We start from the raw sequence: 111,399 nt of genomic DNA on the forward strand, positions 1-111,399 counted from the left end.
TCGACGCCGAGCTCGTCCCGCTCGGCGACGTCACCGCCGACGACCGCCCGCGCCCGCTGAAACCGGCCGTGCTGGCCCGGATGCCCGCGGCGTTCGTCCCCCGCGGCACGGTGACGGCGGGCAACTCCTGCCCGAACAGCGACGGCGCCGCGGTCGTGGCGCTGGTTTCCGACGGGCTGCGTGGTAGCCGCCCGGGGTTGCGGCTGGTGGCCGGCGCCGTCGTCGGCTGCGATCCGCGGCTGCCCGGCTGGGGGCCGGTGCCCGCCGTGCGCCGGACGCTGCGTGATGCGGGGGTGGCGCTGCGCGACGTGGCGGCAGTCGAGATCGTGGAGGCGTTCGCGGGACAGGTGCTGGCGGTCACCGACGCGCTCGGCCTCGACCCGCTGGGCCGCGACGCCGGCGTCGTCTGCGCCGACGGCGGTGCGCTGGCGCTGGGCCATCCGTGGGGCGCATCGGGGGCGGTCGTCGTCGTGCGGCTGTTCGGCCGGCTGGTCCGCGGCGGAGCACCAGCGGGGACGTTAGGGCTGGCCACCGCCGCCATCGGCGGCGGGATGGGCGTGGCCGGGCTGTTCGAGGTGGTCCGGTGAGCGGGATGCTGACCGGGGCGTACGTCCCCGGAGCGTCGCCGGTGCACCGGGCGCCGGCCGGGTTGAAGCTGGCGCTGCTGGCACTGGCCTGCACAGCACTGCTCCTGGCCCGCACACCGCTGCTGGTGGCTGGGTCCGCGGTGATCGTGGCCGGGTTGTTCGCGCTCGCCCGGATCGGGCCCGCGGCCGCCTGGACGCAGTTGCGGCCGCTGCGGTGGTTCGTCGTGGTGCTCGTGGTCGTGCAGCTGGTCATCGCCGACCTGTCTACGGCGGTGACGCTGACCGGACGGCTGGTCCTCGCGGTCGCGCTGGCCGCCCTCGTCACGCTGACCACGCGCACCACCGACCTGATGGCGGCGCTGGAACGGGCCCTCCGGCCGCTGCGGCGGGTCGGCGTCGACCCGGCCCGGGTGTCGCTGACCATGTCGCTGGCGCTGCGCAGCGTGCCCGTGGTGGCCGCGATCGCCGGGCGCCTGCGGGAGGCGCGGTGGGCACGCGGCGGCCGGCGCAGCGCGCGGGCGTTCGCCGTCCCGCTGGTCGTCGGGGTGCTGCGGCACGCCGACGCGATGGGTGAGGCGCTGCGCGCTCGCGGGCTGGACGACTGATGCCGGCGCCCCAGGCCGTCACCGGGCCGTCCTGGCGGGTCGCCCGGCTGGGCCGCACCCCGGTGAAGGGCATGGCACACCCAGCCCTGCCAACCCTGGACCTGACGCCGTCCGGCCCTCTGCACGACCGCGTGTTCTGCCTGGCCGACGCGGACGGGGAGGTGGTGCGTACCGTCCGCGACGACGTCCTCATGGCGTGCCGGGCGCTGTGGAAGCCGCCGGTGCTGATGATCCGGACCCCGATCGGCGACGCGACCGGCGTGGCGGCCGGCGGCGTCCCGCTGGCCGGCTCGTACTGGGGCCGGCCGGTCGAGTTGGTGGCGCTCGACGGGCCGTGGTCGCCGCTGCTGAGCCGCTACCTCGGGCGACCGGTGTCGCTGTGCCGGGTGTCCGCTCCCGGCGCCGTGGTCTGGTCCGGCTCGGTGTCGGTGGTGACGACGTCGTCCCTGGCCGAGGTGGCCCGGCGGATCGGCCGGCCGCCCGACGACGGCGCCCGGTTCCGGCCGACTGTCGTCGTCGACACCGGTATCGCCGGTCCGTTCGTCGAGGACGGCTGGGCCGGGCGCCGGCTGCGGATCGGCTCCGCCGTGATCCGGGTGGCCGGCCGGATGGCACGATGTGCCGTCGTGGACCGGCGGCCCGGTGCGGGCGGGCGCGACGCGGACGTGCTGGCGGCCCTGGCGCCCGACCGCGTCCACGACGGCGAGATCGTCCTCGGCGTGCACGGCGACGTGGAGGTACCGGGGCGGGTCGCCGTCGGCGACGCCGTCGTACTCGGTGATCGACAGGGCGGCGTTACCCGCTGAGGGGGGAGTACCGCCCTGGACCGCGCGCGCCGCCATCCCGCCACTGCCGTCGGCGGCCAGTGGCTCCGGTGCCAGCCGGGTCCACAGCACGACACCGTCGGGCAGCGGGTCGCCGGAGGCAACCCCGAGGGTGAACGGGTTGTCGCGGAAGATCGGGTTCGCGCGGACCGGTGCGGCCGAGAAGCCGACGAGCGCGGCGGCGAAGGTGAACATGCCGCCACCGGCGAGGGTGAGGAACCGGCGGCGGTCGAGGGTGATCGGATCGGGACGGAGACCTCCAGGAGCGCTGACGGGGGTGCCCGATCCGACAGGGATGGACGAGCGCGGGGTGACATCTCCCGCTGGATCACCCGGCAGGCAGGTCGGCGGCGCAGCGGAAGCCGATGTTGCCGGTGGAGCTGTCGGGGGTGTTGCTGGTGCGGGCGGCGACGCGGTAGCGGTTGCAGTAGGAGTCGTGGCACAGGTGGCTGCCGCCGCGGGTGACGCGAGCCTGCCCCTCGGGTGGGCCGGCGGGGTCGATGCGGGTCTCGGGACGCTCGTCGGCGTGCCAGGTCGTGGACCACCAGTCGGTGCACCATTCCCACACGTTGCCGGCGACTTCGTAGAGGCCGTAGCCGTTCGGCGGGTAGGTCTTGACCGGGGCGGTGCCGGGGTAGCCGTCGTCGGCGGTGTTGTGGGTGGGGAAGCGGCCTTGCCAGATGTTGCAGCGCCACCGGTTCTTCGGCACCAGGTCGTCGCCCCAGGCGTACTTGGCGCGGTGCAGGCCGCCGCGGGCGGCCATTTCCCATTCGGCCTCGGTGGGGAGGCGTTTGCCGGCCCAGGTCGCGTAGGCGGAGGCGTCGTTCCACGACACATGGACCACCGGATGCTGCGGACGGGTCGCCACGTCGGAGCCGGGGCCTTCCGGCGCGCGCCAGTAGGCGCCTTCGACGGCGCGCCACCAGGGCGCCTGCGGGACGGTGGCGTCCATGACGTGGCGGGTCTGCTCCGGCCCGATGAACAGGCCGAACACGAATGACCAGCCGAATCGTTCGGCTTCGGTCTGGTAGCCGGTGGCTTTGACGAACGCGGCGAACTGGCGGTTGGTGACCGCGGTGGGGTCGATCAGGTACGGCGTCAGGGTGACCGGGCGGACCGGCCCTTCGCCGTCGTCGGGGAAGGCGTCGGGGTCATCGCCGCCCATCCAGAACTCACCGCCGGGGACCCGGACCATCCCGCGGGCTACCTCGCGCGGGTCGCGCACCGGCGGCGTGAACGGCAGCCCGAGGTCGGCCACCGCTCCGCCCTCGCCCGCAGGTCCACGATCAGCCGACGGCCCACAGCATCCCGACGTATGCGACACCGCTTCACCGTACCCATGAGGCTGTCCGCGTGAGCCGTTAGCCTCCTCTCGTGCTGCTGGTGGCTCTCGTCGCGTTCGCCGTCGCCTGGTGGCTCGGTCTGTACCTGCTCGCGCGTGACACCACGGACGCGGCACTGCGCCGGGCCGCCCTCGGGCTGGTGGCTTACGCACTTGCCCTGGCGTTCGCCCCGTTCGACGGCAACATCGCCGACGCCACCGGGTACGTGCTGGCCGGCCTGCCGGCGCTGATCTGGACCGGCGTGCTGCTGGCCCTGCTGCCTGCGGGGCACCGCTGGCGCGGTCCGGCCGAACGGGCCTGGCGGTGGGGCGTCCTGCCGCTGGGGACGGCGGAACTGGTGGCGGCCGCGGTGGTCGGCGGAGCCTGGGAGCCGCTGACTGCGGCTCTGGTGCTCGCCCCACTGGTCGCCGCGTTGGTTTTGCTGCTGCGCCAGCGGGTCCTGGGTGGCCTTCGCCGCGGTGCCGTGGTGCTGGTGAGCGTGCTGTTCGTGCTGGGCGCAGCCCTGCTGCTGGTGCCGCTGGAGGTCCTTCCGGTCAGCGTGGTCATGGCCGGCGTGGGAGTCGACCTGGCCGTGCTCGGGGTCGTGCTGGCGGTGTCGAACGCGCTGGAAGCCGGGGAGTCGGTGGCGGCCGACCTGCGCCGCTCGGCCGCCGGTGCCACGATCGCGGCCGTCGTGTTCGGCGGTCAGGTCGGCCTCGTCGCGTTCGGCGCCGACGACACCGACGAGCTGCGGCCGCTCGCCTTCGGCGTCGTCGGCGCCGCCATCGGGGTGGTGACGCTGGCCAGCCCGCTGCAGGGGATCATCGACCGGTTGGTGTTCACCGGCAGGCCCGAGCTGCGTGCCGAGCGCGCCGACCTGCGTGACGCCGCCGACGCGCTACCCCGCCGCGACCAGCGTCAGGTTCTCGCCGACCTCGACGACGACGGATTCACCCGGCTTGTCCGCGACGCGCTGCGCAACTACGGCGACCTCGGGAAGCTGGTGTCCAGCCCGCTCATCGCGCTGCCCGCCATCGACACCCGCCTGCAGCGGCCCGACCACACCGACCACGCGCTGGAACGGGCCACCGAGCTGAAGGCGCTGTTGCTGGAGAGCATCGAGCGGCTGCGCCCCCGCGACCAGGAGTTCGGGACCAGCGAGGAGTGGCGGTACTACAACGCGCTCTACTTCCCGTACGTCGCCGGCATCCGCCCGTACCGGCGCCAACCGGACCTCAGCGGCCTGGACGAGACGTCGCGGCGGGCGTTCGACTGGCTGCGCCGGTACGTGCCCGAGCGGACGCTCTACAACTGGCAGAACGCGGCGGCCCGGGTGGTGGCGCTGGACCTGCGCTCCCGCGACACCTGACGCCGCGTCCACGGCCGGACTGGCAGTGAATGGCAGTGCCAGGTCTGCAGGTGGCAGTGGTTTCCGGGCCATGGTCGGGGTGTTCGACACACGTGCACCCGAGCTGAAGGAGCTGGTCCTCATGACCACGAACACCGCCGCCCGGCCAGGCGCCGTCCGCCTCCGCGAGGTCCCCGCGATGCGCTGGCTCCTGGAGATCGACGGCATCGCCACCGGGCTGACCGGCCTGGCGTGCCTCGTCGCCGGCGGCTTCGTCAGCGATCACTCCGGGCTCCCGACCGCACTGCTGTATCCCGTCGGGGCGTTCCTGGTCGTGCTCGGCGCCGCGCTGGTGGCGATGTCGACGCGGAACGTTGTGCCGGCCGGTTGGGTGTGGGGGATCGCCGTGCTGAACGCGATCTGGGTGATCGACAGCGTGGTCGTGGTCGCCTCCGGCTGGTTCGACGTCACGACGGTGGGCACGGCCGGGGTGCTGCTGCAGGCCGCCGTGGTCGCCGGGTTCGTCGCCGGGTACGTGGTAATCCTCCGGCGCATCCCGGCCTGACCCAGCTCGGGCCGCTGGCCCCGTCGCGCTCGATGCCGCGACGGGGCCGGTACCGGTTTACCCTCGAACGGTGGTGAACCAGGACGTCCCCGCCGCAGCAGCCGCGGCCGGCCCCGAGCAGCCGTCCCGGCGGCGCATCACGGCCGAGATCTGGATCGTCCTGGGCCTGTCGCTCGGGCAATCCGCGGTGTATGCCGTCGTCAGTCTCATCGCCCGGCTGGCCCGGCCGGAACGCCTCAGCGAGCAGACCGCCACCCTCAACGCCTCGCGCAGTACCCGCGAATACCTCGACCTCACCTACCAGGTGCTGTCCATCGGCTTCGCGCTGGTGCCCGTCGCGCTCGCGCTGTACCTGCTGACCGGACCGGGCCGGACGGCGTTCCGGCGCATCGGCTTCGACGCCGCCCACCCTCGGCGCGACCTCCTGGTCGGCGCCGGCCTGGCCGCATTCATCGGCATCCCCGGCCTGGGCATCTACTTCCTCGGCCACGCCCTGGACATGAACGTCTCCATCCAGCCCAGCACGCTGGAGCAGTACTGGTGGACCATCCCGGTGCTGGTGCTGTCTGCGCTGCAGAACTCGGTGGTCGAAGAGGTCATCGTCGTCGGGTTCCTGATGACCCGGCTCAAGCAGCTGAACTGGGGGCTGCCGGCCATCATCGCCACCAGCGCGGTGCTGCGCGGCGGGTATCACCTGTACCAGGGGTACGGCATGGCGATCGGCAACATGCTCATGGGCGTGGTGTTCGCGTACTTCTACCACCGCACCGGCCGGGTGATGCCGCTGGTGGTGGCCCACTCCATCCTCGACATCGTCTCGTTCGTCGGCTACGACCTGTTCGCCGATGAGCTCGGGCTGCCGTGACGTCCGCTGGGCCGTGACGCCCTGCAGGCGACCCGGCGGCTGATCAGGCCGGCCCGGCGGTGATGCGCCGTTGAGTCAGATCGGGCAGGAGCCGGGCCGCGGTCTCGAAGTCCGCGTCTTCGTGCAGGAGCGTCATTCGGTGATACCGGGCGGTGGTCACGACCAGGTGGTCGGCGACGGAGAGCCCCTGATGAGCACTGTGGGCCGCGAGCTCGGCCCGGTCCGAACGGATGCGCTCCCACGCATCGTCCGGGACGTACACCCAGGGATGAGCGGCGCGCAGCCCGGCCTCGACCTGTCTGTAGCGCTTCGCGTCCGCGATCGACATCGTCTCGATGACTGTCGGCTCACAGATGGCGACCATTCCGCGTGCGACCGTCTCGTGCCACTCCACCGCGACCTGTCGACGCAGCAGGCGCACCAAGCCACTGGTGTCGATCAGGTACTTCATTCGTCGAGCTCATCGAGTCGATCGAAATCGAACCCGCCGTCCTGGGCGATGTCCTGGAGCTTCGCGAGCGCTCGAGCGCGATGCTCGTGACTCTGCCGGACAGCGAGTCGAAGGGCTTCCGTGACGGTGTCCTTCTTGGTCGGCGTGCCGAGTGCGAGGGCGGCTTCGGCCAAGAGGTCGCCGTCGATGTCGAGAAGTGTCTTCGGCATACCGACTCCAGGTGGATATCCGCGGCTTCCGAGTATATACCGCACGCCTGTCACCCGCGGCGCCGATGGTGCGACACTCGTTGCGTGACCAGCGATTCGACGGCGGTGACCGCACGCGATGAGAGCTCTCTCATCTGGGCCTCATCGTGGTCTCCGACGGGATGCCGACGATGTTGTCCATGAAGTCGGCGGCAACTCTCACAGTGGCGGTGGTGGTCGTGGTCGTCTGCGCCGCGCTCGGCGTGGGCGTGCTCGTGGCCGCGCCGTCGGACGGTGACGACTTCGGCGATCCGGTCGACGTCGGCACCCCGGGCCCCACCTCCTCCGGTCCGTCGAGCCCGCCCGAGTCGCCGGACGTGACGCCGGCGCCCACCCGGACGCCGACACCCACGCCGACGCCGACGCCGTCGGTCACCACGCCCCCGCCCGACGACGGCACCGGTGAGCCGGTGGCGCCTCCGCCGCCCGTCGCGCCGGACGACGATGACGACGATGACGACGACGATGATGATGACGACGACGATGACGACGATGACGACGACGGGGATGATGACGGCTGAGCCAGGTGCGTGACGACGCCACGGGAGGGGTGCGGGTCCGCGTCGGGGTTCGCACCCGCGTCCTGGCCGCGGTCCTGGGGGTCGCCGCGATCGGCATGCTGGTGGCCGGGGTGACCTCGTACCTCGTCCAGCGTGAGCGGGTGGACGCCAGCATCGACGACCGGCTCGCCCAGGAAGTCGAGGAACTGCGCGAGTTCGCCGTGACCGGTATCGACCCGGAGACCGGCGACGCGTTCACCACCGCCTCGCGGTTCCTCGAGGTCCTGCTGGAACGGAACGTGCCCGACCGAAACGAGGGCCTGCTGGCCATGGTGGACGGCGAGGTGGCGTGGTGGCCGGGTGCCGACGTCGACGTGCAGCTGCACGAGGACGACGAGTTCGTCGCGGCGGTCGCCGAGGCCGGCAACAGCACGGCCGTCCGGCCGCGGACTCTCAGCACGGAACAGCTCGGGTCACTGCGCTACGTGGCCGTTCCGGTGACGGGCTTCGAGGACCAGTCGCAGGGCGCCTACGTCATCGCGTACTCCCGCGACCTCGAACAGGCCAGCGTCGTCGGTGCCTACCAGACGTTCGCCATGGTGGCGACGGCCTCGCTGGCGGTTGTCGGTGCCGTCGGGTGGGTGGTGGCGAGCCGGCTGCTGCGTCCCATCAGTGCGTTGCGCGACACCGCGCAGCGCATCAACGACACCGATCTGTCCGGCCGCATCCCGGTCACCGGAAGCGACGACGTCTCGGCGCTGGCCCGCACGTTCAACGCGATGCTCGACCGGCTCGAGGCGGCTTTCGCCGGGCAGCGCGACGCCCTCGACGATGCCGGCCACGAGCTGCGCACTCCGATCACGATCATCCGCGGGCATCTGGAGCTCATGGACTCCGCCGATCCGGCCGACGTCGCCGAGGTGCGTTCCCTCGTGCTGGACGAGCTGGACCGGATGCACCGGATGGTCGACGACCTCGTGATGCTGGCCAAGGCCAAGCGGCCGGACTTCGTCCACCCCAGGCCGGTCGAGCTCGACCTCCTCGTCGACGACGTGATCGACAAGGCCAGCGCGCTGGCCGACCGCCAGTGGCGGGTCGACGCCCGGGGGTCCGCGACGGTCGACCTGGACCAGCAGCGCATCACCCAGGCGCTGCTGCAGCTGATCTCGAACGCGGTGAAGTTCACCGAACCCGGCGACACCATCGCCGTCGGCAGCCAGGTGGCCGGCGACGAGGTGCGTCTCTGGGTCCGCGACACCGGCACCGGCATCGCCCCGGAGGACGCCGAACGGATCTTCGACCGGTTCACCCGCGGCGACGTCGGCCGTGGCGTCGAAGGCTCGGGCCTCGGGCTGGCCATCGTCCGGGCCATCGCCGAGGCGCATCGCGGCCGGGTCACGGTGGACAGCCGACTCGGCGGCGGCGCGGTGTTCATCATCTCGCTGCCGCTGGTGGGCGCCGACGTCCCGGACGACCTCGTGGAGGAGGAAGCGTAGATGAGCAGGATCCTGATCGCCGAGGACGAACCGCGCATCGCGGCGTTCATCGAGAAGGGGCTGCGTGCGGCCGGCATGACGCCGACGGTGGTGGGCGACGGGCGCGGCGCGTTCGACTACGCCATGACCGGCGGCTTCGACCTCGTCATCCTCGACATCGGCCTGCCCATCATGGACGGTTTCGCGGTGCTGCGCCAGCTGCGGCAGGCACGCAACGAGCTCCCGGTGATCATCCTGACCGCACGCGACTCCATCACCGACACAGTGGCCGGCCTGGAAGGCGGCGCCGACGACTACATGGCCAAGCCGTTCCGGTTCGAGGAACTGCTGGCCCGCATCCGGCTGCGGCTGCGCGAGGACCGCGCTCCGGAGGCGATGGTGCTGCACCACGGCGGTCTCTCGCTGGACCTGCGGACCCGCCGGGCCACCGCCGACGGCCGCACGGTCGAACTGTCCGCCCGTGAGTTCTCCCTGGCCGAGACGTTCCTGCGGCACCCAGGCCAGGTGCTCAGCCGTGAGCAGCTCCTGAGCCGCGTGTGGGGCTACGACTTCGACCCCGGCTCCAACGTCGTCGACGTGTACGTGCGCTACCTGCGCCGCAAGCTCGGCAACGACCGGTTCGCGACGGTGCGCGGCATCGGCTACCGCCTGGTCGGCGACGACACCCCCTGACCCCAAAAATGATCACGTTCGGCATGGGTGTGTCCGCTCCAGCAGGAATGCTTGCCTGGTGTAGCGGGGGAACGCCTGGGGACGTGCCGGGGCGGCGAGTAGCGTACCCAGTGCCCGGAAGCTGAGCCGTCGTTCCGCCGGAAACGCCGACAGGGCCCCGCCACCCGCTGAGGGGTAGCAGGGCCCGGTCGAACCCGCTGGGTCAGCCGGCGGAGGAGGCGCTCGACGGGCTCGCCGGGCTGGCGGCCGTGTTCGGGCTGGCCGGGGAGTTCGCGGTGTTCGGCGAGGCCGGAGAGTTGGCCGTGTTCGCCGACGCCGGCGAGGCCGAGCTGTTCGCCGTGTTCGGGGAGGCCGGAGTGTTGGCCGTGTTCGGCGACGCCGGTGAGGCCGGGCTGTTGGCGGAGGCGGCCGTGTTCGCCGAGGCCGGGCTGTTGGCGGAGTCGGACGCAGACGACGGTGCCTGGCTGTCACTCACTCCGGCGGGCGCCTCGGCCGAGTTCAGCAGGGGCGCGGCCACGGCGCTGCCGGCGCCGATACCCAGCGCCGCCATGGTGCCCACCGCGATCCACGTCTTCTTCTGGAGCTTCATCGTCGTTCGTCCTTTCCAGTTCGGTGCCGCCGGTCGGCACCTGGTGACGTCTCTAGGTTCGCCGCCCGCGATGAGTCGTTCAGGAGAGCCGGATGAGAGGGTTCTCAGAGTGTCCTGAGCCGGCCCGCGAGGCTGCTTCGAGCCAGCGTTCGACCAGGTCGACGCGGTGTTCCGTGGCGGTCTCCCAGTCCGGGTCCTGCGCCCGGTACGGCCCGGTGGCCAGGGAGAGCACGACGCCCGCGGCGCGCACGCGCAGTTCCACCGGATCGACCCGGCGGTCGAACACCGGCGTCCAGACCTCCAGGGCGGAGCGTGCCCCGGGCGCTGCCGGGAAGTCGCCGGAGGCGAGCACGGACAGGTGGGCGAGCAGGCAGGCGAGGTCGTCGGCGCGGCGGCCCGGCCCCATGGTGTCGATGTCGAGCAGCCCACTCACCGTGCCGCCGGCGACGAAGACCTGGGCGTCGTAGAAGTCGCCGTGCGTCGGCTCGGCGCCGTCGTCCGGCGAGGGCGGAGCGGACGTCAGGGCTGACGTGATGTCCTGGGCCAGCCCGCGCACGTGGGTGTCCAGCGCCGGCACGGCGGCGGCGACCACGCCGGCATAGTGCTGAGCATGTGCCGACCAGGGCTGCCGCGCCGGGAGATCCGCGATCGGCGCGGGCAGCCGGTCCAGCAGGGACAGGAGGTCGACGGGGTCGGGCAGCTCGGCCGCGCCGCTCTCCAGCGCGGAGCGCAGCGGCGTTCCGACCAGCGGCTCCAGTACGACGATGCCGTCGTCGCTCCAGCCGAGGCTGCGGGGGACCGCTACGCCGGCGGCGGTGAGCAGGCGGTGCCGCTCGTGCACGTCGGAGACCACGGCCGGCCGCAGCACCTTGAGGAAGAGCCGGTGCCGGGCACTGACGACCTCGACGACGGCGCGCTTGCGCGGCCGGTACGCGACCACCCGCAGTCGGGTGCCCTCGGGGTCAAGGCCGAGGCCGCGCAGCAGGTCCGTGGCCGACGACGGGTAGCAGGCGGCGGCGAGTCCCGGCAGCTCCGGGTCGAAGGGGAAGCGCCAGATCTGGATGTGCCGGTCGCCGTCGGTGACGACGAGGCCGCCGTCGGGCCGGCGCGCGGTCACTGATGCGGCGAACGTCTCGTCACGTTCGCCGTCGGCCCAGGCGACGCGCACGGTGTACGAGGCTGTGGTCCGGTCCGCGGGTCGGTGGTCGACGTCGCGGAGCGACCAGCCGAGCAGCCGTCCGCCGGCCGGTTCGAGCGCGGCGTGCAGCACGTCGGCCGCCGCGGGTCCGGTCAGCAGGGACAGGTCGGGGTCGCTCGGCGGATCGGACACGGACACCAGCCTCGGCGGCCGGCATGAGCTGTCCATGAGCCGGACATGAGAGGGCTCTCATCCGGATCTCCGGTTCGCCCCTGTCTGGCCGCTGACCAGCGGCGACGGCCGATCCGGCCGGGCGCGTCTCCGTGCCGGCGCGCTGCCGTCGCACACCCTACGGCGAGCCCCGGCCCCGACCGCTCGGGGTACGCACCGCCGGCAGCCGCCCCGTCGGCCGGCCGCCAGGAGCGACAGCGAATGCGCGCGATACGGCGTTGACCGGCTAATGTAGGTCTCCTTCAGACATCGACCTGGGGCGATGCCCCATCTCGAAAGGAGCTGTGTCCGCCGTGCGGACGGACGCGTCAAGTCGCCTCCCCGACTCATCTCTGAATCGCGGCGCCACCTCGGGTGAGCAGTCATGAGCGCCGCGCCAGCCATCGTCGCTGTCTTCCTCCTCACCTTCGGGACCGCCTACTTCGTCGCGCAGGAGTTCGCGTACGTCTCCGCCGACCGGGTCGAGCTGTCCCGGCAGGCCGAGGCGGGAGACAAGCGCGCCGCCTCGGCCATCCGGGTCATGCAGCGGCTGTCGTTCATGCTGTCCGCGGCGCAGGTGGGCATCACCGTCACCGGCCTCATCGTGGGCCTCATCGCCGAGCCGGCGTTCGCGCAGGTCGTCCGGCCGGCGTTGGAGGCTGTCGGGCTGCCGGCGGCCGCGGTGCCCGGCGTCTCGGTCGCTGTCGGGTTCGCCGTCGCCACCGTGATCCAGATGGTGCTCGGCGAGCTGTTCCCGAAGAACCTCGCGCTGGCCACGCCGGAGCGGCTGGCCAAGGTGCTGGCCGCCTCGACCCACCTCTACCTCGCCGTCAGCGGACCGGTGGTGCGGCTGTTCGACAACTCCGCGAACTGGCTGCTGCGCAAGGCCGGCATCGAGCCGGTGCAGGAACTGCACCATGGCGCCACGCTGGAGGAACTGGGGCACGTCATCGGCGAATCCGAGGCCGGGGGCTCGCTGTCGTCGCACCTGTCCGGCATCCTCGCCCGGGCGCTGAGCTTCTCCGATCACACCGCCGGCGAGGCCATGGTGCCGCGGCCGGACGTGCGCAGCGTGCGCTCGAACGCCACCGCCGAGGCCGTCGTCGAGCTGATCGCCAGGTACGGCCATTCGAACTATCCGGTGCGCGGCGAGGGCACCGACGAGGTGACCGGCGTCGTCGGTGTGCGTGAGCTCATGTACGTCGCGCCGGACGACGTCGCCACCACCGGCGTGCTCGACATCGCCCGTCCGCCGCTGCTGGTGCCGGACAGCCTGCCGCTGCCGGCGCTGGTCGAGCGGATGCAGGATGCGGGCGACGAGTTCGCCTGTGTGGTGGACGAGTACGGCGGCCTGGCCGGCATCGTCACCCTCGAGGACGTCGCGGAGGAGCTCATCGGCGACATCACCGACGACACCGACCAGCAGGCGGTGATGGTCAGCCGGGACGGCGAGTGGTGGCGGCTGGACGCCGGCCTACGGGTCGACGAGGCCGTCGCCTACACCGGCCTGCCGCTGCTGAGGTCCGACGACTACGACACCGTCGCCGGGCTCATCGTCGCCGAGCTCGGCCGGTTCGCCGAACCGGGGGACCGGCTCGTTCTCGCGGCCGGCTCGGGTTCCGGCGCCGGCGAGGCCATCGAGATCGAGGTGGTCACCGTCGAGCGCCACGTGCCCGAGTTCGTCCGGCTGCGTGAGGTCGATGCAGCCGGGGTTCGGGGCGGCGAGCGGACGGAGGCGCAGCCGTGAGCCCGCTCACCGCGCTCCTCGTCACCGTGGCGCTCCTGATCGCCAGCGCGTTCTTCGTCGCCGCCGAGTTCGCCCTGGTTGGTGCCCGGCGGCACCGGCTCGAGCAGGCCGCGGCGGCCGGCAAGCGCGGCGCCCGGGCGGCGCTGAACGGCGTGCGCGAGTTGTCGCTCATGCTCGCCGGCGCGCAGCTGGGCATCACCATGGTGGTGGTGGGCCTCGGCATGGTGTCCGAGCCGGCGTTCCACCATCTGCTGGAGCCGCCGCTGACCGCGGTGGGTCTGCCCGGCGGGACGGCCGACGTGGTGGCGCTGGTCATCGCGCTGACGGTGGTCACGTTCCTGCACGTGGTGGTGGGCGAGATGGCGCCGAAGTCGTGGGCCATCGCGCACCCGGAGCGCTCGGCCATGCTGCTCGGCCCGCCGTTCCGCGGCTACGCCTTCGTGGTCCGCTGGCTGCTGGTCGTGCTCAACGGAATCACGAACGTGTTGCTGCGGCTCATCCGGGTGACGCCGCGAGACGAGATTGTCACCGTCCGCAACCGTGAGCAGATCCATCAACTGGTCAGCGAGTCACGCCGGCTCGGACTCATCGGCGACGGCGACCACGGCCTGCTCACCAGGGCGTTGGGAGCTCCGGAACAGCCGGTCCGCACCGTCATGGTGCCGGCCGCGCGGATCGTCTCGGTGCCGGCCGACGCCGGGCCGCAGGACGTCGTCGAGGCCGGCCGCCGCAGCGAGCGCACCCGGCTCGTGGTCCGGGGTGCCGACGGTGCCGTGGCCGGCGCGGTGCACGTGCGCGGCGCGCTGATCGCCCGCAGCACCGGCGAGCCGTGGACCGCGGGCGAGGCGGCGCTGGCGGTGCCGAACATCCCCGCCGAGGCCGATCTCGCCCGTGCCGCCGAGGTGCTGCGCGGCGCCCGGTCGCAGCTGGGCATCGTCGTCGACGTCGGTGGTGCCGAGGTGGGGCTGGTGAGCATGGACGACGTCGTCACGGCGGTCCTGGTGAACTGATGGGTCCCGGCTGGATCGCGTTCCTGACCGACTACGGCCGCTCGGACGGGTTCGTGGCCGCCTGTCACGGGGTCATCGCGCGCATCGCGCCGGCGGCTCGGGTCATCGACGTCACGCACGACGTCCCGCCGCAGGACGTCCGGCACGGCGCCGTCGTCCTCGCCGACACGGTGCCGTACCTGCCGCCGTCGGTGGTCGTCGGCGTCGTCGATCCCGGTGTCGGGACCGCCCGCCGCCCGGTCGCGATCGTGGCCGGGCCGCACGTGCTGGTCGGCCCCGACAACGGCCTGCTGGCCTGGGCGGCGGACGCCTGCGGTGGCGCGTCGCGGTCGGTGGAGTTGACGGAGCCCGCGTACCGGCTGGCCACCGCCGCTACGACGTTCGACGGGCGCGACGTGTTCGCGCCGGCCGCGGCCCACGTGGCCGGCGGGGTCTCGGTCGCCGCGCTGGGCCCGGACGTGCCGGTGGAGTCGTTGGTACGGCTGCCGGATCCGTGGCTGGTGGTGGGCGACGGCTCGGTGGGGGCGGAGGTGCACGCCGTCGACCACTTCGGGACCCTGTCGCTGGCGGTCCGGGTCCCGGAGCTGGCCGCGGCCGGCCTCGCCGAGGTGTCGACGCTGCTCGTCGAGGCGGGGCGACGGTCGTGGAGGGTGCCGTTCGGCCGGTCGTTCGCCGCGGCGCCGTTGGGCGAGCCGGTGGCACTGATCGACTCTGCCGGGCGGCTGGCCGTCGCCGTCAACGGCGGCAGCGCCACCGCCGCGCTGGGCCTGGGCGTCGGCGACCGAGTGACACTGGGCGCCGCCCGGTCCTGACCGCCGCGGGGTCAGGAGGTCTCGGGGGTACCGGCTGCCCGGGTGCGGCCCCAGGCGTCGGCCCGCCACGTGCGGGCGTGGATGAGCCCGGCGGCCAGGACACCGAGCGCCGCCGCGGACCAGCCGGGTAGCGGGTGCTGCGGGACGTCGGCGAAGTGCCAGGCCACGGCCGCGATGACGAAGAGGCCCCAGCCGGTGACGACGTTGATGACGGCGCCGTCACCGAACGGCCCGGGATTGATCGTGTTGCCGGTGCTTCCCTCGACGTAATAGGGGAGCCCGTTGCCGGCGAAGAACCCGGCGACGAAGGCGAGCAGGACGGTCGTGAGCACGGTGGTGGCCTCTCAGCGGTCGGAACGGTGAACGAGGGGGAGCAGGACGTCGTCGACCAGGTGGTTCACGACGTCGTCGTCGAGCGGCTCGCCGGTGACGAACAGGCGCGAGAACAGCAGCGCCGAGCTGACTTCGGCGAGCAGTTCGTGATCGGCGCCGGGGGGTGCGTCACCGCGCAGCCGGGCACGCAGCAGCACGGGGGCGAAGCTCTCCCGCTTGCCGTCGATGAGCCGCGAGCGCACCGCCGTGGCCAGGTCCTGATCATCGCGCATGGCGGAGATCAGGCCGAGGACCAGCTGGGCGCTCTCGCCCGCCAGCCGGTCGCGCATGCCCCGCAGCACGAGGACGAGGTCATTGCGCAGGTCACCGGCGTCGTGGGGGTCTCCGACGCCGTCTGTACCGGTCCGCGCAGGCTCGGCGTGGTCACTCGTGTGGTGTTCGATCGCCGCCACCACCAGTTCGGCCTTCCCCGACCACCGTCGATAGATGGTGGCCTTGCTGGCGCGGGCTCGTACCGCGACCGCGTCCATGCTCATTGCGGCGTAGCCGATCTCCGCCAACAGCTCCAGCGCCGCGCTCAGGATGGCGTCCTCCCTGGCCTCGGCCCGTGGTCTCGGCGACATCCCACCTCGCTGATTCGAAACGAAACGGTTTCGTACACATTAGGCTCGGTGGGGTCCCTGCGCAAGCTCTCGAAATCGGCGCCGCACCGATGTCGAGACGGCGGCGCCGGCTCCGACGTATCCCATGAGAGCGGCTCGACGACGCAGCGGAGGCACCCGTGAAGTACCTGATCCTGATCTACGACGAGGCGGTGCGGCGGTCCCGGCCGGACTGCCCGGACCTGCGCAACGATCGCGCCCGTGCGCACCTCGCGCTGACCGACGACCTCGCCGCCGGGGGCGAGATGATCGCGGCCGAGGCGCTGGCACATCCGTCCCAGGCCCGCCGCGTGCTGGTCTGCGAGGGCGGCGGCGTGGCCACCATCGATGGGTCGTTCGCCGACAGCCGGGAGCAGTTGGCCGGCTTCTACCTGGTCGAATGCGAGGACGTCGACCGGGCGGTCGAGCACGCAGCCCGCCTCCCGGAGGCCGCCGACGGCCTGGTCGAGGTGCGCCCGGTGCTCTGTCACGGCGGCCTGGAGATGTGACCCCGTCGTGTCTCATGATCATCGGCGATCCACCCCGTCATGATGTGGTCGATCGCCGACGATCATGGAGAATTGTCCGCCGCAGGCCTGGCCCGTCGCACGCCGAGCGCGAACAGCAGCAGGCCCCCGGCGAGCCAGCACGTCAGCACCAGCGCCGGTGTCGTCGCGCCGGCGCCGTCGAAGTAGGCCGTCGAGCGCAGCAGGCTGCCGGTGGCGCCGGGCGGCAGGAGCTGCCCGAGCGTGCCCCAGCCGGCCGGTAGCAGTTCCGGTGCGCTGGCCAGGCCGGACAACGGGTTGCCGAGGAGGATGAGGGCGATGGCGCCGACGGCGATCCCGGGGTTGCCGAGTGCCGTGCGCAGGCCGAGGATCGCCCAGGCCGCCGCCGAGATGCCGAGTGCCGCGGCTGCCGCCGTCGTCCAGTAGTTCGCGTCGAAGGTGCCGAAGCCGAACCGCAGGACGGCGGTCAGCGTCAGGCCACCGACGACGGCGAACCCGAACGCGCCCGCCGCCTGCTGCCACGGACCGCGGATCGTCATGAGCAGCACGACCGCGGCGATCCAGCCGCCCAGCGCGAGCGGGAGCGCGCCGGCGGACAGCCCGGCGCCGGTGGGGTCGTCGGCGGGGAACGGCCGGAGATCGTCGACCGCCACCTCGACGCCCTGCTCGTCGCCGAGCCGGTCGGCAAGGGCGCGTAGCTGGGTGGCGACGGCCGAGCTGGCGGCGCTCGCCACCAGCAGCCGCGGCTCGGCGTCCTCGAGGACGAGAGCGCCGTAGACCTCCCGGTCCAGGATCAGCTCGCGGGCGTGCTCGGCGTCGCCGGCCGCGGTGACGGCGTACGCGCCCGGCTGGGCGGCGTCGAGCCGGTCGGTGACGTCCTGGGTGGCGGCCGGCGTGCCCACCACGGCGAGAGGGATGTCGTGCGGGCCGGAATTCAGGGGTGGCAGGGCGAACGCGGACAGCAGCACCGTCATCAACACGGCCAGTCCGCCGACGACGGCGGCGACCTGCCGCCAGCCGGCCCGGGTCGACTCGGGCATCGAACCTCCAGGTAAGAAACGATGAGTATCTTATTTGGGACGGTAGAGTACTCCGATAAGAAACGCAACGTCTCTTAGGGGGTGGGTGATGACGGCACCCGCGGTCCGCCGCCGTGGCGAGGTGCTGGAGGCGGCCATCTTCGACGCCGTCTGGGCCGAACTCGCCGAGACCGGGTACTCCGGGCTCACCATCGGTGCCGTCGCGGACCGGGCCCGCACCAGCAAGGCGGTCCTCTACCGGCGCTGGCAGGGCCGGGCCGAGCTGGTCATCGCCGCGCTGCTGCATCAGGCGCCGTCTGTGGACGAGGTGCCTGACACCGGCAGTCTGCGCTCGGACCTGCTCGAATTGCTGCGGTCGATTCTCCGCGGCCCGGGGGCGGCGAACCTCGACGCCCTGTGGGGCCTGCTGGCCGACGCCGCGCGCGACCCCGAGCTGCGTGAGCAGGTCAGCTCCATCGCGGCCGGCCAGACTCGGGAGGGGCCGTTGGTGGCCATCGTCGAGCGGGGGATCCGGCGTGGTGAGGTGGACCCAGAGCGCCTCACCCAGCGCCGGCTCCGGCTGCCGCTGGACCTGCTCCGCGGCGAGCTGATGCTGTACGGCACGGTCGCCGACGGGGTCATCGAGGAGATCCTCGACGAGGTGTTCCTCCCACTGGTCCGGCCCGCGTCCATGTGACCTGTGTCGCGTTCACCCCGCCCATGTCACGTCATGGCGGCCTGGTGGGTCTCGTGTGCGGAATCGGATCCGGATCGGATCGGCGATCTCGCGACGATGAGGTGAACGAGCATGATGGGACGATTGTCGGGTCTGGCGACGCGGCGGCGACGGGTGGTATTGGTCGCCGCTCTGTTGCTGGCGCTGATCGGCGGCACCGCGAGCATGTCGCTGTTCGGCAAACTGTCGGCGGGCGGCTTCGCCGACCCGGGCGCGGAATCCGGGCAGGCCGCGGACCTGGTCGAGGAGACCTTCGGGCAGTCGCCGCCGAACCTGGCGCTGCTGGTCACCGCCGCCGACGGGGTCGACGACCCGGCCGCCGCGGCCGCCGGAGCCGGCCTGGCCGAGCAGCTGGCCGGCGAGCCACAGGTCCGCGACGTCGTCTCCTACTGGACCGCCGGGCAGGCGCCGCAGCTGCGCGACGACGACGGCGAACGGGCCCTCGTGCTGGCCACCATCACCGGCGACGACAACGAGGTCAACGAGCGCGTCGGTGAGCTCGCCGACACCTACGCCGGGCCGCTCGCCGACGGCGTCGACGTCCAGGTCGGCGGCTACGCGGCCTTCTCCCACGAGCTGACCGAGCAGAGCGAGAAGGACGTCATCACCGGCGAACTGATCATCTTCCCGGTCACGCTGGTGGCGCTGGTGCTCGTGTTCGGCGGTGTGCTCGCCGCGCTGCTGCCGCTCACGGTCGCCGCGGTCACCTCGCTCCTGGGCATGGGGGCGCTGTGGGCGCTCGCGGAGGTGACCGAGCTGTCGGTGTTCGCCGCGAACGTGGTCACCCTGGCCGGGCTCGGACTGGCCATCGACTACAGCCTCCTCATGGTCAACCGGTACCGCGAGGAGCTGGCCGCCGGCCGCGAGGTGCCGGACGCGATCCGCGCGACGATGACCTCGGCCGGTCGCACCGTGGTGTTCGCCTCGCTGACGGTGTGCATCTCGCTGGCGACGCTGACGCTGTTCCCACTGCCGGCGATCCGCTCAATCGGCTACGCCGGCGTGGTGACCGCGCTGCTCGCCGCGGCCGCCTCACTGCTGGTGCTGCCGGCGCTGTTCGCGGTGCTGGGCCGCCGGGTGGGTGCGACGCGGTTTCGCCGGCGCCGACGCGAGGGTTCGGCAGAGGAGGGCTTCTGGCACCGGCTGGCCGTGGTCGTCATGCGCCGGCCGCTGCCGATCGCCACCGTCGTGACCGCCGTCCTGCTGCTTCTGGGCACTCCGTTCCTCGGCATGAAGCTGGGCTACCTGGACGAGCGGGTCATGCCGGAATCGTCGCAGGCCCGGCAGGTCGCCAGCACGATCCGGGCCGAGTTCGGCTCCGGCGAACAGGACGCGCTGCAGGTGGTCGCGCCGACCGGCGGCGGCGCCGGTGCCGACGTCGTCGGCGACTATGCGGCGTCGCTGTCCGCGCTGGACTACGTGGCCCGCGTCGACACCGTCACCGGCAGTTATGCCGACGGCGCCCAAGTGGTGCCGGCCGGGCCCCAGCACCAGTCGTTCGCGGCTGCCGATTCCGTCTACCTCTCGGTGGTGCCCGATCCGGGGACCACCGACCGGACCCAGGAACTGGTCGGCGACGTCCGCGAGCTCGATGCGCCGTTCGAGACGCTGGTCGGCGGCACCGCGGCGATGGCCGAAGACGCCGACGCGGCGCTCCTGGACCGGCTGCCGCTCGCACTCGGCGCGGTAGGGCTGGCGATGGTCGTCCTGCTGTTCCTGCTGACCGGGAGCGTGGTGCTGCCGTTCCTGGCGCTGGTGCTGAGCACGCTGAGCCTGACCGCGACGTTCGGCGCGATGGTGTGGATCTTTCAGGACGGCAACCTGGCGGATCTGTTCGGCTTCACCGTCACCGGTTTCACCATCTCGACGGTGCCGGTCATGCTGTTCGCGCTGGCGTTCGGGCTGGCGATGGACTACCAGGTGTTCATGCTGTCGCGGATCCGCGAGGAGTACGAGCGCGGCGCGTCCCCGACCGCGGCGGTCGCGCTCGGACTGGAACGGGTCGGGCGCATCGTGACCGCGGCGGCGGTGCTGATCTCTCTGGTGTTCCTGGCGTTCCTGGTCTCCGACATCACCCTGATGAAGGCGTTCGGCGTCGGTCTGCCGCTCGCCGTCCTCATCGACGCGACGCTGATCCGCGGCGCCCTGCTGCTGGCGGCAATGCGGCTGGGCGGACGGGCGACGTGGTGGGCGCCGGGCCCGCTGCGCCGCCTGCACGCCCGGTTCGGCCTGCGCGAGTCGTCGGCTGAGCCGGAGCGGGAGCTGGTGAGCCGGTGATCGATAAGGGGTTTGCTACCCGGTCAGCGGTAGCAACCCCCTGCCGATCACCTGTCAGCGGCCGGCGTGGACGGCGGCGTAGACGCGGTCGCGCAGGACGTTGGCCTCGTCGCCGGTGAGGGTGCGATCGACCGGCCGCAGCACGAGTCGCAGCAGCACGTTGTCCTGGCCGGGCCGGATGCCCAGCCGTTCGCGCGCCGCCGCGGGCAGCGAGGCGTACGGCGTCGTCGACATCACGGCGACCTCCTCGACCAGGTCGGCGTCCGCACCGAGCGCGGAGCGGACCCGGTCGCCCAGCACCTCGGCGTCGGACCCGGCCGGCACGGCCACCGAGATGTCGCGGCGGGCCGGTGGCAGGTCCGACACCGGCCGGTACGGCGTCAGGTCGAGCAGCTGCGAGGCCACCCGCGGGTCGGCCGAGCGCAGCAGCCGGATGTCCGGGATGCCGCTGCGCAGCATCAGCGCCCGGTCCAGCCCCATGCCGAGGGCCAGGCCGCTCCACGCCGACGGGTCCAGCCCGCCGGCTGTGAGCACAGCCGGCGCCACCAGGCCGCATTCGGCGATCTCGACCGGCCGGCCGGCGTGGATGGCCTCGACCTCCCGGCCGCCGACGGTGTACGGGTGCGACGTCGCGGTCCACCGCCAGTGCGACCCGGGCAACACGGCGCTGACCACCGTCGTCACCAGGCCGTGCAGGTCGTCGTGGTCGAGCCGGCGGCCACGGTGACGCAGCAGCCACAGGTCCAGCTGGTGCGGCGTGCCGGTGTGCAGGCGGTCGATGGAGTCGCGTCGATGACAGATGCCGGGCAACACCAGGAGCACCTCACCGACCGAGGCAGGCGAGCGTGACACCAGCGCGCGCAGCGCCGGCGGTACCCCCGCCGACGTGTGGCTGCGCAGCATGGTGGTGTCGCTGACGTAGTGGGTGTACCGGGCGTCGCGGGAGACGGCGTCGGGTTCGTAGCCCAGGCGGTCGTAGTTATCCTCGGTGGTCACGATGGGGCGGGACCGGTAGACGAGCGCCGTCGCGCCTGCCCACGCCGACACCGCCGATGAGGCGGCCGAGACGAGTAGCTGCAGGGCATGCGGGCCCTGCGCCGGATCGGTGAGGTCGCGTACGGACAGCGCCGCGACGAGCGCGGACAGCGACAGCGGCTGCGGCCGAGCTGCCTCGACAGTGGAAGAAGTGGACATGGCCAGGCCTTTCGCGGGAAGCAACGGGAAGCTGAAGCGGCTCCCCCGGCCGGTCGTCCGCGAAGGGTCAGGCGTGCGCACCCTCCGGGCGGCGGACGTTCGCCGACCGGGGGCCGCTAAACCAGCGCTGACCTGGCATGTGATCGAGGCTATCCGACGACGAGTTGATCGGCCAGCCTGGACAGGGACTCGTGCCAGCCCTTCAGGTGATCGTCGCGCTGCTCCTCGGTGGGATTGTCGCTGTGGGTAAGGACCAACTCGGTGCCACCGTCCGCGGCGGGCTCCAGCCGTACCTGCACCCGGCTGGCCGGCACGCTTTCGCCGTCCCACGCCCAGATGAAGGTCAGCGTCCGCGGCCGCCGGACCTCACCGTAGATCCCGTGCACGGCGATGTTGTGCCCCGCCTGCAGGCCGGTGGTCCGGAAGGAGAAGCGCCCGCCCGCGCGGGGGCTGGCCTCGTAGATCGCGGCGAACGACGGCGGCCAGAACCATCCGGCCAGCCGGCGCGGCTCGGTGAACATGGCGAACACGTCGTCGGGGTCGGCGTCGACCACCAGGGAGAGGACGGCAGTGGTGGCGTCGGGCGTGGATGACTCGACCATAGTGGCGCACTTTAGGCCATTTGCCCGGAGCCTGACGAGGGTGTGGCCACGGGTTCGTCGCCCACCTCCCGCTGTAGCTGTTCGAGCTGGGCGGACAACTCGCGCCGAACGCCGTCATAGGCCGGATCGGTGTAGACGTTCGTCAGTTCGGCCGGGTCGCTGACGAGGTCGAACAGCTCCCATTCCGGCTCCGACGCCACCGGTGACGCGCCCGGCACGCCCAGGCCGTCGCCGTAGTAGTGCACGAGCTTGTGCCGCGCGGTCCGGACTCCGTAGTGGGCCGGCACGTGGTGGATGCCGTCGAGGTGTTCCCAGTACCGGTAGTACATCGCGCTCCGCCAGTCGTCCGGCCGCGTGCCGGCGAGCAGCGGGCGCAGGCTGCGGCCCTGCATCCGCGGGTGCGCGGGCGCGCCGGCGAGGTCCAGGAACGTCTGCGCGACGTCCACGTTCAGCGCGATGGCGTCGCTCGACGTGCCGGGCGCGACCTCGCGCGGGTAGCGCACCAGCAGCGGCATCCGCAGCGACTCGTCATACATGAACCGCTTGTCGTACCAGCCGTGCTCGCCGAGGAAGAAGCCCTGGTCGGAGGAGTAGACGACGACGGTGTCCGCCGTCAGCCCGTGCCCGTCCAGCGCGTCGAGCAGCCGGCCGGTGTTGTCATCGATCGAGGCGACGCAGCGGAGGTAGTCCTTGATGTAGCGCTGGTAGGCCCAGTGGGTGCGGTCCTCGTCGGTCAAGCCGGGCGGGAAAGGCGCCTTGAGGTCGCGTTCGCCGAGGTCGCGGCCGATCCGCATCCGAGCCTCCCGGGCGGCACGCGAACGGCCCACGTAGTCGTCGAGGAGCGTGTGCGGCTCGGGCAGGTCGACGCCGTCGAACAGCCCGGCATGGACGGTGTCCGGGTCCCAGCTGCGGTGCGGCGCCTTGTGCCACAACAGAAGGCAGAACGGGCGGGACGGGTCGCGCTCGGCGATCCGTTGCAACGCCAGGTCCGTCAGCACCGTGGTGGTGTAGCCCTCGACGGTGCGCCGGCCGGCCGCGCTCAGCAGCTCGGGGTTCCAGTACTCGCCCTGGTCCTCCAGGATGTCCCAGGCGTCGAAGCCCTGCGGATCGTGGACGCCGCCGTGGCCGAGGTGCCACTTGCCCACCAGCCAGGTCTGGTACCCGGCGTCACGCAACATGGCGGGGAACGACGGCTGCCGCGCGTCGAGGTGCGTGCTCAGCGTACGCACGCCGGTGACGTGGCTGTACGTGCCGGTGAGGATCGATGCCCGGCTCGGCGAGCACAGCGCGTTGGTGCAGTACATGGCGTCGAACCGCATCCCGTCGGCGGCGATGCGGTCGATGTTGGGCGTGCGCATGAGCGACCCGCCGTACGCGGAGATGGCGTTGGCGGCGTGGTCGTCGGAGAGGATCATGACGATGTTCGGTGGCGTGGTCATCGGTGCTCCCTGTCACGATGTCCCATGTCGCGCCGACGGGTCTCCGGACGTTGGCCCGCCCGGTCCCGAATGATCACGTTACGTTGGGGTGCTCCCGCCCCACCAGGAATGCTTGCCTGCCGAAGCGGGAGAACGCCTGGGGGAGGCCCAGCGGCGGGCCGGCGAAAACCAGGTGACGCCGCCGTCCGGCCGCTGCCATACTGCCCCGCCGTGTCCACCGTGTATCTGATCACCGGCGTCATGGCGGCCGGGAAGTCCACTGTCGCGCAGGCCCTCGCCGAACGGTTGCCGAAGGCGGCGCACGTCCGCGGCGACGCGTTCCGGAAGGCCATCGTCTCCGGGCGGGCCGAGCCGGTGCCGGGCGACGTCGAGGGGGAGGCCCAGCGGCGGCTGCGCTACCGCATCGCAGCGGGCGTGGCCGACCAGTACGCCGCGGCCGGCATCACCGCCGTCGTCCAGGACATCGTGCTCGGCCCGGAGCTGGCCGGGTACGTCGATCTCGTACAGACCCGGCCGCTGCACGTCGTCGTCCTCGCACCGCGGCCGGAGGTCGTCGCCGAGCGGGAGGCGGGCCGGGCCAAGACGGGCTACGGCGACTGGACGGTGGCCGACCTGGACGGAGCGTTGCGTCAGGGAACGCCACGGATCGGGCTGTGGCTGGACACGTCGACGATGACGCTGGCGGAGACGGTCGACGCCATCCTGGCCTGCCGGTCCGACGCGGCAGTGTGAGTGTCACGTCACTCGCCACGCGGTCGGACTCTGGCGTTTTCACCGTCCGGTACGGCCTCCGAGGCGAGTGACGTGACCTGACGGCCCGCTACGTGACCCGGCGACGACGCATGTGGGCGGGGTGACCGACTGGTCGGGGGACTCCCGCAGGCGTCCTCCCATGCCCTGGGAAGGAGTCGCTCGAGCTGAGCCGCGCAGCGCACCCTGGCACGCGATATCGGCGCATTGGCACGCGAACTCATCGCTCGAGAGTCCGGTTTGTCCCGGTTCGGGGAGCGGTATCGCGTACCAAGGCGCGAGCCGCGTGATCGGTCCGCCGCAGCCCGTATCCGTGCCCCGACGACACGCGCGTCTTCCAACGGCAACCCTCCAGCCGGGCAACCGTCGCACGCGGCCAGGCGGCCAACGGCAGGCGATCTCCCGCTTTGGCAGGCAAGCATTCCTGGTGCGGCGGGAGCACCCCAACGGGACGTGATCATTTGGGGATGGGGTCGGTGAGCAGGCCGCGCTGGTAGGCGACGGACACGGCTTCGGTGCGGCTGGCGGCGCCCAGTTTCGTCATGACCCGCGACAGGTGCACGCTGACCGTTTTCTCACTGATGAACAGTTCCTCACCGACCTTGCGGTTGGTGTAGCCGCGCGCCACCAGGGCGAGCACCGACTCCTCACGCGGTGTGAGCAGCCCGGCCACCGGCCGCACCACGCCGGGCAGCGCGACGTTGGCTCGCCGGGCCAGCTCGCGGACGGCGTCGGCCAGCGGCAGCGCGCCGAGCTGCTCGGACGTGTCCAGCGCTGCGGCCAGCTCGGTGGCGGCGCCGTCACGATCGCCCGCGGCGATGAGCGTCTCGGCCAATCGCCACCGCGCCATCGCCACGTGGTAGACCTCGCCGTAGCCGAACGCTTCGACGACGTCACGCCACGGCTGCGGGTCGGTGGAGCCGGTGAGGCGGGCCTTCTCGGCGCGCAGCCTGGCCAGCCACGCCAGGCCCTCCGGCCCCAGGGTGTCCGCGCGCGGCATGCCGCGTTCGGCGGTGGTGAGGCCGTACTCGGCCAGCTGGGTGCCGGCGGCGACGGCGCGCGCCTCGGCATCCGCGTCGCCGGTGGCGCGGGCCTGCCGGGCTGCGTCGGCCTGCGCACCCACGCCCAGCGCGGCCAGCCGGATGCCGCCGAGCGGCCAGCCACTGCTGGAGCTCTTGCGCATCGACTCCAGGGCCTCCTGGACGACCGTGACGGCGGGGTCGTGCCGGCCCTGCCAGCACGCCATCTCGGCTCCGGCGATGCCTGCGAGCTGCGGGATCTGGCTGTCGCGGTGCCACTCCGGCCGCACCCGGACGAGGTCGCGCTCGGCCTCCTCGAACCTGCCCCGGCCGACCTTGATGATGGCGGCCGAGGCCGCCAGCAGCGCGGTGATGGTGTCGGAGACCTGCTCGCCCGGTGGGCTGGCCGCCGCCATGGAGTCGTCCCAGCTGCCGCGCGCGTAGTGGACCATGGCGCGCATCCAGCGCAGCTCCAGCCCGTAGGTGCTCCACGTCAGGCCCAGCTGGCCGGCACGGACGGCGGCGTCGTCGGCGATCTCGGCGGCGAGGTCCAGCAACCCCTGCTCGTACCGCGTCGTGACGAGGTTGAACACGGCGCGCTGCTCGACGAGTGGCGCATCCGCGCTCAGGGCGATGCGGCGTGCCTCCTCGAACTGCTCGCAGGCCGGTTCGATGGCGCCGGTGCGCAGCTCGGTGAAGGCAAGGGAGATGAGGGCGTCGGCCTCGGCGGCAGGCGTGCCGGAGCTGCGCGCGTCCTCGACAGCTCGCTCGGCGAAGGCGCGCGACAGGTCGTCGTCCGCGACCCAGGAGGTGCGTGCCTGCAAGGCGAGCACCCACGAGCTGACCGCGCTCGGGGGCGCGTCGGCGATGAGCTCCCAGGCCTCCCCGATGGTGCGGCTGGCTTCGTTCCACCGGCCGTTGGCCAGCAGCGACTCGGTGAGTTGGCGGCGAGTGTCGGCGCGCGTGGCCGGCTCGGAACCGCGGTCGGCGACGGCGACCGCGGCCTGCGCGTATGCGAGCGCCCGCTCGGGGTGACCGGCGGCGGTGGCGATGTCGGCGGCCCTGCGGGTGAGCGCGAGCTCGTCGACACCGGCGCGGGACTCCGGGTCGTCGACGGCGGACCACAGTTCCAGGGCCTGCTCGACGTGGCGCAGTTCGGCGGCCAGTGCACCGATGCGCATGGCGTCGTCGGCGGCGCGCACCGACGCGGCCAGCGCGGTAGGGAGGTCGTTGCTGCGCAGGCTGTGATGGGCGAGGGCGGCCGCGAGCTCGTCCTGCCCCAACTCGACGATTCGGCGGGCGTACGCGGCGTGCAGCCGAACCCGCTCGCCCGGGAGCAGGTCGGCATACACCGCCTCACGCAACAGCGCATGCCGGAACGTGTAGCCGTCGCGGTCGGTGGTGACGAGGATGTGATGCTGCAGCGCCTCGCGCAGGGCGGCGTCCAGCTCGTCGTCGTCCAGGTCGACGACGGCGCGCAGCGCACCGTGGCCCACGTGCCGTCGCCCGGTGACCGAGACCGCGCCCACGACGCGCTGCGCGGCGGGGCTCAGCGTCTCGACCCGGGCCATCAGAACGTCGGCGAGCGCCGTCGGGATGCCGCCGGCGCCGGAGGTGCTGGCAGCGACCAACTCCTCGGCGAAGAACGCGTTGCCTTCCGAACGGGCCGCGACGTCGGCGAGGGCAGTCGGTTCGATGCTGCCGTCAGCCAGCACCTCGACGAAGGCCAAGGCGTCGGCGGTGGTGAACGGCGCGAGGTCGAGCCGCTCGACCGATGGCAACCGCACCAGCTCAGCGAGCAGCGGCCGCAACGGGTGCTGCCGGTGTAGATCGTCGGAGCGGTAGGTGGCGATGACGAGCAGCCGATGGTCGGCCAGCCGGGACAGCAGGAACGACAGCAGGTCGCGGCTGGACGGGTCGGCCCAGTGCAGGTCCTCCAACGCCAGCACGAGCGGCGACTCCTGGGCCAGCTCGGCGAGCACGGTGAGGATGGCGTCGAACAGTTGGAGCTGGCCGAAGCTCGTCTCGTCGGCGGGGCCCGGCGACACGATGGGGCCGCGGCCGATGAGGCCGGTCAGCGCCGGCCGCTCGGCGACCAGGTCGTCACGTTCGAGACGTAGCTGCTCGACGATTTCCTTGAACGGCAGGTACGGCAGCCCGGCCTCGCCGACACCGAGGCAACGGCCCAGGAGCACCCGGGCGCCGCCCTCCGCGGCCTCGGCGAGGAACTCCGTCAGCAGCCGGCTCTTGCCGACCCCGGCGTCGCCGGACACCAGGACCGCGCCGGGCGAGCCGGACCGGGCGCGCTCCAGCGCACCACGCAGCTGAGCGAGCTCCGCGTCGCGCGCGATGAACGGGACTCCGGTACCGAGCCGAGGCACGACACCGATGCTCGCATACGGCACCGACAGGGTCATGGCATCAGGCCGGCCCACCGCCACCAGGTACGTCGCAGCGGCTCACCGTCACCACGTCCGTCGTCGGGCATCACCGGGGCGCCGCGCCCGGTCCGGATGACGCGTGCGGCGCGGCGTACCTCCCGGCGGCGGTAGTTGACCTCGGCCTGGATGCTCTCGATCGTGTCCATCACGGTGTCCTCCTGGGCTCGTCTCGTCTAAGACGAGAGTCGCCCTGAGGCATGGGCCGGCCCATCGGGCATTCACGCGCATTCGCGGCGTGGTTCCCTTACCCCGTCCGGTGGGCGGGGTAAGGGCCGTGTATCAGGCGTTCTTGCGCGTGTCCCTGATGCCGCGGAAGGAGTTCACCTGGTGCCGTGATGCGTCGCGGGCTGTCACCTGATCGCTGATATGTCGCCTGATCGAGTTCGTGGCGACGATCAGGCGACGTTCGCACCTGGGACGGCGCGAGGCAGGCCGTCTGATCGTCTCCAGCATATGGACACGGAACGATCAGACGACTTCGACGCGGGTTCCCGGCGCGAATTGTCACCTGATCGTTCCCGACCCGCCCGACCTGGTCAGCGAGGGGAGCGGGTGGCGAGCGCGGCGGCGGTCGGGGGGTCGGCGCCGGGGCGCTCGCAGGTCATGGCCGCGACGAGCGCGGCCCGGTCGAGGACCGCCCGCAACGGCGCCGCCGTGAGTGCGCTGAGCCGCTCGCGAGCCGCGCCGCCGAGCAGGCCCTCCAGCCGCAGCGAGTCCACCAGGCCGGCGGTGAACGCGTCGCCGGCGCCGACGGTGTCGGCCACCTGGACCTGCGGGGTGGGCGCGTCGACGGTGGTCCCGCTGCTGGTCACACCGATCGCGCCGGCGGATCCGCGCGTGACGACGACGAGCGCCGGCCCGCGCCGGGCCCACTCCGCCGCGACCGACTCGGCCGGTCGGCCGGGCGTCAGCCAGGCCAGGTCCTCGTCGCTGACCTTGACCACGTCGGCCAGCGCGATCAGCTCGTCCCACTGCCGGCTCACCGTGTCGCGCGGGCCGAGCAGCGACGGGCGTAGGTTCGGGTCGAGCACCACGCTGACCTCACCACGTGAGCGCTCCCGCCGGATCAGCTCCACCAGGGCGGCCGCACTGGGCTGGCGCGCCACCGCGATCGATCCGGTGACCAGCGCAGACGTCCCGGGCGGCAGCGTCGCGGGCAACTCGTCGGGCCGCCAGCCCCAGTCGGCGGTGCCCTCGGCGTAGAAGTCGTAGGCGGCCCGGCCCTCGCCGTCGAGCGAGACGACGGCGAGCGTCGTCAGGTCGTCCGTGGCGACGACGTGGTCCAGTCCGACGCCGTTGGTCGTGAGGTGGTCGCGGACGATCTGCCCGAACCCCCCGCCGCCGAGCCGGGCCAGCAGCTGCGTCGGGGCATCGAGCCGGGCCAGTCCCACGGCGACGTTGGCAGGCGAACCGCCGGGAATCGGCCGGTAACGGCCGTCGGGGTCGGCGACGAGGTCGACCAGGGCCTCGCCGGCGACGAAGATCTGCGCGGTGGACACGGGCACACCGTAGCGGCCCGGATGCCGCCCACCAGCGGTGACCGGCCGCGGGATCATCTACGGTGGTCCTGCTCACATTCGGCAGAAGGGTCACCGTGGTCAGCGTTCCCAGCGTCTCGTACTCGATCACCGTCCGGCTGGAGGTCCCGGCGGGCGGCTCCGCGGTGAGCCAGCTCACCGCCGCCGTCGAGAAGGCCGGCGGCCTGGTGACCGCGCTGGACGTCACCGCATCCGGATCCGACCGCATCCAGGTCGACGTCACGTGCGCGGCGACGTCGTCGGCTCACGCCGGTGAGCTGGTGACGGCGTTGCGCACGGTGCCGGGCGTCATCATCGGGAAGGTCAGCGACCGGACCTTCCTCGTCCACCTCGGCGGCAAGATCGAAGTCACGTCGAAGGTGCCCATCCGCAACCGTGACGACCTGTCGCTCATCTACACCCCGGGCGTCGCGCGGGTGTCACAGGCGCTGGTCGACAACCCGGACGACGCCCGCCGGCTCACCATCAAACGCAACACCGTCGCCGTCGTGACCGACGGGTCGGCCGTGCTGGGCCTGGGCAACATCGGCGCCACCGCTGCGTTACCGGTCATGGAGGGCAAGGCGGCGCTGTTCAAGCGGTTCGGCGACATCGACGCCTTTCCGATCTGCCTGGACACCCAGGACGTCGACGAGATCATCCGCACCGTGCAGCACATCGCGCCGGTGTTCGCCGGCATCAACCTCGAGGACATCTCCGCGCCGCGGTGCTTCGAGATCGAGGCCCGGCTGCGTGAGCTGCTGGACATCCCCGTGTTCCACGACGACCAGCACGGCACCGCCATCGTGGTGCTGGCGGCGCTGTACAACGCGCTCAAGGTGGTCGGGAAGGACATCGGCTCGATTCGCATCGCCATGTCCGGCGCCGGCGCCGCCGGGCACGCGATCGCGCAGTTGCTGGTGGCCGCCGGCGTGCGCGACATCGTGGCCGCCGACATCAACGGCGTCATCCACCCCGGCCGCGCGGACCTCACGGGCGTCCCCACCTGGTACCTGGAGCACTGCAACCCGCGTGGTGTGGTCGGTGACCTGCGCGACGCCGTCTCCGGGGCCGACGTGTTCATCGGGGTCTCCGCGCCCAACGTGCTCAGCGCCGCCGACGTCGCCACCATGGCCGACGACGCCATCGTGTTCGCGCTGGCCAACCCGGAGCCGGAGATCGACCCGCGGGCCGCCGGCGAGTACGCCGCGGTGGTCGCGACCGGGCGCAGTGACTACCCGAACCAGATCAACAACGTGCTGGCGTTCCCGGGGGTCTTCCGCGGCCTGCTCGACGCCCGCAGCCGGTCGGTCACCACCGAGATGATGACCGCCGCTGCCAAGGCGCTCGCCGCCACCGTCAAGGACGACGAGCTGAACCCGTCCTACATCGTGCCGAGCGTGTTCCACTCCGGTGTGGCCGAGGCGGTCGCGGCGGCGGTGCGCGGCAGCGTCGAGAGCATCCGGCGAACCGCCGAGGAGACCGGCGAGTTCCCAGCGATACCTGTGTGATGCGGGCCCGAGCGGGCACCATGGAGCCGTGGGCATGAATCGCTCGTTGACGGGGCAGCTCCTGGTGGCCGCGCCCGCCCTGCGCGGTTCGACCTTCGACCGGGCCGTGGTGCTCATGCTCTCCCATGACGGCGACGGCGCTCTCGGTGTCATGGTCAACCGGCCCACCGACGTGCTGGTGGGTGACGTCCTGCCGGCATGGATGTCCGTGGTGTCCGAGCCGGGGGTGGTGTTCCAGGGCGGGCCGGTGAGCCTGGACAGCGCGTTGGGCCTGGTCGCCGTCGACGGAGCCGACGAGCCACTGGGAGTGCGGCGGGTCCGCGGCCGGCTCGGCGTGGTCGACCTGGACACCCCGGCCGAGATCATCGAGCCCGCCGTCAGCGCGATGCGGGTCTTCGCGGGGTATGCCGGCTGGGCGCCGGACCAGGTGGAGGGCGAGATCGAGGAGGGTTCGTGGTTCGTGGTGGACGCCGAGCCCGGTGACGCGTTCCGCACTGACGCCGAGGACATGTGGGCGTTGGTGCTGCGGCGCCAAGGCGGGCAGCTGGCGCTGATGGCGACGTTCCCGGCGGATCCGTCGCTGAACTAGGGGGTCTCGTGGACCTTCGGCAGCGCGGATCGACGCCCAGACGCCGACCAGCTGCGTTGTCGTAGATAGGGGAACCACCAGCGGCGCTCGCTGGTCACACAGAGCAGCAACAGCGCCACCGCCAGGGTGATCAACTCGCCGCCGGACAACTCCGGTTTACGGCCCGGCCGGTGATCGCGGCGGCCCAACCCAGTGTCGGGACGACACGATCTTCGATGTGGACGTAGAGCGCTACCTGTACGAGCACTTCGTGGAGGGTGTCTGCGCAGACCCAAGAAGCCCCGGCGCGGAGCCGTAGTAGCACGCACCGGGGCCTAGCTGAAATCACTGGTGTTACCAGCACCTCCCCCAGCCACGATCAAGCCTACCCGTTGACGGGTGGCTTGCCCCGGTGTAACGATGATCAGCTGACTACATCGGGAATCCGCCGAAGTAGTCCGGAGACGGGCTATCGGGCGGCTGTTGGAGGCAATCGCTGCGGGACTCTGGCCGTTGTTCGTGGTGGCGTTCTTGATTCGGATGTGACCTTGGGCCGGACCGGCCGACCACCGGGCCACCAAGGAGCGAACGGGGACGGCTACGGTCGTCCCCCTCGTGCGTGCAGCGGTGAATGCAGATCAGGGCGCGGCGTGCTGCCGCGCTGGTCAGGAAGTGTCGCCCCCACACGTGCGGGGCTAGCCAGGGCGCGCGGCGCCGTGAGCCCGTCGGACTCACCGGAACCAGTCGGAGAGCACGCGGGCCAGGTCGGCGTCGGCCACGCCGTGCCAGCCGCCGGCGACCTCGCGGTGCTCGCCTTGGGGCAGGCGGCCGGCGACGTCGGCGGAGGTGCCGCGCAGGTAGTCGTCGCTTCCGGAGCTGCTGATCACCACGGTGGGTGTGTGCACGCTCGCGAGCAGGTCAGCGGTCATCGACTCGAGCACGGCGACGTCGTAGAGCAACGTGTGGGCCAGCGCCACGAGGCCGGGCCAGGCCGGGTGATCGCGCATTTCCTTGACGATGTGCTCCGGCACGCCGGCGCCGCGGTTGAAGAACTCCACGGCGGCGCCCCGCTCGCCGGCGTCCAGGAGCTGGCGCAGTCGGGTGACGAAGGCGTCGTCGGAGGGTTGATCGACGGCGAACGGCGGCTCCATGAGCGCGAGTTTCGGTATCGGCAGGCCTTCGGCCGCTGCCCGTAGGGCGACCGCGGCGCCGGACGAGAACCCGTAGACATAGGCGTCGCCGCCGGCCAGGTCGATGACCGCGGCGAGATCCTCCACCTCGCGCAGGGGGGAGTAGGGGAGGGCGCCGGCGGCGTCACCGCTGTCGCCGCGGCCGCGCCGGTCGTAGGTGTAGACGGTGAACCCGGCCGCGAGCGGGGCTACCGCTTCGGCCATGGGGCGCAGGCCGTGGAACGCACCGGCCGGGTCGATCATGACCAGGGCAGGCCGGGTGTCGGGGTTGGCGCGGGTGACGGCGATCGATGTGCCGTCGGCGGAGCGGGCGGTGAGGCGCATGGTTCTGGTTCCTCTCGGCGATCGATACTGAACTGTTCAGTACTCAGCGAATCACTGTACTGTACAGTTCAGTTCATGGATCGGGCAAGAGGGCGCGGCGCGCCGAAGGAGCCACTCATCCTGGACGCCGCCCGGGAGGTCTTCCTGCGACGTGGCTTCGGGCCGGCCGGCGTGGACGAGATCGCGGCCGTCGCCGGAATCTCGAAGGTCACGCTCTACAAGTACTTCGCCGGAAAGGAGCAGCTGTTCCTCGCGGTCATCCGGCGCGACATCGAGACCGCCGAGCGGATGTCCGACGACCATCTCGAAGTGCTGGCCAGCACCACGGACCTGGACCGAGACCTGCGCGCGTTCGCCAAGGAGTTCGTCACCACGGTGACCGATCCGCAGCTGTTGCGGATGCGCCGGATCGTCGCGGCCGAGGCCGAACGGTTCCCCGAGGTGGCACGGGCCTGGGACGAGCGGGCGCGCGTCCGCGGTCAGCAGACCCTGGCCCGGCTCTTCGCGGCGCTGGCCCAACGCCGGCTGCTGGACGGTGACATGAGCGTGGCGGCCGAGCAGTTCCTCTGGCTGCTGTTGGGTGCGCCGTTCAACACGGCGCTGTTCGACCCGGCGCGGGTGCCGTTCGACGACCGTGAGCTGACCGCGCACGCCGACGCGGCGGTTCGGACCTTCCTGGCGGCGTACCGAGCGGGCGGAAACCGGGCGGAGGCACCGCGGTAGCTCATGGCCGGGCGATCGGCTCGAGGACGGCGACGACGCGTCGGCCCGCGGCGCCGCGCGGGATCGCCCGCGGGGGCCGGCCCACCGGCTGGGTGCGCGTCACCCGCCACCGCAGGCCGCCGGCACTCAGCGCGTTGCCGGGCGCGTACCAGTGGATGGTCTCGCTGCCGTCGGGCTCGTCCACACCAAGGCAGACCAGGGGAGGGTCGACGCCGAGGACGCTCACCCAGGAACTCCCGACGGCGTTCGGCAGGCCGGTCCTGACCTCGACGGCACCGCGGCGCGGTTCGCCGGTCATGGTGCGCCCACCCGTCGACATGGCGGATCGGCGTGCGTGGCGGGTTCGGCGCGTCGGCCGGCGGACCGCCCGGCGCGGGACACCGTTGTCGTGACTCTCACACCTCTGTGGGTGGATCGGACGACGCCGGTGTGACAGTCCGGTCAGGACTTGTCGCCGTCTCCGGGCTTCATGGAGTCCCAGATCTCCTTGCACTGCGGGCAGACCGGGAACTTCTGCGGATCGCGACTGGGCACCCACACCTTGCCGCACAGGGCGATGACCGGAGTGCCGTTGATCATGGCCTCGGTCAGCTTGTCCTTCGGCACGTAGTGCGAGAAGCGCTCGTGATCGCCATCGCCACTGCCGGGCTGGGTGCGGCGGTCCTCGATGGTGTCGGCGCCGGGAGTCAGCTGGGTGCTCACGGCTCCCAGTGTACGGACCCCGGGGCCACCGGTCAGTGTGTGGAGCGTCGCTATGATTCGCTCGTGACATCGGAGCCGGAACGGGACATCGCGACGGGGATTCTCGGACCGGCCCACCGGCGATTGTCCATCGGCATCGTGGCGACCGTGGTGTTCATCGCGTTCGAGTCCATGGCGGTGGCGACGGCCATGCCCACCGCCGTCCCCGAACTCGACGGCATGGCGCTCTACGCGTTCGCGTTCTCCAGCTTCTTCACCACCAGCCTGTTCGCGATGGTGGTCTCCGGTGAGCTGTGCGACCGGCAGGGTCCGCGGCTGCCGCTGATCCTCGGCACGGCGTCGTTCACCGTCGGGCTCCTCCTGGCCGGCACCGCGCAGTCCATGCTGCCGTTCTTGGCCGGCCGGGCGACCCAGGGGCTGGGCGGCGGGCTGGTGATCGTGGCGCTCTACGTGGTCGTGGGACGGGCGTACCCGGAGCGCATGCGCCCGAAGATCTTCGCCGCGATGTCGGCCGCATGGGTCGTGCCGTCCATCGTCGGCCCGCTGGTGGCCGGCCTGCTCACCGACGAGCTGTCGTGGCGGTGGGTGTTCCTGGGCATCGCGCCGCTGGTGCTGATCCCCGTCGCACTGGCGCTGCCGTCCGCCCGCGCCGTCGACGGCCCGCCGCCGGGTGGTCCGTCGGACCGGGCCGGGCGCAAGCGGTTCGCGCTGGCCACCGCCCTCGGGATGGGCCTGCTGCAGTACGCCGGCAGCCGGGCCGACGCGATCGCGATCGGGGTGGCCGCCGTCGCCTTGGTGGCGCTGGCACTCAACGTGCCGAAGCTGCTGCCGCCCGGCACCATGGTGCTGCGCCGAGGGCTGCCCACCGTCGTGGCCATGCGCGGCATCCTCGCCGGCGCGTTCTTCGGCACCGAGGCGTTCCTGCCGCTGCTGCTGGTGGCCGAGCGCGGCCTGTCGTCGACACTCGCCGGGCTGTCGCTGACCGGCGGCGCCCTGGGCTGGGCCAGCGGGTCCTGGTACCAGGGCCGGACGAAGACGGTCGCGCCCCGGTACCTGCTGGTGCGGGTCGGCTGCCTGCTGGTGGCCGCGGCCATCGCCGCCGTCGGCCTGGCGCTGATCCCCTCGGTCCCGGTCGTGGTCAGCGTGCTGGCCTGGACGGTCGGCGCGTTCGGCATGGGCATGTCCATGGCCAGCATCAGCGTGCTGCTGTTCCAGCTGTCCTCGGTCGGCGACCACGGCGCCAACTCCGCCGCCATGCAGGTCAGCGACGCGCTGTTCTCGGCGACGTTCGTCGGGCTGGCTGGGACGATCTTCGGGTCCGGGCACGGCGGCGCCGGCGACTCCACGGGTGTGGCCGGCGTCGACACCTGGATCTATCTGGTGATCCTGGCCGTCATGGCGGGATTGGCCCTGGTGGGCGCCTGGGCCGCCGGACGGGTCCGGGTCACGACGGCATGAGCGACGGACGTCGTGCGGTCAAATCCCATGAGCTGTCGGTGCCGCCGGTTAGGCTCGTGCCGAAGCCCGGGTCGCCGGTCGGTGCCGGGCGCCGCCCGTGCCGGCAGTGCTGCCGCCGGGCCGGTCAGGATGTCGACGTCACGGGAGATGTGTGAGCACTTCGGCCGCTGAGCACCTGCCTCCTGCCTATCCCAATCGTGCCCCGTGGGGAACCGCGGGGCGCTTGCGCGCATGGCAGGCGGCGGCGCTCGAGGACTATCTCGCCCGCGACCCGCGCGACTACCTTGCGGTGGCCACGCCGGGTGCGGGCAAGACGACGTTCGCGCTGCGTATCGCCGCGGAATTGTTGGCACGCAAGGTGGTCCACCAGCTCACCATCGTCGCCCCTACCGAGCACCTGAAGCGTCAGTGGGCCGATGCCGCCGACAAGGTCGGCATCACCGTCGACCCCATGTTCACCGGCCGCAAGGCGCGCACCAGCCGCGACTACACGGGTGTCGCGGTCACCTACGCCGGGGTGGCGGCACATCCCATGCTGCACCGGGCGCGCTGCGAGAACCGGCGCACCCTCGTGATCCTCGACGAGGTGCACCACGCCGGCGACTCCCTGTCCTGGGGCGAGGCCACCCGGGAGGCGTTCGAGCCCGCGGCCCGGCGGCTGGCGCTCACCGGCACCCCGTTCCGCTCGGACATCAACCCCATCCCGTTCGTCACCTACGCGCCCGACGAACGCGGCGTCCCACGCAGTGTCGCCGACCACTCCTACGGGTACGCCGAGGCGCTCAAGGACGGCGTCGTTCGGCCGGTGCTGTTCCTGGCCTACTCCGGTGAGATGCGCTGGCGCACCCGGGCCGGCGACGAAGTCTCCGCGCGCCTGGGCGAGCCGCTGACCAAGGACATCACCGCGCAGGCGTGGCGCACCGCGCTGGACCCCCACGGCGACTGGATCCCGTCGGTCCTGCAGGCCGCCGACACCCGGCTCACCGAGGTGCGCCGGCACGTCCCCGACGCCGGTGGCCTGGTCATCGCCACCGACCAGGAGTCCGCACGCGCCTACGCCGCACTGTTGAAGCGCGTCTGCGGCCAGGCGCCCACCGTCGTGCTGTCCGACGAGCCCAAGGCGTCGAAGAAGATCGCGGCGTTCTCCGAGGGCGACGACCGCTGGATGGTCGCCGTCCGCATGGTCTCCGAGGGCGTCGACGTGCCCCGGCTCGCGGTCGGCGTCTACGCCACGGCCACCCAGACGCCGTTGTTCTTCGCCCAGGCCATCGGCCGCTTCGTCCGGGTTCGCAAGCGCGGCGAGACGGCGTCGATCTTCCTGCCCACGGTGCCGACGTTGTTGTCGTACGCCGGCGAGATGGAGACCTCCCGCGACCACGTCCTAGGCAAGCCGCCCGGCGCCGCCGACGACCCCCTGGCCGCTGAGGAAGCCCTCATCGCCGCGGCCCAGCGCGAGGAGACCGGCCCCGAGGAGATGGGCCCGTTCGAGGCCCTCGGCTCGGATGCGTCCTTCGACCGCGTCCTGTACGACGGTGGCGAGTTCGGCACCCAGGCGCAGACGGGGTCGGCGGAGGAAGCCGACTACCTCGGCATCCCCGGCCTGCTCGAACCGGACCAGGTCGCCGTGCTGTTGCGGCGCCGCCAGGCCGAGCAGCAGGCAGCGCGCGACGCGGCGCCGCCGGGCGACTCGTCGTCGGGCGAAACGGAGCGGCCTCGCGACCCGGCCGTGTACGAGCAGATCGCCGTGCTGCGCCGTGAGCTCAACGGCCTGGTGGGTGCGTGGCACCACCGCACCGGCAAGCCGCACGGTGTCATCCACACCGAGCTGCGCAAGGCCTGCGGCGGCCCGCCCGCCGCGCTGGCCACGGCGGCGGAGATCCAGGAGCGCATCGACACCATCCGATCCTGGGCCATCTCCCGCGGCTGAAACGCGCCGGCGACCGGCCGATCGGCCCCGCCATGGTCCGTTTCCGGATCATTCATCCCGATCTTCGGTCCGGGACATCATCGATGCCTAGCGTCGGTGCCCGCATCCGGTCGAGGAAGGGCTTCGCGTGAGGACGTCGTTGTCGAGGTGGTCGGTCGCTACCGGACTGGCCGTCGCCGTTCTGGTTCCCTTGGCGTCCGGCGCCTCAGCCGTCGCGCCCGCGTCGGTGGCAGCGTCCGGCTCCACTCCCGAGTCCACCGCCACGAGCGCGGCGGACCTGGCCGGAAGCGGCACCGCCGCCGATCCGTACCGCATCGGGACCGAGGCCGACCTCGTCCTGTGGGCGGAGCTGCTCAACGCCGGCGACGCCGACTACACCGGAGCGAAGAGCTTCCGGCTCACGGACGACATCGCGCTCACCGGGACCGTGCCGATGGTGCGGCAGTTCGCCGGCACGCTGGACGGCGCCGGGCACACCGTCAGCGGCTACACCGCCGACGTGGAGCTCCCCGCGACGGACCCGGGCGGTTTCCGGGCCGCGTTCGTCCTGCGCAACGAGGGAACCATCCAGAACCTGACGCTCGACGACCTCGAGGTCACCTGCACCGGCGAGACCGGCGCAGCGGGCCCCACCTGCGCTGGCCTGGTCGCGGACAACCACGGCACCATCGTGGCGTCGGCGGTCCACGGGACGGTGACGGCGCCCGGCTTCGAGAAGGTGGCCGGGATCGCCGGTGGCAACTACGGCGGCACCGTCCGCGACGCCGTCTTCACCGGTGACGTGACCGGGAAGTTCATGCCCGCGGGCATCGTCTCGTACGGCAACAACGGCGCCGTCGTCGAGCGGACCGTCGTCGACGCCGACGTGGTGGCCACCGCCACCGAACCGGTCGGCGGGCGCGACACCCAGCAGGGCAACGACGCCGGCCTCGTCGTCGCATACCCCAACAACGTGACGATCCGGTCGAACGTCGTCACCGGCGGTTCGATCACCTACGCCTTCCCGGGCGTCACCCCCGACTTCTACGGCCGCATCTCCGGCTACGACGGCTTCAGCCGGACCCTCGCCGACAACCACGCCTACACCGACGTGCTGATCAACGGCGAGCCGGTCACCGGCAGCGCGACCGACCAGCACGGCCAGGACGCCGACGCCGAGACCTTGCGTGACCAGGGCTTCTACGCCGCGCTGGGCTTCGACTTCGAGTCCGTCTGGCAGCTCGACTCCGAGACCGGCCTGCCGGCGCTGCGCGAGCCGGTCGAGACCGAGCCGGTGCCGCCGCTGCAGGGTTCGGGCACCGGCACCGACCCGTACCTGATCACCACCGCGGCCGAGTTCCACCAGTGGGCCGCCCTGGTCAACGACCCCGCCAACTCCGACCACACCGGTGTCCGGCACTACCGGCTCACGTCGGACATCACGCTGACCGAGCCGTTCGCCATGGTGAACCAGTTCCGCGGCACGTTCGACGGAGCCGGCCACACCATCAGCGGGCTGACCATCGAGGCGGACCTGTCGACGCGGAACGTGGCGGCGATGGTCGTCGAGAACTCCGGTGTCATCAAGAACCTCGTGCTCGCCGACGTCGACGTCACCATGACCGGCAGCCGCGGGCCGGTCACCGGGCCGACGGCGGCGGCACTGGTCGCGCGCAACGTCTCCCGTGGCCTCGTCCAGTCCGTCGCCGTCCAGGGCCGGGTCGAGGCGCCGGGCGCGGAGAAGGGCGCCGGGCTGGTCGGTGAGAACCTGGGCGGGACCATCCGGGACTGCTCGTTCGAGGGCACGGTCCGGTCGAACCTCATGGCCGCCGGTGTCGCGGCCTACAACAACGGCAACGGGTCCATCCAGCGCTGCCTGGTGGACGCCGACCTGGCGACCCTGTCCACCGAGCCGGTCGACGGCCGCGACGAGCAGCGCGGCAACGACGCGGCCCTGATCCTGGCCTACCCGAACACCGGCACCGTGCAGGCCAGCGTCGCCTACGGCGGCTCCATCGAGTACGCGTATCCCGGTGTCACCCCCGGCTTCTACGGGCGCATCTCCGGTTACGACGGCTACAGCCGCCTGCTGCGCGACAACCTCGCCAACGAGAACATCACCATCAACGCGGCGACGGTGTCCGGCCAGGCGGGCGATCAGAACGGCGCGGACCGCTCCGCCGAGCAGCTGGCCGACCGGTCCACCTACGAGGCGCTGGGCTGGGACTTCGGCTACACGTGGGGCTGGGACGACGAGCGCGCCCGGCCGGTGCTGAGCTACGCCGACACGTCGATGCGGCCGGACCGCATCGCCGTCACGTTCCACGGCGACGCGGAGACCCGCAAGGGCTTCAGCTGGTACACCGAGGACGAGGCGGCCGCCGCGGTCGTCCGGGTGAGTACGGCGCCGGACCTGGCGGACCCCGTCGAGGTGACCGCGGAGTCGGCCGTGCTGCCGGGAGGGGTGCGGCACCAGGCCGTGGCCGACGGGCTCGTACCGGACACGACGTACTACTACCAGGTCGGCGACGCGGCGTCGGGCAACTTCAGCGCGGTCGGGACCTTCCGCACCGCGGCGCCCGCCGGTCCCTTCTCGTTCGTCAGCCTGACCGACACCCAGTCGCAGACCGAGGCCGAGGCCCAGATCTCGGCCGAGACGATGGCGAAGTCGCTGGCCACCGTCCCCGACGCGGCGTTCCTGCTGCACAGCGGTGACGTGGTGGAGCGGGGCACCGACGAGACCATGTGGCGTGACCTGCTCAACCTGGCCGGTGGCACGCTCACCCGCACCACCATCGTCCCGGCCGCCGGCAACCACGACACGGGTGAGAACGCCTTCGTCGACCACTTCAACCTCGAGCGCAACGGCGACACCACAGACGGCACGTACTACTCGTTCGACTACAGCAACGCCCATGTCGCGGTGCTCAACACGAACGAGGACCCGGCGCAGGGCGTGTCCGCGCAGCAGCTGGACTGGTTGCGCGCGGACGTGGAGGCGGCCCGGTCGCGGGGCGCGGAGTGGGTGATCGTCAACCTGCACAAGGGGCCGTACACGACGGCGGTGCACCTGGACGACCCGGACGTCGTGCGGATGCGTGACACCCTGGTGCCGCTGATGGACGAGCTCGGCATCGACCTGGTGCTGCAGGGGCACGACCACATCTACGCGCGGACCGAGCACCTCGCGTACGACCCGGACGGCGTCGCGAACGCCCGGCCGGTCGAGGCCAGCCGGTACACCGAACTCGTGGGCGGCAAGCGCATCGAGTACACCGTCAGCCCGGACGGCGTCCGGTACCTGCTGCCCGGCACCGCCGGTGCCAAGCACTACGACCAGGCCACCAACCCCTCCGGCATCGACATGGACGCCTACCTGGGTCTGTTCGACCGGTCCGACCAGGGCCGCACGTCGGCGGCGGACGAGCGCAACGCCCAGTACTTCGCTGGTGTCCAGGTCGACGGCGACCGGCTCGACGTCGTCATGTACCAGATCAAGGACCGCGCCCAGCCGTTCGCGCTGGAGGGATTCGGCATCGACCGGGAAGTCACCGCGGTGGCCGAGGCCATCGACGCGCTGCCGGACCCGGCCGACGCGACGGCGGGCGACCGGCCGGCGGTGACCGCCGCCAGGACCGCCTTCGAGGAGCTGACCCGCGCCCAGCAGACGGCGGTCGCCAACGCCAGCCGCCTCGCCGACGTGGAGCGCGCCCTGGAAGGGGTCGACGGCACGGTGCCGTGGCACGTCGACGGCGCCGGCGCCCGGCAGAGCATCGCCGTCGGCAACACCACGGACACCGATGTCGAGCACACCCCGGTGCTGCTGCGCCTGGACGCCGTCCCGGCCGGCACACCCGCGGGTGCGCTGCAGCTCGTCGACGCCGTCGGGCACCCGGTCCCGTACGAGATCGAGCACTGGGATCCGGCCGGAACCACGACGGTGTGGGCTCGGCTGCGCCGCGTCGGCGCCGGTGAGGCGGCCCATCTCTGGGCGTACTACGGGGCCGCGCCGTCGTCGCACGACCCGACGGCGGTGTGGCGGGGCGACCACCTGCTGGTCGAGCACTTCTCCCGGTCGGCCGCGGCCGGCGAGACGCTGACCGACTCGACCGGCCGTGCCGCCGGCATCGTCGAGGGCGGCGACCTGACCGCCCGCACCGGGCCGGCCGGAACCCGGGTGGCCGACTTCGAGGCGACCAAGATCAGCTACGGCGACGTCGGCGGCGGGCTGGACCAGGTCACCGTCAGCACGGTGGTCACCGCGGCCGCCGACCAGCCGAACGAGCTGTCCGCGATCGTCGCGAAGGACCTGCTGGGCAACGGCCAGGGCGACACCTTCCTGCTGGGGCTGAACGCCGCCGAGCGGCGGCTGCTGGCCCAGCACGTCGGCATCTGGTACCAGTCGAGCAGCACGACGCGCCGGCCGTCCGAGGCCGCCGTCGAACTGCCCGCCGACGGCGAGCCGCATCTACTCACCCTCAGCTACGACGGCATGACCTTCGCGGTCTTCCTCGACGGCGTCCTGGTGCACCAGAACTTCGCCGAGTACCGCACCACGCTAGGAGACCCGGACACGCCCACCACCATCGGCGCCTTCTCCGACCCCGGGCGGGTCAGCGGCGGCTTCACCGGCACCATCGACGAGGTCCAGTTGACCGGCAACCGCACCAGCCCGGACCTCGAGCGGTTCCGGTACGCGACGTGGTCCGGCGACGGCATCGGCTACGGCACCGTTCGGGACCGGGACGACGACGGCGTCGACCTCACCGTCGCGCTCCCGCTGGCCGGCAGCGCCGTCGACGCCGGAACGGTCACCGTGCGCGGCCTGGTGACGGCGGACAGCACCCTCACCGCGACGATCGACGGGCAGGAGCACGACCTCGGCCCGGCCGGTGCCGGCGAGTTCGCCGTCGACGTGCCCGTGTACGCGCCCGGCGAGCAGACCGTCACCCTGACGGCGTCGGCCGGCGACGACGAGACCGCCACCACGGAACTGACCCTGGACGTGTCGGACATCGAAGCGCCGGCGCAGCCGCGGACCGACGACACCGCCGTCGACGGGACCGTCGTCATCGGCCACGACGAGGCGAGGCTCGACGCCGTCGTCGATGCCGGCGCCGGAGAGCGCAACTCGGTGCAGTTCATGCGCAGCTCCGCGGTCGAGCTCGACGCCGAACAGGTGACCATGCGCGCCGGCACCACCCCCGCGGCACTGCCGGACGAGGTGGCGCCCACCGCCGGCGAACCGTCGGCGGAACCGTACGCGACCACCGAGGGCATCGGAGCCACCCCGTACCAGATCTTCGACGTGGAGCTGACCGGCGCGCAGGCCCGCGCCGAGTCCTACCGGCTCACCTGGGAGGGCCAGGCCGAGCGCGAGGTCACCGCCTATTACTGGGACCACGCGCAGGAACGCTGGGTCCGCTCCGCCTCCGCGTACGCACCGGACGGATCGGCCGCGTCGATGGACATCGAGGTCCCGCGAGCCGGCGCGCTGCAGGGCCGTACCATCACGGTGCTGCTCTGGCGCGGACTCGGCGAGGAACTGGCCGGACGCGACAGCTACGACCCCCGGCCGGGCCAGTTCGACTTCAGCTTCGCGCTGGTCCCGGACACCCAGCTGTACGCGCAGAGCTACCCGGACCTGTACCGGCAGCAGTTCGAGCACATCGCCGAGACGGCGCCGGAGAACCGGACCGCGATGGCGCTGCACCTGGGCGACGTCGTCAACCGGCCGTGGCTGTCCGAGGAGCACCAATGGGAGGCGGCCGACACCGCGTTCGACGTGCTGGACGAGGCCGGGGTGCCGTACGCGATCACCTGGGGCAACCACGACTACAACAACGACAGCAACAACCGCATCCTGTACGAGCGGTGGTTCTCCGCGGACCGGCTGCGTGAAAGCGCCGGCGAGCTGTGGGGCGACTCCGACGGCATCGACAACGCCTACTACCTCGCGGAGCAGGACGGTGCCGAGATCATGGTGCTGACCGTCGGGTTCTGGGCTGACGACGCCGACCTCGCCTGGGCAGCGGACGCCATCGAGGCGCACCCGGACCATGCGGTCATCCTGGTCACGCATTCGTACACCGGCTCCCCGGGCGGGCTGTCCGGCGAGGGCGGGCGCATCCGCGACGCGCTGGTCGCGCCGTACGACAACATGAAGCTCATCCTCAGCGGCCACGTCACCGGCGTCGGCATGCACTACGAGGAGATCGACGGCCGCCCGGTCTACGGCGTGCTCACGGACTACCAGGGCCTGCCGTTCGGCGGGCTGGGCTTCCTGCGGCACCTCAAGTTCGACGTCGAGAACGACCTCGCCTACTTCACGACGTACTCGACCTACACCGGGGAGACCACCTCGCCGTACGGCAACCGCCAGATGACCGGCCCGGGGGAGTACCACCAGACCGACGCGGACAACTTCGTGATCCCGGTGGACCTGGGCGGTACGTCCGTGCGCACCGTCACGACGTCCTCGCTGCACCTGGCCACGGCGCCCGACGAACCGGTGGGCGACCCGGTCGACGTCGTCGGGGCCGGCACCGTCTCGGTGGAGCTGCCCGCCAGGATGCTGCGGCCGCGGACGACGGTGCGGTGGTACGCCGTCGTGACGGATGCGGCTGGCAACAGCACGGTCAGCGGCCACCGGACGTTCGCCGTGGAGCGTTACCGGCCGGGCCTGCCGCGGGAGTAGGCCCCGCCGCCGCGCCGGCCGGAAATGATCACGTCCGGCATGCGTGTTCCCGCCTCACCAGGAATGCTTGCCCGGTGGAGGGGGAGTACGCATGCCGGACGTCAGGTCACGAGGTAGAGCTGATCCGGACCGCGTCGGCCTCGATGGAGCCGGCCGCGGAGGTCCAGCGGCTCACGCCGACGACCTGCCGGCTGCCGGCGGCCAGGGAGAACGTGCCGATGAGCACCCACCGGCCGCCGCTGCTGCGCTGGTCGACGTAGACCGTCTGGTTGCCGCCGCTGGCCGCGACGATGTAGGGCGTGCGCGAGTTGTTGGCGGGGTCCTGCGGGTACCAGACCTCTACCCGATAGGAGCCCGCGGCCGGGATGTTCGCGCTGAACCAGGCGACGTCGCTGGACAGCACCGGCTGGGCGTGCCGGTGGTTGCTGCCGTACTGGCCGGGCGCGGAGGCGGTGACCCAGTTGCTGCTGGCGGTGAAGGCGCCGGTGTTGTCGACGATGACGCTCCACGAGGGCTCACCGCCGTTGCCGCCGCGGACGTAGTCCATGTAGCGGGCCCAGTCCCAGTGCGGGCCCGGGTCGGTGTGGGTGGCGCCGGGCGCCTCGCTGTGGGCGATGATGTGCGTGCGGTCCAGCGGGATGCCGTACCGGTCGCAGACGTGCCGGGTGAGCGCCGCGGACGAGCGGTACATCGCCTCGGTGTACCAGGCCGGGTCGGTCACCCAGCCCTCGTGCTCCAGGCCGATGGAGCGGTTGTTGGTGTTGCCGACGTGCCAGGCGACGTCCTTGTTGCGCACCATCTGCGTCACCTGGCCGTCCGAGGAGCGCAGGACGTAGTGCGCGGAGACGTTGGCGCTCGGGTTCTGGAACCACGAGATGCAGCTGGTGTACGAGCCTTGCACGGTGTGGATGACAACCCGATCGATGCGGTAGTCATTGGGCCGGTTGGCGACGCGGTAGTTGCTGGAGTGGGCGGCCACCCACCGGGCCGGCGGGTAGTCGTCGGTCATCGCCTCGAATCGCTGCTGGATGGTGGGCACGTCGGCGAACGCACCCAGCTGCGGCCGCACGGTGCGGGCCTCGACGGCGAACGACTCACCACCGGCCTGCAAGGACAGTCCGCGGGCCAGCGCCTGGTAGACGGCGTCGGCCTCGAGCCGCGAGACGGAGGCGTCGGCGAACGCGGAGTAGTGCGCCACCGGCTCGTACCAGGCGTCGACGTCGTCGCGGTCGGCGGCGGACAGACCCGCGTCGTCGGCCAGTGACCGCAGCAGCGCCGCGGCACCGTCGATGTTGGCGGAGACGTCCGTGCGCAGTGCCGCGGCCGAGTGGCCACTCAGCCGTGCGGCGGTGGCCAGTGTGTTCGTCGACGGGTTGCTGATCAGGTGCATCACGCCGTATCCACCGGCGGCGCTGGGCTCGCCGGCGTGGTCGTTGATGCGGGTGACGGTGTACGACAGCGCGACCAGGAGGTCGCGGGGCACGCCGTACCGCTTCGACGCGGCGGTGAACGCGCCGCGCAGCCCGGCCACCGGCCGGACCGGAGAACCGGCCGCGTGAGCGGACACGGTGACGACGGGGGTCACGACGAGCGCGGCGCCGAGGGCGAGGACCGCGCGGCGGGTGGGTTGAGTGGTCACGGTGGTTCCCATCTGTCGCCCGGGGACGGTCGCCGGATACGGTGGCGAGTAACAGCAGAACCTACCGATAGTTTGTCGTTCTGTCACCAGATTCTGGGAGAATGTCCGGTTAATCGGCCTGGGCGCCGGAGTGTCGCTCGAGGAAGCCGTAGACGTCGGTGTCGTCCACGCCGGGGAAGGTGCCCGGCGGCAGCGCGGCCAGCAGGTGCGAGTGCACCCGCGCGCTGGGCCAGGCGCGCTGCGACCATCGCGCGGCCAGCCCCGCAGGCGGTCGGCGGCAGCACGACGGGTCCGGGCAGCTCGACGTCGCCCGCACTGTCGTCTCACGCCCCTGGAACCACTTCGAGTGCGCGTAGGGAACGCCGACGTCCACGGCGAAATCGCCTTCCGGCGTGCTCTCGACATGGGTGGTGCACCAGTAGGTGCCCCGGCCCATGTCCGTGTACTGGTGGTGCGTGGCGTAGCGGTCCGGCGCGGCGAAGACCGCACGAGCCGCCCAGTACCGGCACACGATCTGGCCTTCGATGGCGCCGGTGACGTCGGTGGGGAAGGTGACGTCGTCGTTCTCGTACGCCTTGTAGATGACGCCGTCCTCGCCGACCCGCATGAAGTGCACGGGCAGCCCCAGATGGTGGGTGGCCAGGTTGGTGAAGCGATGTGCCGCCGTCTCGTACGACACCGCGAACACGTCACGCAGGTCGTCGATGGCCAGTTCCCGCCGGGCCTTCGCCTGCTGCAGGAAGGCGGCCGCGGCCGCCTCGGGCATGAGCAGCGCGGCGGCGAAGTAGTTGGTCTCGACCCGCTGGCGGAGGAAGTCGGCGTAGTCGGCCGGTTCCCGGTGGCCCAGCGCGAAATGGCCGAGCGTCTGCAGCACGATGGTGCGCGGATCATGCCCGCCGCGTCCGGCCGGCGGCAGGTAGATGCACCGTTCCTCCAGGTCGGTGATCGAGCGCGTGGCGCGTGGGAGGTCCGCGGCCCGGTGCAGCGTGAAGCCGAGGTGGGCGGTCACGTCCCCGACGCCGCGCTCGGTCAGCGGCCCGCCGGTGTGCCCGACCGCGTGCGAGATGCCGGCGGCGACCTGCTCGATCTCGGCGAAGTAGTTGCCGCGCTCACGCATGTGCCGGCGCAGTTCGGCGTTGGCCCGGCGTGCCTCCTCCGGGGTCGCGGCCTGTTCGGTGGCGCGGCGCTGCAACTCCCGGTGCAGCCCGACCAGCGACTCCAGCACCTCGGTGGGCACCTTGCCGTTGACTCCCACCTGCGGCAGCCCGAGCGAGGTGTAGAGCGGTTCGCTCTGGGCGCGCTGCAGCGCGATCTCCAGCGCCGCACGGTGGGACGGTGGCTCGGGCCGCATCAGGTCGGCGACTTCGATGCCTAGCGCCGTTGCGATGGCCTGCAGCAGCGTGAGCCGGGGTTCGCGCCGGCCGTTCTCGATCTGCGACAACAGCGACGGCGCCCGGTCGACGGCGGCGGCCAGCGCCCCGAGTGTCAGGCCCGCGGCCTTGCGGGCGTGCCGGATGCGCCGGCCCAGGGTGATGATGTCGAGATCGGCCATCGCTTCTCGCTTTGTGAAAGTCGGTCGAATTTCACCCAGGATAGCGGTGGTTCAGTGCTGTCAGGCGGCGCCACGGTGTTGTTGTCCGAGTTTTCACTCCACGACACAGGGAGCGAGTATGACGGCGACACTCGACCGCAGCGGCCGGGCGCAGGACCCCCGGGCCGCGGCCCCGGGCGGCGACCTCGGCACCCGGCAGGCAGCCGAGGCGGCGGACCTGGCTCGGGAATGGGCCACCGACCCCCGCTGGACCGGGGTCAGCCGCACCTACACCGCCGACGACGTCGTGCGGCTGCGCGGCACCGTCCGCGAGGAGCACACGCTGGCCCGCCGTGGCGCGCTGCGGCTGTGGGACCTGCTGCACCAGGACGAGCACGTCGCGGCGCTGGGTGCCATCACGGGCAACCAGGCCGTCCAGATGGTGCGCGCGGGCCTGAAGGCCATCTACCTCTCCGGCTGGCAGGTCGCGGCCGACGGCAACACGTCAGGGAACACCTACCCCGACCAGAGTCTCTACCCGGTCAACTCGGTGCCGACCGTCGTGCGCCGCATCAACAACGCGCTGCTGCGGGCCGACGAGATCACCTACTCCGAGGGCGCCGACCCCGGCTTCGACTGGCTGGCGCCGATCGTCGCCGACGCCGAGGCCGGCTTCGGTGGGCCGCTGAACGCGTTCGAACTGGCGAAGGCACTCATCGCGGCCGGTGCCGCCGGCGTCCACTACGAGGACCAACTGGCCTCGGAGAAGAAATGCGGCCACCTCGGCGGCAAGGTGCTGGTGCCGACCTCGCAGCACGTCCGCACGCTCAACGCGGCGAGGCTGGCCGCCGACATCGCCGGGGTGCCGACAATCGTCGTCGCGCGCACCGACGCCCTGGCCGCCGAACTCATCACCAGCGACGTCGACCCGATCGACCAGCCGTTCCTGACCGGCGAGCGCACCGCCGAGGGCTTCCACCGGGTGCGGTCCGGGATCGAGCCGGTGGTCGCCCGGGCGCTGGCGTACGCGCCGTACGCCGACCTCATCTGGGTCGAGACCGGCACTCCCGACGTGGCGCTGGCCCGCACCGTCGCCGACGCCGTGCACGAGCGGTACCCCGGCAAGCTCCTGGCGTACAACTGCTCGCCGTCGTTCAACTGGCGGGCGCACCTCGACGACGCGCAGATCGAGACCTTCCAGCGTGAGCTCGCCGCGATGGGATACCGGTTCCAATTCATCACGCTGGCCGGTTTCCACCAGCTGAACTACGGCATGTTCGACCTGGCCAGACGGTACGCCGACGCGGGCATGACCGCGTACGTCGACCTGCAGCAGCGTGAGTTCGCCGCCGAGCGCCTCGGCTACACCGCCACCAAGCACCAGCGCGAGGTCGGCACGGGCTACTTCGACCTGGTCTCGACGGCGCTCAACCCCGACAGCGACACGCTCGCCCTGAAGGGATCCACGGAGGAGGCGCAGTTCTGACCCCGTCCGCCAGTCCGGAAATGATCACGTTCGGCATGGGTGCTCCCGCTCCGCCAGGAATGCTTGCCTGGTGAAGCGAACAGAGCCATGCCGAACGTGATCATTTCCAGGGCGGGACGCTAGAGGACGGCCCGTGCCCGGGCGGCGGCGACGACGATGGCCTGTCGCTGCTGCCGCGAGTGGCGTCCCACGGCGGCCCACTCCTGTGACAGCCGCTCCACCCGGCGCAGGAACGCCGCGTGATCGGCGAACGGCGCGGCCTCCCAGACCCGGTCCAGGAAGGTCTCGCCCTCGGCGTCGCGGATACCGTCGTTCGGCACCCCGGAGCGCACCGACCGGAAGACCACCTCCGGCTCCACCCGCTTCACGTACGGGTGGAACGCGTTGAACTGGCCCGGCACCGGGTCGGCGACGTAGTAGGGCGCGAGCAGGTGGCCGTGGGTGGTGAAGTGCATGGTCGCGTCGGCCGGCTCGATCGCCGCGCCGATGTCGCCGTCCAGGCCGACGTGCGGGTAGAAGGAGAACTCGCGGTAGCTGGGGGTGTCGTCGCGCACCACCATCAGCGTCGGCCCGTACATGATCGACTGCACGGACTTGTCATTGAGCGCCTTCTCGACGCGGAAGCGCAGCGGCATGGACACCTCGACGACGTCGCCGGCGGACCAGTCGCGGCCGATGGTGACGTACGACGACGGCGTCGCGTCGACACCCTGGTCCACCCCGTTGACGGCGACCGCATACCCGGCACTCGCCCAGCCCGGCACCCGCAGCTTCAGCTCCAGCGGGCCGCTGCCGGCGAGGAACCGCAGGGTGGTCGCGCCCGCGGCGGGGAACGCGGTCTCCTGCCGGACGACGAAGCCGCGTTCGGGCCAGGTGAGGGTGGCGGGCACGAACAGGTTCACGTACAGGGCGGAGGCATCGGCGGACCGGAAGAAGATCGTCTCCTGGTACTTGGTGTGGCTCTCCACTCCGGTGCCGTTGCAGCAGCTGCCGCTGCCGCCGTACCGGCTGTACTCGACGGTGTTGCCGATCCGCCGGGACCGGCCGGGCCACATGTTCTGGTGGTACGTGACCTCGGTCGCGGTGCTGCTGTCGATGTCGCGCCGCGAGCTCAGGATCTGGTTGTGCAGCGCCTTCTCGTAGAAGTCCATGAGCTCGGGCTCGGGCTCGTGGAAGAACAGGTTCCGGGTGAGCCGGAGCATGTTGTAGGCACAGCAGGTCTCCGCGTGCCGGGGGTCACTGGACGAGGTGAATCCGGAGGTGATGTCGCCGCGGGCGCGGAAGTGCTCGCTGCGGCCGGCGCCGCCGTTGCTGAAGGTGCGGTGCGGCACGACCATCGACCAGAAGTTGCGGGCCGCGGTGTGGTACTCCTGCTCGCCGGTCGACTCGAAGATCCGCAGATAGCCGATGTTCGGCGCCATGTACTGGTTGGCGTGCCGGTTGCTCAGCTGGTCGACGTTCGCGACGGAGGCGTTGAACAGTGTGCTGAACGTGAACGCCTTCGCCGTCTCCAGGAACCGCTCCCGCTGCTCCGCGCTGGTGCTGTGGTGGGCCAGCTCGACCATGACCTCGTTCATCGACCCGGCCTCACCGGCGCTGTAGGTGTCCCACATCCGGTCGCGGTCGGCCGGGCTGATCCGGCTGAGCCGGCTGTGCGTCCATTCGCCCATGCGCTGCACGATGGCCAGGGCGTCCTCGTTGCCGGTGAGGTCGTAGGCGTTGAGCAGTCCGCGCATGATTTTGTGGCAGGTGTACCAGACCGCCCAGACGGCGTTCGGCCCGCTGTTGGGCTGCACCATCGGCGGCTCGATGCGGACGAACTGTCCCTCCGGGAACGCCGCCAGGAACCCTGGGTAGCCGGTCCCGACGATCGTGGCGTCGCGGCCGTGACCCGACGCGTCCGGAGCGCTCTCGCCGTCGTCGTCGAAGGTGTATCGGGCGACGAGCGCGGCGCCGTCGACCCCGCCGGTCGGGTCCGCGGGTGTGGTCGCGAGCGCCCGGATCTCGTCGGCGCTCAGGGCCCTGGCGTGCACCTGGACGTCGTCGACGACGGCGTTCAGCAGTGGGTCGTTGCTGCTGGGGGAGCGCCCGAGCCAGGCGTTGGGGGTCGCGCCGAGGTCGGCCGGGGTGACCGTGACCGCGGCGGACGCGACCTCGACGCCGTCCACGTACAGCCGGCCGGTGCCGCCGGACACCGTGACGGCCAGGTGCGTCCACGTGCCGGTGGGGAGCTGGCTGGGGCTCTCGACGCGCTGCTCGACGGAGCCGGGCCCGCCGGCCCTGATGGCGAACCGCGGCCCGATGTCGGCCGAGACCCGTGGCGTCAGGGTGAGGAACGTCCCGGATCCGGCCGAGACGGTCAGGATGCGGGCGTTGGCCTGCGCGGACACCGGGTTCACCCACACCGACAGCGTCAGGTCGGCGACCCCGGCCAGCAGCGTCGCGGGCAGCGTGACGAACTGGTTCGGATGCGGATCGCCCAGCCGGAGCGCCCGGCCGAACCGTCCCGCGACGCGGCCGATGTTCCGGGTCTCCAGCGCGTCCTGGACCTCGCCGAGCCCGGTGACGATGTGGTCGAGCTTGCGCAGGAAGACGTCGTCGCCGGTGTCGGCCCAGCACTGCGCCAGCATCGTCATGAAGTGGCCGGTGAAGTGGCCGCGCAGCAGGTGGTTCGGGGTGTCCCAGCCGCCCGGCCAGGTGCCCGGGGCGGGCAGGCCGGCGTTGGCGCGGAACAGGTGCAGCATGCGCTCCGGGGCGTCCAGGACGTTTCCGGTACCGGGATAGGTGCGGGCGTAGTTGAGCATCCGGTCGCGTTTCTGTTGGTAGATGCCGTCGCCTAGAGCCACCTGGTTGAGCGCGAACGGTGCGACCGACCAGGTGTCCGCGATCCAGCCGGGCCGGGGAACGACGGCGCCCGCGTCGGCCGGCGCGGCGGTGACCGGCGCGCCGCGCCGGAACGCGGCGCCGATGGCCGGGCTCGCGGCGGGCCCGGCGCCGGCGGGCGCCCCAACGGCCGCGCCGACCGCGGGTACGGCCGCTGTCGCGAGCCCGATCCGCAGGGCGTCACGTCGGGAGAATCGCTTGCTCATCTCGCCTCCTCACCGGCCGTCGCTGGCCGGTATGCCGTGGATGTGAGCGTTAACAGACGAACGGACGACAGGACTTATGAGAACTGTGACCTGTGATGTGTGAAATAGTGCTAGTCCGGGCGAACCTGGTCAAGAGGGCGTTACTGACCGATCGGTTTCACGGGCTCTGGCCGGGACGATGGCCAGCGTCGTGGGTCTGTGTCGCGTCGTGGGCCTCCGTTGCGCCGAATGACGTAGAACCGGCCTCTCGGCGACACCCAGACCCAACACGTCAGCGTCCGCCCCGCCGGCGTGTTCCCGCTTCACCAGGCAAGCATTCCTGGTGGAGCGGGAGCACCCATGCCGAACGTGATCATTTTCGACCGCCGGGGCGGGCCCGGGGCGGGTGGTCAGAGCTTGCGCATCGACCAGGCCTGCTCGGCGGAGTCGACGACGGCGTCGAGGTCCTGCCCGGTGGAGGCGAGCACCGTCGCGGCCACCGCGCCCTCGGTGAACGGGGCGTCGGCGAGCCGGACCCGTGGCGCGTCGTCCTCGTCCTCGAGATCTTCCAGCAGGGTCTTGGCCGTCAGGACCGAGCTGCCCATGTCCATGATCACGCAGACGCCGTCGCCGCTCTCGGCTTCGCGCACCGCCGCCGCGATCAGCTCGATGCTGGTGCCGAAGCGGCCGTCGTCGGTGCCGCCGGCGGCCCGGACGGCGACGTCCGGCCCGGCCAGCTCACCGACGAGGTGGGCGACGGCGTCGGCCAGCGCCGGACTGTGCGATACCAGGACGATGCCGACCGTCACGCCGTGACCTCCGCGAGCGCCCGCAGCAGCAGTGTCATGGAGGCCGCGCCCGGGTCTTCGTGTCCGACGCTGCGCGCCCCCAGATAGCTGGCCCGGCCCTTGCGCGCCTGCATGGGGATGGTGGCGGCGAGCCCGGCCTCCGCGGCGTCGGCGGCCGCGTGGGCCGCGGCCGCGACCTCCGCGCCGTCGGCGGCCAACGCGGTGAACGCCTGCACCGCGGGGGTGAGCGCGTCGACCATCGTCTTGTCGCCCTCGGCGGCCGCGCCCAGCTCGACGATGGCCGCCAGCATCGCCTCCAGCGCGGCTCCCAGCTGGGTGGCGTCGGCGTCGGCGGTGTCGCCGAGCGCCTTGCCGGCCCGGCGCAGCGCGCTGCCGTACAACGGGCCGGAGGCGCCGCCGGTCTTGGCGACGATGCCGCGTCCGGCCGCGACCAGGACGCCGCCCGGGGTCTCCGGTCTCTTCTCCTCGATGCCGGCGACCGCCGCGGCCAGCCCGCGGGCCAGGTTGGCGCCGTGGTCGCCGTCGCCGATGGCCGCGTCGAGGGCGGTGAGCCGGGCCTCGTCCTCCTTCACCACGGCGTTCGCGGTGGTGATCCACGCGGTGGCGGTGGCGGTGTCGAATCCCATGCTCAGCGCCCCCACCGCAGCGCCGGCGTCGCCACCGGCGCGTCCCACAACCGCGTCAGCTCGTCGTCGAGCCGGGTGACGGTGATCGAGAAGCCGGACTGGTCGAGGCTGGTGATGTAGTTGCCGACGAGGCTGCGGGTCACCGTCGCGCCGTGACCTTCGATCCAGGCCGTGGCCTCGGCGAACGCGCCGTACAGCTCGATCAGCGGGGTGGCGCCCTGGCCGTTGAGCATGACCAGCACGTTGCCCTCGACGGGCAGGTCGGCATGGATGACGTCGAGGGCGTAGCCGACGAGGTCGTGCAGCGGCGCCATGGCGCCCCGCTCGCGGCCCGGCTCGCCGTGGATGCCGACGCCCAGCTCGACCTCGTTCTCGGCCAGCTCGAACCCGGGTTTCCCCGCCGCCGGGACGGTGCCCGCGTGCAACGCGATGGCGAAGGAGCGGGTGCGTTCGTTCACCCGGGTGGCGATGGCCGCGACGGCGTCGAGGTCGGCGCCCTCCTCGGCGGCCGCTCCGGCGATCTTCTCGACCATGACGGTGCCACCGACGCCGCGCCGGCCGGCCGTGAAGGTGGAGTCCTCGACCGCCGCGTCGTCGTCGGTGACGACGCTGACGACCCGGATGTCCTCGTCCTCGGCCAGCTCGGCGGCCATCCGGAAGTTGAGGACGTCGCCGGTGTAGTTCTTGACGATGTGCAGCACGCCGGCCCCGCCGTCGGCGCGCTGGGTGGCCAGCAGGATCTGGTCGGGTACCGGTGAGGTGTAGACCTCGCCCGGTGCCGCCGCGGTGAGCATGCCGTAGCCGACGTACCCACCGTGCAGCGGCTCGTGCCCGGAACCGCCGCCGGAGACCAGGCCGACCTTGCCCTGCGCCGGTCCGCCGGCCCGGGAGATCACCCGGTTCTCGACGTCGACCTCGAGGGCGGGATGCGCGGCCGCCATACCGCGCAGGGCATCGGTGATGACAGTGTCCGGCGAGTTGATCAGCTTCTTCATCGACGTACCGACCTTTCGACGATGCGCGGATGACATCTGCGTGACACAGTACGCGTGATTCCGGCGGCGCAGGCAGGCCATGGGGAAGCTCTATGGTGGGGCCGTGGTGGAGATCTCGCAGACCCTCGACCGCGGCCTGCGCCTGCTGGAGACCCTGGCCGGGTCCGCCGGCGGCCTCACCGTCGCCGAGGCGTCCGGGGTGCTCGGCGTCAACCGGACCATCGTCTACCGGCTGCTGGCCACCCTGGAACAGCACGGGCTGGTGCGCCGGGCGGACGGCGGCCGCTTCTGCGTGGGCTTCGGGACGCTGGCACTGGCCAGCAGTGTGCACCCGCTGCTGCGTCAGGTGGCACAGCCGGTGCTGCGGTCGCTGGCCGAGGACGTCGGCGCCACCTCCCACCTCACCATCGCCGACGGTGTCGAAGCCCTGGCCGTGGCCGTCGTCGAGCCGTCGCGGACCGACTACCACGTGGCGTACCGGGTGGGCACGCGGCATCCGCTGGAGCGGGGCGCGGCCGGCCGGGCGATCCTGGCCGCCCGGGACGGCGTGACCGACTACGTGGTCACGACCGGTGAGCTGCAGACCGGCGCCAGTGGGGTCGCGGCCCCGGTTGTCGCGGCCTCCGGCGTCGAGGCGAGCGTCGGGGTCATCGCACTCGGGGACCTGGACACCGACACCGTCGGGCCGCGGACGGTCCGAGCGGCCCGGGCCCTGGCCGAGCGGCTGGGCTGAGTGCGCTGTATCGCCGTCAGTTCTGGACGGTGATCTCGACGGTGTTGGAGACGCGGCTCTCATCGTCCAGCTGGACGACCCGGTAGAGGTTGGTGCCCTGCTGCCGCGGCGCGACCGAACCGCTGAACGTGCCGTCGGCCCGCGTGACCGGCGAGATGACCGACTGCGGGTTGGGGAAGTCCGTCCACGCGCCGTCGCCGATGCGGTGCTGGACCTTGACCTCGACACCGGCGTCCTCCGGCGCGACGCTGCCGGAGATGGCGACCAGCCCGCCGGACGGGACGGTGGTGGGGTCGGCGGCCAGCGTGAGACCGGGGTCGGCGGGCTCCTCCCTGGCGGCGTCGTCCGGAGCCTCGGTGGTGGACGCCGACGGGGTGGCGTCGCCGTCTCGGGAGCCCATCACGGCGCCACCCGCGAAACCGACGACGGCGGCCGCGATGAGGCAGGCGACGAGCGCGCCGCGGGTGGCTTGACTGGACATCGTGGAGTATTCAAGCAGGCGTCGCCGACATCCGCGCGTCAGCCGATGGTGACCTGGACCTCGTTGGACATGACGCTGCCGTCGTCGACGCGCACGACGCGGAAACTGTTGGTGCCCGTGCGCTGCGAGTTCAGCCGGGATGTGCCCGCACCGCTGGCGTCGGTGACGATCAGGCTGACGTTGGGGAAGTTCTCCCACTCGCCGCCGTCGACACTGCGCTGGATCTGCAGTTCGATGCCGGCCTCGGCCGGCTCGGTGGACACGGACAGGTTGATGTCCTGGCTCGGTGCCACCGACGTGGGTTCGGCCGCCAGGGTGATGCCGGTGCTCGTGGGGTCCTCGGAGCCGTCGGTGGCCGGCGCGTCGGGGGTCTCGCCGACCGGCGTGGTGCTGCCGGGCGGCGTGGAGGCGGAACCGGGCTCGTCGGCGCCGTTCTGGCTGCCGACGTAGGCACCGCCGGCGAAGCCGACGATGGCTGCGGTGATCAGGCTCGCGGCGAGCGCGCCGCCCGAGGCTCGTCTGGACATCAGACCCATTCAATCCCGACACGGGGGGTCGTTAGCAAGTCGCCAGGCTCGCGACGGCCGTCATGACCAGGCGTGACGGCAAGTGTGTAGCCCGTCACGCGTAGACCGGTGGTCCAGGCGGGTACGGTGCCGCCAGGAGGTTGCGATGAGCGATGCGTCGGACGTCGTGGTGGTCGGCGGCGGGCCTACCGGTTTGATGGTGGCCGGTGACCTGGCCGCCGCCGGGGTGTCGTGCACCCTGCTGGAGCGCCGCACCGAGCGCTCGCCGCTGACCCGCGCCTTCGCCGTGCACGCGCGGACGCTGGAGATGTTCGACGCGCGGGGCATCGCCGAGGCGGTCGTCGAATCCGGTACGCGAGTGAACGCGCTCAGTCTGTTCGCCGGTATCGAGGTGGACCTGTCGGCGCTGCCCACGCGCTTTCCGTTCGTGCTCATCACCCCGCAGTACAACGTCGAGGACGTGCTGGAACGGCGGGCCCGCGAGGCCGGCGCCACCATCGTCACCGGCGCCGAGGTGACCGGGCTGTCCCAGGACGACGACGGCGTCGACGTCACCGTCGCCGGGCCGGACGGGCAGCGGCGCGGGCTGCGCGCGTCGTACGTGGTCGGCGCCGACGGCGTGGACAGCACGATCCGCCGGGCGTTGGACGTGCCGTTCCCCGGCGAGGCGGTGGTGCGGTCGGTAATGCTCGCCGACGTCCGGCTGGCCCAGCCGCCCGACGACGTGCTGGTGGTCGACGCCGGCGACGACGGGTTCGCGTTCATCGCGCCGTTCGGCGACGGGTGGTACCGCGTCATCGCCTGGGACCGGCACCTGCAACGGCCCGACGACGACCCCGTCGACCTCGACGAGATCAGCGCGGTCGCCGGCAAGGTCCTCGGCTCCGACCACGGCATGCACGACCCCCGCTGGCTGTCGCGTTTCCACAGCGACGAGCGGCTGGTACCCCAGTACCGCATCGGCAGGGTGCTCCTGGCCGGCGACGCCGCACACGTGCACTCGCCGGCCGGTGGGCAGGGCATGAACACCGGCCTGCAGGATTCCGCCAACCTCAGCTGGAAGCTCGCCGGCACCGTGCACGGCTGGGCGCCGCACGCATTGCTCGACACCTACCACGACGAGCGGCACGCCGTCGGGCAGAGCGTCGTGCAGGGGAGCGGAACGCTGCTGCGGATGGCGTTGATGGGCTCCGCGCCGCTGCGCACCGTCCGCAACGTCGCGGGCGCGGCGGCCGCCCGCATCGGCCCCCTGCGGCGCAAGGCCGGCGAGTTCGTGTCCGGGCTGGCCATCGGGTACGCGCGGGCCCGCGGCGACCATCCGCTGGTGGGCCGCCGGGTGCCCGACGTGCCGGTGCTCGGTGCGGACGGCAGCAGGCAGCGGCTGTACGAGAAGCTGCGCGCCGGCCGGTTCGTGTTGCTGACCGGCCAGGACCACCATGGTCTGGTGGACCCCTGGGCCGGCCGGGTGGACCTGGTGGCCACGCTCGACCGGTCGCACGGCCTGACCCTGGTGCGTCCCGACGGTTACGTCGCCTGGGCCACGGACACCAAGCCGATCATGCGGCGCGATGTGGAGCTACGCGCCGCCCTGATCACCTGGTGCGGCGACCCCGCCGGCTGACCCTGACCCGACCGGCCGACCCCCCAGGTCCCCGGTTGATCTTGGAGTTTTCGCGGAAACTCGGTCCGAAATGCCCGGTTGATTCCGCGGATACTCCAAGATCAACGGGGGCGGAGGTCAGTGAGGGGCGCCGGGGATCTGAGAGGTGAGGGACGCGGCTGACTCGACCAGCGGCAGGATCCGCGGCGGCACCACCGTCGACAGTGCGATCAGCGTGGAGGTGCGGACGATGTCGTCGTCACCGACGAGGTCGTCGATCACGCGCTGCAGGTCGTCGTTGTCGCGCGCGACGATGCGGCACAGCAGGTCGCCCTGGCCGGTGATGGTGTGCACTTCCAGGACCTCGGGGATGCGGCTCAGGTGCGCGGCGACCGATTCGCGGGCGCCCTGGCGGATGTCGAGCGAGGCGAACGCGGTCACCCGGAACCCGAGCGCCGCGGGATCGACCGTCGGGGCGAAGCTCGCGACGACGCCGGTGTCGCGCAGCTTGTCCAGGCGGGCCTGCACGGTGCCGCGGGCGACCTGGAGCCGGCGGGACGCTTCGAGCACGCCGATGCGCGGTTCTCGGGTGAACAGCTCGAGGATGCGAGCGTCGAGTTCGTCGATCATGAGCGCCTCGCCTCCGACTGGACAAGATGTATACCGAATTCGCGGTTGCGTTGCTCAGACCGTACACCGTGACCACCGTCACGGCGGGCGCTTGCCCATCGGGCCGCCGCGGCGGCAGAGTCCTGTCATGACGGCCACTGATCATGCTTTGACCCCCGAAGAGCGCGACGCCGACCTCGACCTCGAACAGCTCAGGCAGCTCGTCGGCCTGGTCGAGTACGACGAGAGCACCGACCCGTTCCCGGTCACCGCCATGGACGCCGTAGTGTTCGTCGTCGGCAACGCCACCCAGGCCGCGCACTTCTACCAGTCCGCGTTCGGCATGGAGTTGGTGGCGTACTCCGGCCCCGAGACCGGCAACCGCGACCACAAGGCGTTCGTGCTCAAGAGCGGCTCGGCGCGGTTCGTGCTCAAGGGCGGAGTCGTCCCGGACAGTCCGCTGCTGGACCACCACCGCCGGCACGGCGACGGTGTCGTCGACCTCGCTCTGGAGGTGCCCGACGTCGACCGGTGCGTCGCGCATGCCCGCGCCCAGGGCGCCACCGTCCTGGAGGAGCCGTACGACGTCTCCGACGAGCACGGCACGGTCCGTCTCGCGGCCATCGCCACGTACGGCGAGACCCGCCACACCCTGGTCGACCGGTCCCGCTACTCCGGCCCCTACCTTCCCGGTTACGTCGCGAGGTCCTCCAGCCACGTCAAGCGCGACGGCGCCCCCAAGCGGCTGTTCCAGGCCGTCGACCACTGCGTCGGGAACGTCGAGCTGGGCAAGATGGACTACTGGGTCGACTGGTACCGCAAGGTCATGGGCTTCGTGAACATGGCCGAGTTCGTCGGCGACGATATCGCCACCGAGTACTCCGCGCTCATGTCGAAGGTCGTGGCCAACGGCAACCACCGGGTGAAGTTCCCGCTCAACGAGCCGGCCGTGGCCAAGAAGAAGTCGCAGATCGACGAGTACCTGGAGTTCTACGGCGAGGCCGGCTGCCAGCACATCGCGCTGGCCACCAACGACATCCTCACCACGGTCGACCAGATGCGCGCCGAGGGAGTGGAGTTCCTCGACACCCCGGACGCCTATTACGACGACCCCGAGCTGCGGGCGCGCATCGGGACCGTCCGAGTGCCGGTCGAGGAGCTGAAGAAGCGCGGCATCCTGGTCGACCGCGACGAGGACGGCTACCTGCTGCAGATCTTCACCAAGCCCATCGGCGACCGCCCGACGGTGTTCTACGAGCTCATCGAGCGGCACGGCTCGCTCGGGTTCGGCAAGGGCAACTTCAAGGCGTTGTTCGAGTCGATCGAGCGCGAGCAGGAGCGCCGCGGGAACCTCTGATCCCCTCGTGGGCCTCGCCGCCCGCCCGGGACCTCGTGGTCGGCTTGCCTCTGGCCTCGGTCGTCTGCACCAGTCCGTAGACGAACCGGGCCAGCCGCGGCTCCCCGCCGGGTGTCGTGTAGGCGACGTGCCATCGGCTCGGCGCGTCGCCTTCGAGGTGTCGGACGTCCGCATAGGTCTTTTCCATGTCGCCGATGACGCACGACCACGGCTCCGGCCGGCCGCCCGCGGGCAACGCTGGCACGGAACCGCCGCGCTCGCGGGCCAGCCAGCCGTTGACGACGCTGCCGTTCGCGGCTGTCAGCACCTCCCAGCGCAGGTCCGGCCAGAGCGGCAGGTACCAGTGGAAGACCCGGCACGGCAGGTCACCGATGCGCACTTCGCTCTCGCCCACCGGTTCGCCGAGGACGAGCCGGTAGCGGTGCAAGCCTCGCGGCGCCCGGCGGGACCGCTCGGTCGACTGCCAGAACGCGTTCGCCCGCCGCTGGCCGGTGTGGTCGACACCCAGCCGGCGGCGTGCGTCCTCGACGAGTTCCGGCTGGTAGTCCTCCATGCGCCGGAGCAGGACCAGCTGGAACTCGGTGACGCCGAACCCGCTCATCGTCATCCGGCCAGTGTCGCAGCCGGCCGGTTCCGCAGCCGCCCCGCCACCGGACTGCATTCGCCCGAGGTGTTCCCAGCAGCGCCGATCTCGGGCAGTCTGCGGTGAACAGCGGTTCCGACTCGGGGGGAGTGCGCTCATGAGAGTACGGATCGGTGCGGCGGTGGCCGCCGCTCTGCTCGCCGTCACGACGGCGGTGGCGCCAGCGGCGGGCGCTGCCGCCGGCCAGTCGTCGCGGCCGTCGCCCGGAGAGCCGGGCGCGGGCGACCCCTACTTCCCGCTCGCCGGCAACGGCGGGTACGACGCCGTCCACTACGACCTCGACCTGCGGTACCAGCCGCCGACCCCGGCGCCCGCGCCGCTGACCGGCGAGCTGGACGGCGTCGCCACCATCACCATCGTCCCGACCCGCCACCTGACCCGCTTCGACCTGGACCTGCGCGGCCTGGAGGTGGAGTCCGTCGCCGTACGAGGGCGGCCGGCGGAGTTCACCCGCGAGGGCGACGAGCTGATCATCACGCCGAAGACCATCCTGCCGCGGGGCAAGGCGGTCGACGTCGTCGTCACGTACGGCGGAGCCACCGGCCGGCCGACAGACATCGAGGGCGCCCTCTACGGCTGGGTCACCACGCGCGACGGCGCCATGGTCGCCAGTGAGCCCGAGGGCTCAATGACCTGGTTCCCGGTGAACGACCACCCGACCGACAAGGCCACTTACGACGTCGCCGTCACGGTCCCGGAGGGCCTGGTCGCGGTGGGCAACGGCGACCTCGTGGGCGCCACGACGCAGGACGGCCGGACCACGTGGTCGTGGTCGTCGCGGGAGCCGATGGCCAGCTACCTGGTGACGGCGTCGGTCGGCAACTACGAGCTACGCCAGACGACCACCCCCGACGGGCTGCCCCTCATCGACGCCATCGACCGCGACCTGCCGCCCTCGGCCACGGCCGGGCTGGCACAGACCGCGGAGATGATCGCGTTCTTCGAGGGACGGTTCGGGCCGTACCCGTTCTCGTCGTACGGTGCCATCGTCGACGACGACAGCGTCGGCTACGCCCTGGAGACCCAGACCCGGCCGATCTACTCGCGCCGCGCCACCGAGAGCACCGTCGCGCACGAACTGGCGCACCAGTGGATGGGCAACTCCGTCAGTCCCGCGCGCTGGCAGGACATCTGGCTCAACGAGGGCTGGGCGACGTACGCGGAATGGCTGTGGGCCGAGCACGACGGCGGACCGACCGCGGCGGCACGGTTCGACGAGGTCATGGCGATCCCGGCCGACAACTCGTTCTGGCAGGTCGTGGTGGCCGATCCCGGCCCGCTGGGGCTGTTCGCGGGCGCCGTCTACGACCGCGGCGCGGCCACCCTGTATGCGCTGCGTTCGCAGATCGGGGCGGACGCCTTCGACCGCCTGTCGATGGAATGGCCGAGCCGGCACGCGGACTCGACGGCGACCACGGAGGATTTCCAGGCACTGGCCGAGAAGGTGTCCGGTCAGGATCTGGCGGAGTTCTTCGACGTCTGGGTGCGGACGGCGGGTAAGCCGATGCTCTAGGACGGTGGCCGGGCGCGGTCGCCGCGCTCAGCGCGCTCGTCACGTCATCGGCAGGACGCGCTATCATCGGCGTATGACGATGAATCGGACGTCGGCCGACACGGCAGCGGTGCAGCTGTTCCACAGCCTGGCCGACCCGGCCCGGCTGGCCATCGTGCGGCTGCTCGGCGAGGGCGAACGTCGCGTGGTCGACCTCACCGCCGAGCTCGGCCTGGCACAGTCGACGGTGTCCGGTCACCTGTCCTGCCTGCGCAACGCCGGCCTGGTGGAGCCGCACCCGCACGGCCGCTCGACGTTCTACGCGCTGACCCGTCCGGAGCTGTGGCGGCTGCTGGCCGCGGCCGAGGACGTCCTGGCGGCAGCCGGCGAATCGGTGCGGCTGTGTCCCGACCGGCACCGGCCGGACGGGCTGCGCGCGGAGGCCGCCCATGTGGAGGCGGGGCACCGGGCCCGTCCGGACGCCGTCGCGCCCGCCACCCGACCCGGGAGGCCGCACTGATGGGCCACGGACACGGTCACGGGCTACCGCGCGGCACCGCGTCGTACGCCTACCGCCGGCGCATGGTCGCCGTCCTCGTCATCATCGCGGTCGTGCTGGTGGCCGAGGTCGTCGGCGCCCTGCTCTCCGGTTCGCTGGCGCTGCTCGCCGATGCCGGCCACATGCTGGCCGACGGGCTGGGCGTCGCGTTGGCGCTGCTTGCCACCACCATCGCTGCCCGGCCCGCCAGCACCGCCCGCACGTTCGGCTGGCAGCGTGCGGAGATCCTGGCGGCGCTGACCAACGGTGTCGTCGTCGCTGTCATCGGCGTGCTCGCCATCGTGGGCGGCGCCCGGCGGCTGGCCGATCCGGGCGAGATCGAGACCGGCATCATGCTGGGCGTCGCCGTGGTCGGCCTGCTCGGTAACCTCGGCGGGCTGATGCTGCTGCGCTCGGGTCAGCGCGCCAGCCTGAACGTGCGCGGCGCCTATCTGGAGGTCGTCGGCGACACCCTCGGCTCCATCGCCGTCGTCGGGGCGGCGGTGGTCATCATGACCACCGGCTGGGCCGGCGCCGACGCGGTAGCCTCGATCCTGATCGGCCTGATGATCCTGCCGCGCGCCTGGATGCTGCTGCGCGACGTCCTCGACGTGCTGCTGGAGGCCACCCCGAAGGGCGTGGACCTGGCGGACGTCCGCCGCCACATGCTCGAGGCCCCGGGCGTCGTCGACGTCCACGACCTGCACGCCTGGACCATCACCAGCGGCGTCCCGGTGCTGTCCGCGCACGTCGTCATCGCCGAGTCCGCCGAACCCGGGTGCGGCGCCGACTCCGTCCTCGACGGCCTGCACCGGTGCCTGGCCGGGCACTTCGACATCGAGCACAGCACGTTCCAGATCGAGCCCGAGGGCCACGTCGAGCACGAGCACGCCGCCCACGCCTGATCGTCCCCATGATCATCGGCGATCCGCCACGTCATAGCGGGGCTAATCGCCGATGATCATGGGTATCCACAAGCGGCGACCTGCCTCTGGCGTCTTCGCGCCGGATCGCGCAGGCTCAGGGGCATGTCCGAGCTCGACGAGATCAGTGCGCGCCAGCACGGCATGGTCGCCCGTGCACAGGTGCTGACGTGCGGCTTCACCAGGCGTCGCATCGAGTGGCTGGTCGAGTCCGGGCAGTGGCAGCGGGTCCACGTCGGGGTCTACGCCACTCACAATGGGCCGCTCACGTTCGACGCCCGGGTGTGGGCGGCGATCCTGCGGGCGGGCCGCGGCGCGGTGGCCAGCCACCGAACCGCCGCCTACCTGGACGGCCTCTGTGACGAGCCGGGCCCGACGGTGCATGTCACGGCGCCGGGAGACCGGCATGTGCGGGGGAAGGTCGACGGCGTCCGCGTCCACTACGCCAACCGGCTGCCACTGACCCGGCACCCGGCCAGGCTGCCGCCGCGCACGCGGGTCGAGGACACCGTTCTGGACCTGGTCGATGCCGCCCAGCATCCGCGTGAAGCGGAGACCTGGGTGACGGCGGCCTGTCAGCGTCGGGCGACCACGCCGGAGCGGCTGGCCGACGCGCTCGGTCGGCGTAAGAAGATCCGCTGGCGGCCCATGCTGGAGGCGATGCTCACCGACGTGGCCGCGGGCGCGCAGTCCCCGCTGGAACTTCGTCATCTGCGACGGGTGGAGCGCGCGCACGGGCTGCCGGCCGGCGCGCGGCAACGGCGGGTCTCCGGCCGCCGCGTCATCTGGATCGACGTGGACTACGAGGAGTTCGGCGTTCGAGTCGAGTTGGACGGCCGGGTCGGCCACACCGGCGAGGGACGGTTTCGCGACCGTCGCCGCGACAACCTCGCCACCGTGCAGGGCGCCGCGACCCTGCGGTACGGACACGCGGACGTGTTCGGCGACCCGTGTGGCGTCGCGGCCGAGCAGGCCCGGGTGCTGGTGGCGCGGGGCTGGACGGGTACGCCGCTCTCGTGCGGCCCGGGGTGCTCGGCCTCCGTCTCCCCATGATCATCGGCGATCGACCACGTCATAGCGGGGTCGATCGCCGATGATCATGGGGAGGGGGTGGGGGAGATCTGGCCGGTCACGGCGCCGAGGGGGATGCGGGTGCCGCCGGGGCCGGCCGCCGTGGCCTCGATGGTGACGGTGTCGCCGTCGTCCAGGAACGCGCGCTGCGATCCGTCGGCCAGGGTCACCGGTTCGGTGCCGTTCCAGGTCAGCTCGAGGAAGCAGCCGCTGCCCCCGGGGCGAGGCCCGCTGACGGTGCCGGAGGCGAACAGGTCGCCGGTGCGCACGGAGGCTCCGTTCGCGGTCAGATGGGCCAGTTGCTGGGCGGGCGTCCAGTACATTCCGGCGAACGGTGGCCGGGACACGACGGTCCCGTTCCACGACACCGCGAACTCCAGGTCCAGTCCCCACGGTTCGGCGTCGCGCAGATAGTCCGCGGGTTCGGGCGAGCGCTCCGGCGGCTCCACCCGTGCGTGCGCCAGTGCGGCCAGCGGCACCACCCACGGCGAGATCGACGTCGCGAACGACTTGCCGAGGAACGGGCCGAGGGGCACGTACTCGAAGGCCTGGATGTCGCGCGCGGACCAGTCGTTGACCAGCACCATGCCGAAGACGTGTTCGGTGAAGTCGGCGACGGGGACCGGCCGGCCCAGCTGGGACGGGGCGCCGACGACGAAGCCGGCCTCGGCCTCGATGTCCAGCCGCAGCGACGGCCCGTGCTCGACGCGTCCCTCGGCCGGCGGTCCCACACGGCGCAGTCCGGACGGGCGCACGACAGGCGTCCCGGACGTCACCACCGTGCCGGCGCGGCCGTGGTAGCCGATGGGCAGGTGCCGCCAGGCCGCGGGCAGGGCGGGGGAGTCCGGCCGGAAGATCCGCCCGACGTTCTCGGCGTGGGTCTGTGAGGCGTAGAAGTCGACGTAGTCGCCGACGTCGAAGGGCCGGTGCAGGGAGACCTGACCGGCCGGGACCAGGTGCGGTTCGACGAGGTCGCGGTGCGGTTCCTCGGTGACCAGTTCGATCAGCCAGTCGCGGACGGCGTCCCAGGCGCGCCGGCCGGCGGCGAGGAACGGGTTGAGGGTGGGCTGGGCGAACAGGTGCGCGCCGTCCAGACCCTCGACGGCGGCCAGGGGGGCGAGGTCGAGCACGTGGTCGCCGACGGCCACGCCCACGCGGGGTTCCTCGCCGGGAGTGGAGAAGACACCGTAGGGCAGGGTCCAGGCGTCGAAGGCCGCGCCGGCGGGGATGGTCATCCAGGTCATGGTGTGTGCCGCGCTCCGCTCGTCCGACCGTTCACCGCGCGACCTTATCGGGTCCCGACACCAGCCCGAGGGCGATCAGGTCGTCGAGCGGCTCGGCGATGCTGCAGGAACCGTAGGAGGCGAACCACCGCCGCACGGAAACGGCGTCCGCGGCGCTCACCGCGGCCGCCAGCCGGGCGCCGTCGTCGATCGAGACGGCGGCCTCGACGTCGGGCGCCGATCCGCCGTCCAGCGCGGTCGCGACGGCCAGCAGCAGGTTGAGGAATCCGTGCTCGACGCCGTCGCCACGTTCGCCGCGGACGGCGTGGTGCAGCCCGGCGGTGAACTTCATGGCCACGCCACGGTCGAGGCAGGCCACCACGAACGCCGCCAGCTCGGCGGCGCTCGGTACCCCGGCCGGACCGCCGGTGCGCAGCTTGGCCCGATAACCGGACTCCGCGATCACATCCAGGGCGTTCTCCCAGCCAGGAGCGCGGGGGACCTCGACGTAGGCGGGCTCGTCGTCGTCCGGGCCGCCGAGCGCGGCGTCCAGGGCGGTGACCACACGGCGCGCGTTCTCGCCCAGCGGATCACCGCGCAGCGGGACCTCCACGCCGCGCAGCACCAGTTGGCCGTCGTTGGCCACGCTGTCGACCGCCGCCAGGACCCCGCCGGTGCCGGTGTCGACGACGACGGCGACGTCCATCGGTTCCGGCAGGTCACGGGCCAGGCCACCGAGCCGGTCCAGCTCCGACGCCGGGATCAGCAGCGGTCCGACGAACCCGGCGTACCACGCCGAACGGTGAACCCGGTGGGCGGCGACGGCGTCGGGCACCGGGAGGTCTCCCGGCGGGAAGACGGCGGCGTCGTCGACGAGGCGGTCGAAGATCGTGGGAATCCCCATGGCGGCATCCTCTCGTGCGCGCCGGCATCGGCGGCGGGTGGCCCGGCCGACCTTGACACCGGTGCCGTCCATCCTCGACGCTGGTCGATATACGAGCAAGCGTGTCCGATAATCGGAATAGTTGTCGGGTGCGCGAGCCGAAGAAGGTGACGGCAGATGTTCTATCGCAGTGTCGGTGCGATCCCGCCGAAGCGGCACACCCAGTTCCGCCGGCCCGACGGCGGCCTCTATCGCGAGGAGCTGATGGGCGAGGAAGGCTTCTCGTCGGACTCGTCGCTGCTGTACCACGAGGGAGTGCCCTCGGCCATCGTCGATTCGCGCATCTGGGAGCTCCACGACGCGCACACCATCCCGAACCACCCGCTCAAGCCGCTGCACCTGAAGCCGCACGACCTCTTCCCGGCCCATGACTGGAAGGCCGCCGACGTCGTCACCGGCCGACGGCTGCTGCTGGGCAACGGCGACGTGCGCATCGCCTACGTGGCCGCGGGAGAGTCGTCGCCGCTGTACCGCAACGCGATCGGCGACGAGTGCGTCTACGTCGAGGACGGCGAAGCGACGCTGGAGACGATGTTCGGCGTGCTCCGGGTGCGACAGGGCGACTACGCGGTCATCCCGCGGGCGACGGTGCACCGCTGGGTCCCGACGGGGGACGGCCCGCTGCGCGCGTACATCGTCGAGGCGAACTCGCACATCACGCCGCCGAAGCGGTACCTGTCGCGGTACGGGCAGTTCCTGGAGCACGCGCCGTACTGCGAGCGCGACCTGACCGCGCCGGCCGAGCCGTACCTGGTGGAACAGGCCGACGTGGAGGTCTACACGAAGCACCGCGGGCACGGCCCGTCCGGCCTGGTCGGCAGCATCGTCACCTACCCGACGCACCCGTTCGACGTCGTGGGCTGGGACGGCTGTCTCTACCCGTACACATTCAACGTGGCCGACTTCGAGCCGATCACCGGCCGCATCCACCAGCCGCCGCCGGTGCACCAGGTCTTCGAGGGCTACAACTTCGTCATCTGCAACTTCGTGCCACGCAAGGTCGACTACCACCCGCTGGCCGTCCCGGTGCCGTACTACCACTCCAACGTCGACTCCGACGAGGTCATGTTCTACTGCGGCGGCGACTACGAGGCGCGGAAGGGCTCCGGCATCGGCCAGGGTTCCATCACACTGCACCCGGGCGGGCACTCGCACGGACCGCAGCCCGCCGCGATCGAGCGCTCCCTGGGCAAGGACTACTTCGACGAGCTGGCGGTCATGGTCGACACGTTCCGGCCGCTGGAGATCGGCGAGGGCGGCCAGGCCAGCGACGACGGCGCGTACGCCTGGACGTGGAGTGGCCGCGGGCCCCAGGGCTGACCCCACCGAGCGCGCCCACCGCACCGAGCTCCGCGGGCCCGGCGGCGAACAGCAGACCGGCGCTGAGCGCGATACCGGCCTGGGCGCGCCGGCGCCGGCCGTGGCCGGTCGGGCGCATCCGGCGGGTGGAAAGCGTGGAGCTCATGTGGTGTATCTCCTGAGATACATCGTGTCGTCGGTGAGGTCGATAGCGGCCGGCAACGACGGGGCCGCACTCCCCGCCGTAACGGGCAGCGCGGCCCATGACACACCATGTCGCTTTCAGATCGGTTTCAGCTGGCTTCCACGCCGGCGTGACCTGGCCGGAGGCGCTCAGGGGACGTCGCGGCGCTTCATGGTGACGGCGGCCACGACAGCGAAAACAACCAGGTAGCCTGCGGTCAGCAGGGCCGCCGGGCCACCGTCGAGCACGGTCAGGACACCCGGTGTGCCGTCGCCGCCGCCCCCGGACGACCCACCCAGCGCGCCGGCCAGCGAACCCGACGCGGTGCCGGGCAGCACGTTCGTCACGTACTCGACACCGCCGAGCAGGTTGCCGACGCCGCGCAGCAGGTTCTCGACCACCAGCGACCACACCAGGCCCAGACCCACCGCGAGCGCGGGGCTACGGGTCAGCACCCCGACCAGGACACCGGCCGAGGCCCACATGCCGGTGATCAGCAGACCGCCGCCGACGGACTCGGCCAGCGCGCCGAGCGACGGCCAGACGATCGACTGGCCCTCCGCTGAGGCGATGAGCACTGACGCCACGACGTCGACGGCCAGCGTCGCCGCCACGACCCCGGCCACGATGGTGAACACCGCGATCAGCGTGCCGCCGAACGCCGCCAGCCGGCCCGGGCCCTGGGTGAGCGTGGTCTTCCACGTGCCCCAGCCGTAGCCGCTGCCGGTGGCCAGCGCGCCGAGGATGAACATGATCGCCCCGCCGAACATCGGCATCCCGCCGGTGAAGATCTCCGGGATCGCCGCCGGCAGCAGCTCCGCCAGCAGGCTGTCCGACGGGACGCCCTCGGTGGCGAAGCTGCTCGACCCGGTCGCGAAGGCGACGTAGTTGAACACGTAGGAGAACGTGAGGTTCAGCAGCAGCCAGACGGTCACCATCACCCACACCGCGGGCCAGGCCCGTATTCGCAACAGTTCCGCGCATGCGCTCGCGGCCAGGCCGGCCAGCGGCCCGGGAATCCCGCGCGGCCCGCTCGTGGGTCGCGTGTCGGCCGGCACTGTCGTCTCCGTCGTCGTGGTGCTCATCGCTGCTCCTCCTTCACGGGCGCCGCGGCACGCTGTGCGTGCTCCAGGTCACCGGTCATCTCGAAGAAGACGTCCTCCAGCGACCGCTCCGACTGCCGGAGCTCGTGGATGTCGACGCCGGCCCCTACCAGTGCCCGGACCAGCTCCGGCGCATGCTCCTCGTCGAGCTCCACCTGCAGCCCGTCGTCGAGCAGCTGGACGGCGTCGTCGCCGGCCACCTGCATCGCCACGGCCAACGCCCGGTCGACGGGGGTGGCGCGGACCAGAAGCGTGCTGCCGCCGCGCAGCTCGCTGACGGTGCTCTCGGTGAGCAGCCGCCCGCCGGCGATCACGCCGACCCGGTCGCAGATCTCCTGGACCTCGCTCAGCAGATGACTGGAGAGCATCACCGTCTGGCCCTGGGCGGCCAGGTCGACGATGAGCCGGCGCATGTCGGCCATGCCACCGGGGTCCAGGCCGTTGGTGGGTTCGTCGAGCACCAGCAGGTCAGGCTCGCCGAGCAGGGCGGACGCGACACCCAGCCGTTGCTTCATCCCCAGCGAGTACGACTTGAACGCGTCGTCGCCGCGCTCGGCGAGGTCCACCCGCTGCAGGGCGGCTTCCACCGCCCGGTCGGGGACGCGCTGGTAGCGCGCCATCACGCGCAGGTTGTCGCGCCCGGAGAGGTACGGGTAGAAACCCGGCCCCTCGATCAGCGCGCCGGTGCGGGCGACGGCGCCAGGATCGCCCGGCCCGTGGCCGAGGACGGTCGCCGTTCCGCTGGTCGGGCGGACCAGGCCGAGCAGCATGCGCAGCGTGGTCGTCTTGCCGGCTCCGTTCGGGCCGAGGAAGCCGTACACCTCGCCGCGTCGGACGGTGAGGCTCACGTCGCTCACGGCGAGCCGTTCGCCGTAGCGCTTGGTCAACCGGTCGGTGTCCACGATGGTGTTCGTCATGGCCCCACGGTCCCGGTCGGTGCGTGTCGCCCGCGTCAGCGTGGGAGCGGCACCGCGGGTACGCAGATCGACGTACGGCGGTTACGCACGTGGACCGACGCCGCACGGGGCGTCGCCACTCTAGGGTCGGGTGTCATGGACCGGGTTCGTGGCTGGCTGCTGGACATCGGCATCACGCTGGTGCTGCTGCTCATCGGCGTCGGCGGCACGCATGGTGCCGCGCAGGGCCAGGACTGGGCCCGCGGCCCCGACGCGCTCGCGTACACCCTGGTCGCCGTCGCGGCGGCGTCGTTCGTCGTCCGCGGTCGTCACCCGCGCACGGTGCTGCTGGTCAGCGGCGCCGCGGTGATCGCGTACCTGGCCGCTGGCTACGCGTACGGCCCGATCCTGCTCACCATCCCGGTGATCGCGTTCACGCTCGGTTATCAGCTCACGGCGCGCGTGGCGGTGCGCTGGGTGGGCGCCTACTACGCGGCGTTCTTCGTGGTGTCGGCGCTGCGGCTGGTCGACGACTCCGGCGCGTCGCTGTGGCGGCAGGGCGCCGCGTTGACGATCGCGTCGCTGGCCGCGTTCGGGGCGCCCCTGGCCATCGGCGCCGCCCTGAAGACCCGGCGCGAGTCGCAGGACGACGTCCGGGCCGCGCTGGCCCGCCGGGCGGTGTCGGACGAGCGGCTGCGGATGGCGCAGGAGCTGCACGACTCCGTCGGGCACGGCCTGGCGGTCATCGCCATGCAGGCCGGCGTGGCGCTGCACGTCCTCGACCGCAATCCCGCGAAGGTCCGGGAAGCGCTGGAGGCCATCCGTGACACCAGCCGGTCCTCGCTCGACGGGCTGCGGGCGGAACTGCAGGTGCTGCGCAGCCCCATGACCGACGAAGCGCCCCGCCGCCCGGTGCCCGGCCTGGCCGAGGTCGAGGTGCTGCTGGAACGCATCCGCGCCGGCGGCGTCGAGGTGACCGCGCAGCTGCCCGGCCTCCCGCCCGGCGGGGCCGACCTGCCTCCGGACGTCGACGTGGCCGCCTACCGGATCGTGCAGGAGTCGCTGACGAACGTCCTCCGGCACGCGGAAGCCACCCGGGCCGACGTCCGTATCAGCAACTCCGGCGACGAGCTGCTGATCGACGTGACCGACGACGGCGTGGGCGCGGCCGGCGACGGCGTGGTCGTGGCGGATCCGCCCGGCGCGGGCGCCGCCGTCGACGCCGACGCTCCCGGTGACGGCTCGGGCACCGGCATCGCCGGCATGCGGGCCCGCGCCGAGGCACTCGGCGGCCGGCTGCAGGCCGGGCCGCGCACCGGCGGCGGGTTCGCCGTCCACGCCCGGCTTCCGCTCGTGTCGGCCGGCCGGGATGCGGACATGTCAGGATCGACCCATGAGTGACGGCACGATCAAGGTCGTCGTGGTCGACGACCAGGCGCTGGTCCGGATGGGTCTGCGCACGCTGCTGGAGACGGAGGACGACACCGAGCTGGCCGGGGAGGCCGCCGACGGGCGCACCGGCGTCGAGGTCGTGCGACGCACCCGGCCCGACGTCGTGCTCATGGACATCCGGATGCCCGTGCTGGACGGGTTGGCGGCGCTGCGCGAGATCACCGCCGACCCCGACCTCGCGGACGTCCGGGTCATCGTGCTCACCACGTTCGAGCTCGATGAGTACGTCTTCGAGGCGCTGCGCGGCGGGGCCAGCGGGTTCGTGCTCAAGGACTCCCCGCCGGACGAACTGCTGCACGCCGTGCGGGTGGTCGCCGACGGCGCGTCGCTGCTGTCTCCGTCGGTCACCCGCCGGGTCATCGAGCGGTTCAGCGCCACCGACACCCCGGCCAGCGCGCCGCATCCGGACCTGGACCGCCTCACCGAGCGGGAGCGCGAGATCGTCGCGTGGGTGGCCACCGGCCGGTCCAACGACGAGATCGCCGCCGAGCTGGTGGTCAGCCCGGCCACCGTCCGCACGCACGTGAGCCGGGCCATGGTGAAGCTGCACGCCCGCGACCGCGCGCAGCTGGTGGTCTTCGCCGTCCAGTCCGGGTTGACCCTGCCGGGATGAACCGGCCGGAGCGCATCGAGCAGACTGGACGGATGACGAACTCGACCCCGCGGGTGGTCGCCACCGACCTCGACGGCACCTTGCTCCGTAGCGACGGGACGGTGTCCGAGCGCAGCCGCGCCGCGCTGACCCGGGCCGAGGAGGCCGGCGCCACCGTTGTCTTCGTGTCCGGGCGGCCACCGCGCTGGATCGACGTGCTGGCCGACGCCGTGGGCGAGCACGGCCTGGCCATCTGCGCCAACGGCGCCCTGGTCTACGACGTCCGGCAGCGTGCGGTGATCGAGGAGCACGGCCTGCCCGGCGACATCGCGATGCAGGTGGCCCAGGCCATCCGCGAGAGCGTGCCCGGCTCGGTGTTCGCCGTCGAGCGACGGCTGAACTTCGGTCACGAGCCGACGTACCGTGGCCGGTGGCCGGCGCCGCAGGACACGCTCGTGGCCGAGCTGGACGAGCTGCTCGCCGAGCCGGTCTCGAAGCTGCTGGCCGCGCACCGCGAGCTCGACGCGCGGGAGTTCGTGGACCGGGCCGCCGCGGTGGTGGGGTCGCTCGCCGCGGCCACCTACTCCGGCAGCGACGCGGTGCTCGAGATCAGCGCGGCCGGCGTCTCCAAGGCGTCCACGCTGGCCACCCTGTGCGCCGAGCTGGGTGTCGACGCGCACGACGTGGTGGCCTTCGGGGACATGCCCAACGATGTCCCGATGCTCGCCTGGGCCGGCACGTCCTTCGCCGTCGCCGGCGCGCACCCGGACGCCGTCGCCGCGGCCACCCATCGGTGCGGCGACAACGACGACGACGGCGTCGCCGAGGTCCTGGAGCGCCTCTTCCCCTGACCCCGCCCGGAAATGATCACGTCCACCATGGGTGCACCCGCATCACCAGGAATGCTTGCCTGGCGCGGCGGGAGTACCCATGGTGGACGTGATCATTTCCGGACGGCGCGGAGGAGCGCGCGGAGCTGGTCGTCCAGCGGCGGGGCGCCGCGCCGGTTGTCGATCTGGTGGTGCGGCACCGGCGGCGGCACATCGGGCTGGGTGGCCGCGGTGAACTCGTCGAAGTTGGCCAGCTTCTGCCCGTCGCGGTCGTGGCCGCGGCCGATGATCCGCTCGCGCAGCGTGTCGCCGTTCGAACGCACCCAGACCAGGTGGACGGGGTCGCCGCCGAGCCGCTTCGTGTAGGCGGCCCACGCCTGCGGGTCGCGGATCTGCCCGCTGAACGGCGCGACCAGGATCACCGGACAGCCGGCGGACCGGACCTCGGCGGCGGTGTCGGCCAGCCCGGCGTACTCGTGCACCTTGATGTGTTCGTCGTACCAGGGGCCCTCGCGCTCGCCGAACGGCCGGCCGTGCGCCTCGAGCGTCGCGACGACGAAGGGCGCGTAGACGGTGTCCTTGTCCAGCAGCGCCGGCACCGGGTCCAGCTGGGCGGCGAGCTTGCGCGCGACCGTGGTCTTCCCGGCACCGGGCGCTCCGGCGATCATCCAGACGGCGGCAGTCACGTCGTCCGACCCTATCGGCCGGGCGGCCTCACGCCGTCTCCAGGCCCAGGTGCAGACGGTGGTGGCGCGGGTGCTCGACCTCGTCCAGGACCCCGATCGCGAGGTCGGCGTAGGAGATGCGGCTGGCCATGTCACCCGGTACGACGCGGTACCGGCCGATCCGCGGCCCGCCGTGGTCGAAGTCGCCGGCCGGGCTGACGACGACCCAGTCCAGGCCGGAGCGGTCCGCGCGCTGTTCGGCGAGCCCGGCGCCGTGGCCGAGCAGGAACTCCCGGTACTCCTGGGGGTAGCCGGGGCTGTCCAGCAGCGGCGTTCCCGTCACGTCCGGCAGCAGCGACGCCAGTCCGACGGCGACCAGGCGGCGCACTCCGGCACGGCCCAGCCCGTCGGACAGCGCCCGGACGGAGGCGGGGAAGAAGTCGGCCGCGGGGACGGTCAGATCCGCGGCGGCGTTGACGGCGGCGTCGTGCCCGGCCGCCAGCCGCGCGACGCCGCCCGGGTCGGTCACGTCGCCGGCCGCAAGCCGCACCCCGTCGCCGGCGGAGGTCAGGTCCTCGTGTTTCGCCGGGTCGCGGACCACCGCCGTCACCTCGATCCCGCGCCGCACCGCTTCGCCGATCACCGCACGGCCGGCCCGTCCGCCGGCACCGAACACCACAATTCGAGTCATGCCCCGGGACGGTAGGGCAGGCCCTGGTTACCGATGCGAAACCACCCAGCTCAGGCCCATGATCATGTTCCCTCGCGGTCGGCCGGCGTCCGCGAGGGAACATGATCACGGGTTTGGGTAGCGTGGCAGTGTGCGTACGCCACTGGACCCGGACATGTTCGACCCGGTCTGCCCGTCCACCCTCATGCCGGTCAGGTTCGCGGACAAGTGGGCCGGCATGATCATCCGCTGCCTCGAGGACGGCCCGCGCCGCTTCTCCGAGCTGCGCGTCCCCATGCGCCGGGCCAGCGCGAAGTCGTTGACGGCGTCACTGCGCGGCCTGGAGCGCGACGGCCTGGTCACCCGCACCGAACACCCGGGCCGGCACGTCGAGTACGTGTTGACGTCGCTCGGGCACAGCATGCTGGATGTGCTCGATGCGCTGTGCGACTGGAGCACGAAGCACTGGGAGGACCTGCTCGACGCCCGGGAGGCGCACGGCTCGTAGCCTAGGCCCGGACCACCGGCGTACCGGCGAGCCGCACGCCGGCCGCCTGCATCTCCTCCAGTGCCCGGGCGGTGCTGCTGGCCGAGACCCCGGCGGTCATGTCCAGCAGGACCGTCGTCTCCAGGCCCGCCCGGGCCGCGTCCACGGCCGTCGCGCGGACGCAGTGGTCCGTGGCGATGCCGACCACCTCGACGGCGCCGACCTCGTGGTCGCGCAGCCAGTCGGCGAGCGGGACGTCGTCGTGGGAGCGGCCCTCGAAGCCGGAGTAGGCAGCGGTGTACTCGCCCTTGTCGAAGACGGCGTCGAACGGCTGCGGGTCGAGGTTGGGGTGGAACGCGACGCCGTCGGTGCCGGCCACACAGTGCCGCGGCCAGCTGGTGACGTAGTCGGGGGACTCGGAGAAGTGGTCGCCGGGGTCGATGTGGTGGTCGCGGGTGGCGACGACGTAGTCGTACCGGCGCTCCCAGGGGTCGCCGTCGGTCCAGGTCTTGAGTACCTCGGAGATGGCGTAGGCGACGTCGGCGCCACCGGCCACCGCGAGGCTGCCGCCCTCGCAGAAGTCGTTCTGCACGTCGACGACGATGAGTGCGCGCTTCATGTCCGCTCCTCCCAGTGGGTCGGGATGGCTGGCCCGCCGCGCGAGAGTTGCAGCGCGGTGGGGGGAAGCTCCTCGCGGGCGCGGCGGTGCCGGTCGCGGGCCGCGTCCAACGGCTCGCGACCGACGACCTCGCCGTCGCGGATCAGCGGCACCAGCAGCGGGCGGTCGGCGGCACCGCGGCCGTCATCGTCCGGGGGCCGTCCGACGCCGATGACCTCGGCCTCCGCGAATCCGCGGGCGCCGAGCCGGCGCAGTGCGTACTTGCGGCCGCCGTGGCTCACCTTCCCGGAGCTCTTCTTCTCGACCGAGACCAGGCGGCCGTCGTCGTCCTCGCGGGCGACGAGTTTGTACACCAGGCCCGCGGTGGGGGTGCCCGCGCCGGTTACCAGCGCGGTGCCCACGCCGTAGCCGTCGACGGGGGCGGCGGCGAGCGCGGCGATGGCGTGCTCGTCGAGGTCGCTGGTGACGACGATCTTGGTTTCGGTGGCGCCCAGCGAGTCCAGCTGCTGCCGTACCTCGGCGGCCATCGAGAGTAGGTCGCCGGAGTCCAGCCGGACCGCGCCCAGTGACGAGCCGGCGATCTCGACGCCCAGCTGAACCGCTTCGGCGACGTCGTAGGTATCGACCAGCAACGTCGTGCCCTTGCCGAGCGAGTCGACCTGGGCAGTGAACGCGTCGCGCTCGGTGTCGTGCAGCAGGGTGAACGAATGCGCGCTGGTGCCGCGGGTGGGCACCCCGAAGCTGCGGCCGGCTTCCAGGTTGCTGCTGGCGGCGAAGCCGGCGATGTATGCCGCACGGGCCGCCGCGACGGCCGCCTGCTCGTGGGCCCGCCGCGAGCCCATCTCGATGCACGGGCGCCGGCCCGCCGCCGTCGTCATCCGGGACGCCGCGGTGGCGACCGCGGAGTCGAAGTTCAGCACCGACAGCGCCAGCGTCTCCAGCACCACCGCCTCGGCGAAGCTGGCCTCGACCACCAGCACCGGCGAGTTCGGGAAGTAGGCGTCGCCCTCGCCGTAACCCCAGACGTCACCGCTGAACCGGTAGCCCGACAGCCACTCCAGGGTCGGCGCGTCCACGACCTGAGCACGTTCCAGGAAGGCCAGGGAGTCGTCGTCGAAACGGAACTTCTCGATGGCGTCCAGCAGCCGCCCGGTGCCGGCCACCACTCCGTAGCGGCGCGCGCCGGGGAGCCTGCGGCCGAAGACCTCGAAGACCGAGCGTCGCCCAGCGGTACCCCGGGCGAGTGCGGCCTGGAGCATCGTCAACTCGTAGTGGTCCGTGAGTAGCGCCGTCGTAGCCGACACACCCTCAGACTATGCGGCGTGACCGTGAAAGGCCCGGCATTCCGGCGGTCCGGCCGTGCGCCGTGGCCGGAATCGCCCAGATAAAGGCCGGACTGGCAAAGCCGTGGCGTGAGGGGGATGATGAGATGTCGGAGCCGGAGAGAGGAGCCCGGGTCCGGCGCTGAGTTGCGCTTGTCAGCCAGTGGCGCGGGGTGATGGCCGGAAGATGACACCATTGGGGGCCATGATGACCGCACCCGTCGAGATCGAGCGTCCGGAGGCCGCGGAGGTTCCGCAGGCCGACGTTCCCTGGGTCACGGTGGTGTGGAACGATCCGGTGAACCTGATGTCGTACGTCACGTACGTCTTTCAGACATACTTCGCCTATTCGAAGGTCAAGGCCGAGAAGCTCATGCTCGATGTGCACGAGAAGGGCAAGGCCATCGTGTCCTCGGGCACGCGCGAGGAGATGGAGCGGGACGTGGAGGCCATGCATGCGTATGGCCTGTGGGCCACGCTGCAGAAGGCGGGGGACCGAGTCTGAGCACCGCGTTCCGTCGAGCTCGCGGAGGCGTCGTCGCCGCGTCGTTCCACGTCGTCGAGGTCGAGCTGCTGCGCTCGCTGGTCGGGCAGCTGCTCGAACTGGTGCACGACGAGCCCACCGACACCAAGGCCGGCGACGTCTGGGCCGCTGAGCTGGGTCTCGGCGACGATGCGCCCTCTCGTCCCACCGACCCGGTGTTGCTGCGGCTGTTCCCCGACGCCTACCGCGAGGACGACGAGGCCGCCTCCGACTTCCGCCGCTTCACCGAGCGCGGGCTGCGCGACCGCAAGGCCGCCGCGGCCGCCACCGTGCTGGCGTCGCTGGCCACCGCCGACGGCGCCGCCGGAGCCTCGGGCGGTTCGGCCAAGTCGCGCGAGAAGCTGCGCATCGAGCTCGACGCCGACCAGTCCGAGGCGTGGCTGCGAACTCTCACGGATCTGCGGCTGGCACTGGGCACCCGGCTCGGTGTCACCGATGGCGACGAGGACGACTGGCTGGCCCTCGACGAGGACGACCCGCGCCGCCACGTCCACGACGTCTACGACTGGCTCGGCTGGGTCCAGGAGACGCTGGTCCGCACGTTGTCGTCGGCCCTGGAATGACGCCCGGCGACCCGGAAATGATCACGTGGACCATGGGTGCTCCCGTGCCACCAGGGATGCTTGCCTGCTGAAGCGTGAAGACGCCTGGTGGTGGCCCGGTCGGGGCGAGTATCTATCCTGTGAGCCGTGCTGAGCATCCGCCGCGACCACGTCGACGCCATCCTGGCCCACGCCCGCCGCGACCACCCGGACGAGGCGTGCGGCGTCATCGCCGGGCCCGCCGGAAGTGACCGGCCGGAGCGCTTCATCCCGATGCTCAACGCCGCCCGCTCACCGACGTTCTACGAGTTCGACTCCATGGACCTGCTGCGGCTCTACCGGGAGATGGACGACAACGACGAGGAGCCGGTGGTCATCTACCACTCGCACACCGCCACCGAGGCGTACCCGTCGCGTACCGACATCTCCTACGCGAACGAGCCCGGCGCGCACTACGTCCTCGTGTCCACGCGGGACGGCGCCGACGACGAGTTCCGCTCGTTCCGCATCGTGGACGGCGAGGTGACCGAGGAGGAGGTCGTCGTCCTCGATGGGGAATGATGGACCCGTCCGTGGTGGTTGCTGCGGGTGACCGTCCCTTTCACCTCCAGGAGAACGTCGATGGCCGTCGAGGTCCGCATCCCCACGATCCTGCGTCAGTACACCGGTGGCGCGAAGACCGTCGAGGGCGCCGGTGGCACGTTGTCGGAGCTCATCGACGACCTGGAGACCCGGCATCCGGGCCTGCGTGAGCGGTTGACCGAGAACGGTGCGCTGCGGCGGTTCGTGAACGTCTACGTGAACGACGAGGACGTCCGCTTCCTGGGCGCGGAGAAGGCGCCGCTGTCCGACGGCGACTCCGTCACGGTGCTGCCCGCGGTGGCCGGGGGCAGCTGATGCGCTACGAGTCCCTGCTGGACTCGCTGGGCCGCACCCCGCTCGTCGGGCTGCCGCGGCTGTCGCCGTCGGCGCAGGTCCGGCTGTGGGCGAAGCTCGAGGACCGCAACCCGACCGGCTCGGTGAAGGACCGGCCGGCCCTCCGGATGATCGAGGCCGCGGAGGCCGACGGCCGGCTCCGGCCGGGCGCCACCATCCTCGAGCCCACCTCCGGCAACACCGGCATCTCGCTGGCCATGGCCGCCAAGCTCAAGGGCTACCGGCTGGTCTGCATCATGCCCGAGAACACGTCGATCGAGCGGCGGCAGCTGCTGTCCATGTGGGGCGCGGAGATCATCCCGTCGCCGGCGGCCGGCGGCTCCAACGAGGCCGTCCGGGTGGCGAAGGGGCTGGCCGAGCAGAACCCCGACTGGGTCATGCTTTACCAGTACGGCAACCCGGCCAACGCGCTGGCGCACTACGAGACCACCGGCCCGGAGCTGTTGCAGGACCTGCCCGAGATCACCCACTTCGTGGCCGGCCTGGGGACGACGGGGACGCTGATGGGCGTCGGCCGGTACCTGCGCGAGAAGCTGCCGGACGTGCAGATCATCGCCGCCGAGCCACGGTACGGCGAACTCGTCTACGGGCTGCGCAATCTCGGCGAGGGTTTCGTGCCGGAGTTGTACGACGAGTCGGTGCTCACCTCGCGGTACTCGGTGGGTCCGCGCGACGCCGTCCGCCGCACCCGCGAGCTGCTGGAGCAGGAGGGCATCTTCGCGGGCATCTCCACGGGAGCGGTCGTCCACGCCGCCATCGGTATCGCCGGCAAGGCCGTGGCGGAGGGTCGGCGCGCCGACATCGCGTTCGTCGTCGCCGACGCCGGCTGGAAGTACCTGTCCACCGGTGCCTACGAGGGCACGCTCGACGACGCCGAGGACCGGCTGGACGGCCAGCTCTGGGCCTAGGTGTGCTCGGCCCGCTGGTGATCATGGCGGGGTTTGTGCTGCTGTAGCGCTACAAGACCCGCCATGATCATGGAGTTGGAGACGTCCCATGCGTGACCTCGTGTACTACATCGCCGTGTCGATCGACGGCTACATCGCCGGGCCGCAGGACGAGGTGGACTTCTACCCCAGCTCCGACGAGTACGCGGCCTGGATGACGGGCGAGTACGGCGACACGCTGCCGACGCACGTCCGCCGCCAGGCCGGCATCGACGACGTCCCGAACCGCAGCTTCGACACCATCGTCATGGGCCGCCGCACCTACGACCCGGCGCTCGAGATCGGGATCACCAGCCCGTACGCCCACCTGCGGCAGTACGTCGTCACGACGTCACTGGCCGAGAGCCCGGACCCGGCGGTGACGGTGATCGGCACCGACCCGCTCGAGCTGGTGCGAACGCTCAAAGCGGAGGACTCGCCGTTGGACGTCTACCTGGCCGGCGGCGCTCACCTGGCGGGCCAGGTGCTCCCGGAGATCGACCGGCTGATCGTCAAGCAGTACCCGGTGGTGGCCGGCACCGGCCTGCCCATGTTCGCGACGGGGTTCTCGCCGACGGCGTTCGACCTCACCGACGTGCGGACGTTCGAGAGCGGCAACGCGGTCCTGTACTACCGCCGTTCGCGCTGACCTCGGGATCACGGGAGGCCCGGCGTGGCGTTGGACACGTCTCGGCGTGCGCGGCGCCGGTCCGGCGTACGCTCTGGTCCGATGAGCGACGCACCGATCGGGATCTTCGACAGCGGCGTGGGCGGGTTGACGGTCGCCCGGGCCGTCCTCGACCAGCTCCCGCACGAACCGGTCCTCTACGTCGGCGACACCTCGCGCGGCCCGTACGGCCCGCGGCCCATCGCCCAGGTGCGGGCTTTCGCGCTCGACGTCATGGACACCCTCGTCGCCGAGGGCGTGAAGCTCCTGGTCATCGCGTGCAACTCGGCCAGTAGCGCGGTCCTGCGCGACGCCCGCGAACGTTACGACGTCCCCGTCGTCGAGGTGATCCAGCCGGCCGTGCGTCGCGCGGTCGCGGCCACCCGCAACGGCCACGTCGGCGTCATCGGCACCCGGGCCACCGTCACGTCACGCGCGTACGAGGACTCCTTCGCCGCCGCGCCGCAACTACGCATCACCGCGCAGGCCTGCCCCCGGTTCGTCGAGTTCGTCGAGGCCGGCGTCACCCACGGCCCGGAGCTGGAGCAGGCCGCGCACGAGTACCTCGACCCGGTCCGGGCCGCCGGCGTCGACACCCTGGTTCTCGGCTGCACCCACTATCCGCTGCTCACCGGCGTCATCTCCTACGTCATGGGTGAGGACGTCACGCTGGTCAGCAGCGCCGAGGAGACGGCCAAGGACGTCTACCGCGTCCTCGCCGCGCAGCGCCTGATGCGCGCGGACACCCTGCCGCCACCGCGGCACCAGTTCCGGTCCACCGGCGACGCCCGGCCCTTCCGTGAGCTGGGCCGGCGCTTCCTCGGCCCAGAGGTCTCCTCCGTCGAGGAGACCACCGAGCTGCCGGTCATCCGCCACGACCCCTCCGGCCTTGGCGAAGAAACGTACCTCGGCCGAGGAGAGGCGGTCGCGCCGTGAGGCTCACCGTCCTCGGCTGCTCCGGCTCCGTGCCCGGACCGGAGTCGCCCGCGTCCGCGTACCTCGTCGAGGCCGACGGCGCCCGGCTGGTGGTCGACCTCGGCAACGGCGCGCTGAGCCCGTTGCAACGGCACGTCGGCCTGACCGGCCTCGCCGAGCTGGAAGCCGTCGTTCTCAGTCACCTGCACCCGGATCACTGCATGGACCTGTGCGGACTCTATGTCGCCCTGCGCTACGGGGTGTCGTCGCCGCGGCGAATCCCGGTCTACGGGCCGGACGGCGCGGGGGAGCGGATGGCCGCCGCCTACGGCAAGGAGCCGCAGCCGGGGCTGTCCGGCGAGTTCGACTTCCGCGCCTTCCCGAGCGGAATCTTCCGGATCGGACCGTTCGACGTGCGGGCGGTGGCGGTGCCGCATCCGGTCCCCGCCTACGCCATCCGCGTCTCACACGCCGGCCGCACGCTCGTGTACAGCGGCGACACCGCCCCCAGCGACGCCCTGGTCGAGCTGGCCGACCGCGCTGACCTGCTGCTGTGCGAGGCAGCGTACGACGACGGCGACGACAACCCGCCCGGGATCCACCTCACCGGGCGGCAGGCCGGCGAGCACGCCGCCGCGGCCGGGGTCCGTCGACTCGTCGTCACCCACGTGCCACCATGGGGCGATCCGCAGCGCGCCGTCGCCAGCGCCGGCGCGGTCTACGACGGCCCGGTGGAGCTGGCCGCGCCAGGATCCTGGTGGGAGGTCTGACATGACGGAGCACGTGGTCGCGCCCGAGCCGCTCGAGCCGCTGCCGGAGGACTGGGAACGCGGCCTCGTCATCGCCGCCCACCCCGACGACGTCGAGTACGGCGCGGCGGCGGCCATCGCGCGCTGGACGGCCCAGGGCAAGTCCATCGTGTACTGCATGGTCACCAGCGGCGAGGCCGGCATCGACAGCATGGCGCCGGAAGAGGTCGGCCCGCTGCGTGAGAAGGAGGAACGCGACGCCGCCCGCGTGGTCGGCGTCGACGTCGTCGAGTTCCTCGGCTACCCCGACGGCGTGGTCGAGTACGGGCTGCCCCTGCGCCGCGACCTGGCCCGGGTGATCCGCCGGCACCGGCCCGACATCATCGTCACCGGGAACTTCCGCGAGACGTTCGGCGGCGTGGTCCTGAACCAGGCCGACCACATCGCCGTCGGGCGGGCCGTGCTCGACGCCGCCCGCGACGCCGGCAACCGCTGGGTCTTCCGCGACCTGCTCGACGAAGGGCACGAGCCGTGGAACAAGGTGCGCGCCATCTGGGCCGGCGGCTCGCCGGAAGCCCGGCACGGCGTCGACACCACCGACACGTTCGAGCTGGGCGTCCGGTCGCTGGAGGCGCATGCCGGGTACCTGGGCGCGCTCGACGGCCATCCGGAGCCGGCCGAGTTCCTGGAGGGCCTGGCCCGGGGCGACGGCACCCGGCTCGGGACCCGGTTCGCCACGTCGTTCGAGGTGTATCCGCTGCAGCTGTTCTGAGCGGGCCGGCTGTGCGGGCGGAGCGCCGCCGATGGCCCCGGTCACTGCTCGTGCAAAAGGCGGCCAGCGGGCACCTGGCCTGCGGGAATACCGGGCCACGGACTCAGCCGGCCGCGGGGCGTTCCTCCGCGCTGACGAGCACGCCCGTGGCGAACATGCGCTTCTCCGCCCCGATCCGCGGCCAGCAGGTGGTGAGCGTGATCCGCGCCTGGGTGGGCTCGGTGTCCGCCGGCTCACCCGGGACCGGGTCGACCACCCACATCTCGGTGGGCTCGATGACGTTGCCGTTGTCGTCGCCGTCGGGTGCGTCGTCCAGCTCGTACCGGAAGACCCCGTCGACGGTCTCGATCTCGATGATGTCGCCGGCACGCAACCGCGGGAAGGGCGCGAACGGCGAGCCGTGACCGGAACGGTGCGCGGCGATGGCAACGTTGCCCAACTGCCCCGGGTCGGCGCTGTCGGCATAGTGACCGGGGCCGTTCTCCAGGTCGTCCGGTTCGGTGCCCTCGACGACGATGCGTTCCCAGTCGTCGCCGAACCGTGGGATGCGCAGGATGCCGTACGCGTCGCCGAGCTCGAGCGGCGCCGGCTCGGCGTCGTCGCCCGCACCGTCGGTGTCGTCGCCGGCGTCGCCGGTCTCGTCCGGCGGCGGGGCCTCGCGGTCGAGCAGGTGTTGCTGGAACTGGTCGCGCAGGTCGTCCTGGGCGGCGGCGGTCTGCAGGCCGGTGCCCCACACCGTGTAGACGGCGAACAGCAGCACCAGCGCGCCGGCGGTGAGCAGGAGCTCGCCGGCGATCCCGGCGCCGGTGGCGAGCAGGCCGCGCCGGCCGGCCGCCCGGCCGTGTGGTCCTGCTGGCCGGGGCGCCCGGCGATGCTTGGGCGCCGCCCTGCGCTGCATGGCGACGACGCTACGTGATCGTCCCGGCGGCCGCAGTCGAAACCGCGCGAACAGCAGCGGAGCTCCCAGCCGTGGGCCGCCGGAACGTCCGCAGCCGGCCGTGGACCGGGCAGTCCGCCGGAGCGTCGGTCCGAACCGATAGCTTGTGACGCATGACCCGTTCCGACGGCCGCAGCGCCGATCAGCTCCGCACCGTCCGCCTGGCTCGCGGCTGGCTCGACCACGCCGAGGGGTCGGTGCTCGTCGAGTTCGGCCGTACTCGCGTGCTGTGCGCGGCGTCGGTCACCGAGGGCGTCCCCCGCTGGCGCAAGGGTTCCGGGCTGGGCTGGGTGACCGCCGAGTACGCGATGCTGCCGCGCTCCACCAACACCCGGTCCGACCGCGAGTCGGTGAAGGGCCGCATCGGCGGGCGCACGCACGAGATCTCCCGGCTCATCGGCCGGTCCCTGCGCGGCATCATCGACACCGCGGCACTGGGCGAGAACACGCTCGTCGTCGACTGCGACGTGCTGCAGGCCGACGGCGGCACCCGCACCGCCGCCATCACCGGCGCGTACGTGGCGCTGCACGACGCGGTCACCTGGATGCGCGGACAGGGCATGCTCGCCAGCGAGAAGGTGCTCACCGACTCCGTGGCGGCGGTCTCCGTCGGCGTCGTCGGCGGCACCCCGCTGCTCGACCTGTGCTACGAGGAGGACGTCCGCGCCGAAACCGACATGAACGTCGTCATGACCGGTGACGGGCGTTTTATCGAGGTCCAGGGGACGGCCGAGGGCGCGCCGTTCGACCGGCAGGAACTCGACTCGCTACTGGCGCTGGCCGGTGACGGCTGCCGCGAGCTGACCGAGCTGCAGACCGCCGCGCTGGCGTCCACGTCGTGACAGCCGCGCCGAAGGTGGTGCTGGCCACCCGCAACGCACACAAGGTGCCGGAGATCCGACGCATCCTCGAATCCGCCGGGGCCGCCGTCGACCTGGTCGCGGTCAGCGAGTTCCCCGAGGTCCAGGACGTCGCCGAGACCGGCCTCACGTTCGCCGAGAACGCCCTGCTCAAGGCGCGCTCGGTGGCCGAGGCGACCGGCCTGCCGGCGCTGGCCGACGACTCCGGCCTCGCGGTCGAGGCGCTGGGCGGGATGCCCGGGGTGTTCTCCGCCCGCTGGGCCGGCCGGCACGGCGACGACGGCGCCAACCTGCGGCTCGTGCTCGCACAGTTGGAGAGCGTGCCCGATGCGCATCGCCAGGCCGCGTTCATCTGCGTCGCGGCGCTGGCACTGCCGGACGGCACCTCGGCGACGGAGGAGGGCCGGGTCGACGGCGCCGTCATCCGTGCGCCGCGGGGCGAGAACGGGTTCGGTTACGATCCGATCTTCGTCGCCGACGGCAGCACCCGCACCACCGCCGAGCTCGCGCCGGCCGAGAAGGACGCCATCAGCCACCGCGGCCGCGCCTTCCGCGCCATCGCCCATCACCTCGCCGCCCTCGCCTGACCCTGGCCGCCCCTGGCTCCCGCCGGTGGAATCCTGATGATCACGTTGCCTCGGCCGGGGCACTCGTCTCCGCCGACGGCGAAGCTGACCCGGGTGTACCTGCTTCACGAGGCATGCATGCCTGGTGAAGCAGGTGAACACACCTGATGGGGTGGCGATTCTGAACAAACGCTGACGATCATGGTCGCCCCGTGGGCAGACCGGCCGGCCGGGAGGATGATCGGAGGGTGACCGATCCCGTGACGGCAGCCCCGCCCGGCAGCCCGGCCGCGCCGCCCCACCGGGTGTCGTGGTGGCCGCCGGCGCTGGCCGGCGTGCTGGCGCTCGCGCTGGGACTGGCCGTCGCCGAGGCGGTGGCCGGTGCGCTGGGCCGGGCGGAGACACCGGTGGTGGCGGTCGGCGAGGAGTTCATCGACCTGACGCCGGGCTGGCTCAAGGACCTGGCGATCGAGCTGTTCGGCATCCACGACAAGTCCGCCCTGCTGGTGGGGATGGCCGTCGTGCTGACGGTGCTGGGCGCGCTGATCGGGCTCCTCACCGCCCGGAACCGAGCGGCCGGCGTCGCGACTGCCGGTGGGCTGCTCGCGGTCGCGGCTCTGGCCGTGTGGAACCGGCCCGACACCACCGAGGCCGACCTGGTTCCCACCCTCGCCGCGGGCGTCGTCGCCCTTCCCGTGCTCGGGTGGCTGGTGCGGAAGGCCACGACACCGGCCGCTCCCGCCGACGACGCCAGCCCGGGGGACCGGCGGTCGGACCGCCGGGCGTTCCTCACCGCGGCCGCGGTCACGGCTGGCCTGGCAGTCGCCGGCGGGGCCCTCGGACGGGTGCTGGGTGCCCGCCGGCTTGGCGTGGAGGAGTCCCGCGACGACCTCGCCGCCAGCATCGACCTGCCGCGGCCGGACGTGCCCGACGGCGTCGACCTCGTCGTCGACGGGGCGCAGCCGTGGCGCACTCCGACGCAGGACTTCTACCGCATCGACACGGCGCTGTCGGTGCCGCTGCTGCGGGCCGAGGACTGGTCGCTGCGAATCCACGGGATGGTCGAGAACGAGGTCGAGCTCGACTACCAGGGGCTGGTCGAGCTCGGCCTGGTGGACCGCTGGCTGACGCTGAACTGCGTCTCCAACGAGGTCGGCGGCAACCTCATCGGCAACGCGCTGTGGACGGGTGTGCCCATCGCCGACGTGCTCGCGCTGGCGAAGCCGGCCGCGGGCGCCGACGCGGTCCTGTCCCGCTCCTACGACGGCTGGAACGCCGGCACGCCGCTGGACGTGCTCACCGACGGCCGCGACGCCCTTTTCGCGGTGGGCATGAACGGCGACCCGCTTCCCGTCGAACACGGCTTCCCGGTCCGCATGATCGTGCCAGGGCTCTACGGCTACGTCAGCGCGACGAAGTGGGTGGTCGAGCTGGAGGTGAGCCGGTTCGCGGACTTCGAGGCGTACTGGACCACTCGCGGCTGGGCCGAGCGGGGCCCGGTGAAGGTGGCCTCCCGCATCGACGCCCCGCGCGGCGGCCGCGAGGTCCGGGCCGGGAGGGTCGCGGTCGCCGGTGTTGCGTGGGCGCAGCACCGCGGGATCGCCGCGGTGCAGGTACGCGTCGACGACGGCGACTGGCACGACGCTCGGCTGGCCGAGGTGCCCAGCGCCGACACCTGGCGGCAGTGGGTGTGGGACTGGGACGCCGAACCCGGCGAGCACCGCCTCCAGGTGCGCGCCGTCACCTCCGACGGCGAGGTGCAGACGGAGGAGGAGGCCCGGCCGGTGCCCGACGGCGCCACCGGCTGGCACACCGTCACCGTCGACGTCGGCTGACCCCCATGATCATGGCGCTCTTGGCACTGCCCTGGCAGTAGAGACCCCGCCATGATCATGGCCAACGCCGGGTAGTTGTCCACAGATCGCCGGACGGGCCTGTCGCGCGTGTCGCCGGACGGGCAGGTTGGTCCGCGTGTCCTATCAACGAGCGATGCGGCTCGCCGCCGTCCAGGACGGGATCATCACCCGGGCGCAGGCGCTCGCCGCCGGCATGACCCCGGCGGCCCTCGCCCATGCCGTCCGCTCCGGCGGGCCGTGGCAGCGGGTCGTCCGGGGCGTCTTCGCGACGTTCACCGGCCCGCTCGCGCCGATCCACCGGATGCGCACCGCCCATCTGTACGCCGGGGAGGGCGGACTCGTCACCGGCGCGTGGGCCTGCCGGATGATCGGGTTGAGTTACGGCCCGCCGACCGGTGATGTCGTCGAGGTGCTGGTGGCGCGGTACGTGCGCCGCACGGGCACGGGCTTCGTCCATATCCGGCGCACGGAGCGGATGCCGGCTTCCGAAGCCTGGCTGGACCTCGACCTGACCGGCGGCCGGCTTTCCGCGCCGCCGGAGATCATCCTCGACCGGCTGGCGCCGACAGCGCGTCCGGGCGAGATCCCAATGGTGCCGGCCGCTCGAGCCGTCGTCGACACCGTCGTCTTCCCCGACCGTCTTCCGCAGGCCTGGTCGCCACGCTGCCGGTACCGCACGGGCTGTCCGGACTGCGGCGCGCACCTGCGGGTGGCGCTGCGGAACGTGCGCGCGCTGATGTGCGAAGCCGTGCAACGCCGCCGGGCCAGGCTGGAGCAGTTGCGTGCGGAGGTCGCGGCGGCCCGCCGCCGCGGCTCGGCGTTGGCCCGGATCGCGCTGGCCGACATCGACGCCGGTTGCCGGTCCGCGCCGGAGTGCGAACTGCGGGATCTGGTGCGCACCAGCAGGGTCCTGCCTGAACCGCGGTGGAACCGGCAGTTGCCCGGGGTGCGCGGCATCGTGCCGGACGCGTGCTGGCCGGAGAAGCGGCTCGTCGTCGAGGTCGACTCGCGTTCCTTCCACGCCTTCGGTGACGCTCCGGAACGCACCGAGGAACGGCGGGCCCGGCTGGCCGCGCTGGGCTGGGTGGTGCTGCCGGTATCGCCGGCCCGGCTGCGTTCCGAACCGGCGGCGGTGTTGCGTCAGATCGAGCGGGCCTACCTGGCGTGCGAGTGATCATGGCGCTCTAGTTGCTGCCGTGGCAGTAGAAACCCCGCCATGATCACGGGGACATCGGCACCGACGCGCGTGGTCCGTCGAGGACGGGGCGGTCGCCGTCCCACGTCAGCTCGGTGAGCCACATGGTGCGGCCGGGCAGGGCCGAGCCGATGGCGTCCGGCGGCCATGCGTGGTGCACCATCCAGGTGCGCCCGTCCTTCTCGATCAGCACGCAGTGGCCGGGCCCGGCGGCGTCGTCCGTCGTCGCGAGCACCGGAGCGTCGCCGGGCTTGGTGCACGGCCCGAGCGGCCCGTCGCAGACGGCGTAGCCGACGGCGTACGCGTCGGAGCCGTAGTCGTTGGCCGAGTAGAACAGGTAGTACGTGCCGTCGCGCAGCCACAGGAACGGTGCCTCGACCAGGTTGCCCTCCCACGGCTGGTCCTGCTTGATCAGCGGCACCGGTTCGCCGGTCAGCTCCAAACCGTCCGGCGTCAGCGGCTGGGCGTAGATCCAGGTGTCGACACCGATCGCGTTGCCGTCGTTCTTCCACAGCAGGTAGCGGCTGCCGTCGGTGTCGGTGAACGGGCTGGCGTCGATGGAGCCGCCCTGGTCGAGCTGGCAGATCAGCGGCTCGGTGGAGTCGTCGACGAACGGCCCGGTCGGCGACGTGGCGACGGCCCGGCCGACGCATTGGCGTTGGCCGGCCGTGCTCAGGGCGGTGTAGTAGAGCACGTACCGGTCCGGCGCGTGCACGGCGACCTCCGGTGCCCAGGTGCGCCCGCCGGTGACCCACGGCGCGAGCACCGGCATGGCGTCACCCACCGGTTCCCAGGTCACCAGGTCGGTGGAGCGCAGGGTGGGCAGGTTGCCCAGCTGCGAGTTGGTCGCGTACGCGTAGTAGGCGCCGTCGGCCTCGATGACGGCGGGGTCGGGGAAGTCGCGGTCGTGGACGGGGTTGGTGAAGCCCATGGTGGTCGGCTGCTCCTGTTCGGGCGACTCGGGCGACTCAGGCGACTCGGGCGACTCAGGCGGTTCGGATGCCACGGTCGCCTCGGACGGCGCGGACTGGTCGGACTGCTCGGACGGGGCCGGGCCGGCGCAGGCTCCCAGCAGGAGCAGCGCCAGCCCGGCCCCGACGAGGTGTCTCATCGAGCCTCGTACAGGCGGAACCAGTCGAAGGTCGCGACGGTGGCCGGGGTGGCGCCGCCGCCGGCGTAGAGCCCGACGGCCGGCGAGGTGTCCGCCGGCATCGTCCACGTCGCGCCCCAGCGCCAGGTGGAGCCGTCCCGCGACGACGCCGACCGGTACAGGTGCTCACCGGTGGACGGGTCGACGGTGTGGTGGATGCGCAGCCACATCGTCTCCGCCACCGGTCCGCCGAGGTGGGCGCCCCAGCGAAGGGTGCCGTTCTCGTCCAGCTCCTTGCCGAACTCGATCTGCCGCGAGCTCCAGATCGCGACGTCGCCGAGCCGCAGGAAGTTGTCGTCGTCGTCCCGGACGATCATGCCGGCCTGCTGGTAGTTGCGGATCGTGCCGGTGCCGAGGTCGAGGTGGAGCTTCGTCTCGGCGATCCAGTCGCCCTCCGGCGGGGTGCGCAGCAGCAGCGGCCCGGTGTTGGCGGAGCCGACGATGTCGACGGACTCCAGCGGCCAGGTGAGTACGCCGTCGCCGACGGACACCGACGACGACGGCCGCAGCCAGTCCCAGCCTTCGCCGAGGGCACCGTCGAACTCCTCGGAGAACAGCAGGTCGCCGGCCGACGGTTCCGTGACGGGTTCCGTCACCGGGCGAGAAGCGGCGACGACGGTGAGGTTGTCCACCTGCGCCTCGCCGCCGGATGCGGTCAGCTGGACCGGTCGCGGCCTGGCGAGCCCGTTGGGCAGTTCGATCTCGACCGAGGCGTCGGCGTCGCCGAGCCGGCTCTCCGCCAGCCGCGCGGTGGCCCGGCCGGAGCGCACCTCCACCGCCAGCGACGTCCAGGTACCGGCGTCGAAGCGCGACGGCAGTGAAGCGGTGTCGCGGACGGTCCGGCTGCCGAGGGTGGCCTCGACGGTCAGCGTCCGGGCCGCGTCGTCCACCGTCACCTGGACTCCGGTGGTGCCGGCGCGGGCGGCGTCCACGGTCAGCTGACCGCCAGCGGGCACCCGCACGTCCGCCTCGATGCGGCTCTCGCGCGGCGCGCTGGCGCGGCTGCGCACGACGGCGTCGCCGCCGTCGGCCGACGGGATCAGCCGGCCGACGGCGCCGGCGTCACCGTCGTCGTCGGTCCCTGCCTCCCACGCGCCGGCCACGGCACGAAGCGCGGAGCCCGATGCCGGGTCGTCGCTGACGATGTCCAGGCCGCCCGCGGTGACCGGTGCGGGCTGGGGTGTGTCCGACGGTCCTGCGCCGGCCCGGGTGACCGGCCAGCCGTCGATCCAGTCCAGCCGGTCGATGAGCGTCGGGCGCCGGTTGACGCCGCCGGGATCGTCCAGCCACGCCTCGTTCCGGTCGATCGCGTGGTACACGATGTAGTCCTGCCCGGACACGTCGGTGACGATCGCGTGGTGGCCGACGCCGATCCAGCGGTTGCCGTTCTGCGCCAGCACCTGCGTGCCGCCCACTCGGGAGTCCAGCAACGACACGCCCTCGTGGTCGACGAACGGGCCGAGCGGGCTCTTCGACCGGCCGGCGTACACGCTGTACCCGGTGACCGGTCCGGCGCAGCAGTTGGCCGACGACGCCGTCAGGTAGTACCAGCCGTCGTGTTCCACCACGAAGGAGCCCTCGTACCGGTCGGGCCTGGCCACCTGGGTCGGCTCGCCGACGGCCCGCAGCCCGGACTCGTCCAGCTCGGTCACCCACAGCCCGCCGTGGTAACCGCCGAAGTACAGGTACCGCGTGCCGTCGGACGCGGCGAGCAGCGCCGGGTCGATGGTGTTGAAGTAGTCGCCGTTGGGGCTGGGGCGCGGCGGCACCACCGGTCCGCCGGAGTCGGTCCACGGGCCGGCCGGGGTCGGCGCCGTCGCCGCCCCGATCGCGTAGTTCCATTGCCCGGGCTCGGCGACGGTGTCGGTGGCGGTGTAGTAGAGCACGTACTGGCCGTCGACGTAGCGGATGTCCGGCGCCCAGTAGAACGACGAGTCCGTGGTCCACTCCGGCCGGTCGGCATCGTCGAACACCGTCCCCAGGTACTCCCAGTCGACGAAGTCGCGGGAGCGGGCGACATGCATGAGGCCGAACTCGCTGGGCGCCTCGTGCAGCGGGTCGCTGGTCGCGTAGAGGTACCACCAGCCGTCCTTGCCGCGCAGCACGGCCGGGTCGGCGTAGGTGTCGGAGAACGATGCCGAGATCGGGTTCTGCGTGGTGGCGTCGTCAGGGGTCCCGACGGCGTCCGGCTCGGCAACCGCTGGTGATCCGGCCAAGGACACCGCCAGGGACACGGCCACCGTGACCAGCCCGATCAGAGGAGTTCGGAGCACTCGCGATCATCCCTTCAAGCCGCTGCGCGACACGCCCTCGATGACGTACCGCTGGGTGAAGACGAACAGGATCAGGACCGGGACGCTGGCCACGAACGCACCGGCCATGATGACCGGGTAGTCGGTGGTGTACGCCCCCTGGAGCAGCCGCAGGCCGGCCGGCAAGGTGAGCCGTTCCGGGCTGAACAGCACGTAGATCGGCCAGATGAAGTCGTTCCAGTTGGCCAGGAAGGACAGCACTGCCAGGGTCGCCAGCGCCGGTTTCGAGTTCGGCAGCACAACCCGGGTGAAGATCTGCCACTGGTTCGCGCCGTCGATCAGCGCCGCCTCCTCCAGCTCACCGGGGAGCATGGAGAAGAACTGCCGCAGGAAGAACACCCCGAACGCACTGGCCGCGCCCGGCACCACCAGCGCCCAGACGGTGTCCAGCCAGCCGAGCTGGTCGATGATGAGGTAGTTGGGGATCAGGAACACGAAGCCGGGCACGAACAGCGTCGACACGATGACGACGAACAGCACCCCGCGGCCGCGGAAGTGCAGCCGGGCCAGGGCATACGCCGCCGTCGATGCCAGCACCAGCACCAGCGCCATGTGCAAGGTCGCGGCCAGCAGGCTGTTGAGGAACCAGCGCAGCACCGGGTACGAGCCGTCGAGCCGCAGGAGCCCTTCGTAGGCGCCGAACGTCGGCGAATCCGGCAGGAACGTCGGCGGGACCGCCGTCGCCTCCGGGTTCGTCTTGATCGACGTCAGGAACATCCAGATGATCGGGCCGATGAAGATGACCGTCAGCACCGCCAGGAACAGCCAGAACATCCCCCGCCCGAGCATGGAACCGGCGCCGTGGCCGGGCCCGGGCGCGGACGGCGGCGCCGGCGGCTCCTGCCGGTTCGAGGTCCGGGTCAGGACCGCCATCGTGGCCGCCTCCTCTCACGCATCGCGAGCACCTGGATGATCGAGACGATCCCGAGGAAGACCGCGAGCAGGTACGACATTGCCGCGGCACTGCCCATCCGGAACGACTCCAGACCCTCGCCGAGCATCACGATCAGCGCGGTGCGGGTGGTGTCGCCGGGCCCGCCGTTGGTCACCAGCAGCGCCTGGCCGAACATGTTGGCCGAGGCCAGGATCGTGATGGTGACGACGAACAGCAGCACCGCACGCAGCCCCGGCAGGGTCACGTGCCGGAACTGCTGCCAGCCGCTCGCGCCGTCCACCTTGGCCGCGTCGTACAACTCGGCCGGAATGTCCTGCAGGCCGGCCAGGTAGATGATCGTGTTGAACCCGAGCGTCCACCACACGGTCATCGCGACCAGGCTGATCCACGCCCACGGCTGGGCGGTGATCCACGGGATCGGCCAGTCGACGCCGAGCGAGCGCAGCACGCCGTCCAGGCCGACCAGGTCGATGAGCCCGTTCACGATGCCGATGTTCGGGTCGAGCATGAACCGGAACAGCAGGCCGACGACGGCGACACCGAGCACGTACGGCATGAAGAAGACCGCGCGGAACAGCGTCCGCCCCGGGAACCGCCGGTTCAGCAGGATCGCCAGCCCCAGCGGGATGGCCACCAGGAACGGCACGCTCGCGACGGTGAACACCGCGGTCGCCTTCATGCCGTTCCAGAACATCTGGAACACCGCCGACGTGGAGTCGAACAGGGCCGCGTAGTTCTCCAGGCCGACGAACGGACGGTACTCCAGCATGAAGTCCCAGTCGTGCAGGCTCATCCAGAGACCGAGCAGCGCCGGTCCGATCACAAAGGTCAGGAAGACCAGCAGGAACGGCGCCATGAACGCGTACGGCGTCCATGGTGCGTGCCGGCGGATCTTCACGCCAGTGGCCGCCACTGGACTACCCCTGGTACCGGTCGCGGTTCTCTTCCAGCTTCTTGGCCGCCCGCTCGGCCGCCTCGGTCAGCGCCGCGGCGGGCTCCTTCGTCAGCAGGACGGCCTCGTTGAGCGCCTGGTCGAAGTCGGCGAAGGCGTCGCTGATGCCGGGTACGGCCGGCGGGAAGTGCAGGTAGTCGGCCTGCTCGGCGAGTGCGGACTGCTCGGGCAGGGCGGCGAACTCCGCGGATTCGCGCACCGAGTTGCGGGCCGGCACCTGGCCGCCCTCGGCCCAGGCGAGCGACTGCTGGCTCACCCAGTTGATGAAGACCCGCGCGGCCTCCTGCTTGTTCTCGTCCGGTGTGCGCTGGCGGGGGAGCACGAAGTTGTGGGATCCGGCCCAGGCGGCCTCGGTCCCGCCGATGTTCGGCAGGGGCGCCACGCCCCATTCCAGGTCCGGGACTTCCTTGAGGGTGTTGATGTGCCAGATACCGTTCCAGTTGAACGCGGCCTGGCCGTTCTGCAGCGCGATGGCGTCGGCGTCCTGGCCGACGTCGGTGGGGCTGTAGCCGTTGTGGATGGCGTCGACCATCCAGGTCAGCGCCTGTACACCGGGGTCCTCGTGCCAGGTGACCTCGGTGCCGTCCTCGTTGAACAGGTCGCCGCCGAACTGCCAGATCAGCGACTGCAGCGTCATCGAGCCGGTGAACGGGTGCGGCGACATCCAGTGGCCCTGGATGCCGGCGGCCTTGAGCTGCTCCAGCGCGGCCTCGTACGAATCGCGGTCCATGGGCGGGTTGTCCGGGTCCAGCCCGGCCGACTCCATGACCGTCTTGTTGTAGTAGTAGCCCAGCGGGTGCATGTCCAGCGGGATGCCGTAGCGCTGACCGTCGTACTCGCCGGCACCCCAGACCGCCGCGGCGAAGTCTTCCTCGCGCAGGTCCAGGGCTTCCGCGACGTCGTCGAGCGGAACGATGACGTTGCGGGCGGCGTTGGTAGGCAGTGAGTCGACGTGCATGATGCCGACGTCCGGGCCGTTGCCGGACTGCACCGCCGTCGGGATCTTCGCGTAGTAGTCGGCCCACTCCATCACCGTCATCTTGACCGCGATGTTCGGATGCTCGGTGTTGAACTGGTCGACCAGCTGCTGCATGAACGGCCCGTCGCCGCCGGTGAACCCGTTCCAGAAGGCCAGGTCCACGTTGGGGCCGTCGTAGCCGCTGGCGCCGCCGCCACCTTCCGCTGGCTCGGCACCCGGCGAGGAGGCGGAGCCGCCGCCGCAGGCGCTGATGACGGCGCCGGCGCCGAGGACGCCGGTCGCGGTGAGGAACCGGCGGCGGGAGAGGTGTGGGAAGAGGGCCTTATCTCGTCTGTTCACAGCTGCTCCTTCGCAGAAGTGTTGGTCAGTGGCCGAGCCGGATCAGGTGCCAGGACGACGGCGGCAGGGTGGCCGTCAGCCGGTCGCCGTCCACGAGAGTGTTCGTGGCCGGCCGCGGCACGACGCGGTCCGGGTGCTCCGCGGTGTTCACCGCGTCCGGATCGTCGTCGGCGATCGTGAGGTGCTCGATGAGGCGTAGCGGCGAGCCGAACGCGCGCAGCGGCACGGTGAGGGCGGCGGGCTCGTTCCGGTCGCGGTTGGCGACCAGCAGTGTCAGGGCCCCGGTCTCGGGGTCCTGGACGGCCGTCACCCGGGTGGCGGGGACGTCGCCGTAGCGCTGGGTGGCGAGCTCGCGGGTGCGCACCGCGGTGCGCAGGACGGTGCCGCGGGCGTGCCGGGAGGTCAGTGCGAACGGGTGGAAGATGGTCTGTCGCCAGGCGGGGCCGCCGGTGCGGGTGAGGATCGGCCCGATGACGTTGACCAGCTGGGCCTGACAGGCGATGGACACCCGGTCGCAGTTGTCCAGCAGGGCCATCAGCAGGTCGCCCACTACCACCGCGTCGGTGACGCTGTAGACGTCCTCGATCAGCGCGCCGTTCTCGGTGACCTCGAGGTCTTCCTGGCCGGCGAAGCGGTTCTGGAACCAGACGTTCCACTCGTCGAAGGAGATGGTCAGCCGCTTGCTGCTGCGCCGCACCGCGCCGACGTGGTCCGCTGTCGCGGTCACCGCCGCGATCATGCGGCGCATGTCCTCCGACGAGGCGAGGAAGCTGTCGACGTCGCCGTCGTGGGGTTCGTAGTACGCGTGCAGCGAGATGTGGTCGACCAGGTCGTAGGTGTGTTCCAGGACGATGCGCTCCCAGCTGCCGAACGTCGGCATGGAGCTGTTGGAGCTGCCGCAGGCGACCAGCTCGATGTCCGGGTCGGCGCGGCGCATCGCCCGGGCGGTCTCGGCGGCCAGCCGGCCGTACTCGTCGGCGGTCTTGTGCCCGATCTGCCAGGGCCCGTCCATCTCGTTGCCCAGGCACCAGGTGCGGATGGCGTGTGGGTCCTTGTGCCCGTTGGCGACCCTACGGTCCGCGGTGCTGGTGGTGCCGGCCACGAGGTTGGTGTATTCGAGCAGGTCGACGGCTGCGTCGACGCCGCGGGTGCCGAGGTTGACCGCCATGATGGGGTCGATCCCGAGGCCTCGTGCCCAGCGGCAGAACTCGTCGACGCCGACGGTGTTCGGCTCGATCGAGCGCCAGGCGAGGTCCAGCCGGCGCGGCCGCTCGTCGACGGGGCCGACGCCGTCCTCCCAGCGGTAGCCGGAGACGAAATTGCCGCCGGGGTAGCGGATGGTGGTCACGCCCAGCTCGCGCACCAGGTCGGCGACATCGCCGCGGAAGCCGTGCTCGTCGGCGGTGGGATGGTCCGGCTCGAAGATGCCGCCGTAGACGCAGCGCCCCATGTGCTCCACGAACGAGCCGAACACCCGCTCGTCGACTGTGCCCACGGTGAACGCCGGGTCCAACCCGACTTCGACGTCGTACATGCAGTGACCCCTTCGTCCTGGCCGAGACGCGACCGGTGCGTTTACAACGGATAACCGTGCGCATAGTTTTACAACGGATAACCTGGAATGTGAAGAGCTGGCTTCGAGCTGGTGCGTACCGGCGGGCGTGGGCGGAAAACCCGTTCGGGCGTCGCGGCTCGCGTGCCTAGACTCTGATGTCGTCGCCAGTCCGGGCGAGAGGGGGTGTTTGTGGGCAGCCGGTTGAAGGACGTCGCCGACCTTGCCGGGGTGTCGTTCAAGACGGTGTCGAACGTCATCAACAACCACCCGAACGTCACCGAGAAGACGCGCGAGAAGGTGCTCAAGGCGGTCGCCGAGCTGCGCTACCGGCCGAACGTCACGGCGCGCAGCCTGCGGCACGGCCGCTCCGGCTTCCTCGCCATCGCGCTACCGGAACTCACCTCGCCGTACTTCGCGTCGCTCGCCTCGGAGGTGGGCGCGGCGGCGAAGCAGCAGGGCCTGATCGTGCTCATCGAGGAGACGTTCGGCGAGGCCGAGCGGGAGCAGATCGTCCTCGACGGCCTGGAGTCGCGCTTGATCGACGGGGTCATCTTCAGCCCGATGGCCATGGACGCCCGTGACGTCGCCGCGCGGCACAGTTCCACCCCGACCGTGCTGCTCGGCGAGCGCGGCCACCCGGCCGGCTTCGACCACATCGCCGTGGACAACGTCCGGGCCGCTCGTGAGGTCACCGCGCACCTGGCCGGGCTGGGTCGCCGGCACATCGCCGCCATCGGCGCCGAGACCGGCGGCGGCACCGGCGGGCTGCGCGCTCGCGGCTACCGCGCCGCGCTCCGGGACGCCGGGCTCCCGGTCGATCGGTCCCTCGTCGTGTCGAACCTCGACTTCGACCGCATCAGTGGTGCCCGGGCGATGGCGGCACTGCTGGACAAGGGCCGCCCCATCGACGCCGTCTTCTGCTTCAACGACCTGATGGCGCTGGGCGCGCTGCGGGTGCTGCACGAGCGCGGGTATCGCGTCCCCGACGACGTCGCGGTGGCCGGCTTCGACGACATCGAGGAGAGCCGGTACTCGTGGCCGTCGCTGACGACGGTGGCGCCGGACGTGCCGTTCATCGCCGCGGAAGCGGTCCGGCTCATCGCCCGGCGGCTGACCGACCCGGACGCCAAGGCGGAGCGGATCGAGGTGCCGTTCGCGCTGCGTATCCGCGAGAGCACGGTCGGCATCGCCGGCCGCTGAGCTGTGGCGGCCGGCTGGCCGCGCGGGTTCCGGGCTCGGCTCAGGCGCGGGCGCGGCTGACTCGGCGGCTGGCTCCCACGGCGTGGTCGACGCTGAACCTGCCGGCGCCGACGGCGGCGAGCGTCAGGCTGGCCGCACCGAGTGCGATCACCAGCTCCGCGCCGCCCTGGTCGACGAAGATCCCGTTGCCGGCGTGGACGAAGATCCACGCGCCGACCATGTCGGCCGCCAGCAGCAGGCCCACGACCGGCGTCAACGCGCCGGCGATGAGCGCCACGCCGCCGCCCAGCTCCACCAGCGCCGCGAACCACGCCGACGCGGTGGCCAGTGGCACGTCCATCTGCTCGAACCCGGCTGCGACGTTGTCGACGCCGATGTCGTTGACCTTCTGCCAGCCGTGCGCGACGAAGACGACGCCGATGCCGACGCGGACGATGAGCAGGGCGAGATCGCGGGCGATGGGCGGCACGGACATGGAGCTCCCTTTACTTGAACGTTCATGTTTCACAGGGCATGACTGAAACTGTCTGACGCATCAACTACTGGTGACGCGTCGAGGTTCCGCCCAGCTAGGGGGTGTCTCGTGGATCTTCGGCGGCGCGGATCGACGCCCAGACGCCGACCAGCTGCGTTGTCGTCGTCGCTCGATGGCTCCGCATCGACCTCCTCCTCCGCCTTGCTGGACCGACACCTGGACGCCGCCCGCATCCACCAAGATCCACGAGACACCCCCTAGGGTCGAGCTGTGACCGACATGACCTATCGCCAGTTGGGCGACTCCGGCCTCACCGTCTCCGCCGTCGGCCTCGGCTGCAACGCGTTCGGCACCCGTATCGACGCCGAGACCACCACCGCCGTCGTCAACCGGGCCGTCGACCTCGGCGTGACCCTGTTCGACACCGCCGACGTGTACGGGCGCGGCGAGAGCGAGACGCTGCTGGGAACCGCGCTCGGCAAGCGGCGCGGCGACGTCGTCGTCGCGACGAAGTTCGGCATGGACATGCGGGGCGCGAACGGTCCGGACTGGGGTGCGCGGGGCTCGCGCCGCTACATCCGCAAGGCGGTCGAGGCCAGCCTGCGCCGGCTCGGCACCGACTGGATCGACCTCTACCAGATCCACCAGCCGGACCCGAAGACGCCGATCGAGGAGACGCTCGCCGCGCTCACCGAACTGGTCGCCGAGGGCAAGATCCGCTACCTCGGGTCGTCGAACTTCGCCGGCTGGCAGGTGGTCGAGGCGGCCTGGGTCGCCCGGTCGGGCGGGCTGCAGCGGTTCGCCGGCGCACAGAACAAGTACTCGCTCTACGACCGGGCCGCGGAGGCCGAGCTGGTGCCGGCGGCGCAGAGCGTCGGCGTCGGCATCCTGCCGTTCTACCCGCTCGAGTACGGGCTGCTCACCGGCAAGTACCGTCGCGGCGAGGCGGCGCCGGAGGGCAGCAGGCTGGCGGACCCGCGGCTGAGGGCGCGGCTGGACCACGCGGACTTCGACCGTATCGAGGCGCTGGAGCGGTTCGCCGCCGACCGGGGCATCGGTCTGTTGGACCTGGCGATCGGCGGCCTGGCCGCCCAGCCCGCGGTGGCGTCCGTGATCGCCGGGGCCACCCGCCCGGACCAGGTCAGCGCGAACGTCCGGGCCGGATCATGGCACCCGAGCGCCGAGGACCTCGCCACCCTCCCATGATCATCGGCGATCCACCCCGCTATGACGTGGCGGATCGCCGATGATCATAGGGATGGCGTCGCTCAGCGCAGCCGGTGCGCCGCCTCCACCAGGGCGGCCAGCGCCGGCTCGACCTCCGCGTACCCACGCGTCTTGAGGCCGCAGTCGGGGTTGACCCAGAGCCGTTCAGCCGGGATCTCCGCCAGCGCGCGGCGCAGTAGTGCCTCGATCTCGTCCGCGTCCGGCACCCGCGGCGAGTGGATGTCGTAGACACCCGGCCCGATGCCGCGGGCGAACCCGGACCCGGCCACGTCCGGCACGATCTCCATCCGCGACCTGGCCGCCTCGATGCTGGTGACGTCCGCGTCCAACCCGTCGATGGCCGCCACGACCTCGCCGAACTCCGAGTAGCACAGGTGCGTGTGGATCTGCGTCGCGTCGGAGACGCCGGCGGTGGCCAGCCGGAAGGCACCGACCGACCAGTCCAGGTAGGCCGCCTGGTCAGCCGAGCGCAACGGCAGCAGCTCCCGCAATGCCGGCTCGTCGACCTGGATGATGCCGATGCCGGCCGCCTCCAGGTCGACGGTCTCGTCGCGGATGGCCAGCGCCACCTGCCGCGCGGTGTCGGCCAGCGGTTGGTCGTCGCGGACGAACGACCAGGCCAGGATGGTGACCGGGCCGGTCAGCATGCCCTTCACCGGCCGGTCGGTGAGCGACTGCGCGTACCGGGCCCAGTCGACGGTGATGGGCGCGGGCCGGGACACGTCGCCGTACAGGATGGGCGGGCGCACACAGCGCGACCCGTACGACTGCACCCAGCCGTTGACCGTGGTGGCGAACCCGGCCAGGTTCTCCGCGAAGTACTGGACCATGTCGTTGCGTTCCGGCTCGCCGTGCACCAGAACGTCGAGGCCGAGCTTCTCCTGCAGCCGGACCGTCCGCTCGATTTCCGCGCGCATCCGTGCGGTGTACTCGTCCTCGCCCAGTCGGCCGGACCGGAACTCCGCGCGGGTGCCGCGCAGCTGGGCCGTCTGCGGGAACGAACCGATGGTGGTGGTCGGTAGCGGCGGCAGGCCGAGCCGTTCGCGCTGGGCGGCGGCGCGCTGGTCGTACGGCCCGCGCCGCGCGTCGTCCGGCTGCAACGTGGCCAGCCGCGACCTGACGCCGTCGTCGACGACCCCGGGCGCCGAGCGCCGGCTGACCCGGGCGGCGGCAGCGTCATCGAAGGCGCCGGCCACGCCCGCCTGCCCGTCCCGCAGCGCGGACGCCAGCGCCACCACCTCGGCCACCTTCTGGTCGGCGAAGGCCAGCCAGGACCGCAGCCGCGGATCCAGTCCGGTCTCGGCGTCCAGGTCATAGGGGACGTGCAACAGCGAGCAGGACGTGCTGACGGCGACCTCGCCGGCGACGCCGCGGACGGCGGCGAGCACGGCCAGCGCCGAGTCAAGGTCGCTGCGCCAGACGTTGCGGCCGTCGACGACACCGGCGACGACGGTCTTTCCGGCGAGCCCGGTGGCGGCCAGGACCTCGTCCGGTGATCCCGCCACCAGATCCACGCCGATCGCTTCCACCGGCGTCGAGGCCAGCACCGGCAGCGCGTCGCCGAGGCGGCCGAAGTAGGAGGCCACGAGGATGCCCGGCCGGTCGGACACCTCGCCGAGGCGCTGGTAGGCGCGGCGCAGCGCGTCGAGCTCGGCGGGCGTGCGGTCGGCGGTGAAGCACGGTTCGTCCAGCTGCACCCAGCCGGCGCCGGCCGCGGCGAGCCGCTCCAGCAGCGACGCGTACACCTCGAGCAGGTCGTCGAGCCGGTCCAGCGGGTGGAATCCGGGTGGTGCGTCGCCGGCCGGTTTGGCCAGCAGGAGCAGGCTGAGCGGGCCGAGCAGCACGGGCCGGGTGCGCACGCCGAGGTCCAGCGCCTCGCGGAACTCGTCGACCGGGGTGGCGCCGGCCAGCCGGAACTCGGTCTCCGGGCCGACCTCCGGCACCAGGTAGTGGTAGTTGGTGTCGAACCACTTGGTCAGTTCCAGGGGCGCGACGCCGGCGGTGCCGCGAGCCATGGCGAAGTAGGTCCCGACGGGGTCCAGCCCCAGCTCCGCGTACCGCGGCGGCACCGCGCCGACCAGCACGGCGGCGTCCAGGACGTGGTCGTAGAGCGAGAACGTCGACGACGGGACGGAGTCGAGGCCCAGCCCGGCGAGCCGGCGCCAGGTGCGGGCGCGCTCGGCGGCCGCGGCTGTGGCAAGCCCGGCCGCGTCGAGGCGCCCGGCCCAGTGGTCCTCCAGGGCGCGTTTGATCTCTCGGTTGGGGCCGATGCGCGGATAGCCGAGCACTGTCGAGCCGATGGGTTCAGGGGTGCGAGTCACGTGGTTCTCCTCGAGCGCGGATGGGCGTTCGTGGGGCGGGCGTTCCGGAGCAGCGCCGGTGCCTCTTGCGTCGGCCGGCGCACACCCATCAGGAGCCGCCGGCCGAACCACCAGATGCCTGCGATCGTAGGAGCCCTTGTCCCATCAACCCAGCCGCGTTCCGAGATACGGACGAACTCATCTCATATATCGGGATCAGGCCGGAGGTCAGCGCAGGGCGTCGGGGTTCACCAGCCCCGGCGGACGGTCCCCGGCCAGGAACGCGGCCACCGAGGCGCCGGCGAGTGAGGCGGCCCGGTGTGCCGTCTGCCGGGTCGCGCCGGCCAGGTGCGGGGTCATCACCACGCGGTCGGAGCGCAGCAGCGGCCAGTCCGGTGCCGGCGGCTCGGCCGGGAAGACGTCGAAGCCGGCCCCGGCGAGGTGTCCGCTGTCCAGGGCGGCGGCCAGCGCGTCGTAGTCGACCAGCCCGCCGCGGGCGGAGTTCACCAGGTAGCCGCCGGGCCGCATGGTGGCGAGCGCTTCGGCGTCGATCATGCCGGCGGTCTGCGGCGTCAGGCGCGCGTGCAGGCTCACCACGTCGCTGCGCGACAGCAGCTCCTCCAGCTCGACCAGCTCGACACCGGGGTCGAGCGCCGCGGCGTCGACGAACGGATCGGCCACCAGCACGGTGGCATCGAATGCCCGCAGGATCCGGGCCACCCGCCGGCCGATCGCGCCGTACCCGACCAGCCCGACCGTCGAACCGCCCAGCTCCAGCCCGCACTCGTCGTAGGCGTACAGGTCGCTACGCCACTGACCGGCCGCGACGGTGCCGTGGATACGGGGGATCGCCCGCACGGTGCTGAGGATCAGCGTGACGGCGTGCTCGGCGGCGGCGACGGCGTTGCGTCCGGGCGTGTTGCACACCAGGACGCCGCGCTTCGTGCAGTCGCCGACGTTGACGTTGACCGGCCCGCCCCGGGTGCAGACGACCAGCCGCAACGACGGTGCCGCGTCGAGCACCCGGCTGGTCACCGGCGCCATCTGGGTGACGATCACCTCGACGCCGTCGATCAGCGCCAGCAGCTCGTCCTCGACGTCCGAGGCCTCGTCGACCTCCGCGACCGGACCGAACGGCACGTGCGGCCAGGGCAGCTCCAGCGTCCGGAACTCCAGGCCGGTGGCAGGCATCGCGGCGCCCACCGCGCGGCGCAGCTCGTCGGCCAGCAGGTCGTTGCGGACGAAGGCGTCCCCGGCCAGCAGGATCAGGCTCATGCGTTCCCTCTCGGTGCGTGCGTCCACTCGGAGCGGGCGCGCTCGACCCGGTCCAGGTAGTCGGCGAAGGCGTCGTCGTACCTGGCCCGCGACGACGGCGACGGCGTCACCGTGCGTGCGGGAACCGGCCAGCCGGGGGTCTCGCCGCGGGCCTCCAGCGCCGACAGCACCGCGCCGTACGCGCCGGCCTGGGGGACCTCGACGACGTCCAGCGGCCGGCCGAGCACGTCGGCGAAGAGCTGGGTCCACTCCGCGCTCTGCGCCCCGCCGCCGCAGACGGCCAGCCGCCCGGTCAACCCGGCGGCGTCGAAGCAGTGCCGGGCGGCGAACGCCAGCCCTTCGCACAGCGCGCGGACCAGGTCGGCGCGGGTGGTGCCCAGGTGCAGGCCGTCGAACCGGCCGCGGGCCGAGGCCTCCACGAACGGGGCCCGCTCGCCGGAAGCGGACCAGTACGGCAGCACCCGCACACCGCGGGCACCGGCGGGGGAGTCCGCCAGCAGTGACGGCAGTGCCGCGACGTCGGCGCCCACCAGCTCCAGCAGCCAGCCCAGCGAGGCGGTTCCCACCATGGCCGGCATCGCCCGCAGCCACCGCCGCTCGTGCCAGGTGCCCAGCAGCAGGCCGGCCCGGTGACCGATCGGCGAGGGGTCGTCCGTGACCACCTGGCAGGCCAGCGTGGTGCCGATGATCAGCAGCCCGTCGCCGGGCGCGACGATGCCGCTGCCCCGGGCGGAGGCGAGCAGGTCGTACGGCCCGGCGCTCACGTCGGTTCCGGCCGGCACTCCCAACTCGGCCGCGGCCGAGCCGAGCAGCGGCGCCGCGGGCCCGCCCGGCCCGACCACCGGCGGCAGCAGCTCCCGCCGGTGCGCGAGCCCGGTGAGGTCCAGGACGTCGTCGGACCACGCCCGCTCCACCGGGTCGAGGAACGGGTACGACGCGTCGGAGACGTCGGTCGCCCGCTCGCCGGTGAGCCGGCCGAACACCGTCCCCACGCAGTGCCCCGCGGTGGCGGCAGCGTCCAGCGTCGCCGGCTCGTCCCGGTCGAGGGCCGCCAGGATGGCCGCGGACGCACCGGGGAAGATCATGCCGCCGTTGCGGGCCAGCACGGCGTCGGCGGTGCCGTCGCGGTCCCACTTCCGCACGATGTCCGCCGCGCGCCCGTCCAGCCACGACGCCGCCGGGCGGACCGGACGGACGGCGGCGTCGGTGAGCCAGCACCCGTCGCCCTGCCCGGTCAACGCCACGAGTTCGGGCTCGCCCGGCAGGTCCGCGGCGACAGCCCGGGCGACCGCGCCGACGGACGCCACCACCGCGTCCACGTCCTGTTCGACCCGGCCGTCGTCGCCGTGTGACAGCTCGGTCGGGACGCTGTGGACGCACAGCTCGGTGCCGTCCTCGGCAAAACCGACGGCCTTGGTGAGCGACGTGCCGATGTCGACCCCGATGTACATGGTCGCCTCCTCGCGAGCGGTACGGGCCTGCCGGTGTCGGGTCAGTCGGTGTCGGGTCTGTCGGTGCCGAGCGGCGCGACGTGCACGTTCACCCGTCGCTCCCGCATCGCCCGGACGACGTCCGCGGACGCGCCGGCGTCCACGACGACATCGTCGAAGTCGGACAGCGGCGCGAGCTGATGCAGCGCGGTGCCGCCCAGTTTGGTGTGGTCCATCAGCAGCACCTTGCGGTTGGCCGAGCGCATCATCGCGCGCTTGACCAGCACGATCTCCTGCTCCTGGTGGTAGGCGTGCCCGGCCGACGCCGCCGACGTGGAGGTGAACAGCACGTCCGCGCGCAGCGACTCGATGGCCTCCATGCACGGCACGCCCAGGAAGGAGTCGTGGGTGGGGTAGTACTCGCCGCCGAGAGCGATCAGCCGCACCCCGGGCTGCCGGCTGGCCTCGTTGACCACCCGCAGGAAGTTCGTGATGATCGTGAGCGGGGTGACCTCCGGCAGCAGACCGGCCACCTCGAGCGTCGTCGTCGAGTCGTCGAGCATGACCGCCATGCCGGGCTCGATCATGGTCCGCGCGTAGTGCGCGATGGCCGTCTTCTCCGCCTTCGCGGTACGCAGCCGGTAGGCGACGTTGCTCTCGAACACGCTGGACGGCTGAGCGCTCACGCCGCCGCGGAACTTGCGCACCACGCCTTGGCGTTCCAGCTCGTCCAGGTCGCGGTGGACCGTCATCAGGCTGACGCCGAACAGCTCGGCGAGCTGACTGGCCGACACCGAGCCCTCTCGCAGGACATGGTCGGCGATGTGCTCCTGCCGGTCGTGCCGTGAGGTCGGCCGCTCAACCATGGCTGCCGCCCGGCCGGTTGTAGTACTCCAGCGTCACGGTGCCGTCGGCGGCGAAGGTCAGCGCGGTGGTGGCGGTCGGCTCCGGGCCGCGCAGGGCGGTGCGGTACGCCCGCAACGGGATGCCGACCAGCCGGCACAGCACCAGCCGGATCATCGTGTTGTGTCCGACGACGAGGACGTGCTGACCGGGGTGCCGGGCGGCGATCTCGCGCAGCGCCTTCTCGGCCCGGTCGGCGCCGGCCTCCGGGTGCTCGCCGCCGGGTAGGTGGTGCTCGACCGGATCGCGCAGGAACCGCTCCACGGTCTCGGGTTCGACGGCGCGCAGCTCGGAGAGCATCTTCCCCTCGGCGGCACCGAAGTCCAGCTCGCGCAGCCGGGCGTCGACGGCCACAGTCAGGCCGGTCGCGGCCGCGACCGCGCCGGCGGTCTCGCGGGAACGCTGCAGGTCCGAGGCGTACAGCGCGTCCGGGCGAGCACGCACGGCCCAATCGGCCAGAGCCGCCGCCTGCCGCCGGCCGACGTCGTCGATGCCGATGTCGCTGGAGCCGGTGTAGCGGTTGCCCTCGTGCCACGGGGTGCGCCCGTGCCGGGCCAGCGTGACCAGGGTGGGTGGGGTGGCGGACGGGGTCACGGGCGGCTCCCGGTGAGCGAGGCGGCGGTGAGGTAGCCGCGGCGGACCAGCTCGGCGGTGAGCTCGTCGTACTTGGTGGACAGCCGTTCGTGGGCGTCCGGGCGGGGCTGGACGACGTCGCGCCGGCCCACCATACGTGCGGCCCGGTCGGTGACCCGCGCGTCGCGGGCCGAGGCCAGCACGGTCATCCCGAAGGCCGGCTCCGGTGTGGCCGGCAGGACCAGCGGCCGGCCCAGGACGTCGGCGCGCAGCTGGTTCCAGTAGGCGTTGCGGGTGGCGCCGCCGGTGACGCTGATGCCGCCGTCGACGTCGGCACCGATGGCGGCCAAGTGCTCGAAGCACAACCGCTCGACGAACGCGACCCCCTGCAGCAGCGCCGCATACCGTTCGGCCGGGCCGCTGACCTCGCCGAGCTGGAAGCCGACCGCGTCGGGCCGCACGAACGGGAACCGTTCGCCGCGTGCCGTGAGCGGGTAGGTGACCGCGGCGGCCGGTTCGAACGCGGTGGCCGCGGCGTTGAGTGCGTCGAGGTCGTCGGTGGCGAACTCCGCGGCGACCGCGCCGGCGCCCACGTTCGACGCGCCGCCCGGTAGCCAGCCGCCGTCCGGGTGCAGGTGGCTGTAGACGGCGCCGTCGGGATCGTCGATGAGATTGGCCGAGACGCCCTTGAGCACCAGCGTGGTGCCGAGGACGCTGTTCCACGACCCGGGCGCCAGCGCGCCGGCGGCGATCTGCGCCGCGCATCCGTCGGTCATGCCGGCCACCACCGGGGTTCCGGCCGGGATGCCGGTGTGCTCCGCCGCCTCGGCGGTGAGCGTGCCCAGTTCGGTGCCGGGCCGGACGACGTCGGGCATGGTGGCCGGCTCGACGCCGGCGGCGTCGAGCAGGGTGGCGTCCCAGCGGCCGGAGACGACGTCGTAGCCGGACTTGAGGGCGTGGCTGGAGTCGGTGTGGACCCGGTGCCCGACCAGGCCGGCCGCGACGACGTCGGCGCTGTGCGCGACGTAGCGCGGCGCTGGGCCGGTGCGGGTGTGGTGCCGGAACAGCCAGTCGATCTTCGGCAGGGCCCAGGACAACTGGACGGCGGCCCCGACGTGCCGGTTGATGCGGTCCAGCTCGTCGACCGCGCGGGCGTCGTCGTACATGAGCGCCGGCGTGAGCGGGGCGCCGCGGTCGTCGGTGAGCAGGACCGTTCCGGACGTGCTGCAGATGGCGACGGCGCCGACTGCGGCACCAGGGCGGCCCCCGGGCAGCGTCGCGAAGGCAGCCCGGGATGCCGCGCCCACCGCGTCCCACCACTGGTGCGGGTCCTGCTCGTGCTGCCGCCCGTTGGCGCTGCGCCGGTGGCTGTCCAGCGGCTGGGAGCCCAGGGCCAGCACGCGGCCGGTGTCGTCGACCACCATCACCCGGACGCTCTGGGTGCCGATGTCGACGCCGACCCACGTGACCTCTGCCGGCTGCGGCTCCATGTGCACCCCGTCGTGATCGATCGCCCAGGACTTGCCCGCACGATATCGCATAGTTAACAGAAAGATTCGTTAAACCTATCTGATCTAGTGGTGGAACACGCTCACAACTCGTGGCGAACCGAGTGAGCGGCTCCGCGTGCCGAGCCGCCCGGCCGCCGGTGCTCCGTCAGACTGGGAGCATGACGCCCGCGACGCGCAGCCAGCCGCCGTCTCGCCGGACGCAGGCCCGCGAGACGCGCCAGCAGGTGATCGTCGCCCATGTCATGGCGCACGGGACCGCCACGGTCGCCGAGCTCACCGAGCTGACCGGCGCGAGCATCATGACGGTCCACCGCGACCTTGACGAACTGGCCCGGCGCGGTGTCGTGCGCAAGTTCCACGGCGGGGTGTCCGCACAGCCGTCCACGGTGTTCGAGAGCAGCTCCGAATACCGCTCCACCGTGCAGGTGGCGGAGAAGGAGGCGCTGGCCACGGCCGCATTGCAGTTGCTGGAGCCGGGCATGTCCATCATGCTCGACACCTCGACGACGAATCTCTTCCTGGCCCGCCGGCTGGGTGACCTGGACTTCGGGCCGCTCACCGTCGTCACGAACTACCTGCCGATCATGCAGCTACTGCGGAGCATGCCCGACATCCACCTCATCGGCGTCGGGGGCGACTACAACTCCACCCACGACGCCTTCCTGGGCATGAGCACCATCGAGGCGGTCGGCGCGCTCACCGTCGACATCGTCTTCCTCAGCACGTCGGCGATGACGGCCACCACCACCTATCACCAGGAGACGGACATCGTCACGGTGAAGCGAGCCATGATGGCGGCGGGGCACCGGCGGATTCTTCTCATGGACCCCACCAAGCTCAACCGCACAGCCCTGCACCGGCTCGCGCCGACGTCGGACTTCCACCACCTGGTGGTCAATGCCGGCACGCCCGATGGTCTCGTGGCTGACCTGCGGGAACAGACGACGGTGACGGTGGCCGGCTGAGCCTGGCCGGCTGCGGCTCGCCCGCTAGGTCGCGACCCGGACACTCGCCGTTCATCTCCACGTGCAAGTTAAGTCTATCGTTCTTTGTGTTAAGTCTGTTACGGTCTCTCGCACCACAACCGAGTACGGGGCACGGCGGGAGGCGTTCGCGTGGCATCGCAGACAGGCTCCGCGGTCGTCCGGCCACCGGATCCCGCGGCGTCGCGGGACGGCGGCCAGGGCGCCGGCGGACGGGGCGCCGATGGGCCGACGCCGCGCCGCCGGTCGCGGCGGCGCAGCCACAACTGGCGCCGCAACCGCAAGGAGTACCTGCTCTTCCTGGTGCTCATCGCGCCCAACCTGGCCATCATCGGCACGTTCGACTACTGGCCGGTCATCTACAACGCGTGGCTGAGCCTCACCCGCTGGAACATGATCTCCGGTGCCCCGCGCTACGTGGGCCTCCAGAACTACGAGAATCTGCTGACCAGCCCGGGCTTCCACGACGTCCTGCTCAACACCCTGTTCTTCACCGCCGCCATCGTGATCGGCAGCGTGGTGATGGGGCTCGCGCTCGCGGTGCTGCTCAACCAGAAGCTGCGCGGCCGGGGCATCGTGCGCACCGCCGCGTTCGCGCCGCACATCGTCAGCGGTGCCGCCGTCGCCACCCTCTGGCTGTTCATCTTCGACCCCGCCTACGGCCTGACCCGCGTGGTCTTCGAACCGTTCGGCGCGGAGTCGCCACGTTGGGTCAACGACGCCGACTGGGCCATGTACGCGCTGATCATCGCGTACCTGTGGAAGGGCGTCGGGTTCATCGCCATCGTCTATCTCGCCGGGCTGCAGAACATGCCGGAGGAACTGTACGAGGCCGCGAAACTCGACGGCGCCGGAGCGTGGACCATCTTCCGGCGCATCACCCTGCCGCTGCTGTCGCCGGTGACGTTCTTCGTCATGGTGGTCTCGATCATCGGCACCTTCCAGGCCTACGACATGATCGCCGTCCTCACCGGCGGCGGGCCCGGCAACGCCACCACGACGCTGTCCTGGTTCATCTACCAGGAGGGCTTCCAGGCATCCGACGCGGGCAACGCCGCCGCCGGCGCGATGCTGCTCTTCGTCATCCTGCTGGTCGTCACCGGCCTGCAGACCACATTCGTCCAGCGCAGGGTGCACTATCGATGACCGCGGATCGGCAGGCGTCGCCGGTGAGACGCGAGGACCGCGGCGTACGCGTGCAGCGAGTGCTGCTCTACGCCGGCCTGGTGGCCGTGGGCCTGTTGTTCGTCGGGCCGCTGTACTGGCTGTTCTCCTCCGCGCTCAAGGAGCCCGGCGACATCTACCAGTACCCGCCGCGCTGGCTGCCGGGTTGGCACGTGGAGAACTTCGCCGAGGCCTGGCGGGCGGCACCGTTCGGTGACTTCTTCAAGAACTCGGTGATCGTCACCGCCGGCGGCGCGGCCATCAAGCTGCTCAACGCGACGCTGACGGCCTATGCCTTCGTGTTCCTGCGCTTCCCGTACAAGAACCTGATCTTCCTGATCATGCTCGGCGCGCTGATGGTGCCGAACAACGTCACGTTGATCGTCAACTACATCACGGTGTCGAACCTCGGCTGGGTCAACACCTACCTGGGGCTGATCCTGCCCAGCGCCGGCTCGGTGTTCGGCATGTTCCTGCTGCGCCAGTACATGATGACGCTGCCCGGCGACGTCGTCGAGGCGGCCCGGGTGGACGGTGCCGGGCACCTGCGCATCATGTGGCAGGTCGTGCTGCCGATGTGCAAACCGATGCTGGTGACCGTCGGCATCATCGCCGTCGTCGACATGTGGAACGACTTCATCTGGCCGCTGATCGTCACCAACACCGTCGAGATGCGCACCCTGCCCATCGGCCTGCTCTACTTGCGCACCACCGAGGGCTACGCCAACTGGGGCGCGATCATGGCCGGCACGGTGATGGTCGCCCTCCCGATGCTCATCCTCTTCCTCTTCGCCCAGCGGCAGATCGCCCGTGGGCTGACCGGCGGAGCCGTCAAGGGCTGAAGGCCGCACCGTCCGCACGAAAGGACCTCCACGACCATGCGACACATCCCGGCACTCATCCGCAGCCGCGAAACCTCCCGGCCCGGACGGCGTGACTTCCTCAGGATGGCCGCGGCCGCAGGCGTCGCCGTCCCGCTGATCGGCGCCTGCGCCGGCGGCGTGACCGACGACTCCGGTTCCGGCGACGGCGAGAGCGGCGGCAGCGAGGGCGGCGACCTCGGACAGGTCGACGTCAGCCCACCGGACCAGTACGCCGGACGAACCAACGTCGCCATGTGGAGCGCCATGGGCGGGGTCAACGGCGAAGCGCTCGCGGCACTGGTCGAGAAGTTCAACCAGTCGCAGGAGGACATCTACGCCGAGGTGCAGTTCCAGGGCCCGTACCACGAGTCGGCACCGAAGCTCACCGCGGCGATCCGCGCCGGTGCCGTGCCGGACGTCATGATGCTCGCCGACACCTTCTGGGGCCGGTTCCTGCTCAACGATGCTCTCGAACCGCTGAACGACTACTTCGACGACGAGTTCAACCGCGACAACTACCTCGAGGCGCTGTACGACGAAGGACTGGTCGGCGACGAGCTCTACTGGCTCTCCTTCGGCCGCAGCACGCCGCTGTTCTACTACAACCGCGACGTGTTCGCGCAGCTCGGCCTGCCGGACCGGGGTCCGGGGACGTGGACGGAGCTGCGCGAGTGGTCCGCCGAGATCGTCCAGCTCACGTCCCAGGGCCAGGCGCTCAAGGCGCACGCGTTCACCGGCGACGACGACTGGCAGTTCATGGCCGCGACGTGGCAGTTCGGCGGAACCCTCTCCGAGGGCCTGGACGTCACCATCGACCAGGGCGGCGCCGTCGACGCCGGCTCCTGGCACCAGAGCTACATCTTCTCCGACGGCTACGGATACCTGGCGCAGAG

Annotated in this window: 103 protein-coding genes and 2 pseudogenes (2 of these 105 only partly in view); 55 read left to right on the plus strand and 50 right to left on the minus strand. The window is 71.9% G+C overall.

What is annotated here, in order from left to right; genetic code table 11:
- The 3 genes in view from JIAGA_RS0115530 to JIAGA_RS30090 are tightly spaced (at most 5 nt apart) and all read left to right on the plus strand, a layout consistent with a single transcriptional unit that may run on beyond the window.
- Nucleotides 1-587, plus strand: partial view of a thiolase family protein gene (locus tag JIAGA_RS0115530; protein WP_026876374.1) — the 3' portion only. The gene continues 571 nt to the left of window position 1, outside the view; only the last 587 of its 1,158 coding nucleotides appear in the window; its start codon lies beyond the left edge, outside the window; the stop codon is at nucleotides 585-587.
- A gap of 5 nt (nucleotides 588-592) precedes the next feature.
- Nucleotides 593-1,192: a CbiQ family ECF transporter T component gene (locus JIAGA_RS0115535; protein ID WP_035812584.1), complete on the plus strand. Its 600-nt coding sequence runs from the start codon at nucleotides 593-595 to the stop codon at nucleotides 1,190-1,192.
- Nucleotides 1,192-1,998: an MOSC domain-containing protein gene (locus tag JIAGA_RS30090; RefSeq protein ID WP_051426150.1), complete on the plus strand. Its 807-nt coding sequence runs from the start codon at nucleotides 1,192-1,194 to the stop codon at nucleotides 1,996-1,998. Before JIAGA_RS0115535 ends, JIAGA_RS30090 begins: the two co-directional genes overlap by 1 nt.
- Before the next feature lie 63 nt (nucleotides 1,999-2,061).
- Here JIAGA_RS30090 and JIAGA_RS36140 read toward each other — a convergent pair.
- Together JIAGA_RS36140 and JIAGA_RS0115545 are read right to left on the minus strand one after the other, a co-directional pair.
- Nucleotides 2,062-2,211: pseudogene (locus tag JIAGA_RS36140) on the minus strand (PhoD-like phosphatase N-terminal domain-containing protein); the annotation flags it as partial.
- A 133-nt stretch (nucleotides 2,212-2,344) separates the two neighbouring features.
- Nucleotides 2,345-3,211 (minus strand): SUMF1/EgtB/PvdO family nonheme iron enzyme, encoded by an 867-nt coding sequence (locus JIAGA_RS0115545; protein ID WP_157553670.1) that lies wholly within the window; start codon nucleotides 3,209-3,211, stop codon nucleotides 2,345-2,347.
- Between the two features lie 179 nt (nucleotides 3,212-3,390).
- Here JIAGA_RS0115545 and JIAGA_RS0115550 point away from each other — a divergent pair, with 179 nt between their 5' ends.
- The 3 genes from JIAGA_RS0115550 (at nucleotide 3,391) to JIAGA_RS0115560 (ending at nucleotide 6,116) form a co-directional block, all read left to right on the plus strand.
- Nucleotides 3,391-4,707 (plus strand): hypothetical protein, encoded by a 1,317-nt coding sequence (locus JIAGA_RS0115550; RefSeq protein ID WP_026876377.1) that lies wholly within the window; start codon nucleotides 3,391-3,393, stop codon nucleotides 4,705-4,707.
- A gap of 121 nt (nucleotides 4,708-4,828) precedes the next feature.
- Nucleotides 4,829-5,251 carry a hypothetical protein gene (locus JIAGA_RS30095; protein WP_157553209.1) on the plus strand — a complete coding sequence of 141 codons (423 nt, stop codon included), beginning with the start codon at nucleotides 4,829-4,831 and terminating at the stop codon, nucleotides 5,249-5,251.
- A gap of 70 nt (nucleotides 5,252-5,321) precedes the next feature.
- Nucleotides 5,322-6,116, plus strand: coding sequence for a CPBP family intramembrane glutamic endopeptidase (locus tag JIAGA_RS0115560; RefSeq protein ID WP_211239677.1), 795 nt, complete (start codon nucleotides 5,322-5,324; stop codon nucleotides 6,114-6,116).
- A 43-nt stretch (nucleotides 6,117-6,159) separates the two neighbouring features.
- On the opposite strand, the gene JIAGA_RS30100 is transcribed toward JIAGA_RS0115560, so the two are convergent.
- Together JIAGA_RS30100 and JIAGA_RS0115570 are read right to left on the minus strand one after the other, a co-directional pair.
- Complete coding sequence (locus JIAGA_RS30100) at nucleotides 6,160-6,567, minus strand: PIN domain-containing protein (RefSeq protein ID WP_051426153.1); 408 nt, start codon at nucleotides 6,565-6,567, stop codon at nucleotides 6,160-6,162.
- On the minus strand, nucleotides 6,564-6,776 hold the full coding sequence (locus JIAGA_RS0115570; RefSeq protein WP_026876379.1) for a type II toxin-antitoxin system VapB family antitoxin: 213 nt from the start codon (nucleotides 6,774-6,776) through the stop codon (nucleotides 6,564-6,566). Before JIAGA_RS0115570 ends, JIAGA_RS30100 begins: the two co-directional genes overlap by 4 nt.
- Before the next feature lie 179 nt (nucleotides 6,777-6,955).
- Here JIAGA_RS0115570 and JIAGA_RS34610 point away from each other — a divergent pair, with 179 nt between their 5' ends.
- From JIAGA_RS34610 to JIAGA_RS0115590, 4 genes are all read left to right on the plus strand, one after another.
- Nucleotides 6,956-7,336, plus strand: coding sequence for a hypothetical protein (locus JIAGA_RS34610; protein WP_157553211.1), 381 nt, complete (start codon nucleotides 6,956-6,958; stop codon nucleotides 7,334-7,336).
- 5 nt (nucleotides 7,337-7,341) lie between these two features.
- Entirely contained in the window at nucleotides 7,342-8,811 is a 1,470-nt protein-coding gene (locus JIAGA_RS30105) for a sensor histidine kinase (RefSeq protein ID WP_051426154.1), read from the plus strand.
- Nucleotides 8,812-9,483: a response regulator transcription factor gene (locus JIAGA_RS0115585; RefSeq protein ID WP_026876381.1), complete on the plus strand. Its 672-nt coding sequence runs from the start codon at nucleotides 8,812-8,814 to the stop codon at nucleotides 9,481-9,483.
- A 248-nt stretch (nucleotides 9,484-9,731) separates the two neighbouring features.
- Entirely contained in the window at nucleotides 9,732-10,190 is a 459-nt protein-coding gene (locus JIAGA_RS0115590) for a hypothetical protein (protein WP_026876382.1), read from the plus strand.
- Here JIAGA_RS0115590 and JIAGA_RS0115595 read toward each other — a convergent pair.
- The gene (locus JIAGA_RS0115595; protein WP_026876383.1) at nucleotides 10,152-11,402 is read right to left on the minus strand and encodes a phosphotransferase; all 1,251 of its coding nucleotides are present in this window, start codon (nucleotides 11,400-11,402) and stop codon (nucleotides 10,152-10,154) included. The two genes, JIAGA_RS0115590 and JIAGA_RS0115595, sit on opposite strands and share 39 nt — an antisense overlap.
- 403 nt (nucleotides 11,403-11,805) lie before the next feature.
- Here JIAGA_RS0115595 and JIAGA_RS0115600 point away from each other — a divergent pair, with 403 nt between their 5' ends.
- From JIAGA_RS0115600 to JIAGA_RS0115610, 3 genes are read left to right on the plus strand one after another with little or no spacing between them, the layout of a single operon-like run.
- Nucleotides 11,806-13,167 carry a hemolysin family protein gene (locus JIAGA_RS0115600; RefSeq protein WP_026876384.1) on the plus strand — a complete coding sequence of 454 codons (1,362 nt, stop codon included), beginning with the start codon at nucleotides 11,806-11,808 and terminating at the stop codon, nucleotides 13,165-13,167.
- A complete protein-coding gene (locus JIAGA_RS0115605; RefSeq protein ID WP_026876385.1) occupies nucleotides 13,164-14,177 on the plus strand; it encodes a hemolysin family protein in 1,014 nt (337 codons plus the stop codon). The genes JIAGA_RS0115600 and JIAGA_RS0115605 overlap by 4 nt, the downstream gene beginning before the upstream one ends.
- Entirely contained in the window at nucleotides 14,177-14,989 is an 813-nt protein-coding gene (locus JIAGA_RS0115610; RefSeq protein ID WP_026876386.1) for an SAM hydrolase/SAM-dependent halogenase family protein, read from the plus strand. Before JIAGA_RS0115605 ends, JIAGA_RS0115610 begins: the two co-directional genes overlap by 1 nt.
- 11 nt (nucleotides 14,990-15,000) lie before the next feature.
- On the opposite strand, the gene JIAGA_RS0115615 is transcribed toward JIAGA_RS0115610, so the two are convergent.
- Together JIAGA_RS0115615 and JIAGA_RS0115620 are read right to left on the minus strand one after the other, a co-directional pair.
- Nucleotides 15,001-15,321, minus strand: coding sequence for a hypothetical protein (locus JIAGA_RS0115615; protein ID WP_026876387.1), 321 nt, complete (start codon nucleotides 15,319-15,321; stop codon nucleotides 15,001-15,003).
- A 12-nt stretch (nucleotides 15,322-15,333) separates the two neighbouring features.
- Nucleotides 15,334-15,945: a TetR/AcrR family transcriptional regulator gene (locus JIAGA_RS0115620; RefSeq protein ID WP_026876388.1), complete on the minus strand. Its 612-nt coding sequence runs from the start codon at nucleotides 15,943-15,945 to the stop codon at nucleotides 15,334-15,336.
- 158 nt (nucleotides 15,946-16,103) lie between these two features.
- Between JIAGA_RS0115620 and JIAGA_RS0115625 the strand changes: the two genes are divergently transcribed.
- A complete protein-coding gene (locus JIAGA_RS0115625) occupies nucleotides 16,104-16,472 on the plus strand; it encodes a YciI family protein (RefSeq protein WP_026876389.1) in 369 nt (122 codons plus the stop codon).
- A 62-nt stretch (nucleotides 16,473-16,534) separates the two neighbouring features.
- On the opposite strand, the gene JIAGA_RS0115630 is transcribed toward JIAGA_RS0115625, so the two are convergent.
- On the minus strand, nucleotides 16,535-17,509 hold the full coding sequence (locus tag JIAGA_RS0115630; RefSeq protein ID WP_026876390.1) for a hypothetical protein: 975 nt from the start codon (nucleotides 17,507-17,509) through the stop codon (nucleotides 16,535-16,537).
- Between the two features lie 88 nt (nucleotides 17,510-17,597).
- Here JIAGA_RS0115630 and JIAGA_RS0115635 point away from each other — a divergent pair, with 88 nt between their 5' ends.
- On the plus strand, nucleotides 17,598-18,185 hold the full coding sequence (locus JIAGA_RS0115635) for a TetR/AcrR family transcriptional regulator (protein ID WP_026876391.1): 588 nt from the start codon (nucleotides 17,598-17,600) through the stop codon (nucleotides 18,183-18,185).
- Nucleotides 18,186-18,296: 111 nt separating this feature from the next.
- Complete coding sequence (locus JIAGA_RS30110) at nucleotides 18,297-20,501, plus strand: MMPL family transporter (protein WP_035812586.1); 2,205 nt, start codon at nucleotides 18,297-18,299, stop codon at nucleotides 20,499-20,501.
- A gap of 54 nt (nucleotides 20,502-20,555) precedes the next feature.
- Here the strand turns inward: JIAGA_RS30110 and srmL are convergent, their stop codons facing one another.
- The 3 genes from srmL to JIAGA_RS0115655 all read right to left on the minus strand — a co-directional run bounded on the left by srmL (nucleotide 20,556) and on the right by JIAGA_RS0115655 (nucleotide 23,736).
- Nucleotides 20,556-21,695 (minus strand): PheS-related mystery ligase SrmL, encoded by a 1,140-nt coding sequence (srmL, locus tag JIAGA_RS0115645; protein WP_084470339.1) that lies wholly within the window; start codon nucleotides 21,693-21,695, stop codon nucleotides 20,556-20,558.
- 149 nt (nucleotides 21,696-21,844) lie between these two features.
- A complete protein-coding gene (locus JIAGA_RS0115650) occupies nucleotides 21,845-22,297 on the minus strand; it encodes an SRPBCC family protein (protein ID WP_026876393.1) in 453 nt (150 codons plus the stop codon).
- 11 nt (nucleotides 22,298-22,308) lie between these two features.
- Nucleotides 22,309-23,736, minus strand: coding sequence for a sulfatase family protein (locus JIAGA_RS0115655; RefSeq protein WP_026876394.1), 1,428 nt, complete (start codon nucleotides 23,734-23,736; stop codon nucleotides 22,309-22,311).
- Between the two features lie 240 nt (nucleotides 23,737-23,976).
- Here JIAGA_RS0115655 and JIAGA_RS0115660 point away from each other — a divergent pair, with 240 nt between their 5' ends.
- Nucleotides 23,977-24,468, plus strand: coding sequence for an AAA family ATPase (locus JIAGA_RS0115660; protein ID WP_035814425.1), 492 nt, complete (start codon nucleotides 23,977-23,979; stop codon nucleotides 24,466-24,468).
- 475 nt (nucleotides 24,469-24,943) lie between these two features.
- On the opposite strand, the gene JIAGA_RS0115665 is transcribed toward JIAGA_RS0115660, so the two are convergent.
- The 3 genes from JIAGA_RS0115665 to JIAGA_RS0115675 all read right to left on the minus strand — a co-directional run bounded on the left by JIAGA_RS0115665 (nucleotide 24,944) and on the right by JIAGA_RS0115675 (nucleotide 29,445).
- Complete coding sequence (locus tag JIAGA_RS0115665; RefSeq protein ID WP_211239678.1) at nucleotides 24,944-27,922, minus strand: helix-turn-helix transcriptional regulator; 2,979 nt, start codon at nucleotides 27,920-27,922, stop codon at nucleotides 24,944-24,946.
- Nucleotides 27,919-28,095, minus strand: coding sequence for a hypothetical protein (locus JIAGA_RS34615; protein ID WP_157553215.1), 177 nt, complete (start codon nucleotides 28,093-28,095; stop codon nucleotides 27,919-27,921). Before JIAGA_RS34615 ends, JIAGA_RS0115665 begins: the two co-directional genes overlap by 4 nt.
- Before the next feature lie 387 nt (nucleotides 28,096-28,482).
- Nucleotides 28,483-29,445: a carbohydrate kinase family protein gene (locus JIAGA_RS0115675; RefSeq protein ID WP_026876397.1), complete on the minus strand. Its 963-nt coding sequence runs from the start codon at nucleotides 29,443-29,445 to the stop codon at nucleotides 28,483-28,485.
- Nucleotides 29,446-29,540: 95 nt separating this feature from the next.
- Between JIAGA_RS0115675 and JIAGA_RS30115 the strand changes: the two genes are divergently transcribed.
- Nucleotides 29,541-30,974, plus strand: a complete 1,434-nt coding sequence (locus JIAGA_RS30115; RefSeq protein WP_051426667.1) for an NAD-dependent malic enzyme — start codon at nucleotides 29,541-29,543, stop codon at nucleotides 30,972-30,974.
- Nucleotides 30,975-31,008: 34 nt separating this feature from the next.
- On the plus strand, nucleotides 31,009-31,563 hold the full coding sequence (locus JIAGA_RS0115685; protein WP_026876398.1) for a YqgE/AlgH family protein: 555 nt from the start codon (nucleotides 31,009-31,011) through the stop codon (nucleotides 31,561-31,563).
- Nucleotides 31,564-31,589: 26 nt separating this feature from the next.
- Here JIAGA_RS0115685 and JIAGA_RS36355 read toward each other — a convergent pair.
- Together JIAGA_RS36355 and JIAGA_RS0115690 are read right to left on the minus strand one after the other, a co-directional pair.
- Nucleotides 31,590-31,810: pseudogene (locus JIAGA_RS36355) on the minus strand (IS982 family transposase); the annotation flags it as partial.
- A gap of 463 nt (nucleotides 31,811-32,273) precedes the next feature.
- Nucleotides 32,274-33,056, minus strand: coding sequence for an alpha/beta fold hydrolase (locus tag JIAGA_RS0115690; protein ID WP_035812587.1), 783 nt, complete (start codon nucleotides 33,054-33,056; stop codon nucleotides 32,274-32,276).
- 75 nt (nucleotides 33,057-33,131) lie between these two features.
- On the opposite strand from JIAGA_RS0115690, the gene JIAGA_RS0115695 reads away from it, so the two are divergent.
- Nucleotides 33,132-33,779, plus strand: coding sequence for a TetR/AcrR family transcriptional regulator (locus tag JIAGA_RS0115695; RefSeq protein ID WP_026876400.1), 648 nt, complete (start codon nucleotides 33,132-33,134; stop codon nucleotides 33,777-33,779).
- 1 nt (nucleotide 33,780) lies between these two features.
- Here JIAGA_RS0115695 and JIAGA_RS0115700 read toward each other — a convergent pair whose 3' ends face one another.
- Both JIAGA_RS0115700 and JIAGA_RS0115705 read right to left on the minus strand, forming a co-directional pair.
- The gene (locus JIAGA_RS0115700) at nucleotides 33,781-34,077 is read right to left on the minus strand and encodes a hypothetical protein (RefSeq protein ID WP_026876401.1); all 297 of its coding nucleotides are present in this window, start codon (nucleotides 34,075-34,077) and stop codon (nucleotides 33,781-33,783) included.
- 143 nt (nucleotides 34,078-34,220) lie between these two features.
- Nucleotides 34,221-34,481, minus strand: coding sequence for a DUF3039 domain-containing protein (locus tag JIAGA_RS0115705; RefSeq protein WP_026876402.1), 261 nt, complete (start codon nucleotides 34,479-34,481; stop codon nucleotides 34,221-34,223).
- 63 nt (nucleotides 34,482-34,544) lie between these two features.
- On the opposite strand from JIAGA_RS0115705, the gene JIAGA_RS30120 reads away from it, so the two are divergent.
- The 3 genes from JIAGA_RS30120 to JIAGA_RS33210 all read left to right on the plus strand — a co-directional run bounded on the left by JIAGA_RS30120 (nucleotide 34,545) and on the right by JIAGA_RS33210 (nucleotide 44,542).
- Complete coding sequence (locus JIAGA_RS30120) at nucleotides 34,545-35,939, plus strand: MFS transporter (protein ID WP_035812588.1); 1,395 nt, start codon at nucleotides 34,545-34,547, stop codon at nucleotides 35,937-35,939.
- Nucleotides 35,940-36,090: 151 nt separating this feature from the next.
- Complete coding sequence (locus JIAGA_RS0115715) at nucleotides 36,091-37,866, plus strand: DEAD/DEAH box helicase family protein (protein WP_026876403.1); 1,776 nt, start codon at nucleotides 36,091-36,093, stop codon at nucleotides 37,864-37,866.
- Nucleotides 37,867-37,993: 127 nt separating this feature from the next.
- Entirely contained in the window at nucleotides 37,994-44,542 is a 6,549-nt protein-coding gene (locus JIAGA_RS33210; protein WP_051426157.1) for a metallophosphoesterase, read from the plus strand.
- Between the two features lie 106 nt (nucleotides 44,543-44,648).
- Here the strand turns inward: JIAGA_RS33210 and JIAGA_RS0115725 are convergent, their stop codons facing one another.
- Both JIAGA_RS0115725 and JIAGA_RS30130 read right to left on the minus strand, forming a co-directional pair.
- Nucleotides 44,649-46,181, minus strand: a complete 1,533-nt coding sequence (locus JIAGA_RS0115725; RefSeq protein WP_211239679.1) for a golvesin C-terminal-like domain-containing protein — start codon at nucleotides 46,179-46,181, stop codon at nucleotides 44,649-44,651.
- A 109-nt stretch (nucleotides 46,182-46,290) separates the two neighbouring features.
- Nucleotides 46,291-47,733, minus strand: a complete 1,443-nt coding sequence (locus JIAGA_RS30130; RefSeq protein WP_035812590.1) for a helix-turn-helix domain-containing protein — start codon at nucleotides 47,731-47,733, stop codon at nucleotides 46,291-46,293.
- Nucleotides 47,734-47,851: 118 nt separating this feature from the next.
- Between JIAGA_RS30130 and aceA the strand changes: the two genes are divergently transcribed.
- Nucleotides 47,852-49,198 (plus strand): isocitrate lyase, encoded by a 1,347-nt coding sequence (aceA, locus tag JIAGA_RS0115735; protein WP_084469720.1) that lies wholly within the window; start codon nucleotides 47,852-47,854, stop codon nucleotides 49,196-49,198.
- A 119-nt stretch (nucleotides 49,199-49,317) separates the two neighbouring features.
- Here the strand turns inward: aceA and JIAGA_RS30135 are convergent, their stop codons facing one another.
- The 4 genes from JIAGA_RS30135 to dhaK all read right to left on the minus strand — a co-directional run bounded on the left by JIAGA_RS30135 (nucleotide 49,318) and on the right by dhaK (nucleotide 54,696).
- On the minus strand, nucleotides 49,318-52,287 hold the full coding sequence (locus JIAGA_RS30135) for a beta-L-arabinofuranosidase domain-containing protein (protein ID WP_051426158.1): 2,970 nt from the start codon (nucleotides 52,285-52,287) through the stop codon (nucleotides 49,318-49,320).
- 389 nt (nucleotides 52,288-52,676) lie between these two features.
- A complete protein-coding gene (gene dhaM, locus JIAGA_RS0115745; protein WP_026876406.1) occupies nucleotides 52,677-53,075 on the minus strand; it encodes a dihydroxyacetone kinase phosphoryl donor subunit DhaM in 399 nt (132 codons plus the stop codon).
- A complete protein-coding gene (dhaL, locus tag JIAGA_RS0115750; RefSeq protein ID WP_026876407.1) occupies nucleotides 53,072-53,701 on the minus strand; it encodes a dihydroxyacetone kinase subunit DhaL in 630 nt (209 codons plus the stop codon). The genes dhaM and dhaL overlap by 4 nt, the downstream gene beginning before the upstream one ends.
- A gap of 2 nt (nucleotides 53,702-53,703) precedes the next feature.
- Complete coding sequence (dhaK, locus tag JIAGA_RS0115755; protein ID WP_026876408.1) at nucleotides 53,704-54,696, minus strand: dihydroxyacetone kinase subunit DhaK; 993 nt, start codon at nucleotides 54,694-54,696, stop codon at nucleotides 53,704-53,706.
- Between the two features lie 79 nt (nucleotides 54,697-54,775).
- Between dhaK and JIAGA_RS0115760 the strand changes: the two genes are divergently transcribed.
- On the plus strand, nucleotides 54,776-55,429 hold the full coding sequence (locus JIAGA_RS0115760) for a helix-turn-helix domain-containing protein (protein WP_026876409.1): 654 nt from the start codon (nucleotides 54,776-54,778) through the stop codon (nucleotides 55,427-55,429).
- 16 nt (nucleotides 55,430-55,445) lie between these two features.
- Here the strand turns inward: JIAGA_RS0115760 and JIAGA_RS0115765 are convergent, their stop codons facing one another.
- Nucleotides 55,446-55,910, minus strand: coding sequence for a hypothetical protein (locus tag JIAGA_RS0115765; RefSeq protein ID WP_026876410.1), 465 nt, complete (start codon nucleotides 55,908-55,910; stop codon nucleotides 55,446-55,448).
- Between the two features lie 38 nt (nucleotides 55,911-55,948).
- Nucleotides 55,949-56,437, minus strand: a complete 489-nt coding sequence (locus tag JIAGA_RS0115770; protein ID WP_157553217.1) for a hypothetical protein — start codon at nucleotides 56,435-56,437, stop codon at nucleotides 55,949-55,951.
- A gap of 145 nt (nucleotides 56,438-56,582) precedes the next feature.
- Here JIAGA_RS0115770 and JIAGA_RS0115775 point away from each other — a divergent pair, with 145 nt between their 5' ends.
- Entirely contained in the window at nucleotides 56,583-58,058 is a 1,476-nt protein-coding gene (locus JIAGA_RS0115775) for an FAD-dependent monooxygenase (protein ID WP_026876412.1), read from the plus strand.
- Nucleotides 58,059-58,175: 117 nt separating this feature from the next.
- On the opposite strand, the gene JIAGA_RS0115780 is transcribed toward JIAGA_RS0115775, so the two are convergent.
- A complete protein-coding gene (locus JIAGA_RS0115780) occupies nucleotides 58,176-58,667 on the minus strand; it encodes an Lrp/AsnC family transcriptional regulator (RefSeq protein ID WP_026876413.1) in 492 nt (163 codons plus the stop codon).
- Between the two features lie 127 nt (nucleotides 58,668-58,794).
- Between JIAGA_RS0115780 and hppD the strand changes: the two genes are divergently transcribed.
- A complete protein-coding gene (gene hppD / locus JIAGA_RS0115785) occupies nucleotides 58,795-60,003 on the plus strand; it encodes a 4-hydroxyphenylpyruvate dioxygenase (RefSeq protein ID WP_026876414.1) in 1,209 nt (402 codons plus the stop codon).
- Here hppD and JIAGA_RS30140 read toward each other — a convergent pair.
- Complete coding sequence (locus JIAGA_RS30140; RefSeq protein WP_211239680.1) at nucleotides 59,948-60,610, minus strand: hypothetical protein; 663 nt, start codon at nucleotides 60,608-60,610, stop codon at nucleotides 59,948-59,950. The two genes, hppD and JIAGA_RS30140, sit on opposite strands and share 56 nt — an antisense overlap.
- 133 nt (nucleotides 60,611-60,743) lie before the next feature.
- Between JIAGA_RS30140 and JIAGA_RS0115795 the strand changes: the two genes are divergently transcribed.
- The 4 genes from JIAGA_RS0115795 (at nucleotide 60,744) to JIAGA_RS0115810 (ending at nucleotide 64,652) form a co-directional block, all read left to right on the plus strand.
- Nucleotides 60,744-62,159, plus strand: a complete 1,416-nt coding sequence (locus JIAGA_RS0115795; RefSeq protein WP_035812591.1) for a M1 family metallopeptidase — start codon at nucleotides 60,744-60,746, stop codon at nucleotides 62,157-62,159.
- A 73-nt stretch (nucleotides 62,160-62,232) separates the two neighbouring features.
- Nucleotides 62,233-62,658 carry an ArsR/SmtB family transcription factor gene (locus tag JIAGA_RS30145; protein ID WP_035812592.1) on the plus strand — a complete coding sequence of 142 codons (426 nt, stop codon included), beginning with the start codon at nucleotides 62,233-62,235 and terminating at the stop codon, nucleotides 62,656-62,658.
- Nucleotides 62,658-63,581 carry a cation diffusion facilitator family transporter gene (locus tag JIAGA_RS0115805; RefSeq protein WP_026876416.1) on the plus strand — a complete coding sequence of 308 codons (924 nt, stop codon included), beginning with the start codon at nucleotides 62,658-62,660 and terminating at the stop codon, nucleotides 63,579-63,581. Before JIAGA_RS30145 ends, JIAGA_RS0115805 begins: the two co-directional genes overlap by 1 nt.
- A 123-nt stretch (nucleotides 63,582-63,704) precedes the next feature.
- Nucleotides 63,705-64,652, plus strand: coding sequence for a type IV toxin-antitoxin system AbiEi family antitoxin domain-containing protein (locus JIAGA_RS0115810; RefSeq protein ID WP_026876417.1), 948 nt, complete (start codon nucleotides 63,705-63,707; stop codon nucleotides 64,650-64,652).
- Nucleotides 64,653-64,696: 44 nt separating this feature from the next.
- Here the strand turns inward: JIAGA_RS0115810 and fahA are convergent, their stop codons facing one another.
- Nucleotides 64,697-65,914, minus strand: a complete 1,218-nt coding sequence (gene fahA, locus JIAGA_RS0115815; RefSeq protein WP_026876418.1) for a fumarylacetoacetase — start codon at nucleotides 65,912-65,914, stop codon at nucleotides 64,697-64,699.
- Between the two features lie 31 nt (nucleotides 65,915-65,945).
- Nucleotides 65,946-66,797 carry a hypothetical protein gene (locus tag JIAGA_RS0115820; RefSeq protein WP_026876419.1) on the minus strand — a complete coding sequence of 284 codons (852 nt, stop codon included), beginning with the start codon at nucleotides 66,795-66,797 and terminating at the stop codon, nucleotides 65,946-65,948.
- 156 nt (nucleotides 66,798-66,953) lie between these two features.
- On the opposite strand from JIAGA_RS0115820, the gene JIAGA_RS0115825 reads away from it, so the two are divergent.
- Nucleotides 66,954-68,156 carry a homogentisate 1,2-dioxygenase gene (locus tag JIAGA_RS0115825; protein ID WP_026876420.1) on the plus strand — a complete coding sequence of 401 codons (1,203 nt, stop codon included), beginning with the start codon at nucleotides 66,954-66,956 and terminating at the stop codon, nucleotides 68,154-68,156.
- A 312-nt stretch (nucleotides 68,157-68,468) separates the two neighbouring features.
- Here JIAGA_RS0115825 and JIAGA_RS0115830 read toward each other — a convergent pair whose 3' ends face one another.
- Both JIAGA_RS0115830 and JIAGA_RS0115835 read right to left on the minus strand, forming a co-directional pair.
- Nucleotides 68,469-69,404 carry an ABC transporter permease gene (locus tag JIAGA_RS0115830; RefSeq protein ID WP_211239681.1) on the minus strand — a complete coding sequence of 312 codons (936 nt, stop codon included), beginning with the start codon at nucleotides 69,402-69,404 and terminating at the stop codon, nucleotides 68,469-68,471.
- The gene (locus tag JIAGA_RS0115835; protein WP_026876422.1) at nucleotides 69,401-70,339 is read right to left on the minus strand and encodes an ATP-binding cassette domain-containing protein; all 939 of its coding nucleotides are present in this window, start codon (nucleotides 70,337-70,339) and stop codon (nucleotides 69,401-69,403) included. Before JIAGA_RS0115835 ends, JIAGA_RS0115830 begins: the two co-directional genes overlap by 4 nt.
- Before the next feature lie 135 nt (nucleotides 70,340-70,474).
- Here JIAGA_RS0115835 and JIAGA_RS30150 point away from each other — a divergent pair, with 135 nt between their 5' ends.
- From JIAGA_RS30150 to JIAGA_RS0115850, 3 genes are read left to right on the plus strand one after another with little or no spacing between them, the layout of a single operon-like run.
- A complete protein-coding gene (locus JIAGA_RS30150; protein ID WP_051426159.1) occupies nucleotides 70,475-71,719 on the plus strand; it encodes a sensor histidine kinase in 1,245 nt (414 codons plus the stop codon).
- Complete coding sequence (locus tag JIAGA_RS0115845) at nucleotides 71,712-72,383, plus strand: response regulator transcription factor (RefSeq protein ID WP_035812593.1); 672 nt, start codon at nucleotides 71,712-71,714, stop codon at nucleotides 72,381-72,383. The genes JIAGA_RS30150 and JIAGA_RS0115845 overlap by 8 nt, the downstream gene beginning before the upstream one ends.
- A gap of 32 nt (nucleotides 72,384-72,415) precedes the next feature.
- Nucleotides 72,416-73,213: a Cof-type HAD-IIB family hydrolase gene (locus JIAGA_RS0115850; protein WP_035814436.1), complete on the plus strand. Its 798-nt coding sequence runs from the start codon at nucleotides 72,416-72,418 to the stop codon at nucleotides 73,211-73,213.
- Between the two features lie 92 nt (nucleotides 73,214-73,305).
- Here JIAGA_RS0115850 and JIAGA_RS0115855 read toward each other — a convergent pair whose 3' ends face one another.
- Together JIAGA_RS0115855 and JIAGA_RS0115860 are read right to left on the minus strand one after the other, a co-directional pair.
- Nucleotides 73,306-73,878, minus strand: coding sequence for a P-loop nucleotide/nucleoside kinase family protein (locus tag JIAGA_RS0115855; protein WP_026876425.1), 573 nt, complete (start codon nucleotides 73,876-73,878; stop codon nucleotides 73,306-73,308).
- A gap of 28 nt (nucleotides 73,879-73,906) precedes the next feature.
- Nucleotides 73,907-74,548, minus strand: coding sequence for an NAD(P)-dependent oxidoreductase (locus JIAGA_RS0115860; protein ID WP_026876426.1), 642 nt, complete (start codon nucleotides 74,546-74,548; stop codon nucleotides 73,907-73,909).
- Nucleotides 74,549-74,678: 130 nt separating this feature from the next.
- Between JIAGA_RS0115860 and JIAGA_RS0115865 the strand changes: the two genes are divergently transcribed.
- Nucleotides 74,679-75,035: a winged helix-turn-helix transcriptional regulator gene (locus JIAGA_RS0115865; RefSeq protein WP_026876427.1), complete on the plus strand. Its 357-nt coding sequence runs from the start codon at nucleotides 74,679-74,681 to the stop codon at nucleotides 75,033-75,035.
- A 1-nt stretch (nucleotide 75,036) separates the two neighbouring features.
- Here the strand turns inward: JIAGA_RS0115865 and JIAGA_RS0115870 are convergent, their stop codons facing one another.
- Both JIAGA_RS0115870 and JIAGA_RS0115875 read right to left on the minus strand, forming a co-directional pair.
- Nucleotides 75,037-75,633, minus strand: coding sequence for an isochorismatase family protein (locus tag JIAGA_RS0115870; RefSeq protein WP_026876428.1), 597 nt, complete (start codon nucleotides 75,631-75,633; stop codon nucleotides 75,037-75,039).
- Nucleotides 75,630-76,892 (minus strand): nicotinate phosphoribosyltransferase, encoded by a 1,263-nt coding sequence (locus JIAGA_RS0115875; protein ID WP_211239936.1) that lies wholly within the window; start codon nucleotides 76,890-76,892, stop codon nucleotides 75,630-75,632. Before JIAGA_RS0115875 ends, JIAGA_RS0115870 begins: the two co-directional genes overlap by 4 nt.
- Nucleotides 76,893-77,160: 268 nt before the next feature.
- Between JIAGA_RS0115875 and clpS the strand changes: the two genes are divergently transcribed.
- The 9 genes from clpS to JIAGA_RS0115920 all read left to right on the plus strand — a co-directional run bounded on the left by clpS (nucleotide 77,161) and on the right by JIAGA_RS0115920 (nucleotide 83,006).
- On the plus strand, nucleotides 77,161-77,460 hold the full coding sequence (clpS, locus tag JIAGA_RS0115880) for an ATP-dependent Clp protease adapter ClpS (protein ID WP_245597192.1): 300 nt from the start codon (nucleotides 77,161-77,163) through the stop codon (nucleotides 77,458-77,460).
- Nucleotides 77,424-78,062: a DUF2017 domain-containing protein gene (locus JIAGA_RS0115885; RefSeq protein WP_051426161.1), complete on the plus strand. Its 639-nt coding sequence runs from the start codon at nucleotides 77,424-77,426 to the stop codon at nucleotides 78,060-78,062. Before clpS ends, JIAGA_RS0115885 begins: the two co-directional genes overlap by 37 nt.
- A 126-nt stretch (nucleotides 78,063-78,188) precedes the next feature.
- Nucleotides 78,189-78,602: a M67 family metallopeptidase gene (locus tag JIAGA_RS0115890; RefSeq protein ID WP_026876432.1), complete on the plus strand. Its 414-nt coding sequence runs from the start codon at nucleotides 78,189-78,191 to the stop codon at nucleotides 78,600-78,602.
- A 60-nt stretch (nucleotides 78,603-78,662) separates the two neighbouring features.
- On the plus strand, nucleotides 78,663-78,938 hold the full coding sequence (locus JIAGA_RS0115895; RefSeq protein WP_026876433.1) for a MoaD/ThiS family protein: 276 nt from the start codon (nucleotides 78,663-78,665) through the stop codon (nucleotides 78,936-78,938).
- On the plus strand, nucleotides 78,935-79,885 hold the full coding sequence (locus tag JIAGA_RS0115900; RefSeq protein WP_026876434.1) for a cysteine synthase: 951 nt from the start codon (nucleotides 78,935-78,937) through the stop codon (nucleotides 79,883-79,885). The genes JIAGA_RS0115895 and JIAGA_RS0115900 overlap by 4 nt, the downstream gene beginning before the upstream one ends.
- A gap of 88 nt (nucleotides 79,886-79,973) precedes the next feature.
- Nucleotides 79,974-80,552 carry a dihydrofolate reductase family protein gene (locus JIAGA_RS0115905; protein ID WP_026876435.1) on the plus strand — a complete coding sequence of 193 codons (579 nt, stop codon included), beginning with the start codon at nucleotides 79,974-79,976 and terminating at the stop codon, nucleotides 80,550-80,552.
- Nucleotides 80,553-80,633: 81 nt separating this feature from the next.
- On the plus strand, nucleotides 80,634-81,506 hold the full coding sequence (murI, locus tag JIAGA_RS30155; protein ID WP_051426162.1) for a glutamate racemase: 873 nt from the start codon (nucleotides 80,634-80,636) through the stop codon (nucleotides 81,504-81,506).
- On the plus strand, nucleotides 81,503-82,255 hold the full coding sequence (locus JIAGA_RS0115915; protein WP_026876436.1) for an MBL fold metallo-hydrolase: 753 nt from the start codon (nucleotides 81,503-81,505) through the stop codon (nucleotides 82,253-82,255). The genes murI and JIAGA_RS0115915 overlap by 4 nt, the downstream gene beginning before the upstream one ends.
- A 1-nt stretch (nucleotide 82,256) precedes the next feature.
- Nucleotides 82,257-83,006, plus strand: a complete 750-nt coding sequence (locus tag JIAGA_RS0115920) for a PIG-L deacetylase family protein (RefSeq protein ID WP_026876437.1) — start codon at nucleotides 82,257-82,259, stop codon at nucleotides 83,004-83,006.
- Between the two features lie 103 nt (nucleotides 83,007-83,109).
- Here JIAGA_RS0115920 and JIAGA_RS0115925 read toward each other — a convergent pair whose 3' ends face one another.
- The gene (locus JIAGA_RS0115925; protein ID WP_051426163.1) at nucleotides 83,110-83,904 is read right to left on the minus strand and encodes a class E sortase; all 795 of its coding nucleotides are present in this window, start codon (nucleotides 83,902-83,904) and stop codon (nucleotides 83,110-83,112) included.
- A 152-nt stretch (nucleotides 83,905-84,056) separates the two neighbouring features.
- Here JIAGA_RS0115925 and rph point away from each other — a divergent pair, with 152 nt between their 5' ends.
- From rph to JIAGA_RS0115945, 4 genes are all read left to right on the plus strand, one after another.
- Entirely contained in the window at nucleotides 84,057-84,785 is a 729-nt protein-coding gene (gene rph, locus JIAGA_RS0115930; RefSeq protein WP_026876439.1) for a ribonuclease PH, read from the plus strand.
- A complete protein-coding gene (gene rdgB, locus JIAGA_RS0115935; RefSeq protein ID WP_026876440.1) occupies nucleotides 84,782-85,390 on the plus strand; it encodes an RdgB/HAM1 family non-canonical purine NTP pyrophosphatase in 609 nt (202 codons plus the stop codon). Before rph ends, rdgB begins: the two co-directional genes overlap by 4 nt.
- A 227-nt stretch (nucleotides 85,391-85,617) precedes the next feature.
- Nucleotides 85,618-87,204, plus strand: coding sequence for a molybdopterin-dependent oxidoreductase (locus tag JIAGA_RS0115940; protein WP_084469721.1), 1,587 nt, complete (start codon nucleotides 85,618-85,620; stop codon nucleotides 87,202-87,204).
- Between the two features lie 136 nt (nucleotides 87,205-87,340).
- Nucleotides 87,341-88,399: a type IV toxin-antitoxin system AbiEi family antitoxin domain-containing protein gene (locus tag JIAGA_RS0115945; RefSeq protein WP_157553219.1), complete on the plus strand. Its 1,059-nt coding sequence runs from the start codon at nucleotides 87,341-87,343 to the stop codon at nucleotides 88,397-88,399.
- Between the two features lie 46 nt (nucleotides 88,400-88,445).
- On the opposite strand, the gene JIAGA_RS0115950 is transcribed toward JIAGA_RS0115945, so the two are convergent.
- From JIAGA_RS0115950 to arfA, 6 genes are all read right to left on the minus strand, one after another.
- Nucleotides 88,446-89,531: a glycoside hydrolase family 43 protein gene (locus JIAGA_RS0115950; RefSeq protein WP_211239682.1), complete on the minus strand. Its 1,086-nt coding sequence runs from the start codon at nucleotides 89,529-89,531 to the stop codon at nucleotides 88,446-88,448.
- The gene (locus tag JIAGA_RS0115955; protein WP_035812599.1) at nucleotides 89,528-91,843 is read right to left on the minus strand and encodes a family 43 glycosylhydrolase; all 2,316 of its coding nucleotides are present in this window, start codon (nucleotides 91,841-91,843) and stop codon (nucleotides 89,528-89,530) included. Before JIAGA_RS0115955 ends, JIAGA_RS0115950 begins: the two co-directional genes overlap by 4 nt.
- A 6-nt stretch (nucleotides 91,844-91,849) precedes the next feature.
- On the minus strand, nucleotides 91,850-92,671 hold the full coding sequence (locus JIAGA_RS0115960; protein WP_026876445.1) for an ABC transporter permease subunit: 822 nt from the start codon (nucleotides 92,669-92,671) through the stop codon (nucleotides 91,850-91,852).
- A 71-nt stretch (nucleotides 92,672-92,742) separates the two neighbouring features.
- Complete coding sequence (locus tag JIAGA_RS30160) at nucleotides 92,743-93,690, minus strand: carbohydrate ABC transporter permease (protein WP_211239684.1); 948 nt, start codon at nucleotides 93,688-93,690, stop codon at nucleotides 92,743-92,745.
- Nucleotides 93,691-93,694: 4 nt separating this feature from the next.
- Entirely contained in the window at nucleotides 93,695-95,047 is a 1,353-nt protein-coding gene (locus JIAGA_RS0115970; protein WP_026876446.1) for an ABC transporter substrate-binding protein, read from the minus strand.
- A gap of 25 nt (nucleotides 95,048-95,072) precedes the next feature.
- Complete coding sequence (gene arfA / locus JIAGA_RS0115975; protein ID WP_026876447.1) at nucleotides 95,073-96,581, minus strand: arabinosylfuranosidase ArfA; 1,509 nt, start codon at nucleotides 96,579-96,581, stop codon at nucleotides 95,073-95,075.
- Between the two features lie 210 nt (nucleotides 96,582-96,791).
- Between arfA and JIAGA_RS0115980 the strand changes: the two genes are divergently transcribed.
- Nucleotides 96,792-97,802 carry a LacI family DNA-binding transcriptional regulator gene (locus tag JIAGA_RS0115980; RefSeq protein WP_026876448.1) on the plus strand — a complete coding sequence of 337 codons (1,011 nt, stop codon included), beginning with the start codon at nucleotides 96,792-96,794 and terminating at the stop codon, nucleotides 97,800-97,802.
- Nucleotides 97,803-97,842: 40 nt separating this feature from the next.
- Here JIAGA_RS0115980 and JIAGA_RS0115985 read toward each other — a convergent pair whose 3' ends face one another.
- Nucleotides 97,843-98,277, minus strand: a complete 435-nt coding sequence (locus JIAGA_RS0115985) for a DoxX family protein (protein ID WP_026876449.1) — start codon at nucleotides 98,275-98,277, stop codon at nucleotides 97,843-97,845.
- 279 nt (nucleotides 98,278-98,556) lie between these two features.
- On the opposite strand from JIAGA_RS0115985, the gene JIAGA_RS0115990 reads away from it, so the two are divergent.
- Nucleotides 98,557-99,483 (plus strand): aldo/keto reductase, encoded by a 927-nt coding sequence (locus tag JIAGA_RS0115990; RefSeq protein WP_035814445.1) that lies wholly within the window; start codon nucleotides 98,557-98,559, stop codon nucleotides 99,481-99,483.
- A gap of 62 nt (nucleotides 99,484-99,545) precedes the next feature.
- On the opposite strand, the gene metE is transcribed toward JIAGA_RS0115990, so the two are convergent.
- The 6 genes from metE to JIAGA_RS0116020 form a co-directional block, all read right to left on the minus strand.
- The gene (gene metE, locus JIAGA_RS0115995) at nucleotides 99,546-101,825 is read right to left on the minus strand and encodes a 5-methyltetrahydropteroyltriglutamate--homocysteine S-methyltransferase (RefSeq protein WP_026876451.1); all 2,280 of its coding nucleotides are present in this window, start codon (nucleotides 101,823-101,825) and stop codon (nucleotides 99,546-99,548) included.
- Nucleotides 101,826-102,032: 207 nt separating this feature from the next.
- The gene (locus JIAGA_RS0116000) at nucleotides 102,033-103,079 is read right to left on the minus strand and encodes a 2-hydroxyacid dehydrogenase (protein WP_026876452.1); all 1,047 of its coding nucleotides are present in this window, start codon (nucleotides 103,077-103,079) and stop codon (nucleotides 102,033-102,035) included.
- Nucleotides 103,076-104,530 carry an FGGY family carbohydrate kinase gene (locus tag JIAGA_RS0116005; RefSeq protein ID WP_026876453.1) on the minus strand — a complete coding sequence of 485 codons (1,455 nt, stop codon included), beginning with the start codon at nucleotides 104,528-104,530 and terminating at the stop codon, nucleotides 103,076-103,078. The genes JIAGA_RS0116000 and JIAGA_RS0116005 overlap by 4 nt, the downstream gene beginning before the upstream one ends.
- A 41-nt stretch (nucleotides 104,531-104,571) precedes the next feature.
- The gene (locus JIAGA_RS0116010) at nucleotides 104,572-105,375 is read right to left on the minus strand and encodes a DeoR/GlpR family DNA-binding transcription regulator (RefSeq protein ID WP_026876454.1); all 804 of its coding nucleotides are present in this window, start codon (nucleotides 105,373-105,375) and stop codon (nucleotides 104,572-104,574) included.
- Nucleotides 105,368-106,006 carry a histidine phosphatase family protein gene (locus JIAGA_RS0116015; protein WP_051426164.1) on the minus strand — a complete coding sequence of 213 codons (639 nt, stop codon included), beginning with the start codon at nucleotides 106,004-106,006 and terminating at the stop codon, nucleotides 105,368-105,370. The genes JIAGA_RS0116010 and JIAGA_RS0116015 overlap by 8 nt, the downstream gene beginning before the upstream one ends.
- Nucleotides 106,003-107,526, minus strand: a complete 1,524-nt coding sequence (locus JIAGA_RS0116020; protein WP_211239685.1) for an FGGY-family carbohydrate kinase — start codon at nucleotides 107,524-107,526, stop codon at nucleotides 106,003-106,005. Before JIAGA_RS0116020 ends, JIAGA_RS0116015 begins: the two co-directional genes overlap by 4 nt.
- A 128-nt stretch (nucleotides 107,527-107,654) precedes the next feature.
- Here JIAGA_RS0116020 and JIAGA_RS0116025 point away from each other — a divergent pair, with 128 nt between their 5' ends.
- The 4 genes from JIAGA_RS0116025 to JIAGA_RS0116040 all read left to right on the plus strand — a co-directional run.
- Nucleotides 107,655-108,461: a DeoR/GlpR family DNA-binding transcription regulator gene (locus JIAGA_RS0116025; protein ID WP_026876457.1), complete on the plus strand. Its 807-nt coding sequence runs from the start codon at nucleotides 107,655-107,657 to the stop codon at nucleotides 108,459-108,461.
- A gap of 150 nt (nucleotides 108,462-108,611) precedes the next feature.
- Nucleotides 108,612-109,625, plus strand: a complete 1,014-nt coding sequence (locus JIAGA_RS30165; RefSeq protein WP_084469722.1) for a carbohydrate ABC transporter permease — start codon at nucleotides 108,612-108,614, stop codon at nucleotides 109,623-109,625.
- Complete coding sequence (locus JIAGA_RS0116035; RefSeq protein ID WP_051426165.1) at nucleotides 109,622-110,485, plus strand: carbohydrate ABC transporter permease; 864 nt, start codon at nucleotides 109,622-109,624, stop codon at nucleotides 110,483-110,485. Before JIAGA_RS30165 ends, JIAGA_RS0116035 begins: the two co-directional genes overlap by 4 nt.
- 36 nt (nucleotides 110,486-110,521) lie before the next feature.
- Nucleotides 110,522-111,399, plus strand: partial view of an ABC transporter substrate-binding protein gene (locus JIAGA_RS0116040; RefSeq protein ID WP_051426166.1) — the 5' portion only. The gene runs 541 nt beyond the window's last position; the window shows 878 of its 1,419 coding nt (coding positions 1-878); it begins with the start codon at nucleotides 110,522-110,524; its stop codon lies off the right edge, out of view.

Source organism: Jiangella gansuensis DSM 44835, assembly GCF_000515395.1.
GTDB classification, from domain to species: domain Bacteria; phylum Actinomycetota; class Actinomycetes; order Jiangellales; family Jiangellaceae; genus Jiangella; species Jiangella gansuensis.

Bases quoted from the DNA above. Each gene is read 5' to 3' on its own strand.
- JIAGA_RS0115535 (WP_035812584.1), top strand. From the start codon at position 593: ATGCTGACCGGGGCGTACGTCCCCGGAGCGTCGCCGGTGCACCGGGCG.
- JIAGA_RS30090 (WP_051426150.1), top strand. From the start codon at position 1,192: ATGCCGGCGCCCCAGGCCGTCACCGGGCCGTCCTGGCGGGTCGCCCGG.
- JIAGA_RS0115545 (WP_157553670.1), bottom strand. From the start codon at position 3,211: ATGGTCCGGGTCCCCGGCGGTGAGTTCTGGATGGGCGGCGATGACCCC.
- JIAGA_RS30095 (WP_157553209.1), top strand. From the start codon at position 4,829: ATGACCACGAACACCGCCGCCCGGCCAGGCGCCGTCCGCCTCCGCGAG.
- JIAGA_RS30100 (WP_051426153.1), bottom strand. From the start codon at position 6,567: ATGAAGTACCTGATCGACACCAGTGGCTTGGTGCGCCTGCTGCGTCGA.
- JIAGA_RS0115570 (WP_026876379.1), bottom strand. From the start codon at position 6,776: ATGCCGAAGACACTTCTCGACATCGACGGCGACCTCTTGGCCGAAGCC.
- JIAGA_RS34610 (WP_157553211.1), top strand. From the start codon at position 6,956: ATGAAGTCGGCGGCAACTCTCACAGTGGCGGTGGTGGTCGTGGTCGTC.
- JIAGA_RS0115585 (WP_026876381.1), top strand. From the start codon at position 8,812: ATGAGCAGGATCCTGATCGCCGAGGACGAACCGCGCATCGCGGCGTTC.
- JIAGA_RS0115600 (WP_026876384.1), top strand. From the start codon at position 11,806: ATGAGCGCCGCGCCAGCCATCGTCGCTGTCTTCCTCCTCACCTTCGGG.
- JIAGA_RS0115610 (WP_026876386.1), top strand. From the start codon at position 14,177: ATGGGTCCCGGCTGGATCGCGTTCCTGACCGACTACGGCCGCTCGGAC.
- JIAGA_RS0115620 (WP_026876388.1), bottom strand. From the start codon at position 15,945: ATGTCGCCGAGACCACGGGCCGAGGCCAGGGAGGACGCCATCCTGAGC.
- JIAGA_RS0115630 (WP_026876390.1), bottom strand. From the start codon at position 17,509: ATGCCCGAGTCGACCCGGGCCGGCTGGCGGCAGGTCGCCGCCGTCGTC.
- JIAGA_RS0115635 (WP_026876391.1), top strand. From the start codon at position 17,598: ATGACGGCACCCGCGGTCCGCCGCCGTGGCGAGGTGCTGGAGGCGGCC.
- JIAGA_RS30110 (WP_035812586.1), top strand. From the start codon at position 18,297: ATGATGGGACGATTGTCGGGTCTGGCGACGCGGCGGCGACGGGTGGTA.
- srmL (WP_084470339.1), bottom strand. From the start codon at position 21,695: ATGTCCACTTCTTCCACTGTCGAGGCAGCTCGGCCGCAGCCGCTGTCG.
- JIAGA_RS0115650 (WP_026876393.1), bottom strand. From the start codon at position 22,297: ATGGTCGAGTCATCCACGCCCGACGCCACCACTGCCGTCCTCTCCCTG.
- JIAGA_RS0115655 (WP_026876394.1), bottom strand. From the start codon at position 23,736: ATGACCACGCCACCGAACATCGTCATGATCCTCTCCGACGACCACGCC.
- JIAGA_RS0115660 (WP_035814425.1), top strand. From the start codon at position 23,977: ATGGCGGCCGGGAAGTCCACTGTCGCGCAGGCCCTCGCCGAACGGTTG.
- JIAGA_RS0115665 (WP_211239678.1), bottom strand. From the start codon at position 27,922: ATGACCCTGTCGGTGCCGTATGCGAGCATCGGTGTCGTGCCTCGGCTC.
- JIAGA_RS0115685 (WP_026876398.1), top strand. From the start codon at position 31,009: ATGAATCGCTCGTTGACGGGGCAGCTCCTGGTGGCCGCGCCCGCCCTG.
- JIAGA_RS0115690 (WP_035812587.1), bottom strand. From the start codon at position 33,056: ATGCGCCTCACCGCCCGCTCCGCCGACGGCACATCGATCGCCGTCACC.
- JIAGA_RS0115695 (WP_026876400.1), top strand. From the start codon at position 33,132: ATGGATCGGGCAAGAGGGCGCGGCGCGCCGAAGGAGCCACTCATCCTG.
- JIAGA_RS0115700 (WP_026876401.1), bottom strand. From the start codon at position 34,077: ATGACCGGCGAACCGCGCCGCGGTGCCGTCGAGGTCAGGACCGGCCTG.
- JIAGA_RS30130 (WP_035812590.1), bottom strand. From the start codon at position 47,733: ATGGCCGATCTCGACATCATCACCCTGGGCCGGCGCATCCGGCACGCC.
- aceA (WP_084469720.1), top strand. From the start codon at position 47,852: ATGACGGCGACACTCGACCGCAGCGGCCGGGCGCAGGACCCCCGGGCC.
- JIAGA_RS30135 (WP_051426158.1), bottom strand. From the start codon at position 52,287: ATGAGCAAGCGATTCTCCCGACGTGACGCCCTGCGGATCGGGCTCGCG.
- dhaL (WP_026876407.1), bottom strand. From the start codon at position 53,701: ATGGGATTCGACACCGCCACCGCCACCGCGTGGATCACCACCGCGAAC.
- dhaK (WP_026876408.1), bottom strand. From the start codon at position 54,696: ATGAAGAAGCTGATCAACTCGCCGGACACTGTCATCACCGATGCCCTG.
- JIAGA_RS0115760 (WP_026876409.1), top strand. From the start codon at position 54,776: ATGGGGAAGCTCTATGGTGGGGCCGTGGTGGAGATCTCGCAGACCCTC.
- JIAGA_RS0115765 (WP_026876410.1), bottom strand. From the start codon at position 55,910: ATGTCCAGTCAAGCCACCCGCGGCGCGCTCGTCGCCTGCCTCATCGCG.
- JIAGA_RS0115770 (WP_157553217.1), bottom strand. From the start codon at position 56,437: ATGTCCAGACGAGCCTCGGGCGGCGCGCTCGCCGCGAGCCTGATCACC.
- JIAGA_RS0115775 (WP_026876412.1), top strand. From the start codon at position 56,583: ATGAGCGATGCGTCGGACGTCGTGGTGGTCGGCGGCGGGCCTACCGGT.
- JIAGA_RS0115780 (WP_026876413.1), bottom strand. From the start codon at position 58,667: ATGATCGACGAACTCGACGCTCGCATCCTCGAGCTGTTCACCCGAGAA.
- hppD (WP_026876414.1), top strand. From the start codon at position 58,795: ATGACGGCCACTGATCATGCTTTGACCCCCGAAGAGCGCGACGCCGAC.
- JIAGA_RS30140 (WP_211239680.1), bottom strand. From the start codon at position 60,610: ATGACGATGAGCGGGTTCGGCGTCACCGAGTTCCAGCTGGTCCTGCTC.
- JIAGA_RS0115795 (WP_035812591.1), top strand. From the start codon at position 60,744: ATGAGAGTACGGATCGGTGCGGCGGTGGCCGCCGCTCTGCTCGCCGTC.
- JIAGA_RS30145 (WP_035812592.1), top strand. From the start codon at position 62,233: ATGACGATGAATCGGACGTCGGCCGACACGGCAGCGGTGCAGCTGTTC.
- JIAGA_RS0115805 (WP_026876416.1), top strand. From the start codon at position 62,658: ATGGGCCACGGACACGGTCACGGGCTACCGCGCGGCACCGCGTCGTAC.
- JIAGA_RS0115810 (WP_026876417.1), top strand. From the start codon at position 63,705: ATGTCCGAGCTCGACGAGATCAGTGCGCGCCAGCACGGCATGGTCGCC.
- fahA (WP_026876418.1), bottom strand. From the start codon at position 65,914: ATGACCTGGATGACCATCCCCGCCGGCGCGGCCTTCGACGCCTGGACC.
- JIAGA_RS0115820 (WP_026876419.1), bottom strand. From the start codon at position 66,797: ATGGGGATTCCCACGATCTTCGACCGCCTCGTCGACGACGCCGCCGTC.
- JIAGA_RS0115825 (WP_026876420.1), top strand. From the start codon at position 66,954: ATGTTCTATCGCAGTGTCGGTGCGATCCCGCCGAAGCGGCACACCCAG.
- JIAGA_RS0115830 (WP_211239681.1), bottom strand. From the start codon at position 69,404: ATGAGCACCACGACGACGGAGACGACAGTGCCGGCCGACACGCGACCC.
- JIAGA_RS0115835 (WP_026876422.1), bottom strand. From the start codon at position 70,339: ATGACGAACACCATCGTGGACACCGACCGGTTGACCAAGCGCTACGGC.
- JIAGA_RS30150 (WP_051426159.1), top strand. From the start codon at position 70,475: ATGGACCGGGTTCGTGGCTGGCTGCTGGACATCGGCATCACGCTGGTG.
- JIAGA_RS0115845 (WP_035812593.1), top strand. From the start codon at position 71,712: ATGAGTGACGGCACGATCAAGGTCGTCGTGGTCGACGACCAGGCGCTG.
- JIAGA_RS0115850 (WP_035814436.1), top strand. From the start codon at position 72,416: ATGACGAACTCGACCCCGCGGGTGGTCGCCACCGACCTCGACGGCACC.
- JIAGA_RS0115860 (WP_026876426.1), bottom strand. From the start codon at position 74,548: ATGACTCGAATTGTGGTGTTCGGTGCCGGCGGACGGGCCGGCCGTGCG.
- JIAGA_RS0115870 (WP_026876428.1), bottom strand. From the start codon at position 75,633: ATGAAGCGCGCACTCATCGTCGTCGACGTGCAGAACGACTTCTGCGAG.
- JIAGA_RS0115875 (WP_211239936.1), bottom strand. From the start codon at position 76,892: ATGCTCCAGGCCGCACTCGCCCGGGGTACCGCTGGGCGACGCTCGGTC.
- clpS (WP_245597192.1), top strand. From the start codon at position 77,161: ATGATGACCGCACCCGTCGAGATCGAGCGTCCGGAGGCCGCGGAGGTT.
- JIAGA_RS0115895 (WP_026876433.1), top strand. From the start codon at position 78,663: ATGGCCGTCGAGGTCCGCATCCCCACGATCCTGCGTCAGTACACCGGT.
- JIAGA_RS0115905 (WP_026876435.1), top strand. From the start codon at position 79,974: ATGCGTGACCTCGTGTACTACATCGCCGTGTCGATCGACGGCTACATC.
- murI (WP_051426162.1), top strand. From the start codon at position 80,634: ATGAGCGACGCACCGATCGGGATCTTCGACAGCGGCGTGGGCGGGTTG.
- JIAGA_RS0115920 (WP_026876437.1), top strand. From the start codon at position 82,257: ATGACGGAGCACGTGGTCGCGCCCGAGCCGCTCGAGCCGCTGCCGGAG.
- JIAGA_RS0115925 (WP_051426163.1), bottom strand. From the start codon at position 83,904: ATGCAGCGCAGGGCGGCGCCCAAGCATCGCCGGGCGCCCCGGCCAGCA.
- rph (WP_026876439.1), top strand. From the start codon at position 84,057: ATGACCCGTTCCGACGGCCGCAGCGCCGATCAGCTCCGCACCGTCCGC.
- JIAGA_RS0115950 (WP_211239682.1), bottom strand. From the start codon at position 89,531: ATGAGACACCTCGTCGGGGCCGGGCTGGCGCTGCTCCTGCTGGGAGCC.
- JIAGA_RS0115960 (WP_026876445.1), bottom strand. From the start codon at position 92,671: ATGCTCGGGCGGGGGATGTTCTGGCTGTTCCTGGCGGTGCTGACGGTC.
- arfA (WP_026876447.1), bottom strand. From the start codon at position 96,581: ATGTACGACGTCGAAGTCGGGTTGGACCCGGCGTTCACCGTGGGCACA.
- JIAGA_RS0115985 (WP_026876449.1), bottom strand. From the start codon at position 98,277: ATGTCCGTGCCGCCCATCGCCCGCGATCTCGCCCTGCTCATCGTCCGC.
- JIAGA_RS0115990 (WP_035814445.1), top strand. From the start codon at position 98,557: ATGACCTATCGCCAGTTGGGCGACTCCGGCCTCACCGTCTCCGCCGTC.
- JIAGA_RS0116000 (WP_026876452.1), bottom strand. From the start codon at position 103,079: ATGAGCCTGATCCTGCTGGCCGGGGACGCCTTCGTCCGCAACGACCTG.
- JIAGA_RS0116005 (WP_026876453.1), bottom strand. From the start codon at position 104,530: ATGTACATCGGGGTCGACATCGGCACGTCGCTCACCAAGGCCGTCGGT.
- JIAGA_RS0116010 (WP_026876454.1), bottom strand. From the start codon at position 105,375: ATGGTTGAGCGGCCGACCTCACGGCACGACCGGCAGGAGCACATCGCC.
- JIAGA_RS0116020 (WP_211239685.1), bottom strand. From the start codon at position 107,526: ATGCGATATCGTGCGGGCAAGTCCTGGGCGATCGATCACGACGGGGTG.
- JIAGA_RS0116025 (WP_026876457.1), top strand. From the start codon at position 107,655: ATGACGCCCGCGACGCGCAGCCAGCCGCCGTCTCGCCGGACGCAGGCC.
- JIAGA_RS0116035 (WP_051426165.1), top strand. From the start codon at position 109,622: ATGACCGCGGATCGGCAGGCGTCGCCGGTGAGACGCGAGGACCGCGGC.